Source organism: Streptomyces sp. NPDC001381 (genome assembly GCF_042895685.1).
GTDB lineage: Bacteria > Actinomycetota > Actinomycetes > Streptomycetales > Streptomycetaceae > Streptomyces.
On sequence record NZ_JBIAWO010000012.1, the window covers coordinates 57288 to 172630 of the forward strand.

Annotated in this window: 94 protein-coding genes, 1 pseudogene and 1 riboswitch (2 of these 96 cut by a window edge); of the genes and pseudogenes, 64 read left to right on the forward strand and 31 right to left on the reverse strand. The window is 71.6% G+C overall.

The window, feature by feature from the left end:
- From ACFY2L_RS34200 to hflX, 5 genes are all read left to right on the forward strand, one after another.
- A protein-coding gene (locus ACFY2L_RS34200; RefSeq protein ID WP_390661969.1) for a hypothetical protein crosses the window boundary here: on the forward strand, window positions 1-234 show its 3' portion. It extends 273 nt beyond the left edge of the window; 234 of the gene's 507 nt are visible here — the last part of the coding sequence; its start codon lies off the left edge, out of view; its stop codon occupies window positions 232-234.
- Between the two features lie 115 nt (window positions 235-349).
- Window positions 350-1219, forward strand: coding sequence for a diaminopimelate epimerase (gene dapF / locus ACFY2L_RS34205; protein ID WP_390661916.1), 870 nt, complete (start codon window positions 350-352; stop codon window positions 1217-1219).
- A gap of 299 nt (window positions 1220-1518) precedes the next feature.
- On the forward strand, window positions 1519-3765 hold the full coding sequence (locus ACFY2L_RS34210) for a RelA/SpoT family protein (RefSeq protein ID WP_390661915.1): 2247 nt from the start codon (window positions 1519-1521) through the stop codon (window positions 3763-3765).
- Between the two features lie 155 nt (window positions 3766-3920).
- The gene (locus tag ACFY2L_RS34215; RefSeq protein WP_390661914.1) at window positions 3921-5450 is read left to right on the forward strand and encodes a M1 family metallopeptidase; all 1530 of its coding nucleotides are present in this window, start codon (window positions 3921-3923) and stop codon (window positions 5448-5450) included.
- A 139-nt stretch (window positions 5451-5589) separates the two neighbouring features.
- Window positions 5590-7083, forward strand: a complete 1494-nt coding sequence (hflX, locus tag ACFY2L_RS34220) for a GTPase HflX (protein ID WP_390661913.1) — start codon at window positions 5590-5592, stop codon at window positions 7081-7083.
- A gap of 133 nt (window positions 7084-7216) precedes the next feature.
- Here hflX and ACFY2L_RS34225 read toward each other — a convergent pair whose 3' ends face one another.
- The gene (locus ACFY2L_RS34225; protein ID WP_390824283.1) at window positions 7217-8440 is read right to left on the reverse strand and encodes a trypsin-like serine peptidase; all 1224 of its coding nucleotides are present in this window, start codon (window positions 8438-8440) and stop codon (window positions 7217-7219) included.
- Between the two features lie 281 nt (window positions 8441-8721).
- Here ACFY2L_RS34225 and ACFY2L_RS34230 point away from each other — a divergent pair, with 281 nt between their 5' ends.
- The 4 genes from ACFY2L_RS34230 (at window position 8722) to ACFY2L_RS34245 (ending at window position 15551) form a co-directional block, all read left to right on the forward strand.
- Window positions 8722-10443 carry a diaminobutyrate--2-oxoglutarate transaminase family protein gene (locus ACFY2L_RS34230; protein WP_390824284.1) on the forward strand — a complete coding sequence of 574 codons (1722 nt, stop codon included), beginning with the start codon at window positions 8722-8724 and terminating at the stop codon, window positions 10441-10443.
- Window positions 10444-10589: 146 nt separating this feature from the next.
- Entirely contained in the window at window positions 10590-12563 is a 1974-nt protein-coding gene (locus ACFY2L_RS34235; RefSeq protein WP_390824285.1) for an IucA/IucC family protein, read from the forward strand.
- An 85-nt stretch (window positions 12564-12648) separates the two neighbouring features.
- The gene (locus tag ACFY2L_RS34240) at window positions 12649-13284 is read left to right on the forward strand and encodes a GNAT family N-acetyltransferase (protein ID WP_390824333.1); all 636 of its coding nucleotides are present in this window, start codon (window positions 12649-12651) and stop codon (window positions 13282-13284) included.
- Between the two features lie 290 nt (window positions 13285-13574).
- Window positions 13575-15551, forward strand: a complete 1977-nt coding sequence (locus ACFY2L_RS34245; protein WP_390661910.1) for an ATP-dependent DNA helicase — start codon at window positions 13575-13577, stop codon at window positions 15549-15551.
- A gap of 282 nt (window positions 15552-15833) precedes the next feature.
- On the opposite strand, the gene lexA is transcribed toward ACFY2L_RS34245, so the two are convergent.
- Complete coding sequence (gene lexA / locus ACFY2L_RS34250) at window positions 15834-16613, reverse strand: transcriptional repressor LexA (protein ID WP_055635752.1); 780 nt, start codon at window positions 16611-16613, stop codon at window positions 15834-15836.
- Window positions 16614-17195: 582 nt separating this feature from the next.
- On the opposite strand from lexA, the gene nrdR reads away from it, so the two are divergent.
- Window positions 17196-17765 (forward strand): transcriptional regulator NrdR, encoded by a 570-nt coding sequence (gene nrdR, locus ACFY2L_RS34255; protein ID WP_390824286.1) that lies wholly within the window; start codon window positions 17196-17198, stop codon window positions 17763-17765.
- Window positions 17766-17929: 164 nt separating this feature from the next.
- Entirely contained in the window at window positions 17930-20824 is a 2895-nt protein-coding gene (locus tag ACFY2L_RS34260) for a vitamin B12-dependent ribonucleotide reductase (protein WP_390824287.1), read from the forward strand.
- Between the two features lie 93 nt (window positions 20825-20917).
- On the opposite strand, the gene ACFY2L_RS34265 is transcribed toward ACFY2L_RS34260, so the two are convergent.
- Entirely contained in the window at window positions 20918-21451 is a 534-nt protein-coding gene (locus tag ACFY2L_RS34265; RefSeq protein ID WP_390661907.1) for a TerD family protein, read from the reverse strand.
- A gap of 153 nt (window positions 21452-21604) precedes the next feature.
- Here ACFY2L_RS34265 and ACFY2L_RS34270 point away from each other — a divergent pair, with 153 nt between their 5' ends.
- From ACFY2L_RS34270 to ACFY2L_RS34280, 3 genes are all read left to right on the forward strand, one after another.
- A complete protein-coding gene (locus ACFY2L_RS34270) occupies window positions 21605-22210 on the forward strand; it encodes a YdbC family protein (RefSeq protein WP_390661906.1) in 606 nt (201 codons plus the stop codon).
- Window positions 22211-22352: 142 nt separating this feature from the next.
- Window positions 22353-23012 (forward strand): histidine phosphatase family protein, encoded by a 660-nt coding sequence (locus tag ACFY2L_RS34275; RefSeq protein WP_390824288.1) that lies wholly within the window; start codon window positions 22353-22355, stop codon window positions 23010-23012.
- 12 nt (window positions 23013-23024) lie between these two features.
- Entirely contained in the window at window positions 23025-23930 is a 906-nt protein-coding gene (locus tag ACFY2L_RS34280; RefSeq protein WP_390824289.1) for an ADP-ribosylglycohydrolase family protein, read from the forward strand.
- Window positions 23931-24339: 409 nt separating this feature from the next.
- Here ACFY2L_RS34280 and ACFY2L_RS34285 read toward each other — a convergent pair whose 3' ends face one another.
- Window positions 24340-25887, reverse strand: coding sequence for an MFS transporter (locus ACFY2L_RS34285; protein ID WP_390824290.1), 1548 nt, complete (start codon window positions 25885-25887; stop codon window positions 24340-24342).
- Between the two features lie 187 nt (window positions 25888-26074).
- On the opposite strand from ACFY2L_RS34285, the gene ACFY2L_RS34290 reads away from it, so the two are divergent.
- From ACFY2L_RS34290 to ACFY2L_RS34300, 3 genes are all read left to right on the forward strand, one after another.
- Window positions 26075-26698 (forward strand): TetR/AcrR family transcriptional regulator, encoded by a 624-nt coding sequence (locus ACFY2L_RS34290; protein ID WP_390661903.1) that lies wholly within the window; start codon window positions 26075-26077, stop codon window positions 26696-26698.
- Between the two features lie 93 nt (window positions 26699-26791).
- Window positions 26792-27493, forward strand: a complete 702-nt coding sequence (locus ACFY2L_RS34295; RefSeq protein ID WP_390661902.1) for a ribonuclease HII — start codon at window positions 26792-26794, stop codon at window positions 27491-27493.
- Between the two features lie 68 nt (window positions 27494-27561).
- Window positions 27562-28188, forward strand: coding sequence for a hypothetical protein (locus tag ACFY2L_RS34300; RefSeq protein ID WP_390824291.1), 627 nt, complete (start codon window positions 27562-27564; stop codon window positions 28186-28188).
- A gap of 497 nt (window positions 28189-28685) precedes the next feature.
- Here ACFY2L_RS34300 and ACFY2L_RS34305 read toward each other — a convergent pair whose 3' ends face one another.
- Together ACFY2L_RS34305 and ACFY2L_RS34310 are read right to left on the reverse strand one after the other, a co-directional pair.
- Complete coding sequence (locus tag ACFY2L_RS34305) at window positions 28686-29300, reverse strand: hypothetical protein (protein WP_390661900.1); 615 nt, start codon at window positions 29298-29300, stop codon at window positions 28686-28688.
- A 257-nt stretch (window positions 29301-29557) separates the two neighbouring features.
- Window positions 29558-31723: a RecQ family ATP-dependent DNA helicase gene (locus ACFY2L_RS34310; protein WP_390824292.1), complete on the reverse strand. Its 2166-nt coding sequence runs from the start codon at window positions 31721-31723 to the stop codon at window positions 29558-29560.
- 363 nt (window positions 31724-32086) lie between these two features.
- On the opposite strand from ACFY2L_RS34310, the gene ACFY2L_RS34315 reads away from it, so the two are divergent.
- The 7 genes from ACFY2L_RS34315 (at window position 32087) to ACFY2L_RS34345 (ending at window position 43657) form a co-directional block, all read left to right on the forward strand.
- Complete coding sequence (locus tag ACFY2L_RS34315) at window positions 32087-33706, forward strand: DUF4192 family protein (protein ID WP_390824293.1); 1620 nt, start codon at window positions 32087-32089, stop codon at window positions 33704-33706.
- A 626-nt stretch (window positions 33707-34332) separates the two neighbouring features.
- Window positions 34333-36258 carry a glycogen debranching N-terminal domain-containing protein gene (locus ACFY2L_RS34320; protein WP_390824334.1) on the forward strand — a complete coding sequence of 642 codons (1926 nt, stop codon included), beginning with the start codon at window positions 34333-34335 and terminating at the stop codon, window positions 36256-36258.
- Window positions 36259-36389: 131 nt separating this feature from the next.
- Window positions 36390-37148 (forward strand): NUDIX domain-containing protein, encoded by a 759-nt coding sequence (locus ACFY2L_RS34325; protein WP_390661896.1) that lies wholly within the window; start codon window positions 36390-36392, stop codon window positions 37146-37148.
- Window positions 37149-37290: 142 nt separating this feature from the next.
- Window positions 37291-39582 (forward strand): ATP-binding cassette domain-containing protein, encoded by a 2292-nt coding sequence (locus ACFY2L_RS34330; protein ID WP_390824295.1) that lies wholly within the window; start codon window positions 37291-37293, stop codon window positions 39580-39582.
- 163 nt (window positions 39583-39745) lie between these two features.
- Complete coding sequence (locus ACFY2L_RS34335; protein WP_390661894.1) at window positions 39746-40633, forward strand: FadR/GntR family transcriptional regulator; 888 nt, start codon at window positions 39746-39748, stop codon at window positions 40631-40633.
- 425 nt (window positions 40634-41058) lie between these two features.
- The gene (locus ACFY2L_RS34340) at window positions 41059-42609 is read left to right on the forward strand and encodes an RNA polymerase sigma factor (protein ID WP_390661893.1); all 1551 of its coding nucleotides are present in this window, start codon (window positions 41059-41061) and stop codon (window positions 42607-42609) included.
- A gap of 157 nt (window positions 42610-42766) precedes the next feature.
- Window positions 42767-43657, forward strand: coding sequence for a serine protease (locus ACFY2L_RS34345; RefSeq protein WP_390661892.1), 891 nt, complete (start codon window positions 42767-42769; stop codon window positions 43655-43657).
- 153 nt (window positions 43658-43810) lie between these two features.
- Here the strand turns inward: ACFY2L_RS34345 and ACFY2L_RS34350 are convergent, their stop codons facing one another.
- A complete protein-coding gene (locus tag ACFY2L_RS34350) occupies window positions 43811-44041 on the reverse strand; it encodes a hypothetical protein (RefSeq protein WP_242764899.1) in 231 nt (76 codons plus the stop codon).
- 443 nt (window positions 44042-44484) lie between these two features.
- Between ACFY2L_RS34350 and ACFY2L_RS34355 the strand changes: the two genes are divergently transcribed.
- From ACFY2L_RS34355 to ACFY2L_RS34375, 5 genes and pseudogenes are all read left to right on the forward strand, one after another.
- Window positions 44485-46608 carry a type IIA DNA topoisomerase subunit B gene (locus ACFY2L_RS34355; RefSeq protein WP_390661891.1) on the forward strand — a complete coding sequence of 708 codons (2124 nt, stop codon included), beginning with the start codon at window positions 44485-44487 and terminating at the stop codon, window positions 46606-46608.
- 79 nt (window positions 46609-46687) lie between these two features.
- Window positions 46688-47395: pseudogene (locus ACFY2L_RS34360) on the forward strand (sensor histidine kinase); the annotation flags it as partial.
- Window positions 47392-48075, forward strand: coding sequence for a response regulator (locus tag ACFY2L_RS34365; protein WP_390661890.1), 684 nt, complete (start codon window positions 47392-47394; stop codon window positions 48073-48075). The pseudogene ACFY2L_RS34360 and the gene ACFY2L_RS34365, both read left to right, overlap by 4 nt.
- Window positions 48076-48154: 79 nt before the next feature.
- Window positions 48155-48727 (forward strand): DUF485 domain-containing protein, encoded by a 573-nt coding sequence (locus ACFY2L_RS34370; protein ID WP_390661889.1) that lies wholly within the window; start codon window positions 48155-48157, stop codon window positions 48725-48727.
- Window positions 48724-50316: a cation acetate symporter gene (locus tag ACFY2L_RS34375; RefSeq protein WP_390824296.1), complete on the forward strand. Its 1593-nt coding sequence runs from the start codon at window positions 48724-48726 to the stop codon at window positions 50314-50316. The genes ACFY2L_RS34370 and ACFY2L_RS34375 overlap by 4 nt, the downstream gene beginning before the upstream one ends.
- 27 nt (window positions 50317-50343) lie before the next feature.
- Here the strand turns inward: ACFY2L_RS34375 and ACFY2L_RS34380 are convergent, their stop codons facing one another.
- Complete coding sequence (locus tag ACFY2L_RS34380; protein WP_390661887.1) at window positions 50344-51036, reverse strand: response regulator; 693 nt, start codon at window positions 51034-51036, stop codon at window positions 50344-50346.
- 161 nt (window positions 51037-51197) lie between these two features.
- On the opposite strand from ACFY2L_RS34380, the gene ACFY2L_RS34385 reads away from it, so the two are divergent.
- Genes ACFY2L_RS34385 through ACFY2L_RS34395 form a run of 3 tightly spaced genes read left to right on the forward strand, consistent with a single transcriptional unit; the run spans window position 51198 to window position 53982 of the window.
- Complete coding sequence (locus tag ACFY2L_RS34385; RefSeq protein WP_390661886.1) at window positions 51198-52013, forward strand: ABC transporter ATP-binding protein; 816 nt, start codon at window positions 51198-51200, stop codon at window positions 52011-52013.
- Entirely contained in the window at window positions 52003-52866 is an 864-nt protein-coding gene (locus ACFY2L_RS34390) for an ABC transporter permease (protein ID WP_390824297.1), read from the forward strand. The genes ACFY2L_RS34385 and ACFY2L_RS34390 overlap by 11 nt, the downstream gene beginning before the upstream one ends.
- Before the next feature lie 60 nt (window positions 52867-52926).
- Window positions 52927-53982, forward strand: coding sequence for an ABC transporter substrate-binding protein (locus ACFY2L_RS34395; protein ID WP_390661884.1), 1056 nt, complete (start codon window positions 52927-52929; stop codon window positions 53980-53982).
- Between the two features lie 21 nt (window positions 53983-54003).
- Here the strand turns inward: ACFY2L_RS34395 and ACFY2L_RS34400 are convergent, their stop codons facing one another.
- The 4 genes from ACFY2L_RS34400 to ACFY2L_RS34415 all read right to left on the reverse strand — a co-directional run bounded on the left by ACFY2L_RS34400 (window position 54004) and on the right by ACFY2L_RS34415 (window position 58822).
- On the reverse strand, window positions 54004-54684 hold the full coding sequence (locus tag ACFY2L_RS34400) for a response regulator (protein WP_390661883.1): 681 nt from the start codon (window positions 54682-54684) through the stop codon (window positions 54004-54006).
- The gene (locus ACFY2L_RS34405) at window positions 54681-56351 is read right to left on the reverse strand and encodes an ATP-binding protein (protein WP_390661882.1); all 1671 of its coding nucleotides are present in this window, start codon (window positions 56349-56351) and stop codon (window positions 54681-54683) included. Before ACFY2L_RS34405 ends, ACFY2L_RS34400 begins: the two co-directional genes overlap by 4 nt.
- Before the next feature lie 129 nt (window positions 56352-56480).
- Window positions 56481-57422: a sucrase ferredoxin gene (locus ACFY2L_RS34410; protein ID WP_390661881.1), complete on the reverse strand. Its 942-nt coding sequence runs from the start codon at window positions 57420-57422 to the stop codon at window positions 56481-56483.
- A gap of 143 nt (window positions 57423-57565) precedes the next feature.
- The gene (locus ACFY2L_RS34415) at window positions 57566-58822 is read right to left on the reverse strand and encodes a citrate/2-methylcitrate synthase (protein ID WP_390824298.1); all 1257 of its coding nucleotides are present in this window, start codon (window positions 58820-58822) and stop codon (window positions 57566-57568) included.
- Window positions 58823-58932: 110 nt separating this feature from the next.
- On the opposite strand from ACFY2L_RS34415, the gene ACFY2L_RS34420 reads away from it, so the two are divergent.
- Complete coding sequence (locus ACFY2L_RS34420; RefSeq protein ID WP_390661878.1) at window positions 58933-60123, forward strand: citrate synthase; 1191 nt, start codon at window positions 58933-58935, stop codon at window positions 60121-60123.
- Between the two features lie 54 nt (window positions 60124-60177).
- Here the strand turns inward: ACFY2L_RS34420 and ACFY2L_RS34425 are convergent, their stop codons facing one another.
- The 3 genes from ACFY2L_RS34425 to ACFY2L_RS34435 all read right to left on the reverse strand — a co-directional run bounded on the left by ACFY2L_RS34425 (window position 60178) and on the right by ACFY2L_RS34435 (window position 61386).
- Window positions 60178-60315 carry a hypothetical protein gene (locus ACFY2L_RS34425; protein WP_390661877.1) on the reverse strand — a complete coding sequence of 46 codons (138 nt, stop codon included), beginning with the start codon at window positions 60313-60315 and terminating at the stop codon, window positions 60178-60180.
- A 7-nt stretch (window positions 60316-60322) separates the two neighbouring features.
- Window positions 60323-60562, reverse strand: a complete 240-nt coding sequence (locus ACFY2L_RS34430) for a hypothetical protein (RefSeq protein WP_390661876.1) — start codon at window positions 60560-60562, stop codon at window positions 60323-60325.
- A gap of 266 nt (window positions 60563-60828) precedes the next feature.
- Window positions 60829-61386, reverse strand: a complete 558-nt coding sequence (locus ACFY2L_RS34435; protein WP_390824299.1) for a DUF6082 family protein — start codon at window positions 61384-61386, stop codon at window positions 60829-60831.
- Between the two features lie 324 nt (window positions 61387-61710).
- On the opposite strand from ACFY2L_RS34435, the gene ACFY2L_RS34440 reads away from it, so the two are divergent.
- On the forward strand, window positions 61711-62775 hold the full coding sequence (locus ACFY2L_RS34440) for a CobW family GTP-binding protein (RefSeq protein ID WP_390661874.1): 1065 nt from the start codon (window positions 61711-61713) through the stop codon (window positions 62773-62775).
- 161 nt (window positions 62776-62936) lie between these two features.
- Here ACFY2L_RS34440 and ACFY2L_RS34445 read toward each other — a convergent pair whose 3' ends face one another.
- Window positions 62937-65390 (reverse strand): DNA topoisomerase (ATP-hydrolyzing) subunit A, encoded by a 2454-nt coding sequence (locus tag ACFY2L_RS34445; RefSeq protein ID WP_390824335.1) that lies wholly within the window; start codon window positions 65388-65390, stop codon window positions 62937-62939.
- 329 nt (window positions 65391-65719) lie between these two features.
- Between ACFY2L_RS34445 and ACFY2L_RS34450 the strand changes: the two genes are divergently transcribed.
- The 4 genes from ACFY2L_RS34450 to ACFY2L_RS34465 all read left to right on the forward strand — a co-directional run bounded on the left by ACFY2L_RS34450 (window position 65720) and on the right by ACFY2L_RS34465 (window position 70482).
- Window positions 65720-67069, forward strand: a complete 1350-nt coding sequence (locus ACFY2L_RS34450; protein ID WP_390661873.1) for a M16 family metallopeptidase — start codon at window positions 65720-65722, stop codon at window positions 67067-67069.
- Complete coding sequence (locus tag ACFY2L_RS34455) at window positions 67066-68454, forward strand: M16 family metallopeptidase (protein WP_390661872.1); 1389 nt, start codon at window positions 67066-67068, stop codon at window positions 68452-68454. Before ACFY2L_RS34450 ends, ACFY2L_RS34455 begins: the two co-directional genes overlap by 4 nt.
- Before the next feature lie 224 nt (window positions 68455-68678).
- Window positions 68679-68840, forward strand: a riboswitch (cyclic di-AMP (ydaO/yuaA leader).
- 14 nt (window positions 68841-68854) lie between these two features.
- Window positions 68855-69598 carry a M23 family metallopeptidase gene (locus ACFY2L_RS34460; RefSeq protein WP_390824300.1) on the forward strand — a complete coding sequence of 248 codons (744 nt, stop codon included), beginning with the start codon at window positions 68855-68857 and terminating at the stop codon, window positions 69596-69598.
- Between the two features lie 188 nt (window positions 69599-69786).
- Window positions 69787-70482, forward strand: coding sequence for a GntR family transcriptional regulator (locus ACFY2L_RS34465; protein WP_390824301.1), 696 nt, complete (start codon window positions 69787-69789; stop codon window positions 70480-70482).
- Window positions 70483-70698: 216 nt separating this feature from the next.
- On the opposite strand, the gene ACFY2L_RS34470 is transcribed toward ACFY2L_RS34465, so the two are convergent.
- Window positions 70699-70980, reverse strand: coding sequence for an HPr family phosphocarrier protein (locus ACFY2L_RS34470; RefSeq protein WP_030021209.1), 282 nt, complete (start codon window positions 70978-70980; stop codon window positions 70699-70701).
- 178 nt (window positions 70981-71158) lie between these two features.
- Here ACFY2L_RS34470 and ACFY2L_RS34475 point away from each other — a divergent pair, with 178 nt between their 5' ends.
- The 4 genes from ACFY2L_RS34475 (at window position 71159) to ACFY2L_RS34490 (ending at window position 76835) form a co-directional block, all read left to right on the forward strand.
- Window positions 71159-73999: a GNAT family N-acetyltransferase gene (locus ACFY2L_RS34475; protein ID WP_390661869.1), complete on the forward strand. Its 2841-nt coding sequence runs from the start codon at window positions 71159-71161 to the stop codon at window positions 73997-73999.
- 289 nt (window positions 74000-74288) lie between these two features.
- Window positions 74289-74885 carry a DUF5998 family protein gene (locus tag ACFY2L_RS34480; protein WP_390661964.1) on the forward strand — a complete coding sequence of 199 codons (597 nt, stop codon included), beginning with the start codon at window positions 74289-74291 and terminating at the stop codon, window positions 74883-74885.
- The gene (locus tag ACFY2L_RS34485) at window positions 74885-76129 is read left to right on the forward strand and encodes an alkaline phosphatase family protein (protein ID WP_390824302.1); all 1245 of its coding nucleotides are present in this window, start codon (window positions 74885-74887) and stop codon (window positions 76127-76129) included. The genes ACFY2L_RS34480 and ACFY2L_RS34485 overlap by 1 nt, the downstream gene beginning before the upstream one ends.
- A gap of 58 nt (window positions 76130-76187) precedes the next feature.
- Entirely contained in the window at window positions 76188-76835 is a 648-nt protein-coding gene (locus ACFY2L_RS34490; protein ID WP_390661866.1) for a thymidine kinase, read from the forward strand.
- Between the two features lie 186 nt (window positions 76836-77021).
- Here the strand turns inward: ACFY2L_RS34490 and ACFY2L_RS34495 are convergent, their stop codons facing one another.
- Window positions 77022-79082, reverse strand: a complete 2061-nt coding sequence (locus ACFY2L_RS34495) for a BTAD domain-containing putative transcriptional regulator (protein WP_390824303.1) — start codon at window positions 79080-79082, stop codon at window positions 77022-77024.
- 316 nt (window positions 79083-79398) lie between these two features.
- Between ACFY2L_RS34495 and ACFY2L_RS34500 the strand changes: the two genes are divergently transcribed.
- Window positions 79399-79881 (forward strand): hypothetical protein, encoded by a 483-nt coding sequence (locus ACFY2L_RS34500; RefSeq protein WP_390661864.1) that lies wholly within the window; start codon window positions 79399-79401, stop codon window positions 79879-79881.
- 102 nt (window positions 79882-79983) lie between these two features.
- Window positions 79984-80898 (forward strand): hypothetical protein, encoded by a 915-nt coding sequence (locus tag ACFY2L_RS34505; RefSeq protein WP_390824304.1) that lies wholly within the window; start codon window positions 79984-79986, stop codon window positions 80896-80898.
- Window positions 80899-80905: 7 nt separating this feature from the next.
- Here ACFY2L_RS34505 and ACFY2L_RS34510 read toward each other — a convergent pair whose 3' ends face one another.
- Both ACFY2L_RS34510 and ACFY2L_RS34515 read right to left on the reverse strand, forming a co-directional pair.
- Complete coding sequence (locus ACFY2L_RS34510) at window positions 80906-81709, reverse strand: VOC family protein (RefSeq protein WP_390661862.1); 804 nt, start codon at window positions 81707-81709, stop codon at window positions 80906-80908.
- An 81-nt stretch (window positions 81710-81790) separates the two neighbouring features.
- Window positions 81791-81931, reverse strand: a complete 141-nt coding sequence (locus ACFY2L_RS34515; protein WP_390661861.1) for a hypothetical protein — start codon at window positions 81929-81931, stop codon at window positions 81791-81793.
- Between ACFY2L_RS34515 and ACFY2L_RS34520 the strand changes: the two genes are divergently transcribed.
- Window positions 81930-82781 carry a sulfurtransferase gene (locus ACFY2L_RS34520; protein WP_390661860.1) on the forward strand — a complete coding sequence of 284 codons (852 nt, stop codon included), beginning with the start codon at window positions 81930-81932 and terminating at the stop codon, window positions 82779-82781. The genes ACFY2L_RS34515 and ACFY2L_RS34520 overlap by 2 nt on opposite strands.
- A 128-nt stretch (window positions 82782-82909) precedes the next feature.
- Here ACFY2L_RS34520 and sepH read toward each other — a convergent pair whose 3' ends face one another.
- The 3 genes from sepH to ACFY2L_RS34535 form a co-directional block, all read right to left on the reverse strand.
- Window positions 82910-83947: a septation protein SepH gene (gene sepH, locus ACFY2L_RS34525; RefSeq protein WP_390661859.1), complete on the reverse strand. Its 1038-nt coding sequence runs from the start codon at window positions 83945-83947 to the stop codon at window positions 82910-82912.
- Between the two features lie 479 nt (window positions 83948-84426).
- Complete coding sequence (locus ACFY2L_RS34530; RefSeq protein ID WP_390661858.1) at window positions 84427-85746, reverse strand: D-arabinono-1,4-lactone oxidase; 1320 nt, start codon at window positions 85744-85746, stop codon at window positions 84427-84429.
- Entirely contained in the window at window positions 85706-86944 is a 1239-nt protein-coding gene (locus tag ACFY2L_RS34535) for an MFS transporter (RefSeq protein ID WP_390661857.1), read from the reverse strand. The genes ACFY2L_RS34530 and ACFY2L_RS34535 overlap by 41 nt, the downstream gene beginning before the upstream one ends.
- A gap of 238 nt (window positions 86945-87182) precedes the next feature.
- Here ACFY2L_RS34535 and ACFY2L_RS34540 point away from each other — a divergent pair, with 238 nt between their 5' ends.
- Both ACFY2L_RS34540 and ACFY2L_RS34545 read left to right on the forward strand, forming a co-directional pair.
- Window positions 87183-88310, forward strand: a complete 1128-nt coding sequence (locus ACFY2L_RS34540) for a ferrochelatase (protein ID WP_390661855.1) — start codon at window positions 87183-87185, stop codon at window positions 88308-88310.
- 8 nt (window positions 88311-88318) lie between these two features.
- Window positions 88319-89134 carry an inositol monophosphatase family protein gene (locus tag ACFY2L_RS34545; protein ID WP_390661854.1) on the forward strand — a complete coding sequence of 272 codons (816 nt, stop codon included), beginning with the start codon at window positions 88319-88321 and terminating at the stop codon, window positions 89132-89134.
- A gap of 98 nt (window positions 89135-89232) precedes the next feature.
- On the opposite strand, the gene ACFY2L_RS34550 is transcribed toward ACFY2L_RS34545, so the two are convergent.
- Window positions 89233-89406: a hypothetical protein gene (locus ACFY2L_RS34550; RefSeq protein WP_390661853.1), complete on the reverse strand. Its 174-nt coding sequence runs from the start codon at window positions 89404-89406 to the stop codon at window positions 89233-89235.
- Window positions 89407-89822: 416 nt separating this feature from the next.
- On the opposite strand from ACFY2L_RS34550, the gene ACFY2L_RS34555 reads away from it, so the two are divergent.
- The 4 genes from ACFY2L_RS34555 to ACFY2L_RS34570 all read left to right on the forward strand — a co-directional run bounded on the left by ACFY2L_RS34555 (window position 89823) and on the right by ACFY2L_RS34570 (window position 93389).
- Window positions 89823-90476 (forward strand): response regulator transcription factor, encoded by a 654-nt coding sequence (locus ACFY2L_RS34555; protein ID WP_003993508.1) that lies wholly within the window; start codon window positions 89823-89825, stop codon window positions 90474-90476.
- Window positions 90477-90481: 5 nt separating this feature from the next.
- On the forward strand, window positions 90482-91735 hold the full coding sequence (locus ACFY2L_RS34560; RefSeq protein ID WP_390661852.1) for a sensor histidine kinase: 1254 nt from the start codon (window positions 90482-90484) through the stop codon (window positions 91733-91735).
- A gap of 396 nt (window positions 91736-92131) precedes the next feature.
- On the forward strand, window positions 92132-92428 hold the full coding sequence (locus ACFY2L_RS34565; RefSeq protein WP_003993510.1) for a DUF4193 domain-containing protein: 297 nt from the start codon (window positions 92132-92134) through the stop codon (window positions 92426-92428).
- Between the two features lie 13 nt (window positions 92429-92441).
- Complete coding sequence (locus ACFY2L_RS34570; RefSeq protein ID WP_390661851.1) at window positions 92442-93389, forward strand: hypothetical protein; 948 nt, start codon at window positions 92442-92444, stop codon at window positions 93387-93389.
- Window positions 93390-93447: 58 nt separating this feature from the next.
- Here ACFY2L_RS34570 and ACFY2L_RS34575 read toward each other — a convergent pair whose 3' ends face one another.
- Entirely contained in the window at window positions 93448-93912 is a 465-nt protein-coding gene (locus tag ACFY2L_RS34575; protein WP_390661850.1) for a DUF3093 domain-containing protein, read from the reverse strand.
- A 58-nt stretch (window positions 93913-93970) separates the two neighbouring features.
- On the opposite strand from ACFY2L_RS34575, the gene ACFY2L_RS34580 reads away from it, so the two are divergent.
- From ACFY2L_RS34580 to ACFY2L_RS34610, 7 genes are all read left to right on the forward strand, one after another.
- On the forward strand, window positions 93971-94555 hold the full coding sequence (locus tag ACFY2L_RS34580) for a PaaI family thioesterase (RefSeq protein ID WP_390661849.1): 585 nt from the start codon (window positions 93971-93973) through the stop codon (window positions 94553-94555).
- Window positions 94552-95094, forward strand: coding sequence for a dUTP diphosphatase (dut, locus tag ACFY2L_RS34585; protein ID WP_390661848.1), 543 nt, complete (start codon window positions 94552-94554; stop codon window positions 95092-95094). The genes ACFY2L_RS34580 and dut overlap by 4 nt, the downstream gene beginning before the upstream one ends.
- Window position 95095: 1 nt before the next feature.
- Complete coding sequence (locus ACFY2L_RS34590) at window positions 95096-95860, forward strand: DUF3710 domain-containing protein (protein WP_390661847.1); 765 nt, start codon at window positions 95096-95098, stop codon at window positions 95858-95860.
- Between the two features lie 427 nt (window positions 95861-96287).
- A complete protein-coding gene (locus ACFY2L_RS34595) occupies window positions 96288-98936 on the forward strand; it encodes an ATP-binding protein (RefSeq protein WP_390824305.1) in 2649 nt (882 codons plus the stop codon).
- On the forward strand, window positions 98930-99646 hold the full coding sequence (locus ACFY2L_RS34600; protein WP_390824306.1) for a response regulator: 717 nt from the start codon (window positions 98930-98932) through the stop codon (window positions 99644-99646). The genes ACFY2L_RS34595 and ACFY2L_RS34600 overlap by 7 nt, the downstream gene beginning before the upstream one ends.
- Before the next feature lie 75 nt (window positions 99647-99721).
- Entirely contained in the window at window positions 99722-100120 is a 399-nt protein-coding gene (locus tag ACFY2L_RS34605) for an OB-fold nucleic acid binding domain-containing protein (RefSeq protein ID WP_390661844.1), read from the forward strand.
- Between the two features lie 3 nt (window positions 100121-100123).
- Complete coding sequence (locus ACFY2L_RS34610) at window positions 100124-100882, forward strand: DUF3159 domain-containing protein (RefSeq protein WP_390661843.1); 759 nt, start codon at window positions 100124-100126, stop codon at window positions 100880-100882.
- Window positions 100883-101082: 200 nt separating this feature from the next.
- Here ACFY2L_RS34610 and ACFY2L_RS34615 read toward each other — a convergent pair whose 3' ends face one another.
- Both ACFY2L_RS34615 and ACFY2L_RS34620 read right to left on the reverse strand, forming a co-directional pair.
- Complete coding sequence (locus ACFY2L_RS34615) at window positions 101083-101760, reverse strand: potassium channel family protein (RefSeq protein WP_390661842.1); 678 nt, start codon at window positions 101758-101760, stop codon at window positions 101083-101085.
- Entirely contained in the window at window positions 101760-102428 is a 669-nt protein-coding gene (locus tag ACFY2L_RS34620) for a potassium channel family protein (protein WP_390661841.1), read from the reverse strand. Before ACFY2L_RS34620 ends, ACFY2L_RS34615 begins: the two co-directional genes overlap by 1 nt.
- Window positions 102429-102842: 414 nt before the next feature.
- Between ACFY2L_RS34620 and ACFY2L_RS34625 the strand changes: the two genes are divergently transcribed.
- The gene (locus ACFY2L_RS34625) at window positions 102843-104969 is read left to right on the forward strand and encodes an APC family permease (protein ID WP_390824307.1); all 2127 of its coding nucleotides are present in this window, start codon (window positions 102843-102845) and stop codon (window positions 104967-104969) included.
- A 98-nt stretch (window positions 104970-105067) separates the two neighbouring features.
- Window positions 105068-106399 carry a class I SAM-dependent RNA methyltransferase gene (locus ACFY2L_RS34630; RefSeq protein ID WP_390824308.1) on the forward strand — a complete coding sequence of 444 codons (1332 nt, stop codon included), beginning with the start codon at window positions 105068-105070 and terminating at the stop codon, window positions 106397-106399.
- Window positions 106400-106545: 146 nt separating this feature from the next.
- Here the strand turns inward: ACFY2L_RS34630 and ACFY2L_RS34635 are convergent, their stop codons facing one another.
- A complete protein-coding gene (locus ACFY2L_RS34635) occupies window positions 106546-108963 on the reverse strand; it encodes an FtsX-like permease family protein (protein WP_390824309.1) in 2418 nt (805 codons plus the stop codon).
- Window positions 108960-109652, reverse strand: coding sequence for an ABC transporter ATP-binding protein (locus tag ACFY2L_RS34640; RefSeq protein WP_390661837.1), 693 nt, complete (start codon window positions 109650-109652; stop codon window positions 108960-108962). Before ACFY2L_RS34640 ends, ACFY2L_RS34635 begins: the two co-directional genes overlap by 4 nt.
- Window positions 109653-109872: 220 nt before the next feature.
- Here ACFY2L_RS34640 and ACFY2L_RS34645 point away from each other — a divergent pair, with 220 nt between their 5' ends.
- Window positions 109873-111168, forward strand: a complete 1296-nt coding sequence (locus ACFY2L_RS34645; protein ID WP_390824310.1) for a sensor histidine kinase — start codon at window positions 109873-109875, stop codon at window positions 111166-111168.
- Window positions 111165-111842: a response regulator gene (locus tag ACFY2L_RS34650; protein WP_390824311.1), complete on the forward strand. Its 678-nt coding sequence runs from the start codon at window positions 111165-111167 to the stop codon at window positions 111840-111842. Before ACFY2L_RS34645 ends, ACFY2L_RS34650 begins: the two co-directional genes overlap by 4 nt.
- A gap of 117 nt (window positions 111843-111959) precedes the next feature.
- Here ACFY2L_RS34650 and ACFY2L_RS34655 read toward each other — a convergent pair whose 3' ends face one another.
- Window positions 111960-112964: an NADP-dependent oxidoreductase gene (locus ACFY2L_RS34655; RefSeq protein ID WP_390824312.1), complete on the reverse strand. Its 1005-nt coding sequence runs from the start codon at window positions 112962-112964 to the stop codon at window positions 111960-111962.
- Between the two features lie 234 nt (window positions 112965-113198).
- Window positions 113199-113891 (reverse strand): SDR family oxidoreductase, encoded by a 693-nt coding sequence (locus tag ACFY2L_RS34660; protein WP_390661833.1) that lies wholly within the window; start codon window positions 113889-113891, stop codon window positions 113199-113201.
- A gap of 114 nt (window positions 113892-114005) precedes the next feature.
- On the opposite strand from ACFY2L_RS34660, the gene ACFY2L_RS34665 reads away from it, so the two are divergent.
- Together ACFY2L_RS34665 and ACFY2L_RS34670 are read left to right on the forward strand one after the other, a co-directional pair.
- Window positions 114006-114566, forward strand: coding sequence for a TetR/AcrR family transcriptional regulator (locus ACFY2L_RS34665; protein WP_390824313.1), 561 nt, complete (start codon window positions 114006-114008; stop codon window positions 114564-114566).
- 264 nt (window positions 114567-114830) lie between these two features.
- On the forward strand, window positions 114831-115343 hold the 5' portion of the coding sequence (locus ACFY2L_RS34670) for an SCO3242 family prenyltransferase (protein WP_390824314.1). Its footprint extends 432 nt past the window's final position; the window shows 513 of its 945 coding nt (coding positions 1-513); its start codon is at window positions 114831-114833; its stop codon lies off the right edge, out of view.

A 115343-nucleotide genomic window follows, 5' to 3' on the forward strand; every position in this document is an offset into this window, starting at 1 on the left:
CTCGCCTTCGACTTCGGCGACAGCGGGGCCGTGATCGCCATGCTGGGTCTGCTGATCTGCTCCTGTGCGGCCGGCTGGGGCATGATGGCCGCGCGTCGCGTCGGTTACACGTGGCCTGGACTTCCCGCGCGCGGCTCCGGCCGCCGCCCCGACTGGCGGGTCGTCCTGGCGTACGTCGTGGTGGTCGCCGTGGTGGCCGTCCTCGCCGTCTGGCGCGTGGCCCGGCTGCGCTGACCGCCGGTACGCGCGTGCGGGACGTGCGGAGCCGGCGTACGCGCGCGTGCGAGGTGTCCTGAGTCGCACGCACACGCGTGCGGGGTGGGCCGGGGCCACCCCGTACGATCGAGGAATGAGCACGCGGATCGCCTTCCTCAAGGGTCACGGCACCGAGAACGACTTCGTGATCGTCCCGGACCCGGAGAACGCCATCGACCTCCCCCCGTCCGCCGTGGCCGCCCTGTGCGACCGGCGCGCGGGCATCGGAGGCGACGGCCTGCTGCACGTCGTGCGGTCCGCCGCGCACCCCGAGGCGCGGGACATGGCGGCCGAGGCCGAGTGGTTCATGGACTACCGCAACGGCGACGGCTCCGTCGCCGAGATGTGCGGCAACGGGGTGCGGGTGTTCGCGCGCTACCTCCAGCACGCGGGGCTGGTCACCGAGGGCGACCTCGCCATCGCCACGCGCGGGGGCGTCAAGACGGCGCACATCGCCAAGGACGGGGACGTCACCGTCGGCATGGGCCGGGCCCGCCTCCCTGAAGGGGAGGTGACGGTGAGCGTGGGCGACCGCAGCTGGCCCGCGCGGAACGTGAACATGGGCAACCCGCACGCCGTCGCCTTCGTCGACGACCTCGCGCACGCGGGCGACCTGCTCACCCCGCCGCCCTTCACCCCCGCCTCCGCGTACCCGGACGGGGTCAACGTCGAGTTCGTCGTGGACCGCGGCCCCGGCCACGTCGCCCTGCGCGTGCACGAGCGAGGCGCCGGCGAGACCCGCTCGTGCGGCACGGGCGCGTGCGCCGTCGCGGTGGCCGCAGCCCGCAGGGACGGCGCCGACCCGGCCGTGACGGGCACCCCGGCCACGTACACCGTGGACGTCCCCGGCGGACGCCTGGTGATCACCGAGCGGCCCGACGGCGAGATCGAGATGACCGGACCCGCAGTGATCGTCGCCACAGGCGAGATCGATGCCGAGTGGCTGGAAAACGCCGTCCGTTGATGTCACGTCGGCTTGGTATCGGAGGCTGGAAGGCTCCTGGGGTGTGCGGTGGCGTACTCAGGACCTGGTCACGGGTGCGAAAGGGCGGATCCGCTCCAACTCAGGTGGCGTAAAACCGTAAACATCTGAACCGTCGCTCGAATGGGTGATCCGTTTCACGCTCGGCGAGAGGCGGTCAGTCGCACGTGGTGGGCTCGGTAGCATCAAGCACCGGCCCGGACGGGGGACCGTTGCCTGTCCCCTGAGCCGTGTCCGCCCTGGGACACCCCGTCCGCCGGTCCACGCAGCCGGAGGTGCCCATGAGTGCGGAGGCCACGAACCCTGCGACCCCAGGCCCGGCGTCGGCCACGCCCCGCAGGCGCAGCCTTCCCCGGATCGACCTGCGCCGCCTGGGCCGCGCCGCGCTGCTCGGCTCGCCCTCCCGCGGCCGGCTGCCCGACGCGATCGGCCATGTGGTCGAGGCCCACCGCGCCCACCACCCCGACGCCGACCTCGAACCCCTGCGCCGCGCCTATGTGCTCGCCGAGTCCTCGCACCGCGGCCAGATGCGCAAGAGCGGCGAGCCGTACATCACGCACCCCCTCGCCGTGACCCTGATCCTCGCCGAACTCGGCGCCGAGACCACGACCTTGACGGCCTCTCTGCTCCACGACACCGTCGAGGACACCGATGTGACCCTCGACCAGGTGCGCGAGCAGTTCGGCGAGGAGGTCCGCTATCTCGTCGACGGCGTCACCAAGCTGGAGAAGGTCGACTACGGCGCCGCCGCCGAGCCGGAGACGTTCCGCAAGATGCTCGTCGCCACCGGGAGCGACGTCCGGGTGATGTCGATCAAACTCGCCGACCGTCTGCACAACATGCGCACCCTCGGCGTGATGCGTCCCGAGAAACAGGAGCGGATCGCCAAGGTCACCCGCGACGTCCTCATCCCGCTCGCCGAACGCCTCGGCGTCCAGGCCCTCAAGACCGAGCTGGAAGACCTCGTCTTCGCGATCCTGCATCCCGAGGAGTACGAGCGCACGCGCGAACTCATCGTCGACAACGCCTCCCGCGCGGACGACCCCCTCGCGGAGTTCGCCGACGCGATGCGCGTGGTCCTGCGCGACGCCGGCATCCAGGCCGAAGTCCTCATCCGGCCACGGCACTTCGTCTCCGTCCACCGCGTCTCCCGCAAACGCGGCCGCCTGCGCGGCTGCGACTTCGGCCGGCTGCTGGTCCTGGTCAACGAAGACGCGGACTGTTACGCGGTCCTCGGTGAACTGCACACCTGTATGACCCCGGTCGTCTCGGAGTTCAAGGACTTCATCGCCGTACCCAAGTTCAACCTGTACCAGTCGCTGCACACCGCGGTCGCCCGCGAGGACGGCCAGGTCGCCGAGGTCCTCATCCGCACCCACCAGATGCACAAGGTCGCCGAGGCCGGCGTCGTCGCGCTCGGCAACCCCTACGCCGCACCCGCCGAGGAGCAGAGCGGTGACGGCACCTCAGCCGGCACCGGCGGTGCCGCCGGTCCGGGCGCCGCGGCCGACGGGGAGCGGGTCGACCCCACACGGCCCGGCTGGCTCTCCCGCCTCCTCGACTGGCAGGAGGCCGCGCCGGACCCGGACACCTTCTGGTCCACCCTGCGCGAGGACCTCGCCCAGGACCGCGAGATCACCGTGTTCCGCCCCGACGGCGGCACCCTCGGCCTCCCGGAGGGGGCCAGCTGCGTGGACGCCGCCTACGCGCAGTACGGCGAGGACGCGCACGCCTGCATCGGGGCCCGGGTGAACGGCCGTCTGGCGACCCTGAGCACCGTCCTGCGCGACGGCGACACCGTCCAGCTCCTCATGGGCCAGGACCCGGCCTCCGAGCCCTCCAGGGAGTGGCTGGAGCACGCCCACACCCCCGCCGCCCGGATCGCCATCCAGCGGTGGCTGGCGGCGCACCCGGCCCCGGCGGAGCCCGAGGAGGCGGTCGGACCCGCCCCCAGGCCGGGGACCGACACCCCCGCTCCGGCCGGAGCCGACCGGGGGGCCGAGCCCGCCGCCCGGCCCGCGGCCGACGCCCCCGCTCCGGACTTCTCCGCCGACGGTCCGGCATCCCGGTCCGGCGACGCGATCACCGTCGTCGGCCGGCCCGACGCGGGCGTCCGGCTCGCCGGGTGCTGCACCCCGGTCCCCGCCGACGAGGTCACCGGCTTCGCCGTGCGCGGGGGAATGGTGACCGTGCACCGTGTGGAGTGCGCCGCGGTGGCGCGCATGGCGGACGCGGGGCGCCCGGCCGTCGACGTGCGCTGGGGCGACACCACCGAGTGCCGGGTCACCCTGGTCGCCGAGTCGTTCGGGCGCCCGCACCTGCTCGCCGACCTCACCGAGGCCATGGCACTGGAGGGCGCCGAGATCGTCGCCGCGACCGTGGAACCCCCGACCCAGCAGCGCGTGCGCCACACCTACACCCTCCAGCTCCCCGACGCGGCCCAGCTGCCCCACCTGATGCGCGCCATGCGCAACGTCCCCGGCGTGTACGACGTGAGCCGGGCCCAGCACCACGCCTCGGCCTCCTGAGGCATCACGCCGCCGGCTGCCGTCACGCACACGCGCGTACGTACGCCGTGGCCGGGCCCGCGCGGTCGACCCGCACACACGCGTGCGCAACCCGTTCGAGTGGGCCGGGCGCGCGTCGCCGCCGTACGCCGGGCGGGCGCTGGTAGCGGTGGTGCATGCTGCTCACCCCCCGCTCCCGGGCCCGCCGCCCCCGTACCGCCACCTCCCGCCGTCTGACGTCCGCGCTGCTCGCCTCGGCCGTCTCCGTCTGCCTCGTCGCCGCGAGCGCCCCTGCGGCACCGCTCGGCGTCGGAGACCGCCTCTTCCCGTACCTGGGCAACCCCGGCTACGACGTGGCGGCGTACGACCTCTCGTTCACGTACTCCGGCTCCAACAGCAAGCCGCTCCAGGCGGTCACCGCCATCGACGCCTGGACCACCACCACGCTGGAGCGGATCAACCTCGACTTCGCGCACGGCAAGGTCGACTCGGTCGAGGTCGACGGCCTGCCCGCCACCTTCGAGAGCGCCGGCGACGACCTGGTGGTCACCCCGCGGAACCCGCTGATGCCGGGCACTCGCACGCGCATCACCGTGCGGCACACCAGCGACCCGGTGAGCGGCGGCGACCGGGAGGGCGGCTGGGTCCGCACCACCGACGGCCTCGCGATGGCGAACCAGGCCGATGTCGCGCACCTGGTGTTCCCCTGCAACGACCACCCCTCCGACAAGGCGATGTTCACCATCCGGATCACCGCCCCCGAGGAGTACACGGCCGTCGCCAACGGGCTGCCCACCGGTGCCGAGCGGGCCGGCCGGACGACCACGTGGACCTACCGCACCCAGCACCCCATGGCCACCGAGCTCACCCAGGTCTCCATCGGCCGCTCCACGGTCCTGCACCGCGACGGACCGCACGGCCTGCCCGTCCGCGACGTCGTGCCCACCAAGGACCGCAAGGTCCTCGAACCGTGGCTGAAGAAGACCCCCGACCAGATCGCCTGGATGGAGCGCAAGGTCGGCCCCTACCCCTTCGAGACCTACGGCGTGCTCATGGCCGCCGCCTCCACCGGCTTCGAACTCGAGACGCAGACCCTCTCCCTCTTCGAGAAGGACCTCTTCACCGAGCCCGGCTACCCCCAGTGGTACGTCGAGTCGGTCATGGTCCACGAGCTGTCCCACCAGTGGTTCGGCGACAGCGTCAGCCCGCGCACCTGGTCCGACCTGTGGCTCAACGAGGGGCACGCCACCTGGTACGAGGCCCTGTACGCCGAGGAGAAGGCGGGCCGCACCCTGGAGGCACGCATGAAGGCGGCGTACGGCTCCTCCGACGGCTGGCGCGCCGCCGGCGGCCCCCCGGCGCTCCCCAAGCCGCCCGAGCCCGGCCAGAAGATCGGCATCTTCCGGCCGAACGTGTACGACGGCGCCGCCCTCGTCCTGTACGCCCTGCGCCAGGAGATCGGCGAGCAGGCGTTCGACCAGGTGGAGCGCGCCTGGGTGCGCGAGCACCGGGACTCCACCGCCACCACGGCCGACTTCCGGCACCTCGCCGAGCGGGTCTCCGGCCGCGACCTCGGCACGTTCTTCCAGGACTGGCTGTACGGCGAGAAGACCCCGCCGATGCCGGGCCACCCGGACTGGAAGCCCGAGGCCTCCGCCGCGAAGGGCGCCAAGGCCGCCGCCAAGGAGCCGAAGGCCCCTGAATAAGCCGGTGACGAGACGGGCCGTACCGTGCGACCATCGTGGGGTCGGCGGGGCACGGGACACACGGGAATCTCCCGGGGTACTCGTGCGTTGTTCCCCATGTAGACCGCCGAACCGGCATCCCCAACGACGTAAGGACCCAATGACCTCCTCTTCTTCCCCTTCCCAGGACACCAAGCGCTTCGCGCACGCCTACCCCGAAGGTCTTCGGGCCGATGCCCTGATGGAAGAGGACGTCGCCTGGAGCCACGAGATCGACGGAGAGCGGGACGGCGACCAGTTCGACCGCTCCGACCGCGCGGCCCTGCGCCGTGTGGTGGGCCTCTCCACCGAGCTCGAGGACGTCACCGAGGTCGAGTACCGCCAGCTCCGCCTGGAGCGGGTCGTGCTCGTCGGCGTCTGGACCTCGGGGACCGTGCAGGACGCGGAGAACTCCCTCGCGGAGCTCGCCGCCCTCGCGGAGACCGCGGGCGCGCTCGTGCTCGACGGCGTGATCCAGCGTCGCGACAAGCCCGACGCGGCCACCTACATCGGCTCCGGCAAGGCCGACGAGCTGCGCGACATCGTCCTCGAGACGGGCGCGGACACCGTCATCTGCGACGGTGAGCTCAGCCCGGGCCAGCTGATCCACCTCGAGGACGTCGTCAAGGTCAAGGTCATCGACCGCACGGCCCTGATCCTCGACATCTTCGCCCAGCACGCCAAGTCCCGGGAGGGCAAGGCGCAGGTCGCGCTCGCGCAGATGCAGTACATGCTGCCGAGGCTGCGCGGCTGGGGTCAGTCGCTGTCCCGTCAGATGGGCGGCGGCAAGGGCGGCGGCCTCGCCACCCGAGGCCCCGGTGAGACGAAGATCGAGACGGACCGGCGACGGATCCGCGAGAAGATGGCGAAGATGCGCCGGGAGATCGCGGAGATGAAGACCGGCCGCGAGATCAAGCGCCAGGAGCGCAAGCGCCACAAGGTGCCGTCCGTCGCCATCGCGGGCTACACCAACGCCGGCAAGTCCTCCCTGCTCAACCGTCTCACCGGCGCGGGCGTCCTGGTCGAGAACGCCCTGTTCGCGACCCTCGACCCGACCGTGCGCCGGGCCGAGACCCCGAGCGGCCGCCTGTACACCCTGGTGGACACCGTCGGCTTCGTCCGGCATCTGCCCCACCACCTGGTCGAGGCCTTCCGCTCCACCATGGAGGAGGTCGGCGAGTCCGACCTGATCCTGCACGTGGTGGACGGCTCGCACCCGAACCCGGAGGAGCAGCTGGCCGCCGTACGCGAGGTCGTCCGGGACGTCGGCGCCACCGAGGTGCCGGAGATCGTCGTGATCAACAAGGCGGACGCTGCCGACCCGCTGACCCTCCAGCGGATCATGCGGATCGAGAAGCGTTCCATCGCCGTCTCGGCCCGCACCGGCCAGGGCATCGAGGAACTGCTCGCGCTCATCGACAACGAGCTGCCGCGGCCCTCGGTCGAGATCGAGGCGCTCGTGCCGTACACCCACGGCAAGCTGGTCGCCCGCGCCCACACCGAGGGCGAGGTGATCTCCGCGGAGCACACGGCGGAGGGCACCCTGCTCAAGGCCCGGGTGCACGAGGAACTGGCGGCGGACCTCGCGCCGTACGTTCCGGCACCGGTCTCCTGATCGGGCGCCGGCGGTCCGAGCGTCCGCCGGCGGCCCGAGCGGCCGTACCTCTCCGAGAAGTCCGAAGGCCCGCCCCCCGCTTGCAAGCGGGGGGCGGGCCTTCGGCGCGTGGGACACCCCACCGCCACTTCCGCTACTGACCGGCGAACTTGTCACTCACCGAGTCGTACACGCCCTGGGCCACCTCGCCCAGCCGCGGTCCCGCGAGCCAGCCCGCACTCGCCGGGCCGATCGAGGTGTTGGAGACCAGCGCCGGCTTGCCGTCCGACCCCGTCGCCACCCAGCCGCCGCCGGACGAACCACCGGTCATCGTGCAGCCGATGCGGTACATCGTCGGGTCCGACTCGCTGAACGACAGCCGCCCCGGCTTGTCCTGGCACTGGTAGAGCTTCTGCCCGTCGAACGGCGCCGCGGCCGGGTACCCCGTCGCGGTGATGCCGCTGACCTTCGGCACCGCGGGGGCGTTGAAGTCCACCGGCAGCGCCGAACCGACCGTCTCCTCCAGCGACTTGCCGGAACCGCCCGCCTCAGGCGTCACATGGATGACGGCGAAGTCGTACGGCGCGCCGTCGCCGCCGGTCTGCCCGCCCTGCGCGATCCACTGGTCGGAGGTCTTCACCCAGTCGCCCCACCAGACGCCGTACGGAGCGGCCTCCTCCTTGGTGGCCGTCTCCAGCTGCTCGGCCGCCAGGCCCTCGTCGTTGTACGACGGCACGAACGCGATGTTGCGGTACCAGCCGCCCTTCTTGCCCGCGTGCACACAGTGCCCCGCCGTCCACACCAGGTTGGACTTGCCCGGGTGGGCCGGGTCCTCGACGACCGTCGCCGAACAGACCATCGTGCCCTCGGGGGAGTCGAAGAACACCTTGCCCGCCTCGGGGGCGTTGGCGTGGTACGTCGTCGGGACGGCCTCCGCGTCCACGGGCGCCGGCGTCGGGTCGGTCACGCCCTGGTCACCGGAGAGGTCGTTGTCGTCGACGGCGCGGTCCGGATCCTCGGCCTCCCGCATCCGGTCCGGGTCCCACAGACCCTTGATGATCGGGTTGACGTAGTCCTGCGCCTCGCGCAGCCAGTCGTCCCTGTCCCAGTTCTTCCAGGCGCCGTTCTTCCACTTGTCGAGATCGATCCCGTGCTCCTTGAGCCGGTCCTTGATGTCGTCCGGGATCGTGATCTTGCCGTCGTCGCCGGCCGTGGCCGACGCGCTCGCCTGGCTGCCGGCGCTGGTGTCACCCGAGTCGCAGGCGGTCGCGGTGAGCGCGAGCGCCGAGGCGAGGGCGAGGGCACCGAGCACGGGGGAGGTTCTGCGGCGCGCGTTCCTCCCCCGACGAGCGGTGAACGACGGCCGTATGGATCGCATGGTCTGACTCCCCCTGCTGTCAACGAACTTGAAGCCACGGCCGTTGCGTCGGGGCCGAACTCGTCGTGACCTCACGCCGAGTTCAGGCGCCTCTCACGGCCCTGTGCAATGCCTCCACACGATATGCGTTCGCTGTGGGGGACTCCCGACGGGAGGGCAACGGTTCCGTCACGGCAAGGATCTTGAGGCAACCCGTAACCAGGAGAGCCGTCCGGGGTTGGTGGTGGTGGGGGGTCCGCTGCCCGTGCTCGGCCCCCTGAACCGCGGGAGGACAGGGAGCCGTGGCCGTGACCGAGCCAGTGCCCGAGGAGGCCCCCTCGGGGCGTTCCACCGGAACGTCCGCCCCGGGGACTTCCTCCGCCGGGGCCGATGGTGCTGACGCTGTCGGGACCGCCGCCGTCGGCGCTGCCGCCGAAGGGAGACCGGCGGGCGCCCGGTTCGCGTACGAGGGGATCCTGCGGCGCCAGTCGGCACGGGAGTCGGCGGCGCGCACCTATGCGCGTGCCCTCCCCATCGTGCCGGTACGGGCCCGGGGACTGACCATCGAGGGCGCGGACGGCCGCCGCTACCTCGACTGCCTGTCCGGCGCCGGCGCCCTCGCGCTCGGCCACAACCACCCCGTCGTCCTGGAGGCCATTCGCAAGGTCCTCGACTCGGGTGCGCCCCTGCACGTCCTGGACCTCGCCACTCCGGTCAAGGACGCCTTCGTCACCGAACTGTTCCACACCCTCCCGCCCGGGCTCGCCGACCGCGCACGCGTGCAGTTCTGCGGACCCGCCGGCACGGACGCCGTGGAGGCCGCGCTCAAGCTGGTCCGCGCCGCCACCGGCCGCACCGGCGTCCTGGCCTTCACCGGCGCCTACCACGGCATGACCACCGGTTCCCTCGAAGCCTCCGGTGGTGCCCTCGACGTCCGGGTGGCACGCCTGCCCTATCCGCAGGACTACCGCTGTCCGTTCGGCGTCGGCGGCGAGCGCGGTGCCGAACTCGCCGCCCGCTGGACCGAGTCCGTCCTCGACGATCCCAAGTCCGGCGTCCGGCATCCGGCCGGCATGATCCTCGAACCCGTCCAGGGCGAGGGCGGCGTGATCCCCGCGCCGGACACCTGGATGCGCCGTATGCGGCAGATCACCGCCGACCGCTCCGTCCCGCTCATCGCCGACGAGGTCCAGACGGGCGTCGGCCGCACCGGCGCCTTCTGGGCGGTGGAGCACAGCGGGATCACCCCCGATGTGATGGTCCTGTCCAAGGCCATCGGCGGCAGCCTGCCCCTGGCCGTCATCGTCTACCGCGACGACCTCGACGTGTGGGAACCCGGCGCCCACGCGGGCACGTTCCGCGGCAACCAGCTCGCCATGGCCGCCGGCACGGCCACCCTCGCCCACGTCCGCGAGAACCGCCTCGCCGAACGCGCGGCCACCCTGGGCGCCCACATGCTGGACCAGCTCCGGCACCTCGCCGAGACCCTGCCGTGCATGGGTGACGTGCGGGGGCGCGGACTGATGATCGGGGTCGAGCTGGTCGACCCGGAGGGGGAGCGCGCGCACGGGCGGCGTGCGGACGGCGACGGCAGCGGCACGCCGGGCCACGGCCAGGACGCGACGGGCGACCGGCGGGCTGCGCCGCGCCACGGCCCCTCGGTCCCCGCCGCTGCCCCAGGCACCCCCGGCCCTGCTGAGATCAGCACCGTCACGGGGATTCCCGCCCCGGGGCGCGGCCCGCACCCCGCCGCCCCCGAACTGGCCCTCGCCGTACGGCGGGAGTGCCTGCGCCGGGGCCTGATCGTCGAACTCGGAGGCCGCCACGCAAGCGTCGTACGACTGCTCCCGCCCCTCACGATCACCGACGAACAGGCGGCCGCCGTACTCGACCGGCTGGCCGACGCGATCGAGGCGGCCTTCCGGCGCGGCGCCCACCGCACGGGCCCACGCGACGAGGACCAGCCGAGCCCGCCGACCGGACAGGCGTGGAAGCGACGTGGCCGTGCCGAACGGCCGGGGTGACGCGGGCACCCGGCCGAGCCGCTCGCCCACCATCCCCTTGCCCGTGCCACCGGCACCGACCACCCCCTCCCCGCCGTCGCGCCCCCGGCGCCCCACCGGCATCTCCCGCCGCCGACCGTGCCGGCCCCACCCCATGAGGAGCGACCTTGCACAACTCCCCACCGCCCACCGGCTCCCCGGATCCCGCCTCCGCCGTCGCCACCACACGAGCGTCCACCTCCTCCGTTCCGTCGACCACCCGCACACCGACCGCCTTCATCCCTCCTCAGCAGCGCGACGCCGCGCACGCCGGACCGTCGCACGGCCTCCCGGCCGACCTCCTGGACCACGCCGACCCGCACACCGCGGCCCAGGCCGCGGCCGTGGAGAACCTGCTGCGCTGCTGGGTGCGTGAGGCGGGCATGCCCGCTCCCACCGACGGCACGCTCCGTGTGCCGTTGCCCGCCAGCGGCACCGCCCTGCTCACCCCCGTCCGTCACTGGTCCCCGACCGGCTGGCACCGCTTCGGCCTCCCGCGCCTGGCCGGCGCCCCCGAACAGTCGCCGCCCGTGGACGCCGTCACGATCGCCGCGCTGCTGGCCCGCGAGACACCCGCCGGGACCGGCCCGGCCGCCGGAGGCGTGGACCTCGTGGCGCGCGTCGCCGACTCCCTGCGCCGTACCGCCCACTTCATCGGCGAGCGCCGGGACCAACCGTCCGACGGACCCGACCTGTTCCTGTCCGCCGAACAGGCGCTGATCCTCGGACACCCCCTGCACCCGGCCCCGAAGAGCCGGGAGGGCCTCTCCGACGCGGAAGCACGCCTGTACTCACCCGAGCTGCGCGGCTCCTTCCCCCTGCACTGGCTGGCTGTCGCTCCTTCCCTGCTCGTCACCGACTCCGCCTGGACGGAAGGCGGCCGCACGGTTCCCGCGGACCGGCTGACGGCCCGGCTCGCCGCCCCCGGACCGCCGTCTCCCGACGACTTCGCCCTTCTGCCCCTGCATCCCTGGCAGGCGCACGAGGTCAGGCACCGCCCCGATGTCGCCGCCCTGTTCGACGCCGGGCTGCTCCGGGACCTCGGCGCGCACGGCTCCCCGTGGCACCCCACCTCCTCGGTGCGCACGGTCCACCGCTCCGGCGCCCCGGCGATGCTCAAACTGTCGCTCGGCCTGCGTATCACCAACTCCCGTCGAGAGAACCTGCGTAAGGAACTCCATCGCGGTGTCGAAGTGCACCGTCTGCTGCGGACCGGCCTGTCGAGGCAGTGGCAGGCAGCCCACCCGGGCTTCGACATCGTCCGCGACCCTGCCTGGCTCGCCGTCGACGGGACGGACGGCCGCCCCGTGACCGGCCTCGACGTGGTGATCCGGCACAACCCGTTCGCCCCCACGGACGACGTGTCGTGCGTCGCGGGCCTCGTCTCACCGCGCCCGTACGCCCGAGACGCCCTCGTGTCCTGCACCCCCGACGCCCTGGCGACCGTGGCGCGCCCGCCCGCCCCGGGCACTGCCGTCGTCCAGAGCTCCCGGCTGGCCGTGCTGCTCACCCGGCTCGCCGGACGGACAGGGCGTCCGCTCGGCGCGGTCGCCGCCGAGTGGTTCCTGCGCTACCTGGAGCAGGTCGTGCGCCCGGTGCTGTGGCTCGACGGGGAAGCGGGCATCGCGCTGGAAGCCCACCAGCAGAACACGCTCCTCCTGCTGGACTCCGACGGCTGGCCCACCGGCGGCCGCTACCGTGACAACCAGGGCTACTACTTCCGCGCCTCCCGCCGCGCGGAACTCGAAGCCCGGCTGCCCGGTATCGGCGAGCACAGCGACACCTTCGTCCCGGACGAGGTCACCGACGAGCGCTTCGCCTACTACCTGGCCATCAACAATGTGCTCGGCCTCATCGGCGCCTTCGGCTCTCAGCGCCTCGCCGACGAACGCCTGCTCCTTGCCGCCTTCCGAGGCTTTCTCACCTCCGCGGCCTGCGGCCCCGACCGGTTGCGCAGCTCGCTGCCCGCCCGTCTCCTCGACTCGCCCGTACTGCGCTGCAAGGCCAATCTGCTGACCCGGCTGCACGGCCTCGACGAACTCGTCGGCCCCGTCGACACCCAGTCCGTGTACGTCACCGTCGCCAACCCCCTGCGCTCCTGAACCGTCCGCATCCCCGACTCCCACTCCTTCACTCCTGAGGAACCTGCCCTAGCCGCCTGCTGAGAGGAGCCTTGCCGTGCCCCCCATCCCCACCAGCGCCGCCGGTGCCGCCCCCGTCCTCACCCTCGGCAGGGACGAGGCCCCACCCAGCGGCCCGCTGCCCGGCCGTGCCGGCGACTGGGGATCCACCGCCACACCTGTGGGCGCGTTCCGCCTCGTCCCCGTCCAGGTCGAGAGGGATCTGCCCCGCATCGGGCGGTGGATGAACGAGCCGGCGGTCGCCGCGTTCTGGGAACTGGCGGGTCCTCTGGCCCTGACCGAACGGCACCTGCGTCAACTCGCCGACGCCGGTCACAGCCATCCGTGTCTCGGTGTGCTGGAGGGCACGCCGATGAGCTACTGGGAGATCTACCGGGCGGATCTCGACCCCCTGGCCCGCCACTACCCCGCCCGAGCTCACGACACCGGCATCCATCTCCTCATCGGGGATGCCGCCACCCGTGGGCGAGGGCTCGGCGGTCTGCTGCTGAGAGCCGTCACCGACCTCGTACTCGACAGGAGACCCGCGTGTTCGCGGGTCGTCGCTGAACCCGATCTTCGCAACACCCCCTCCGTCGCCGCCTTCCTCAGCGCCGGTTTCCGCTTCTCCGCCGAGCTCGACCTGCCCGCCAAGCGGGCCGGCCTCATGATCAGAGACAGGAACCTGCGTGAGGTGATGTGACGCTCCGTGCTCGCGCCGTTACAAATGGAACGCTCCGGAATCCGGACCGGTTCCCGCCCGTCCCGCGAATCTCGGAGAATTTCTCCCGGCCGTCCCCTCGCACGCTCCGACCCCGCCCGCTCGCTCCCGGCGGCCTCCGTCACTCCCACCGCCCCCGCCGTTGTCCCCACCGGGCCCTCCAGCAGCCCCGAATCCGAGAAGCCCCGCACCTTGATTCCGTCACCGTTGTCCCCGCCGACCTCCCGGTCGCTCACCCGTTTGTCAGTCCCGAGCCGTAGGGTGGTCGCGCTATGACGAAGCCCTCTCTCCCCGAACTCCTCCACGCCGCCGTCGCCGCTGTCGGCGGTACGGAGCGCCCCGGCCAGGTGACCATGGCCGAAGCCGTCGCGGAGGCGATCGACGACGGCTCCCATCTCCTGGTGCAGGCAGGCACCGGCACCGGTAAGTCGCTGGGCTACCTGGTGCCCGCGCTGGCGCACGGGGAGCGCGTCGTGGTCGCGACCGCCACCCTGGCGCTGCAACGCCAGCTCGTGGAGCGGGACCTGCCGCGCACGGTCGAGGCGCTGCATCCGCTGCTGCGCCGGCGCCCGGAGTTCGCGATGCTCAAGGGCCGGTCGAACTATCTGTGCCTGCACCGCCTGCACGAAGGCGTCCCGCAGGACGAGGAGGAGGGCCTCTTCGACCAGTTCGAGGCGGCCGCGCCCACCAGCAAGCTGGGCCAGGACCTGTTGCGGCTGCGCGACTGGGCGGACGAGACCGAGTCCGGCGACCGGGACGACCTCACGCCCGGCGTGTCCGACCGGGCCTGGGCCCAGGTGTCGGTGTCCTCGCGGGAGTGCCTGGGCGCGTCGAAGTGCGCGTACGGCGCGGAGTGCTTCGCGGAGATGGCCCGCGAACGCGCCAAGCTGTCCGAGGTCGTCGTCACCAACCACGCCCTGCTGGCCATCGACGCCATCGAGGGCGCCCCCGTGCTTCCGCAGCACGAGGTGCTGATCGTCGACGAGGCGCACGAGCTGGTGTCGAGGGTGACCGGCGTCGCCACCGGCGAGCTCACCCCGGGCCAGGTCAACCGAGCGGTGCGGCGCGCCGCCAAGCTGGTCAACGAGAAGGCCGCCGACCAGCTCCAGACCGCCGCCGAGGGCTTCGAGCGGCTGATGGAGCTGGCGCTGCCGGGCCGTCTGGAGGAGATCCCGGAAGACCTCACCTACGCCCTCATGGCCCTGCGCGATGCCGCGCGCACCGTCATCTCCGCGATCGGCGCCACCCGTGACAAGTCTGTGCAGGACGAGGACGCGGTCCGCAAGCAGGCGCTCGCCTCCGTGGAGAGCGTGCACGACGTGGCGGAGCGCATCGTCAACGGCTCCGAGTACGACGTCGTCTGGTACGAACGGCACGACCGCTTCGGCGCGTCCCTGCGCGTCGCCCCCATGTCCGTGTCGGGACTGCTGCGGGAGAAGCTCTTCGCGGACCGCTCCGTGACCCTGGCCTCGGCGACGCTGAAGCTCGGCGGGGACTTCAACGGTGTGGGCGCCTCCCTGGGCCTCGCCCCGGAGGGCACCGAGGGCGACGACCTCCCCAAGTGGAAGGGGATCGACGTCGGCTCCCCCTTCGACTACCGCAAGCAGGGCATCCTGTACGTCGCCAGGCACCTGTCGCGTCCCGCACGCGACGGCGACCGCGCGGACATGCTGGACGAGCTGACCGAACTGATCCAGGCGGCCGGCGGCCGTACCCTCGGCCTCTTCTCCTCCATGCGCGGCGCACAGCTCGCCGCCGAGGAACTGCGCGGCCGCATCCCGGAGTTCCCGATCCTCCTGCAGGGCGAGGAGACCCTGGGCGAGCTGATCAAGAACTTCGCTGCGGATCCGAAGACGTGTCTCTTCGGCACGCTGTCGCTGTGGCAGGGCGTGGACGTCCCCGGCCCCAGCTGCCAACTGGTGGTCATGGACAAGATCCCGTTCCCGCGTCCGGACGACCCGCTGATGAGCGCCCGCCAGAAGGCGGTCGAGGACGGCGGGGGCAACGGCTTCATGGCGGTCGCCGCCACCCACGCGGCGCTGCTCATGGCGCAGGGCGCGGGCCGGCTCGTCCGTGCGTCGGGGGACCGGGGCGTGGTCGCGGTCCTGGACCAGCGCTTGGCGACGGCTCGCTACGGGAGCTATCTGAAGGCGTCCATGCCGGACTTCTGGTACACGACGGACCGCAATCAGGTCCGCAAGTCGCTCGCGGCGATCGACGCGGCGGCCCGGCAGGCCGAGACGGAGTGAGGGGCGGGCGCTTCCCCGGGCGGGTTGTCCTCTGCCCGGGGACGCGCCCTCACCGGTACTGGTCGTCCCCGGAAGGACTCGTCGTCTCGACGGCGCAGGCCGCCGGTGGGGCGGGCCACGCCACGGGTGCAGCGAACGAGGGCCGCCTCGACGCCTCAAGGGTGAGGAGCCGCCCTGCCTCAAGGGTGAGGAGCGCCCTGCGCAGCACAGGGCCCCGGAACCGGCGCAGGGATCCCGGGGCCCAGTCAGAGGGGCGGAGGAGGTGAGGCCCGCCCGGCGTGCTCAGACGCGTCGGAGTACCGCCACCACCTTGCCGAGGATGGTCGCGTCGTCGCCGGGAATCGGCTCGTACGCCGCGTTGTGCGGGAGGAGCCACACATGGCCGTCCTCACGCTTGAACCGCTTCACGGTGGCTTCGCCGTCGAGCATGGCGGCCACGATGTCGCCGTTCTCGGCGACGGGCTGGCGCCTGACGGTGACCCAGTCGCCGTCGCAGATCGCGGCCTCGATCATCGAGTCGCCGACGACCTTCAGCACGAACAGCTCACCGTCGCCCACGAGCTGCCGGGGGAGCGGGAAGACGTCCTCGACGGACTCCTCGGCGAGGATCGGGCCACCGGCGGCGATACGGCCCACCAGCGGGACGTACGACGCGGCGGGCTTGCCGGCGGTGTCCGTGGGCTGCACGGAGACGGCCTGGTCGGAGCCGCGGACCTCGTAGGCACGCGGGCGGTGCGGGTCACGGCGCAGGAAGCCCTTCCGCTCCAGTGCCATCAGCTGGTGCGCCACCGAGGACGTGCTGGACAGGCCGACGGCCTGGCCGATCTCCCGCATGGACGGCGGGTAGCCGCGCCGCTGCACGGAGTCCCGGATGACCTCGATCACCCGGCGCTGACGGTCGGTGAGTCCCGAGCTGTCCGCCCGGATGCCTGGAGGTCGGCCCGGCAGGGAGCGCTTGTGTCCCTCGGGATTCACGGCTTCGTTCATCGCATGCACCGGCTCGAGTCGGCCCTGGGAGCGGTCCTGGGCGGTGATGGTGGCACTGTCTGCGGTGGTGGTCACGTCGGCCCCTCTCGATTGTCTCCCTGCTGGACAACGGTAGTTGCTTTCGAAAGGTTGCGCCAAACACACGTTCGAGTGAAAAAGCGTGAATAGCCTGACTTGATCATGTGTCTGGGTGTATGGCCAATGCGATACCTGGCAGGTGAGCGAGCTCCTTGTTGTACTCTTCACCGCCGGGGTCGGCGCCCTCGTGAGGTGCGGCCCCAGTCTGCCATCCGGCCTCCGGTCGTCCGGCCGCCGGGCCCGCTCCGCGCGAGAGTCCCACCGGTCCTCCCTGCGGCGCCCACGATATCGCCGTATGTGCCGCGCGGACACGGTTGCGCACGCGCGCGTACGGGCGGGTTTCGAGTGCTCACCGTGACGGCTGAACCGCAGGGGGTGAGGCTCTCCACTGCGACACGCGATACAGCCTGGGTGTATGAGCCAATCCCCATATCTAGTGCTTGGATGTCATCAGCAGCCCAGAAGTTGTGGTCCCCGGTGTCTTCGGACCCTCATGGATCGCCTATGCTTGGGGCTGCTTCGAGGGGCCCGTGAGGCCCGCGATGCCATTGAGTCTGCTGTGAGGAGGGTTGGGAGTTCATGCACTGCCCCTTCTGCAGGCACCCCGACAGCCGTGTCGTCGACAGCCGTACGACGGACGACGGCACGTCGATCCGCAGGCGCCGCCAGTGTCCTGACTGCTCCCGTCGTTTCACGACCGTGGAGACGTGCTCGCTCATGGTGGTGAAGCGGTCCGGAGTCACCGAACCGTTCAGCCGCACCAAGGTCATCAACGGCGTGCGCAAGGCGTGCCAGGGACGGCCTGTCACCGAGGACGCTCTCGCCCAGCTCGGCCAGCGGGTCGAGGAGGCGGTGCGCGCCACCGGGAGCGCCGAGCTGACCACCCACGACGTGGGGCTGGCCATACTCGGCCCGTTGCAGGAACTCGACCTCGTCGCCTACCTGCGGTTCGCCTCCGTCTACCGGGCGTTCGACTCGCTCGAGGACTTCGAGGCCGCGATCGCGGAACTCAGGGACCAGACGGGACACCCCGCCGCGGACGACGGCGACCGCGAAGACGACCCGGGCGCGGTCGCGGGGGGCCGGAAGGACGACGGCGGGCGCGGAGGGACCGGGCAGGTCCCCGTGCCCGCCCACGCCGCCGACTGACCCGGCGGGCCGGACCCGGGCCCTCGGGCCCCGGATCCGGCCGGGCGGCGGCGGACGAAGACTTGCTGCGGGCCAGGGATGGGTGCCCGCAGCACCAGACACACCACCATGTCACGGGAACATCGTGGCATTTCAGGGCGTTTTTGCCTGTACAGGGAGGCGGCATGACAGAGACGGCGAGCGGTCCGGCACGAGGTTCCCGAGCGAAGGGCACCAAGACCAGCAAGGGCCTGCGTATCGAGCGCATTCACACCACCCCCGGCGTGCACCCGTACGACGAGGTGGTCTGGGAGCGCCGTGACGTCGTCATGACCAACTGGCGCGACGGCTCGGTCAACTTCGAGCAGCGTGGCGTCGAGTTCCCCGACTTCTGGTCGGTGAACGCGGTCAACATCGTCACCAGCAAGTACTTCCGCGGGGCTGTCGGCACTCCCCAGCGCGAGGTCAGCCTCAAGCAGCTGATCGACCGCATCGTGAAGACGTACCGGAAGGCCGGGGAGGACTACAAGTACTTCGCCTCGCCCGCCGACGCCGAGATCTTCGAGCACGAGCTTGCCTACGCCCTGCTGCACCAGATCTTCAGCTTCAACAGCCCTGTCTGGTTCAACGTCGGCACCCCGCAGCCCCAGCAGGTCTCCGCCTGCTTCATCCTGGCCGTCGACGACTCCATGGAGTCGATCCTCGACTGGTACAAGGAAGAGGGCATGATCTTCAAGGGCGGTTCCGGCGCCGGCCTGAACCTCTCCCGCATCCGCTCCTCCAAGGAGCTGCTGTCCTCCGGCGGCAACGCCTCCGGCCCGGTCTCCTTCATGCGCGGCGCCGACGCCTCCGCCGGCACCATCAAGTCCGGTGGCGCCACCCGCCGTGCCGCCAAGATGGTCGTCCTCGACGTGGACCACCCGGACATCGAGAACTTCATCGAGACCAAGGTCAAGGAAGAGGAGAAGATCCGCGTCCTGCGCGACGCGGGCTTCGACATGGACCTGGGCGGCGACGACATCACGTCCGTCCAGTACCAGAACGCCAACAACTCGGTCCGCGTGAACGACGAGTTCATGGAGGCCGTCGAGCGGGGCGGCAAGTTCGGCCTGCGCGCCCGGATGACCGGCGAGGTGATCGAGGAGGTCGACGCCAAGGCGCTCTTCCGCAAGATCGCCGAGGCCGCCTGGGCCTGCGCCGACCCCGGCATCCAGTACGACGGCGTCATCAACAACTGGCACACCTGCCCCGAGTCCGGCCGGATCACCGCGTCGAACCCGTGCAGCGAGTACATGCACCTGGACAACACGTCCTGCAACCTGGCCTCGCTGAACCTGATGAAGTTCCTCAAGGACGACGGCAAGGGCAACCAGTCCTTCCAGACCGAGCGCTTCCAGAAGGTCGTCGAGCTCGTCATCACCGCGATGGACATCTCCATCTGCTTCGCGGACTTCCCGACGCAGAAGATCGGCGAGAACACGCGCGCGTTCCGCCAGCTCGGCATCGGCTACGCCAACCTCGGCGCCCTGCTGATGGCCACCGGCCACGCGTACGACTCCGAGGGCGGCCGCGCCCTGGCCGGCTCCATCACCTCCCTGATGACCGGCACCGCCTACCGCCGCTCCGCCGAGCTGGCCGCGGTCGTCGGCCCGTACGACGGCTACGCCCGCAACGCCGACGCCCACAAGCGCGTCATGAAGCAGCACGCCGACGCCAACGGCACGGCCGTCCGCATGGACGACCTGGACAACCCGGTCTGGGCCGCCGCCACGGAGGCCTGGCAGGACGTCCTGCGCCTCGGCGAACAGAACGGTTTCCGTAACTCCCAGGCGTCCGTCCTCGCCCCGACCGGCACCATCGGTCTGGCGATGTCCTGCGACACCACCGGTGTCGAGCCCGACCTCGCCCTGGTCAAGTTCAAGAAGCTGGTCGGCGGCGGCTCGATGCAGATCGTCAACGGCACCGTCCCGCAGGCGCTGCGCCGCCTGGGCTACCAGGAGGAGCAGATCGAGGCGATCGTCGCCCACATCGCCGAGCACGGCAATGTGATCGACGCCCCCGGCCTCAAGTCCGAGCACTACGAGGTGTTCGACTGCGCCATGGGCGAGCGCGCCATCTCCCCGATGGGCCACGTCCGCATGATGGCCGCGATCCAGCCCTGGATCTCCGGCGCCATCTCCAAGACGGTCAACATGCCGGAGACGGCGACCGTCGAGGAGGTCGAGGAGATCTACTTCGAGGCCTGGAAGCTCGGCGTCAAGGCGCTCGCGATCTACCGGGACAACTGCAAGGTCGGCCAGCCCCTCTCCGCGAAGACCAAGGAGAAGGAGAAGACCGAGATCACCGAGAAGGCCGAGGACACGATCCGTGCCGCGGTCGAGAAGGTGGTCGAGTACCGCCCGGTCCGCAAGCGTCTCCCCAAGGGCCGTCCCGGCATCACCACCTCCTTCACGGTCGGCGGCGCCGAGGGCTACATGACCGCCAACTCCTACCCGGACGACGGTCTCGGCGAGGTCTTCCTGAAGATGTCGAAGCAGGGTTCGACCCTCGCGGGCATGATGGACGCCTTCTCCATCGCGGTCTCCGTCGGCCTCCAGTACGGCGTCCCGCTGGAGACGTACGTCTCGAAGTTCACCAACATGCGCTTCGAGCCGGCCGGTATGACGGACGACCCGGACGTGCGGATGGCGCAGTCGATCGTCGACTACATCTTCCGCCGCCTGGCGCTCGACTTCCTGCCCTTCGAGACGCGCTCCGCCCTCGGCATCCACTCCGCCGAGGAGCGTCAGCGCCACCTGGAGACCGGCTCGTACGAGCCCGCCGAGGAGGAGGTCGACGTCGAGGGTCTGGCCCAGTCCGCCCCGCGGCAGACCGACCTGAAGGCCGTCGCCACTCCGAAGACCGGCGCCGAGGTGACCCAGCCCGCCCCGAAGCAGGCCCACACCAGCGCCGAACTGGTGGAGATGCAGCTGGGCATCCAGGCCGACGCTCCGCTGTGCTTCTCCTGCGGCACGAAGATGCAGCGGGCCGGCTCCTGCTACATCTGCGAGGGCTGCGGCTCGACCAGCGGCTGCAGCTGATCACAGCGGCATCGGCCAGGTCCGTGTGATCTGGCGAGGGCGGTGAAGCCGGTTTCCGGCTTCACCGCCCTCGGTGTTCGTGCCCGGCCGGGTTCAGGACTGGCGCACCTGGCCCATGACCCTGGTGAACGTCGCCGGGTCGTCCTCGAAGCCTTGCACGCCCGGGTGGAACGTCCAGCCGTCGGACGGCTCGCGCACGAACTCCGCGACCGTCGCCGCCGTCGCTCCGAGTACACCGCCGAAGTCGTCCTCGTCCAGGACGGTGTAGCCCTCCCGTATCCGGAAGGCGGGGTTGAGGACACTGACGAAGGTCCGGTTCGCCGGATGCTGCTGGATGACGACGCCCACCACCACGCGCGTGTACCGCGCGTCCAGCCGGTCGAGCTCCAGCGTCATGACCTCGTCCCAGCCGAAGCCCTTGCCGTCCTTGCTGTCCCGGTTGAGATAGATGGTGCCGTCGGGCGAGCGGCTGTCGAAGTGCACCACATAGGCGGGCGCCCCGCCCGGATCGCTCGCCAGGTACGTCGCGGCGACGATGTCCAGATCGGTGGGCGGCTGCCCCGCCGGACTCGGGTCCCACTTCAGCGCCATCTCGACCTTGCGGATCCCCTTGTTGATGCCGCTCACCAATGTCCCTCCCCGTTCACCAACTGACCTCACCCCGAACTGCCGGATCATCAGGGCCGGTTGTCCATCCTGCCACGCACCCCTGACACTCGGCATGGCTGCTCTGCGCCAGAGAGTGACCGACGCCACGCCCCGTGGCCTTACCATGGCGCGGTGCTGGTCAAGTGGATTCGCTGCACCGTGGTGGACCGCCGCGGTTTCGAGCGGGGGCAGCGAAAGTGGGCGGGGCTTCTGGGGGAGCCGGGATTTCGGGGACAGGGCGGGGGCTGGAGCAGGGGGCGGCCCTCCGTCGCGCATGTCTTCGCCTTCTGGGAGAGCCGTGCCTTCTACGACTCCTTCATGGCGCGCTCCCACGACCGGCTGGCGGCAGCCCAGGCGGGCACGTTCAAGGACGCCCAGGTACGGCTCTTCGACTACCGCTTCGACGTGAAGACGGGCTTCGAGCCCCGCTTCACGGACGCCGACCTGCTGCGGGTGGCCCTGTGCCGGGTCCACGAGGAGCGTGCCGAGCACTTCACCCTCATGCAGGAGAAGGTGTGGAACCCCGCCATGGCCGGCTCGCCCGGCATGATCCGGGGACTGTTCGCCGAGGCGCCCGGCCACGAGTTCCTGGTGCTGTCGATGTGGCGTTCCGAGGCCGAGCACGGAAAGTACCGCACCGAACGCGTGGAGCGGCTCGCGCTGCGCGCCCAGACGGAGGCGGACATCGCCGCCCTCACCGGTGACATCGTCGAACTGGAGACGACCTGGACGGTGTGAGAACCGCACGGGCCTGCCGATGGTGTGTGGGTCGTGTCCGCTCGTGGTGTGCGTCCTCTTGTGGTGCGGATTCGGTGTGACCTACGCCGTATGCGGGGCCCACGAGTATTGGATCTGCCGTCACTCGATCTAGGGTTTTGGCATGGCAAGACCACGGCGCATCGTCCTTGTCCGGCACGGGGAGTCAACGGGCAATGTTGATGACACCGTCTACGAGCGTGAGCCCGATCATGCCCTGGCCCTCACCGACCGAGGCCGGCGGCAGGCAGAGGAGACCGGCAAGAGGCTACGGGAGGTGTTCGGCGGCGAGCGGGTCAGCGTGTACGTCTCCCCCTACCGGCGCACCCACGAGACCCTCCGGGCCTTCCACCTGGATCCTGACCTCATCCGCGTGCGCGAGGAGCCCCGGCTGCGCGAGCAGGACTGGGGGAACTGGCAGGACCGCGACGACGTACGGCTGCAGAAGGCCTACCGGGACGCCTACGGACACTTCTTCTACCGTTTCGCGCAGGGCGAGAGCGGAGCCGACGTGTACGACAGGGTCGGCGGCTTCCTGGAGAGCCTGTTCCGCAGCTTCGAGGCCCCCGACCATCCGCCGAACGTGCTCATCGTGACCCACGGCCTCGCCATGCGTCTGTTCTGCATGCGCTGGTTCCACTGGACGGTCGCCGAGTTCGAGTCGCTGTCGAATCCGGGGAACGCCGAGATGCGCATGCTCGTTCTCGGGGACGACGGCAAGTACACGCTTGACCGGCCCTTCGACCGCTGGCGAGATCCGGAGCCCTACGGGATCAGCGGATAGAGTGGCAGAGCGATGACCGCTGACTCCTCTCCCGACGGGCGCCTGGGGCGCGCCCTCGCCAGCCTGCGCGGACTCGCGGTGGGTGACGCGCTCGGCTCCCAGTTCTTCGTGCCGGTGAACTACCCGCTGCTGAAGCGCCGCGAACTGCCACCCGGCCCCTGGCAGTGGACCGACGACACGGAAATGGCCTGCTCCGTCGTGGCCGTCCTGGCCGCCCACCGTCGTATCGACCAGGACGCCCTGGCCCGCTCCTTCGCTGAGCACCACGACTTCGACCGCGGCTACGGCCCCGCGGTCAACCGGCTGCTGAGGCTGGTTCGGGAGGGCGCCGACTGGCGCGAACTCTCGTCAGCCCTGTTCAAGGGGCAGGGCTCCTGGGGCAACGGCGCCGCGATGCGGATCGCCCCCCTGGGTGCCTGGTACGCGGACGATCCCGAGCAGGCCACCCATCAGGCGGAGATCTCCGCGTATCCCACGCATCAGCACCGGGAGGCCGTGGTCGGGGCCATGGCCGTCGCCGCGGCAGCCGCGCTGGTCGGCGCACCGGGGGGTCCGCCCCGTGCGGAGGCGCTTCTCGACGGTGTCATCGCTCTCGTGCCGAAGAGCGCCGTCGGCGCGGGGCTGCGGCGCGCACGGGACATGCTCGACTACGGCGACGCGGCCACGGTCGCGGCGGTTCTGGGCTGCGGACGCCGTACCTCGGCCCATGACACCGTGCCCTTCGCGCTGTGGTCGGCCGCTCGCGCCCTCGGCGACTACGAGACGGCGTTCTGGACGACCGCACAGGTCGGCGGCGACGTCGACACCACCTGCGCCATCGTGGGCGGAGTACTGGCCGCTGGGAAGGCCGGGGCGCCTCCGGCCGCCTGGGCGGAACAGGTGGAGGAACTGCCTGCCTGGGTGGCCCCGTCGGTCTGACCGGAGCGGCGGCGTATCCGGGCTTTGTTCCACCGGACTCTCCGGCTGTCGGGAGGACTCGGTCCGACCTTCGGCGGCGACTCTTCGTGTTCATCGGGAACTCTGCGCGACGGCTCGCGCGTTGTCCGGGCATCCGCTGTGCGACGTGTGTGTCGGGACGGGCGGGTGGCGGGGAGCGGCGTAGGGGGTGGTGGGCATGTGGTTCGTCGTGGCCGCGCTGTTGGCGAAAGGGCTGGCGGTGCTGTCGGTGCCGACATTGCTGTCCGTGCGGGCGGGCGGGTCGGCGGGGCTGCCCCGCGGGGTGCGGATGGCCGTGTCGTGGTCCCCGTCGTTCGCTGTCGGGGTGAGTCCCGGCCATCCGCACGCTTCAGCAGGTGGTGAGGCCCGCCGCCCCGGCCGTCCGCGTGCTTCAGCCGGCCATGGGTCCCGCCGTCCCGGACAGGGCGTCCAGATCGCTCTTGCGGACGCGGATGACGAACCATGCCGTGAGCAGGGCCAGTGCGGCCATGGCGGCGGCCGGGACGAAGGCGGTGGAGATGCCCTGGGCCAGGACGTCGTGGCCCCACGGGGCGGGCAGCTGGTGCGTCCTGGCGAACTCGGCCTTCTGTTCGGCCGATCCGTCGGCGAGGAACTTCGGCAGTTGCTTCTCCGCCTCGTTCTTGCTGGCCGAGCCGAAGACCGTGGTCAGGATGGCCAGCCCGAGCGAACCCCCCACCTGCTGTGTGACGTTGAGCAGACCGGATGCGGCGCCCGCCTCGTGCGGGGCGACACCGGAGACCGCGGTGACGGTCGCCGTCACGAAGTTCAGGCCCATGCCGAAGCCGAACACCAGCATCGGGCCGAGCACGCCGCCGGCGTAGGAACTGTCGGGGCTGATGAACGTCTGCCAGATGAGGCCGGTCACCACCAGGGCGGACCCCGCGAGCATGAACGGCTTCGGTCCCAGGACGGGCAGGAAGCGTTGCGACAGGCCCGCGCCGACCGCGATCGCGGCCGTGACGGGCAGGAAGGCGAGCCCGGCCTTGATCGGGCTGTAGCCCAGCACGTTCTGGACGAAGAGGACGATGTAGAAGAACATTCCGAACATCGCGGCGGCCAGACTGAGCATGATCACGTATGTGCCGGAGCGGTTGCGGTCGGCGAACATCCGCAGCGGAGTGATCGGCTCCTTGGCCCGCATCTCCGTGAACGCGAAGGCGACGAGCAGGATCAGGGCGGCGGCGAACGCCCCGATGGTCAGACGGTCCCGCCAGCCTTCCCCGGCGGCCCGGATGAACGCGTAGACCAGGGAGGCCATGCCCGCCGTCGAGGTCACCGCGCCCGCGATGTCGAAGCGCCCCGGGTGCCGCTCGGACTCGTTGATGTAGAGCGGTGTGAGAGAGGCGATGAGCACACCGATGGGCACGTTGACGAACAGCACCCACCGCCAGTCGAGCCATTCGGTGAGCATGCCGCCGGCGAGCAGACCGATGGCGCCGCCGCCGGCGGAGACGGCGGCGAAGACACCGAAGGCCCGGTTGCGTTCCGGGCCTTCGGGAAACGTGGTGGTGATGAGTGCCAGCGAGGTGGGCGACGCTATCGCGCCCCCCATGCCCTGCAGTGCCCGGGCCGCCAGCAACTGCCAGGGCTCCTGGGCCAGTCCGCCCAGCAGCGAGGCGAAGGTGAAGAGCAGGATTCCGGTCATGAACACCCGGCGCCGGCCGAGGATGTCACCGGCCCGCGCGCCGAGCAGCAGCAGCCCGCCGAAGGTGAGTGTGTAGGCGCTGACCACCCAGGTGAGGTCGGTGGTGCTGAACTTCAGCGCGTCTTGAATGTGCGGGAGCGCGATGTTCACAATCGTCGCGTCGAGTACCACCATGAGTTGGCAGGCCGCGATGACGGTGAGCGCGATACCGGGGTGTCCCTCCCGGCGGGCCGCACACCGTTTCTGGTTCTGAATCAACTGAGAGGTTGTCACTATGGGTCCCCCACAACTGCGTTAGTGAACGCTTGCGTTCACTCTCGCGTCAACGGTAGTGAGTCCCCAGTAGTGAACGCAAGCGTTCACTTTCCGGGTCGTCCCTCGGCGCGTTCCCCCGCTGGTGCCGCGGTGGCCCCGCTCCGCTTCGAACTCCCCGCCCCCTCTGCTCGTTGGAGACACTCAGATGGTTACTTCGCGCTGGACGGCTGCCCCCGCCCGGACGGCCTCCCCTCGCCGTCGCGGCGCCGTGCTCGAACGCGCGATCCTCGACGCCGCGCTGGAACAGTTGGGCACCGTCGGCTGGAACGGCCTCACGATGGAGGGTGTCGCCGCCGGAGCCCAGACGGGGAAGGCGGCGGTCTATCGCCGCTGGCCGTCCAAGGAGGATCTCGTCGCGGACGCCTTGAGTGCCGGGCTCCCCCGGATGGATGCCGCACCCGACCTCGGGAGCGTGCGAGAGGACCTGGTGGCGCTGTGCCGCATGGCGCGTGACGCGATGTTCTCGCGCCCGGGCTTCGCTTTGAGGGCGATCATTCACGAATGCGATCCGTCTCAGTCGGAGCGCTTCCAAGGGTTGATCGTGCAAGGGGTCGTGGAGCCGGCCGTCAGGATGCTGCACGAGGTCATCAGTCGTGGAATTGAGCGGGGGGAGGTGCGACCGGGAGCGGCGAACGGTTATGTCTTCGATGCCATTCCGGCCATGATGATGTACCGGACAAAGGTGTGCGCCAGCGAATGGAGCGACCGGGACCTCGAGGAGATGATCGACCAGTTCATGCTTCCGCTGCTGCGTCCGGACGCCGGCTGACGGCGGCCCCGGAGGAGTGCCCGGACGTGGGTAGGGGGTCGTGGCAGACCGGGGTGTCGCACCGGGATCGAGGCGGCGTACGCTAAGGGCGCCATGCCGTACGAAGCACCCACCCACACCGTCGAGCGCTCACTCCGCGCCACGACCGGGGCCAAGATCATTGCCGGTGTCGACGAGGTGGGCCGCGGCGCGTGGGCCGGTCCCGTCACCGTCTGCGCGGCGGTCACCGGACTGCGCCGCCCGCCCCTGGGGCTCACCGACTCGAAACTGCTCACCCTCAAGCGGCGCACCGAACTGGCCGAGGTGCTACAGACCTGGGTGACGTCGTACGCCCTGGGTCATGCCTCCCCGGAAGAGATCGACGACCTGGGGATGACGGCCGCGCTGCGGCTTGCCGCCGGGCGGGCGCTGGGTGCCCTGCCGGTCCGCCCCGATGCGGTGATCCTGGACGGGAAGCATGACTATCTCGGTGCCCCGTGGCGGGTTCGCACGGTGATCAAGGGTGACCGGTCGTGCGTGGCGGTCGCGGCGGCCTCGGTGATCGCCAAGGTTCAGCGCGACAAAATGATGGCCGAACTGGGTGTCGACCATGCAGACTTCGGTTTTGCGGACAATGCCGGGTATCCGTCGCCCGTGCACAAGGCCGCACTGGCGGAGCGGGGCCCCACCCCGTACCACCGGTTGTCGTGGGCGTATCTTGATGCGCTGCCCCAGTGGCGGCACCTCAAGAAGGCCCGCAGTTGGGCGGACGGAAGCGTTCCGGAGATCGAGGGTCAGCTCGGCTTCGACTTCTGACGATTCCGCTCGCACTGATGTGCCACCCGCTGGCGCGAGCCGCACCAACGTTTGATAAATAACAGCCCATGCCTCTCCTTCCCGAGGAGCCTCAGATTCACGAGAGTGCCCAGGGTCCCCGCGCCACTCCGGCCAGCGGCCGCACAGCGCCGACCCCTCGACCCGTACCCGGCCCCCGTCCCGCGGCTCCGTCGCGTCCCGGTCGTCCCGGACCCCTCCGGCCGACGCCTCCCGGGCAGCGCACCCCGCGTGACGTCGCCGCCAAGCCCGGGCCCTCGGCCCCGGCCGCTGCCGCGCCCGCTCCGGCGACTCCCCAGGTCCAGCTGATCCCGGCCTCGGCCCAGGGTGCGCTGGACGCCGCCGAAGAGGCCGTGGACCTGCTCCTGGACTCCGGGCGTGCCCCGGGTGACGTGCTGGTGATCACCACCGGCGAGCAGCACCCCTGGGCCGCCCATGAGCTGTCCTTCGGCGAGGCGTCGTACTGGGCGCAGCACGACGCCGGGGACGACGTCTTCTACGCCGACGCGGCCTCCGCGGGCCGGGCGGGCGTGCGCCCCGTCGTCGTCGTGGCCGTCAACGGTGGTCCCGACACGGCCGCCACCGCCCTGCCGCTTGCTCGTGCGCGGGCCGGCGCCCTGCTGATCGTCTGCGGAGACCCGCAGCAGATCAACACGGTGCTGGGCGCGGGCGTCTGAGCCGACCCCGGCAGGGCGGCCGCGCCGGGCCGCGGAGGCGTCGCCACCGCGGCACCTCCACGGGGTGTGCTTGTACGCGGGCGGACGACGGGCGTCTCGGCACGCGCACCTCTGCGTGCCCGGAGCCAGGCCCTTCGGAGGAGGTCAGCCGCCCACGGGGCGCGTGGACGGGCGGCCCCTCGTGCGGAGCCGGTGAAGCCGAGGCCCGGCCGGTCCCGTGAAGGCGGCGGCGCGAGGTGCCGTGCTCGGCCATGAGCGCAGCCACCGGCGGCCCACCCCGCCGACATCGCCGTACGCCGTCATGTCCGCATCGTCGCGGGCTGTTCCGCACGCCACGCGACGATGCGCACGAGCCCGAAGGACTTCCCGCGTCCTGCTGCTCAGCGGTCCTGCTGTTCGGCGTCCGAGCTACGGCTGCCCATGCCCCGCCGCGCGACGCTCCCGGCCGCCGAACCGGCTCCGGCGGCCGCCGGGCTCGTGGTACCCGCCGATGTGCCTCAGCGGGCGGCCGCGCGACGCAGAACCTCCGAGACGGCGCCGCCGGTCCGCGGCAGCGGGGGCGGTGCCTCGGACAGTCCGAACGGCTCCGGAGCGGAGTCCGTGTTGGGACGGCGGCCTCCGCGCCCCTCGCCGAGCACCTGCCATCCGTCCCGGGTCAGCGTGATGTACGCCCCGCAGCGCAGTCCGTGCAGAGTGCAGGCGTCACGCAGACCCCACATCCATGCCCCGTCCTCCTCCGTCCACCGCGCGTCGCCGTCACGGCAGTACAGCAGTACGGCGGTCCGCACCGGCGTCCGGCGCCGCAGGTCGTGCGGGATGACCCGGCGCAGCTGGGCGAGCAGCGCGTTGCGGAACATCCAGCCGTCGGCCGACGCCTGTCGCCGGGTGAACGACGCGCTGGCCCGCACCCGTTCGTCCGGGTCGAGCACGGCCACGATCGCGGTGGCCGGCTGGGGCCGGTGCCGTGAGTGCAGCCCGCTGACCACTTCACGCGGGTTGCGCAGCAGAGGGATGCCGGCCGCGGACCACTCCGCGGGTTCGAGCAAGCGATTGGCGGAAGCGGCGGACGTGGACAACGATGCTGCCGAAGACGGAGCGAATCCGAGGGTCACGATCCTCCCTTCGGCTACGGCCCACACAGCGGGCGGGTCGGATTCGGGGGAGCGCACGCCGCAGCAAAGCCCAACCGGACTACGGACGAGCCGTGCGGGGAGCGGACTTCAATTCTTCCTGTCGAACTTGGATGCGGCAACGAGCAATTGGGGCCACCGACCGTTATACGGCGGTGTGTGTCATATATCCCTACCCAGTGATGCGCGGGCGGACGCGTGGGGCAGCGGTCCACGCCCCCTTCGCACTCTGTGCGTGATCAACCTTGCACAGCCAGCACCAACGGCAACACGCCCTCGGCGCCCGAGCGTCGAAGCATCCTCGCCGCGACCGCGAGGGTCCATCCGGTTTCGGTGTAGTCGTCCACCAGCAGGACAGGCCCCCGGGCCTCGGCCAGCGCGGAAGCGAGCGAGGGCGGCACCTCCAGCAGGCCGTCGAGGGCCTTGAGCCGCTGTGCGCTGTTGCTCCGGGAGACCGGTGACACATCGTCGGCGTACTCCACCGTCCCCAGCAGCGGCAGCCGGCCGACGTCGGCGATGCGCGCGCCCAGCGAGTGGATCAGCCGCGGCCGCGTCCGGGAGGCGACGGTGACCACGCCGACCGGGCGCGGGCCGGCGTCGGCCGCTCCGGAAGCCCAACCGCCCGGCCCCTTCGCCCAGTCGGCCAGTACGCCCACGACCGCCCTGGCGACGTCGTCCGGCACGGGACCGTCCGGGGCCTGGGCGGTGAGCATCGGGCGGAGCCGATTCCCCCAGCCGATGTCCGAGAGCCGCCCCAAAGCCCTTCCGGTGTCCGCCTGTTCTCCCGCCGGGATGCGTCCCTTGAGCGGTACGCCGATCGAAGGAAGGCCGGTCGGCCACATCCGGCGTGGCTCGACCTCGACGCCCGCGCGGCCCAGATCCACCCGCGCGGCGTCCAGCGCGGCCGTGGACGTCTCCGCGGTGTAGCGGGCCCCCGCGCAGTTGTCGCACCGCCCGCACGGCTTGGCGCCGTCGTCGTCGAGCTGCCGCTGCAGGAACTCCATCCGGCAGCCGGTCGTCGACGCGTACTGGCGCATCGCCTCCTGCTCGGCCTTGCGTTGCCGCGCGACCCAGTCGTAGCGCTCGGTCTCGTACGTCCACGGCCGGCCGGTCGCGGTCCAGCCGCCCTTGACCCGCTTCACTGCGCCGTCCACGTCCAGGACCTTCAGCATGGTCTCCAGGCGGGAGCGGCGCAGTTCGACCAGTGGCTCCAGCGCGGGCAGCGACAGAGGCCGCTCCGCGCCCGCGAGGACGTCCAGAGTGCGGCGCACCAGGTCCTCGGACGGGAAGGCCAGGGACGCGAAGTACTCCCAGATCGCCTCGTCCTCCTTTCCCGGCAGCAGGAGCACCTCCGCGTGCTCGACACCGCGGCCTGCACGGCCCACCTGCTGGTAGTACGCGATGGGGGAGGAGGGCGAGCCGAGGTGCACGACGAAACCCAGGTCGGGCTTGTCGAAGCCCATTCCGAGCGCGGAGGTGGCGACCAGGGCCTTGACCTTGTTGGCCAGCAGGTCTTCCTCGGCCTGCTGGCGATCGGCGTTCTCCGTGCGGCCCGTGTACGAGGCGACGACGTGTCCGCGCTGCCGCAGGAAGGCGGTGACCTCCTCGGCGGCGGCCACGGTGAGCGTGTACACGATCCCCGAGCCGGGCAGCTCGTCGAGGTGGTCGGCGAGCCATGCCATCCGGTGCGCGGCGTCGGGCAGCCGCAGCACGTTCAGACTGAGGCTCTCCCGGTCCAGCGGGCCGCGCAGCACCAGGGCGTCCGACGTGCCGCCCGTGCCGAGCTGTTCGGCGACGTCCGCGGTCACGCGCGCGTTGGCCGTCGCCGTTGTCGCGAGCACCGGAACTCCCGGCGGAAGGTCCGTGAGCATCGTCCGCAGCCGGCGGTAGTCCGGCCTGAAGTCGTGGCCCCAGTCGGAGATGCAGTGCGCCTCGTCCACCACGAGCAGTCCGGTCGCGGCGGCCAGTGCGGGCAGCACCTGGTCGCGGAAGTCCGGGTTGTTGAGCCGCTCCGGACTGACCAGCAGGACATCCACCTCGCCCGCGGCGATCTCCGCCTGGACGGTCTCCCACTCCTCCGTGTTCGAGGAGTTGATGGTCCGTGCGTGGATACCGGCCCGGGCCGCGGCCTCGACCTGGTTGCGCATCAGGGCGAGCAGCGGGGAGACGATCACGGTGGGACCCGAGCCACGGGCCCGGAGCAGAGAGGTCGCCACGAAGTACACCGCGGACTTGCCCCACCCCGTCCGCTGCACGACCAGGGCCCGGCGCCGCTCGGCGACCAGCGCCTCGATGGCCCGCCACTGGTCCTCGCGCAGCCGGGCCTCGCCCGTGGCGTCGCCGACGAGGCGGGCGAGGACGGCGTCGGCGTCCGACCGGAGATCCGTGTTGCTCGTGTGCTCCATGCCTCCCATACAACAGGACGGCGCTGACAAACCGGGTCCGGGCTGTGTCCGAATCCGGCTGGTTGACGTGTCCCTGGTCGGACTTATCCACAGGGCAAAGCGGAATTTCGGGATCCGCGAGATCGTCGGCGCATGACGAATCACAGCGAAACGACCGGCTCCTCCGAAAACGGCGACATCATCGGACGTGGTGGACGTGGTGGACGTGATGGGCGAGACGGATGTGACCGACGTGACGGGCTCGCTGGGCCCGCGTCCTGCGACGGCCCGACCGCCCACGGCGACGCTACGGACCGTGGCGAAGTCACTGAGCACGGGGGCGCGACGGCGCGAGCCGACGCGGCCGCCCACAGCGACGCGCCCATGCACGGCGATGGGCCGAACCTCAGCGACGCGTCCATGCACGGCGATGCGTCCATCTTCAGCGACGCCTCCGTCGGCGGCGACGAGTACCCGTACGACGGGCCCACCGCGTACATCAGCCACTCGCCCTACGCCGCGGACCCGCCCCAAGACGCAGCCGCCGCCGTCCACCACGTCACCCTGCGCACACCGGGAGAACTCGCCGACGCCCTGCCCTACCTTCTCGGATACCGGCCGGAGGACAGCATCGTGCTGGTCGCCCTGAGCGACCGGGGCCGGCAAGGCCGGTTCGGGGGCCGGGCCAGGCTCGGCATTCCCGCGCACCCCGGCGACTGGGCCGCCGTCGCCCGGCAACTGGCGGAGGGGCTCGTGAAGGGAGGCGAACGTCGGGGCGCCCGTCCCGCGCAGATGGTCGCCTATCTCTGCCAGGATCCGGCGAAGGGCGAGACGGGCCGCGAGGTCATGGAGCGGCTGCAGCCCTTGGCCCAGGCCCTGCGGCTCGCGTGCGGGCATCTCGACGCCCCGGTCATCGAGGCGCTGTGCATCTCCGACGGCCGCTTCTGGTCGTACTGCTGCCCGCGCAAGGGCTGCTGCCCGGCCGAAGGGACGCCGATGGGTCTGCCCGGCACCTCGGTGCTGGCCGCGGCCGCGACCTACGCCGGAATCCAGGTCCGGGGCACCCTGCGCGAACTGCGAGCCCGGCTGCTGCCCCTGGAGACGGGGATCGTGCTGGAGCAGGAAGTCGCCCTGGACACGGCGAACATGGCGATGGTCCCGCGCATCCTCGACGAGGTGAGTCGCGCGGCGGTCGCCGAGGAGACGGTCGAACTGGCCGGACGGGTCATGCGACGCCTTGCCGCGGCCCCCTTCGTGTCCGGCAGCGCCAGGGCGGACGGCCGGGACGACCAACTGCTCGGATGCGATGAAGCCGCCGCTCTGATCCTCGGTCTTCAGGACCGGGGGACGCGCGACCGGGCGGCCGAGTGGATGGAGGGCGACGAGGCGGCGCCCGCCCTGCGCCTCTGGCGGGCGCTGGCACGCCGCTGCGTCGGCCCCTACCGCGAACACGCGGCGGCCCCGCTCACCCTCGCCGGCTGGGTCGCCTGGTCCAGCGGTGACGAACTCGAGGCCAGGGAAGCCCTCGCCATGGCCCTGGGCGCGGACCCCGGCTATCTCTTCGCACGCCTGCTGCACCAGGCCTGCAACGAAGGGCTCGATCCGGAATCGGTACGCCGCTGTCTGCGCACCGAGCGTGAGGCGCGTGAGGCGCGCGAGCCGCACCGGCGTGCGGGGGACCGCCCCGCGGGCTCCGACGCCGTGGACGGCGTCTCCGAGACCGCGTCGACGCCCGCTCCCGTGTCCGGCGGCGGACCGGTGCGCTCATGTGCAGAGGCGATCACCGCGCGCCCATCGCGCGCCGAGGCGGCGGAAGAAGGCGAGCCGACGGAGCTCGCGCCGGGCGCGCACCCCGGCCGTCCCCGTACGCCCACGACACGTCCTGCCGCCGCGAGCAGGGGCGGATCACGCCCGCGCACCGCCGGGAAGCCTTCCGCGCGGCGCCGAGGCAACCGCCCGCAGGGCGTCCGCGCCGAAGGCGACGACGTCAGGGGGAGGGGATGAGCCTCCTGGGCGAGTCGACCGGCCGTGCCTCCGTGCGGCCGACCGCCGACGGCCGTCGGTCGGGGAGGGGCGCCCTGCCGGGTGACCCTGCGCGGGCGGTCGCGCGGGACACCCCGATGCCGGACCGCCATTCGGTGGGGACCGTCCGCGGAGGGCGTGACCCGGGGGAGTCCGGCCCCGTTCACCTGAGTGGCGGATGTCCGCACGGGGCGTACCGCCGCAGCGCCCCCGCTTCGCGGGAGCCCGTCATCGGCCCTCGACCCCGTCCGAGGCGCACAGCGAGCAGAAGAAGTCACCGCATGCATCAGCCGACTCCACCCTCAGCCTCCGACGACCGCGGCCTCGGCCCCCCGGTGCCGCTCCCTGGAGCGTCACCGGGCGGACCGCTCCCGGACGGACCGCTGCCTCCGGGAACGGAGCTCCTGGTGGACGTCCTGAGCGCCTCGCCTCCCGCCGGTTCGCAGGGCGCCGCGGGCACGTCCGCGCACCAGGGCACTCGCGGCGGGCCGTCCTTCCCGCCCCTCGGCGCACCGCGCCGCCCGTCTCCGCGCCCGTCCGGCGGCACGGCACCCGCCATGCCGCCGGCACCCCGGTCCTCCGGCGATCTGCCGCCTGCCCACACCGCGATGATCTGTGTCGCCCTCCCGTGCCTCGCCATCTCCACCGAACAGGGACAGCTGACCGGACAAGGACTGGAGGGCTTCTACCGGGCGGGCCGCCGCATCCTCTCGCGCTGCCAGGTGAGGGTGGCCGGACGGGAACCGCTCGCGGTGCAGGCGCGGATGACCGCGTCCGACCAGGCTCGCTTCACCGCCGCCCTGCGCGTCACGCCGCACGGCGGTCCGGACCCGGACGTCGTCGTCGAGCGGACCCGCTGCGCGGACGGCGCGGAGCGGATCGTGCTGCGCAGCTTTGCCGCGCGGCCCCTGCGCCTCCCGGTCGAGGTGGCCCTCGGCGCTGACCTGTCCGACATCGCGGCGATCGCGTCCGGCGCCGTGGGTCCCGAACTGCCCGCCAGTGTCGGCGATTCCGGGCTGCGCTGGACCTGTGCCACAGGAACCTCATCTGTCACCGCCGACCCACCGCCCGCCGACGCCATCGCCTCCGCCGGACTGCTGCGCTGGGACTTCGACCTGCCTCCCGGTGGCAGCGTCTGTGTGGAACTGAAGGTCCGTCTGGAAGGCGCCGGCCCGGCCCGGCCCGTCGGCCGTGCGGCCACAAGCCCGTTGGCCGCCGCCCGCGCGACGGGTGACGACCCACGGGTGCCCGCGCTCATGGCCACGAGTGTCGGGGATCTCCAGGCCCTGCTGGTGCGCGACCCCTCCCACCCCGCGGACACCTATCTGGCGGCCGGGGCGCCATGGCGCTGCGGCCTGGCCCCGGCCGAGGCGCTCGCCGCCGCCCGTATGACCCTGCCCCTCGGCACCCGGCTCGCTGCAGGCACGCTGCGCACGCTCGCCCGCACCCAGATCTCGCACGAGGGCCCGCGACACGGCATGATCCCCGGCCCCCGGCGGGACGCGGGCGCCCACCTGCCGCCCGGGTGCACCGGCACGGAGGCCACCCTGCTCTTCCCGGTGCTCCTCGCGGAGGCCCGCCGCTGGGGGCTGCCCGAGCAGGACACGGAGGAACTGCTGCCGACCGCCGAACGCTGCCTGAGCTGGCTGCGGGCCGCCGTGGGGGAGGGGACGTATCTGCGCGACCCCCAGCCCGGCGGGCCCGTCCGCTGCGAGACCCAGGCCCACGCCCATCGGGCGGCACTGCTCGGTGCCGACCTGCTCGACGCCTGCGGCAGAGCGAGCCCCGATGCCGCCTGGCTGCGGGAGTGGGCCCGGCGACTTCGGGCCGTCTTCCGGCGGGACTTCTGGCTCGACGACCGAGGCGGCGGCCGGCCGCCGGCCGCCCTCACGCCGGAAGGGCGGCCCGTGCCCCACTTCGGCGCCTCGGCCGTCCACCTCCTGGACACCGGTCTGCTCGGAGGGGGTGCGGCGGCACCCGGGCTGCTCGACAAGGTGCAGACCGAGAGCCTGGCCCGGCTGCTCGGCAGTCCCGCCATGGACTCCGGCTGGGGACTGCGGGCCATGAGCACGAAGGAGCCGGGCTACAACCCGTTCGGCCATCGCAGCGGCGCCGTACGGGTCCACGAGACGGCGATCGCCGTGGCGGGCCTGGCCACCGCGGGCTACGAGAAGGAGGCCGGAGCATTGCTGCGCGGGGCACTGGCCGCCGCCGAGGCCTTCGGACACCGCCTTCCCGAGATGTACGCAGGAGGGCAGCGCACCGAAGGGGGCGCCCCTCTGCCCCACCCGGCCGCCTGCCGCCCGGCCGCCACGTCGGCAGCCGCCGGAGTCCTGCTGCTGACCACTCCGGCCGGCATCCGGCCCGACGCACCGGCCGGGACGATCACCCTGCGCCCCCTGCGCGGCGCACCTCTGGGCGAGATCGGCGTGACCGGGCTGAGGGTCGCCGGCGACCCCTTCTCGGTCCGGGTCAGCCGGCTCGGCCTCGCCATGGTCGAGGAAGCGGCTGACGGACTGCAATTGGGAGTGTGACCTGGTATGACGTGGAACCGGCGGGGAGCCGGCGCCGGCCGGTGACCCTCGTGCCCGACCGAAGTGGATCAGTTCTCGATGCGTCCGGCGAAGGGTGTGTTTATCGTCAGGAAGACGACTATGATCGCCGCATGCCCTACGACCCGTCAGCCTTTCCGCCCTTCGCCGTGACAGTGGACCTGGTCGTGCTGACCGTGCGCCGCCATGCCCTGTGCGCGTTGGCGGTACGTCGGGGCGAGTCGCCGTTCCAGGGGCGGTGGGCGCTCCCGGGCGGCTTCGTGCGGGCCGACGAGGACCTCAACCAGGCGGCGGCGCGGGAACTGGCCGAGGAGACCGGGCTGCGCGCCCACGACCCCTCCGCCCCGGCCCAGGACAACGGCGCCCACCTGGAACAGCTCGCCACCTACGGCGACCCCGACCGGGACCCGAGGATGCGCGTCGTCAGCGTCGCCCACCTCGCGCTCGCCCCGGACCTGCCCGCCCCGCGCGCCGGCGGCGACGCCAGCAACGCGCGCTGGGCGCCGGTCGAGGAACTGCTGCAGCAGGGGGGCTACGGCCGGGACGGCGAACCCCTCGCCCCTCTCGCCTTCGACCACGCCCAGATCCTCGCGGACGGGGTGGAACGCGCCCGGTCCAAGATCGAGTACTCGTCTCTGGCGACCGCGTTCTGCCCCACCGAGTTCACGGTCGGCGAGTTGCGCCGGGTCTACGAGGCGGTGTGGGGTGTGGCCCTCGACCCGCGCAACTTCCATCGCAAGGTGACGGGCACCCCGGGCTTCCTCGTCCCCACCGGCGGCACCACCACACGTCAGGGCGGCCGCCCGGCCCAGCTCTTCCGGGCCGGCGGCGCGACGCTGCTCAACCCGCCGATGCTGCGCCCCGAAGTGTGAGGCGACACCGTGGCAACGGCCTGTTCCGCGCCACGAGTTGTTTCCGAGGAGAGATGACGGCGAGCCGGATGTGGCGATCGGGTACGCCGCTTCGGCCGTGCTGTGCCCGAAAAACCGGACATAGCACGCTATCTTGCTACGGGTGATCCAGGCCTTCGGACTGACCAGCGACTCCCGCAAGGAACTTCCGCCCGCCGTCGACGACGTGTCCTTCGAGGCGTGCGCGGGCCGTGTCACCGCGCTGCTCGGAGCCCCCGGCGCGGGCAAGAGCACGGCGCTGAGACTCATGCTCGAACTCCAACAGGGCCGTGGTCTCACCTACTTCAGAGGCCGCCCCCTGCACCGCATCGCCCATCCCTCCCGGGAGGTCGGCGTTCTCCTCGGCGATGTGCCGGGACACCCGGCCCGCACCGTCCGCGGCCATCTGCGGATGCTGTGCGCGGCCGCCGGTGTACCTGTCCGGCGTGCCGACGAAGTCCTGGAGGTGGTCGGCCTGATCAGCCTGCGGGACGAACGCCTCGGCACCCTCTCCCGCGGCATGGACCGGCGGCTCGGACTGGCCTGTGCCCTCCTGGCCGACCCGCACACCCTCGTGCTCGACGAACCGGCCGCGGGCCTCTCCGGCCGTGAAGACCGTTGGCTGCACGGCATGCTGCGCGCGCACGCGGCCCACGGCGGAACCGTTCTGATGACCACGGCCGACCCCAAGGAGGCCGCCCGCACGGCCGACCGGGTCGTCACCCTGGAAAAGGGCAGAGTCGTCGCCGACCAGGACGTCAGCGACTTCGCCCGCACCCGGCTGCGCCCCCGCGTGGCCGTCCGCACCCCGCACGCCGCCCGCCTGGCCGCCCTGCTCACGAAGGAGGCGCGTACCGGTCGACGCTCCGTCGAGGTCGTCCAGGAGGACGGCAACCGGCTCTGCGTGTACGGCAGTACTTGCGCCGAGGTGGGCGAAGCGGCGTTCCGGCACGGCATCCTCGTCCACCAACTCGCCGACGAGACCGGTGACATGGGTCCGGGTGCGGGAACGGAGACGCCGGGGCGGGTACGGCCCGGGGGAGGGCCGGACGCGGTCCCCTCGGCGAAGGGCGGGGAGCGGAACCCGGTCGCCGTTCCCACGCCGCGCCCCTCGTACCCGGAAGACTCCGACGTCAGCGGCAGCTCGGACGCCGAGGAAGGACCGCCCCTTCTCGGAGCGCCGACTGCCAAGGACGGGCTGCCCCTTTACGGAGCGCCGACTGCTGAGGAAGAACCGACCCGCTACGGAGCGCCGACTGCCGAGGAAGAACCGACCCCCCACGGAACACCGACCGCCGAGGGAACCCCCGCTTCCGACGGAACACCGACTCCCGACACAGTGCCGGCTTCCGACACACCGCCGGGTTCCGAAGAAGCACCGGCATTCGAAGAAGCACCGGCTCCCGATGGCAGATCGCTCACCGGAGACCCCGAGGGCCCCCTGCTCCTGACCAAGCCCGCGCGCGTGCCTCTTCCGCTGGTGGTGGCCGAGCAGCTGACGCTTCCCGACCCGGTCGCCGAACCCGACCGTCTCGCCGCGAACAAAGCTCGATCGCGCAAGGGGGCCGGCAGTGCCTTCCCGGGGGCAGGAGGAGCCGTCCGCAACCTCGACTCGGCCCTGCCGCCCCCCATCTCCGTCCGCTCCGCCCCCAGTCCGCTCCGCCCCCTCCGCTACGAAATCCGCCGCGCCGCAGGTATCAGCACCAGCTTCGTCACCGGCGCCGCCGTGCTCCTCTCCTCCGCCCTCATCGCCGTACTCCTGGCGCGCATGGGCCACACCTCGCAGGCGCGGCTGCTGGCCGCGTGGCCCGTGGAACTGCCGCTGCCGCCCGCGGCGCTCGGTGCGGGACTGCTCGGTGCGCTGGCCTTCGGTGACGAGTTCCGCCATCCCGCCCTGGCCGCCGACCGTGGCACGGTGCCCCGCCGGCTCGGGCTGCTCACCGCCAAGCTGCTCGTCGCCGGGCTCACGGCGCTGATGCTGGCCTTCCTCGCCGTGGGCTGCGACGCCGAGGTGCTCTATCTCCTCTACGGACGGGAGCTCGCGCAGGTTCCCGCGGAGTGGGCCTCGCTGAGCGCCGGTTGGCTCGCGCTCGTGGTCGGCTGCGCATGGGCCGGCGTCCTGGCCGCGGGCGTCTTCCGGTCGACCACGGCCGGACTCGCGGCGGTGCTCGCCGTACCCGTCGTCGTCGTGCCGCTCGCACAAAAGGCCGCGGAGAACGCGTCCGTGCGGACCGCGGCCGGGTTCTCGCTGCGGCTGCGCGAGGTGCTGCTCGTCCAGTGGCCCTTCGGGGGAGAGCGCTACGTGGTGGCCGTGATGCGGGTGATCGCCCAACCCGTGGGCGGGGCGCTGGCGTTGTCGCTGACCGCCCTGCTGTGCGCGTATCTGCTGATGACCGTGCGGAGCCGGGTTCGATGACGACTGTTCCGCACCGTTCCTGTCCTGGCGTGTGCACAACTCCCCGGATAAAGCCCATTTCTTTCCGATAAGGCGTCAATTGCGACGGGGTGAGCGATCACCCTTTCGTGTGCTTTTCACCAAAGACCTCAAGGGAGTTGGAGACGGCGCCGACAAAGGATCCGTGAGTACCCTTGCGCACACCATGATGACCGCCGCCCGCTCCACCGACTCCGGTCTGGCCGGCCCGGGCGAACTCGACCGCTACCCCTACGCCGAGGCCTCCGCCGCCGACCGCGTGGGAGCCCACGTCTGGGAGGGCGCGGACCCCGAGCTGGGCCGCGTGAGCCGACGTGCCGCGGGCAGCCGCGGCCGCGGGCTGCACGGCCAACTCGTCCAGCAGCTGGGCCAGATGATCGTTTCGGGTGACCTGGGAGCCGACCGTCCGCTGGTGCCCGAGGAGATCGGCCAGCGCTTCGAGGTCTCCCGTACCGTCGTCCGTGAGTCGCTTCGCGTCCTGGAGGCCAAGGGCCTGGTCAGCGCCCGGCCGAACGTCGGCACGCGGGTGCGTCCCGTCAGCGACTGGAACCTCCTCGACCCGGACATCATCGAGTGGCGGGCCTTCGGCCCGCAGCGCGACGACCAGCGGCGCGAGCTGAGCGAGCTGCGCTGGACGATCGAGCCGCTCGCCGCCCGCCTGGCCGCGGGGCACGGGCGGGACGACATCCAGCAGCGGCTGGGCGACATGGTCGAGATCATGGGGCATGCCATGGGGCAGGGCGACGCGCTCACCTACTCCCGGGCCGACACGGAGTTCCACACGCTGCTCATCCAGATCGCCGGCAACCGCATGCTGGAGCACCTCTCCGGGATCGTCTCGGCCGCCCTCCATGTGTCCGGCGGCCCGGTCACGGGCTGTGACCGGCCGAACGAGGCCTCGCTCGCGCACCACGGCAGGATCGTCGACGCCCTGGCCGCGGGCGACGGCGGTGCGGCCGAGGCGGCCATGCGCCAGTTGCTCACCGTGCACCCCGAGGTGGAGCGCGTCGTGCCGGCGCCGCGCGAGCACTGACCGCACACTGCGGGTGCCCGGCCCGGGGACGTCCTTCCTCCTGCGTCGTCGGCCGGCCGCCCGCCCCCACGTCGGACCCCGCAGAACCCCGCACAGGGTCTGCGGGGTCCGACGGCGCGACACGGATCGGGGTGGATCGGGGCAACCTGGGTACGTACTACGAGTGACCACCTCTGCCCGCGTCTGACCGTTTTTAGGCGCTTACGGGGTGTGACTCGGGCCACGAAGATTGGGCGTAACGCTTGTGGAAACAACGCGATGACCTAAGAGGTGACAGCCGCGGAGGGAATACGGACGCCGTTCAAGGCGCTGTGCATCTCCCCGGCCCCCCGCCCGCGCCGTCGGCCCACCCCAGGCCGGTGGTCGGCTCTCGTCCGCCGTGGACGGGGCCGGAAGCCGTTTTCCAACGTTCCGAGAGGTTGTTCGTGTCGGCCAGCACATCCCGTACGCTCCCGCCGGAGATCGCCGAGTCCGTCTCTGTCATGGCGCTCATTGAGCGGGGAAAGGCTGAGGGGCAGATCGCCGGCGACGATGTGCGTCGGGCCTTCGAAGCTGACCAGATTCCGGCCACTCAGTGGAAGAACGTACTGCGCAGCCTCAACCAGATCCTCGAGGAAGAGGGTGTGACGCTGATGGTCAGTGCCGCGGAGCCCAAGCGCACCCGAAAGAGCGTCGCAGCGAAGAGTCCGGCCAAGCGCACCGCCACCAAGACGGTCGCGGCGAAGACGGTGACCACGAGGAAGGCCACCGCCACCACGCCGGCCGCCCCGGCCGCACCCGCTGTGGACGACCCCGCAGAGGAAGCCGCCCCCGCCAAGAAGGCGGCTGCCAAGAAGACCACGACCGCCAAGAAGGCGGCCGCGAAGAAGACCGTCGCCACCAAGAAGACCGCGGCGGCGGCGAAGAAGACCACCGCGAAGAAGGACGACGCCGAGCTGCTCGAGGACGAGGTCCTCGAGGACGCCCCCAAGGCCGGCGACGAGCCCGAGGGCACCGAGAGTGCCGGCTTCGTGCTGTCCGACGAGGACGAGGACGACGCGCCCGCCCAGCAGGTCGCGGCCGCCGGTGCCACCGCCGACCCGGTCAAGGACTACCTCAAGCAGATCGGCAAGGTCCCCCTGCTCAACGCCGAGCAGGAGGTCGAGCTCGCCAAGCGCATCGAGGCCGGTCTGTTCGCCGAGGACAAGCTGGCCAACGCCGACAAGCTCGCCCCCAAGCTCAAGCGCGAGCTGGAGATCATCGCCGAGGACGGCCGCCGCGCCAAGAACCACCTCCTGGAGGCCAACCTCCGTCTGGTGGTCTCCCTGGCCAAGCGCTACACCGGCCGCGGCATGCTCTTCCTGGACCTCATCCAGGAGGGCAACCTCGGTCTGATCCGCGCGGTCGAGAAGTTCGACTACACCAAGGGCTACAAGTTCTCCACGTACGCCACCTGGTGGATCCGTCAGGCGATCACCCGCGCCATGGCCGACCAGGCCCGCACCATCCGTATCCCGGTGCACATGGTCGAGGTCATCAACAAGCTCGCGCGCGTGCAGCGCCAGATGCTCCAGGACCTGGGCCGCGAGCCCACCCCGGAGGAGCTGGCCAAGGAACTCGACATGACCCCGGAGAAGGTCATCGAGGTCCAGAAGTATGGCCGCGAGCCCATCTCGCTGCACACCCCGCTGGGCGAGGACGGTGACAGCGAGTTCGGTGACCTCATCGAGGACTCCGAGGCCGTCGTGCCCGCCGACGCGGTCAGCTTCACGCTCCTGCAGGAGCAGCTGCACTCCGTCCTCGACACCCTGTCCGAGCGCGAGGCGGGCGTCGTCTCCATGCGCTTCGGTCTCACCGACGGTCAGCCGAAGACCCTCGACGAGATCGGCAAGGTGTACGGCGTCACGCGCGAGCGCATCCGCCAGATCGAGTCCAAGACCATGTCGAAGCTGCGCCACCCGTCGCGTTCGCAGGTCCTGCGCGACTACCTCGACTAGACCGGGGTCGCACGACCAGGTTCTGGCCGTATCCCGACGCCGAAGGCCCGGATTCCCTCTCGGGGAGCCGGGCCTTCGGCGTGAGCGCGCGGGTGCGGCGCGTCGCACAGTGAATCACTCTGGGTGTTCATCGATCACATCGGAGTGAGGAGTGTGTATGCGTCGTCGCTTTGTCCGGGCATTGGCCCGGCCGTTGGCTCTGGCGGCCACAGCGGTGGCCATACCGCTGCTGTCCGCCGCTCCCGCGGCCTCCGACGTCGTTCTGGGCGGCTTCCCCGTCGAAGCCGCCCAGAGCCCGTGGACGGTCGCGCTGTCCAGCCGTGACCGGTTCGGGCGTACGCGGTCGGGACAGTTCTGCGGAGGTGTGGTGGTCGGTCCCACCACGGTGCTCACGGCGGCCCACTGCATGGCCGAGGACGTCCTGGGGCCGCCGGACCAGGTGCGCGATCTGAAGGTCGTCGCGGGACGCACGGACCTGTACTCGGACCAGGGCCGCGAGATCGCCGTCCGGGAGACCTGGGTGAACCCGGCCTACGACAGCGTCAGCAACGCCGGCGACTACGCCGTGCTCACCCTCGCCGAACCCCTTCCCGCGACGTCGGCCATCGCCCTGGCCGCGGCGGGCGACGCGGCGTACCGGCCCGGGACGGAGGCCGTCATCACCGGCTGGGGCGACACCACGGGATTCGGCGCCTATCCGCACCGGCTGCGGGCCGCCCGGGTCCATGTGCTGGCCGACGCGCTCTGTGAGCGGGCGTATCCGGGCTCGGCGGACGGCACCTACCTCTCCGGGAGCATGGTGTGCGCCGGAGAGGCGAGGGGCGGGCGGGACGCCTGTCAGGGGGACAGCGGCGGGCCGCTGGTCGCACAGGGCCGGCTGATCGGACTCGTGTCGTGGGGCAGCGGCTGCGGGCGGGCGGGAAGCCCGGGGGTCTACACACGGGTCTCCGAGATCGTCCGGGCCCTGAGCCAGGGCCAGGCCGCTCCGGGAGCCGTCACGCTTCAGGGGGCCGCCGCGGCTCCTCAGGGGACCGCCACGGCGCCCTGACGGCGTCCTGGGCTCGATCCCCTTCGCAGCCCGGCCGCGGGCTCCGCGGAGCAGGGCCGTGAGACCACGAGAACGGGCGGCGGCCCCTGTTTCCAGGGGCCGCCGCCCTCACACCAGCCTGTGCCGGTTCTGGCTCGTCGTGAACGCGCGGGATCAGCGCTCTTCTTCGGAGGCGGTTGCGGGAACGGTCGTCAGCCGCTCCGTCTCGTCCTGTATCTCAGCGGCGATCTTCTTGAGTTCCGGCTCGAACTTGCGGCCGTGGTGGGCGCAGAAGAGCAGTTCTCCGCCGCTGAGCAGGACCACGCGCACGTACGCCTGGGCGCCGCAGCGGTCGCAGCGGTCAGCGGCCGTCAGCGGGCTCGCGGGGGTCAGAACAGTAGTCACGTCGCCTCTTCTCTAGCTCGACGAGCTGTCGTACCAGGGTCAACATCCAACCAGCCCCAAAACGTTCCCGCTCGTGGCTTTTCCTCGAAAAAAATCTTCGAGGTGGCCGTCTGCTGCCGGTTTGGCGGCGAATGTGCCGTATTGCGTGTCTGTGGTGCTTACGGTTTCGCGCTGTCGGTCATGGCTCGGTCCTCCCGGCTGGATTGCCGGTTTGTTCATGAGGACGTGCCCGGAGCCTAAATGGTTCATGCCTCGAAGGGAACGTGATATGTACTTCACTCCAACGAGGGATCGAACACCCATACGACTCTGGACTAGGCTGAGTTCCGTACGAGGGTGGCGTTACAACGGCTCTACCAGGCCTCGGTACCCTCTTGGCGGCGAATGAAGCCGCGCCCTTACCCAGAAGGGCCCCACCTGAAATTCAGCGAGGAGCGAACCGCGTGACCGCCGAGACGTCCGTGCCGTCCACAGCGCTGCTGGCAGGAGCAGACCGGGACGGTTCCAACTACACCGCGCGGCACCTGCTCGTCCTCGAGGGCCTCGAGGCCGTGCGGAAGCGCCCGGGTATGTACATCGGCTCGACCGACAGTCGGGGTCTGATGCACTGCCTGTGGGAGATCATCGACAACTCCGTCGACGAAGCCCTAGGAGGCTACTGCGACCACATCGAGGTGATCCTCCACGACGACGCCTCGGTCGAGGTGCGCGACAACGGCCGGGGCATCCCCGTCGACGTCGAGCCCAAGACCGGCCTCTCCGGCGTCGAGGTCGTCATGACCAAGCTGCACGCCGGCGGCAAGTTCGGCGGCGGCTCCTATGCCGCCTCCGGCGGTCTGCACGGCGTCGGTGCCTCCGTCGTCAACGCCCTCTCGGCCCGCCTCGACGTCGAGGTGGACCGCGGCGGCCACACGCACGCGATCAGCTTCCGGCGCGGTGTGCCGGGCGCCTTCGCCGCGGACGGGCCCGACGCCAAGTTCGAGGCCAAGGGCGGCCTGCGCAAGGCCAAGAAGATCGCCAGGACCCGCACCGGCACACGCGTGCGGTACTGGGCCGACCGCCAGATCTTCCTCAAGGACGCCAAGCTCTCCCTCGAGAACCTCCATCAGCGCGCCCGCCAGACCGCGTTCCTGGTGCCGGGCCTGACCATCGTCGTCCGCGACGAGTACGGCCTGGGCGAGGGCGGCAGCAAGGGTGAGGAGTCCTTCCGCTTCGACGGCGGTATCAGCGAGTTCTGCGAGTACCTGGCCACCGACAAGGCCGTGTGCGACGTCCTCCGCTTCACCGGGCAGGGCACGTTCAGGGAGACCGTCCCGGTCCTGGACGAGCACGGGCAGATGACGCCCACCCAGGTCACCCGCGAGCTGGACGTCGACGTCGCGATGCGCTGGGGCACCGGATACGACACCGCCGTGAAGTCCTTCGTGAACATCATCGCCACCCCCAAGGGCGGCACTCACGTGGCGGGCTTCGAACAGGCCGTGGCCAGCACGATGAACGAGGTGCTGCGGGCCAAGAAGCTGCTGCGCGTCGCCGAGGACGACATCGTCAAGGACGACGCCCTGGAGGGCCTGACCGCCGTCGTCACCGTCCGCCTCGCCGAGCCCCAGTTCGAGGGCCAGACCAAGGAGGTCCTCGGCACCTCGGCCGCCCGGCGCATCGTCAACACCGTGATCTCCAAGGAGCTCAAGGCGTTCCTGACCTCCACCAAGCGCGACGCCGCGGCCCAGGCCCGCGTGGTCATGGAGAAGGCGGTGGCCGCCGCCCGTACGCGCATCGCGGCCCGTCAGCACAAGGACGCCCAGCGCCGGAAGACGGCTCTGGAGTCCTCCTCGCTGCCCGCGAAGCTCGCCGACTGCCGCAGTGACGACGTCGACCGCAGCGAGCTGTTCATCGTCGAGGGCGACTCCGCGCTCGGCACGGCGAAGCTGGCCCGTAACTCCGAGTTCCAGGCGCTCCTGCCGATCCGGGGCAAGATCCTCAACGTCCAGAAGTCGTCCGTGACCGACATGCTCAAGAACGCCGAGTGCGGCGCGATCATCCAGGTCATAGGAGCGGGCTCGGGGCGGACCTTCGACATCGACGCGGCCCGCTACGGCAAGATCATCATGATGACCGACGCCGATGTGGACGGCTCCCACATCCGCACGTTGCTGCTGACGCTTTTCCACCGCTACATGCGGCCCATGGTCGAGGCCGGCCGGGTGTTCGCCGCGGTGCCGCCGCTGCACCGCATCGAACTCGTCCAGCCCAAGCGGGGCCAGGACAAGTACGTGTACACCTACTCGGACCGTGAGCTGCGCGACAAGCTCATGGAGTTCCAGAGCAAGGGCGTCCGGTACAAGGACTCCATCCAGCGCTACAAGGGTCTCGGCGAGATGGACGCCGACCAGCTGGCCGAGACGACCATGGACCCGCGCCACCGGACCCTGCGCCGTATCAACCTCTCCGACCTGGAGGCGGCGGAGCAGGTGTTCGATCTGCTCATGGGCAACGACGTGGCGCCGCGCAAGGAGTTCATCTCCAGCTCGGCGGCGACCCTGGACCGGTCCCGCATCGACGCGTAGCGGCCGGGCCCGGCCCGGCCCCGTGCCCGGTGGCTCCACCTACGGGTGGAACCACCGGGCACACGGGCTCCACCCATGCGTTCCGGCGGACGTGGCCTGGTGCGGCTGTGCCGTCGCGGCGCTGGAGAGACTGCCGGTGGCGGCCGCACTGCCGGTGGCCTCCCTCGGACTCGCCGCCGCTGCCGGGGTCAACGGCGACGGGTGGGTGAGCACGGCCGCCACCGTCGGAGGAATGACCCTCGCCGGATTCGCGCCGCGCCCGGACGCCTGGGCGCGGGGCAACGCCCGGCGGCTGCTCGCGCGGGAGCGTGCGGCGCGGGCCGCGAGCAGGTCCTCGAGCGGGTGGTGGCGGCCCGGGGGATGGCCCGCGACGGCCTCGACGAGACCCGGCAGACACTGCCCGCGCGCCGCGGCGACCTGACGCCGCTCGAGGACTTCCTGACCGGCCTCGCGCGGGCGGCCCACGGTGCCGAGGTCACCGTGGGAGGCGAACGCGGAGCCCTGCCGGCCGAAGCGTCGCAGGCCGTGCGCAAAGTCGCCCAGGAGGCTTCTGACGAACGCACGGAAGCACGCGCCGGATGCGAAGGTTCGCGTACGGCTGGACTACGGCCCGCATGAAGTGAGCCTGGACATAAGCGACTCGGGCGGCTCGCCGGGTGAACCGGCCGCGGCCGGCGGCGGGTACGGTCTGCTCGGAATGCGGGAGCGCGCCGAACTGCTGGGCGGATCGCTGGACGCCGGGCCGGACGAGGAAGGGTTCGCGGTGACGCCGAGGGTGCCGGTATGACCGAGGAGGCGGAGCAGAAGCCGGCCAGGGTGGTCGTCGCGGACGACCAGACCGTGGTCCGGGAGGGCATCGTGATGCTGCTCGGGCTGCTGCCGGGGGTGGAGGTCGTCGGGGCCGCACGCGACGGCGACGAGGCGGTGCGGCTCGTCGCCGAACTCGCTCCGGACGTGGTGCTGATGGACCTGCGCATGCCCCGCTGCGACGGCGTGGAGGCGACGCGGCGCATCCGTGCCGGGCACCCCGGAACACAGGTCGTGGTGCTCACGACGTACGCGGACGACGAGTCCCTGTTCCCGGCGCTGCGGGCGGGGGCGCGGGGATACCTCACCAAGGACGCCGACGGCGACGAGATCGTGCGGGCCGTGCGCAGCGTCCTGTCCGGGGACGCGGGACTGTCGCCGAGCGTCCAGCGGCGGCTGCTGGAGCGCCTGTCGGCGCCCGAGCCGGAACCGGCCGTGCCCGCGGCTCCACCCGACGGGCTCACCACCCGGGAGACGGAGGTGCTGACGCTGATCGCCGAAGGCCTCAGCAACCAGGAGATCGCCCGCAGGCTCCAGGTCTCCACGGCGACGGTGAAAACCCACATCAACAACATGTTCACCAAGACAGGGCTGAAGGACCGTGCGCAGGCGGTGCGTTACGCGTACGGAAAGGGGCTGGTACGGCCGCCGACGGGATGAATGGCCATTTCGTCACCTGATGGGGTGAAGTAGGCGGGAAGAAGAGTCGGGGATCTTCCCGTTCTGTCCATCCTTGGGCATGCAGTCAAGCAACGGTTGTGTCCGCGGCCGCGGAGACGGCCTTGAGAGATCGGGCGAACACCACCCGGGCCAGGGCCCGGAGTTCGCCGAAGCGCCGGGTGAGGCGCGTTACGAGGACCCCTGGTACGACACGCTCGCGTCGGGCTGGGGGGAGCCGGGCACGAGGGGCCCGGTGGGCGCGTCGCCGTTCGCCGGGGTGCCCGCGGCCCGCCACGGAGAGGACGACCGGGCCGTGGCGGCGGCGCAGGTCTACCTCGAGGTGCAGCGCAGCGCGGCCTTCCAGGAAGTGCGCAGCCGGTACCGGCGGTTCGTGGGGCCGGCGACGGCGGGGTTCTTCCTCTGGTACGTGGGCTACGTCGTGACCGCGACGGCCGCTCCCGGATTCATGGCGCGGCCGGTGGCGGGCGCGGTGAACGTGGCGTTGCTCGCGGGGCTCGGCCAGTTCCTCAGCACGTTCCTGCTCACCTGGGCCTACGCCCGGCACGCGCGGCTGCGCCGGGACCGTGCGGCGCTCGAACTGCGCTGGGACACCCAGGAGCTGACGCGCGGGACACGGGGTGGTGCCTTGTGATCGGCCACCACCAGGCTCTGGCGCTGCTGCTGTTCAGTGCGTTCGTCGCGGTCACCTTGGGGATCACCACCTGGGTGAGCCGCAACCGGCAGGGGTCGGAGGACGAGTTCTACGTCGGCGGGCGGCTGTTCTCCCCGATGGAGAACGGTTTCGCGATCGCGGGCGACTACATGTCGGCCGCGTCCTTCCTCGGTGTCGCGGGACTCATCGCGCTCTTCGGCTACGACGGCCTGCTGTACGTGGTCGGCTTTCTCGTGGCCTGGCTGGTGGTGCTGTTCCTCGTCGCCGAACTGGTGCGCAACTGCGGACGGTTCACGCTCGCGGACGTCGTCGCGGCGCGGATGAGCGAGCGGCCGGTGCGGATCGCGGCGGGAACCTCCTCGGTCACCGTGTCCGTTCTCTATCTGGTGGCGCAGATGGTGGGTGCGGGCAGCCTGGTAGCGCTGCTGCTCGGGAACACCGGCGAGGCGGCCCGGGCGTGGGCCGTCATCGGGGTCGGCGCGCTGATGGTGATCTATGTGTCGCTGGGAGGGATGCGGGCCACCACATGGATCCAGATCGTCAAGGCGGTCCTGCTCCTCTGCGGCACGATCGCGCTCACGGTGCTCGTCCTGGTGCGCTTCCACGGTGACGTCGACCGACTGCTGCTGACGGCGGCCGAGCGCAGCGGACACGGGGCCGCGTTCCTGGCGCCCGGGCTGAAGTACGGCGGCGACTGGACCGCCCGCTTCGACTTCATGAGCCTCGGGCTGGCGCTGGTGCTGGGCACGGCCGGGCTGCCGCACATCCTGTCGCGCTTCTACACCGTCCCCACCGCGCGGGCCGCTCGGCGGTCCGTCGTCTGGTCGATCGGGCTCATCGGCGGCTTCTACCTGATGACGATCGTGCTCGGCTTCGGGGCGGCCGCGATCGTCGGCCCGGAGACCATGCGCGGATCGAACGCGGCCGGGAACACCGCCGTTCCGCTCCTGGCGCTCGATCTGGGCGGCGGGGCCGAATCCACCGGCGGCACGGTCCTGTTCGCGTTGGTGGCGGCGATCGCGTTCGCGACGATTCTCGCGGTCGTCGCCGGGATCACGCTCGCCTCCTCGGCGTCGGTGGCGCACGACCTGTACGCCTCGTTGCGCCGGCGGCAGGCGAAACCCCGCAGCGAGGTGGCGGTGGCGCGGATCGCCGCCGTCGGCATCGGTGTGGTCGCGATCGGCCTCGGGCTGCTCGCCCGCGATCTCAACGTCGCCTTTCTGGTGGGGCTCGCGTTCGCGGTCGCGGCGTCCGCGAACCTGCCGGTGCTGCTGTACTCGCTGTTCTGGCGTGGCTTCACCACCCGGGGCGCGGTGTGGGCGGTGTACGGCGGCCTGGTGCCGGCCCTGGTCCTCGTGGTGCTGTCACCGGTGGTGTCGGGCAGTCCCGAGTCGCTCTTCCCCGGCGTGGACTTCCAGTACTTCCCGCTGCAGAACCCCGGTCTGGTCTCGATCCCGCTGGGATTCCTGGCGGGCTGGCTCGGCACGGTCACCTCGGCCGAGATCGCGGACGAGGCCAGACACGCGGAGGCCGAGGTACGGTCGCTGACCGGTGCGGGGGCCGTCTGACGCCGTACGCACCGGCCGTCCGTGGAGCTACGGCGCCACCCAGGCGTAGCGGTGTTCCGGGCGGCCGGTGTCGCCGTACTTGAGGGAGAGACGCAGCCGGCCGGCCTGTTCCAGGTGGCGGAGGTAGCGCTGGGCGGTGGAACGGCTCAGACCGGTCTCGGCGGCCACCTCGTGGGCGGAGAGCGGGTGGTCCGCGCGGTGCAGGACGGCGCAGATCAGATCCGTGGTCGGCTCCGAGTGGCCGGTCGGCAGACCGGGGGAGGACGGCACCGGGGCGGTCCGCAGGGCGCCGAAGATCCGGTCGACCTGCTCCTGGCCGGCGATGCCCCGTCCCCCGACCCGGTCCACCGTGCGGCGCAGGGCGGCATAGGAGTCGAGGCGGGTGCGCAGCGCGGCGAAAGTGAACGGTTTCACCAGGTAGTGCAGCGCGCCTAGGCGCATGGCGGTCTGCACGGTGCTGACGTCACCGGCCGCCGTGATCATGATGACGTCGGTGCCGTGGCCCTGCTCCCGCATGCGGTGGACGAGGTCCAGACCCGTTCCGTCGGGGAGGTAGTGGTCGAGCAGGACCAGGTCGATGGTTCCGCGCTGCACGGTGGCCAGCGCCTGGGCGGCGCTGTGCGCGCGGGCGGCCACCCGGAATCCGGGAACCTTCCCCACGTACTTGGCGTTTATCTCAGCGACGCGGAAGTCGTCGTCCACGACCAGGACGTCAATCATCGGGCCTCTTTCCCTCAAGGCCTGGTGGGCGTTAAGCCCATGTTTCGGCTCCGCTGTTGTAGCGCGCGCAAAATGAGCACAACAGCCTCTTGCAAGCAAAAGAAGCGCATGCGCTCACAAGGCTGATGCCGTGTCCCGGCTCACATCTACCGTCCCCGGCCATGAGCGCACACACCAGCCCCGCCATCGAGCTGCGGGGCGCGAGCAAGGTCTTCAGGACCCCATCGGGGGGTCTGCACACGGCCGTCCGGGACCTCGACCTCACCGTCGGACGCGGCGAGTTCGTGGCCGTCGTCGGTCCGACCGGCTGCGGCAAGTCGACCACCCTGACCCTGGTCAGCGGCCTCGAGGAGCCGACGCAGGGCGACGTGCTGGTCGCCGGGGAGCCGGTGCGCGGCGTCGGCGACAAGGTCGGCTTCGTCTTCCAGCAGGACGCGACGTTCCCGTGGCGTACGGTGCTGTCCAACGTGATGGCGGGCCCCCGCTTCCGCGGCGTACCCAAGGCGGAGGCGAAGCGGAAGGCGCGCGAGTGGCTGGCCCGGGTCGGGCTCGCCGCCTTCGAGGACCGCTATCCCCACCAGCTCTCCGGCGGCCAGCGCAAGCGCGTCGCCCTCGCCTCCACCTTCGTCAACGATCCCGAGATCCTGCTCATGGACGAGCCGTTCTCCGCGCTCGACGTCCAGACGCGGGCCCTGATGTCGGACGAGCTCCTGGAGCTGTGGGAGGGCACGGGAGCCTCGGTCGTCTTCGTCACCCACGACCTGGAGGAGTCCATCGCGCTGGCCGACAAGGTCGTCGTCATGACCGCCGGACCGGCCACCGTGAAGCACGTCTTCGACATCGACCTGCCGCGGCCTCGCAAGGTCGAGTCGGTGCGCCTGGAGCCGCGGTTCATCGAGATCTACCGCGAGATCTGGGAGTCCCTCGGCGAAGAGGTCCGCATCACCCGCGAAAGAGGTGCCGCCCATGTCGCCTGACGTCCTCAGCACACCCGTCGTCGACACGGTCAAGGCGCCGGACCGCGCGCACTCACGCGCGCGTGCCGCCCGCAGACGCAAGATCGTCGTAGGGACGTCCCGGGTCGTGCTCCTGGTGGCCGTGCTCTCCCTGTGGGAGTCGCTTTCCCGCGCCAAGATCATCGACCCGTTCAACTTCTCGATGCCCTCGAAGGTCTGGGACCAGATCTACACCTGGGTGACCCACGGGACCGCCATCGGGTCCCTGGGCGAGCAGATCTGGTACACGCTCTACGAGGCGCTGCTCGGCTGGGTCTTCGGCGTGGTCGCGGGTGTCGTGTTCGGCATCCTGCTCGGGCGGATCACCTTCCTCGCCGATGTCCTTGGTCCTTACATCAAGGTCCTCAACTCGATACCCAGGATCGTCCTCGCGCCGATCTTCGTGATCTGGTTCGGGCTCGGCCCCGCCTCCAAGGTCGCGTCGGCGGTCGTGCTGGTGTTCTTCCCGGTGTTCTTCAACGCCTTCCAGGGTGCCCGCGAGGTCGACCGCAATCTCGTCGCCAACGCCCGCATCCTCGGCGCGAGCGACCGCAGGGTGACGCTTCAGGTCGTCATCCCGTCCGCCACCTCGTGGATCTTCACCAGCCTCCACGTCAGCTTCGGCTTCGCCCTCATCGGCGCCATCGTCGGCGAGTACATCGGCGCGACCAAGGGTGTCGGCCTGCTCATCGCCCAGTCGCAGGGCACGTTCAACACGGCCGGCGTGTACGCCGCGATGGTCATCCTCGCCGTCGTCGCGCTCGTGGCCGAGGGGCTGCTCACCTTCGCCGAGCGCCGCATCTTCCGCTGGAAGCCCTCGGGCTCCGACAGCTGACCCTCGTCGCACGATTCCCCTCCCTCCGCACCACCCCTCTCACAAGGACGTGAACCCGCCATGCGTTTCTCCGCCAGACACACCGCCCTGGCCGCCGCCGGCCTGCTCGCCCTCTCCTCGCTCACCGCCTGCGCCAACGACGCGGCGAGCACCGCGTCCACCGGCTCCGGCGGGGACGGAAAGGGGACGAAGGTCAAGATCATGGTCGGCGGCCTGGACAAGGTCATCTACCTGCCCGCGATGCTCACCCAGCGGCTCGGCTACTTCGACGCCGAGGGCCTCGACGTCGAGCTGCTGAGCGAGCCGGCCGGCGTGCAGGCCGAGACCGCGCTCGTCTCCGGCCAGGTCCAGGGCGCCGTCGGCTTCTACGACCACACGCTCGACCTTCAGGTGAAGGGCAAGGCCGTCGAGTCCGTCGTGCAGTTCTCGCACGCGCCCGGCGAAGTGGAGATCGTCTCCACCAAGGCCGAGGGCGACATCACCTCGCCCGAGGACTTCAAGGGCAGGAAGCTCGGCGTCACCGGCCTCGGCTCCTCGACCGACTTCCTCACGAAGTACCTCGCCGTCAAGAACGGCGTGAAGGTCAGCGACTTCACCCCGGTCGCGGTGGGTGCCGGGCCGACGTTCATCTCGGCGCTCCAGAAGGGCGCCATCGACGCCGGTATGACGACCGACCCGACCGTCGCGACGATCCTGGACAAGAAGGCCGGGAAGGTCCTGCTCGACATGCGCACCCCGCAGGGCTCGATGGAGGCGCTCGGCGGGCCGTACCCGTCGTCCAGCCTGTACATGCAGACGGACTGGGTCAACAGCCACAAGGACACCGTCCAGAAGCTGGCCAATGCATTCGTCAAGACGCTCAAGTGGATGTCCACCCACAGCGCCGCCGAGATCGCCGACAAGATGCCCGCCGACTACTCGCAGGGCAACAAGACGCTGTACGCGGTGGCCATCAAGAGCACCCTGCCGATGTTCACCAAGGACGGCGTGATGCCCGAGGACGGCCCCGAGACCGTGGAGAAGGTCCTCAAGGCGTTCAACCCCAACATCCAGAAGGCCGACGTCGACCTGAGCAAGACCTACACGACGGAGTTCGTCGAGAAGGCGGCCGGCTGACGGCCGCACCGGGCCGTGCCCTCAGGCGCGGGTCGCCCACACGTAACGGTGTTCCGGGCGGCCCGCGTCGCCGTACTTCAGGGTCAGCCGGGCCCGTCCCGTCCGTTCCAGGAGCTTCAGATAACGCTGGGCGGTCTGGCGGCTCACCCCGGTCCGGTCGGCGATCTCCTGGGCCGACAGGGGGCCCTCCGCGCTCATCAGGGCCTGGCGGACCAGTTCCGCGGTGGTGGGGGAGTGCCCCTTGGGCAGCCCGGGCTCCGACGGGGCGGACAGCGCGCCGAAGATCCGGTCGACGTCGGCCTGTTCGGCCTCGCCGCCGCCGTCGAGGGTGCGGCGCAGTTCGGCGTACGCCTCCAGCTTGGCGCGCAGACCCGCGAAGTTGAACGGTTTCACCAGGTACTGCAGGGCGCCCTGGCGCATCGCGGCCTGCACCGTCGAGACGTCCCGCGCCGCCGTCACCATGATCACGTCGGTCTGGTGACCGCGCCGGCGCATCTCCTGGACGACCTCCAGACCGGTCTCGTCGGGCAGGTAGTGGTCCAGCAGGACCAGGTCCAGACGCGGCTGCCGCTCCAGTTGGCTCAGCGCCTCGGCCGCGCTGTGCGCCTCGCCGGCGACGTGGAAGCCGGGCACCTTCTCGACGTAGGCGGCGTTGACCTGGGCGACCCTGGTGTCGTCGTCCACGACCAGGACCTCGATCATCGCGACTCCTCCTCGGCCGTGCCCTTCGCCGGTGCGGCCAGGGCGGGTTCCAGGTCGGGCCCGGCCAGCGCCTCGGGCAGGACGACGGTGAACTCGGCGCCCCCGCCGGCCGCCTCACCGACCGTCGCGCCGCCGCCCTGCCGCTCGGCGAGCCTGCGGACCAGGGACAGCCCGATGCCGCGCTTGCCGTGCGCGGGCGGCTTCTTCGTGGACCAGCCCTCCGTGAAGATCAACTCACGCTGCTCCGCCGGGATCCCCGGCCCGGTGTCCCGGACCCGCAGGACGGCGGTGCGCCCCTCGGCGCGCAGTTCGACCTCCACGCGCGCGTGCGGGGTGCCGGCGACGGCGTCGAGCGCGTTGTCCACGAGGTTGCCGACCACCGTGACCAGCCCGCGCGGGTCGACCAGCCGGTCCGGGAGCCGGGTGCCGTCCGAGACCCACAGGGCGACACCGCGCTCGGCCGCGACGGTCGCCTTGCCGACCAGGAGAGCGGCGAGCAGCGGGTCCTCGATCTTCTCGGTCACCTGTTCCGAGGTGGCCCGGTGATCGCCGACCACCTCGCCGACGAAGTCCACGGCGTCGTCGTACATCTCCAGTTCGAGCAGGCCGAGCAGCGTGTGCATACGGTTGGCGTGCTCGTGGTCCTGGGCGCGCAGCGCGTCGATCAGACCGTGGGTGGAGTCCAGCTCACGGCCCAGCTGCTCCAGCTCGGTGCGGTCGCGCAGGGTGGCCACCGCGCCGCCGTCGTCGGTGGGCATGCGGTTGACGACCAGGACGCGCTGTCCGCGTACGGCGATCAGGTCGGTGCCGGTCACCCGGCCGGCCAGCACGTCGGCCGTGCGCCCCTCGCCGAGCGCGTCGTCGGGCGAGCGGCCCACCGCCTCCTCGCCGATGCCGAGCAGCCGCTGGGCCTCGTCGTTGAGCAGCCGGACCCGGCCGGACCGGTCGAGCGCGACGACGCCCTCGCGGATGCCGTGCAGCATGGCCTCGCGCTCCGCGAGCAGCGCCGAGATGTCGGAGAAGGCCAGGTCACGCGTCTGCCGCTGGACCCGCCGGGAGATCAGCCAGGCGGCGAGCGCGCCCACGGCGAGCGCCCCGCCCGCGTAGGCGAAAAGCCCCGGGATGGCGTGGATCAGACGGGCCCGCACGCTGTCGTACTCGATGCCGACCGAGACCGCCCCGATGATCTTGCCGGCGCCGTCCCGCAGGGGCACCTTGCCGCGGGCGGAGCGGCCCAGGGTGCCGCTGTCGATCTCCATGACGTTCCTCCCGGCCAGAGCCTGGCTGGGGTCCGTGGAGACATGGCCGCCGACCTCGTCGGGATCGGTGTGCGACCAGCGGGTGCCGTGGAGGTCCATGACGACGACGTACTCGGCACCGCTGGCCTTGCGGATCCGTTCCGCCTCGCGCTGGACCGGCCCGCCGACGGTGGGGGGCGTGCTCTGCAGGTCCTCGGCGATCTGGGGCACCGCCGCCGTGGTCTGCGCGATGGCGAGGGCGCGGCGCATCGCCTGGTCGTCCAGCTGGTCGCTGAGCGGGGCGAGGAACAGGCCGGTGGCGAGCACCACGACTCCCGCGGCGATCGCCAGCTGCATCAGCAGCACCTGCGAGAACATGCGCCGCGGCATGCCGAGACGCAGGCGGCGGGCGGGGGGAGAGGGGCTCATACCCAAGACGGTACGTGGGCGAGCCGGTGCAGCCGTAGGGGTCTGTGGTGTGGATCTCTTGACCGACTCAAGAGGAAACGGTTCAGCCGGGTCCGCGCGGGTCGGTGTCCGGCCGGGGAAGCGGCCGGTTCAGCCGGCCGCCGCCACCGCCAGTTCGTGCACCGCCACCACGTCCATCCGCGCGGGCGACCCGAGGACCGACGCCCCGCAGCTCTCGGGCCGGGGCGGCTGGGAGGCGCCCTGCGCCACGACGACCCGCCAGTGGCGTCCGTCGGTGTGCGCGACGGTCACCTCCCAGCGCGGTGCCCCGCCGGTGGTGAGGACGACATCGAGGGCGTCCGCCCCGTCCTCGCCGGTCGCCCGCCGCACGGCCAGCTCCGCCGCCTGTGCGGGCCGCTCCCAGGCCGAACGCCCCCGGCACCGGTCCACGACGACCCGCCCCTCCTGGACGCCGTGCAGGACCTCCTTGACGGAGTGGGCCTCGGCGCGGCCGTACACGTAGCCGTGCGGCAGGACGAGGACCGTGGGGGAGAAGCGATGACCGCCCAGATGAGTGACCTCCCAGACGCCCCGCACGCCCGAGGCGGCCAGTTCGGCCGCGAGCGGGCGGCCCAGCAGGGCGCAGCAGCGGTCGCGCTTGCCGTTGGTGCAGACGAGGGCGAGGGGATCACCGGTGTGCGGGCCGCCGCGCAGCGCGGTGTCGAACGTGCGGTGGTCGCCCCGGCCGAGCGCGGCGAAGTCGAGGTCCAGCAGTCGCCCGGGGTCGGTGGTCGTGGCGGTGCGCACCCAGGCGTTCCCCGGCGTGGTGTGGGCCGCGTACACATGCCGCACGGGCGGCGGCAGGCCGGGGTCGGCGTGCCGGCCCGGGCGGCGGATGAGCGCGATGCGCACGCCCGTGCCGTGGGCGGCCGCCTCCAGCGCCCGGCCCAGGGCGGGGTCCAGGTGACTCGAGGTGAGCGCCTTGGCACCCCACGGACCGGCCTGTTCCAGCAGGAGCCAGGTCGAGGCGGTGGCCGCGGTTCCGGGCATGGGCTCGCCGAGGTTCCGCGAGTCGGTCGCACACGTACTCACAGAGGTGAGCCTAACCTGACTTGACGCGCCGCACCTCCCTCGGCCCCTGTGGGTGGCTGTGGACTCCTCGGGCCGGGGCTGTGACTCCTGTTCACCGTCCGGGCCACGCGCGCGTGCCCGGCGCCGTCCACGGTCCGCGCCTCCTAGCCGGGAAGGGGCTGGGGCGGCTTCGGACCCACGTAGTGCCCGCTGGGCCGCATCCGCAGCGGCCGCTCCCCGTACTCCTCCAGGGCATGGGCGATCCACCCGGCGGTCCGGGCCACGGCGAAGATCGTCTCGCCCGCCGAGGACTCCATGCCGCAGGAGGCGGTGAGGACGCCGAGCGCGAGGTCCACGTTGGCGTGCAGCGGAGTGTGCCGGGCGGTCGTGGCGACGATGTCCCGGGCCGCGGCGAGGGCGGGAGCGGCCTCGGGGATCTCCTCCAGGAGGGCGAACAGGGCACGCGCGCGTGGGTCCTCGCCGGGGTAGAGCCGGTGGCCGAGGCCCGGGATGCGGCGGCCGGCCCGCAGCTCCTGGGCGATGACGGGGGCCGCGTCGCCCAGGTCGAGGACCTCCTGCAGCAGTCGGTGCGCGAGCCCGCTCGCGGCACCGTGCAGCGGCCCCTCCAGGACACCGAGCCCGGCGGAGACGGCCGCGTAGGTGTGCGCGCGGGCCGAGGCCGCGACGCGCACGGCGAGCGTGGAGGCGGCCAGGTCGTGGTCGACGAGCAGGGCGAGGGCCGTGTCGAGGACCCGCAGGCGCGCCTCGGTCGGGGGGTGCACGCTGAGTCTGCCCCACAGGTGCTGGGCCAGGGACCCCTCGTCGCGGTGGTCGCGCCGCCTGGGCGGCAGGGCGGCCACGAGGGTGGGGATCAGGATGCGCGCGGTGCCGAGCACGGCCTCCTCGGTCAGGTCGAAGCGCAGCGGGTCGGCGACCGCGGCGGCGACGGCGGCGACCCGCAACCGGTCGGTGGGGCCGCTGTGTTCGGGCAGCGCGTCGGCCGCGCGGCGGGCGGCCGTGACGGAGGAGGCCGGCGCGGTGAAGGTGGTGCCCGGGCTCGTCCGGCCGGTCCACAGCCATTCGGCGACCTCTTCGTACGAGTGCCGGGCGGCCAGTTCGGTCGCGTCGACACCCCGGAAGTAGTACCGGTCCTTGTCGATGAACGTCAGCCGCGTACGCACGGACAGCTCCCCGCCCGAGCCCGGACTCCCGCCGGTCTCGCGCCGGTTGCGCCGTGCGAGCGCCTCGACCTCCCCGGCGTCGAAGGTGCTGCCCCGGCCGCCGGGCGTGCGCCTGCTGCTCAGCTGACCGCGGCTCACATACGCGTAGACGGTCTCGGGTTTCACGCCGAGCAGTTCGGCGGCCTCCTTGGTGCTCAGCCGTGGGTCTTCGTGGCCGGAGGCGGGGTCGTGATCGCGCATGGGGCTCACCGTATCCGCAGAGCGTTGGTATTGATCGAACATTGAGTCAATCAATATTGACAGAGATTTGGTCAAGCATGGACAGTCGAATCAATATCAGGGAGGAAGTCATGACAGTCACCTCGTCCGGCGCCACGTCCGTCAACCCGTCCACTCCCGCGCTCCTCGACGCCCCGCGCGGCCTCGCCGGCGTCGTCGTCGCCGACACGGAGGTCGGTGACGTCCGGGGGCGCGAGGGGTTCTACCACTACCGGCAGTACTCGGCCGTCGACCTGGCACACACCCGCCCCTTCGAGGACGTCTGGCATCTCATGGTCCACGGCGACCTGCCGGACGCACGGCGCAGCGCCGCCTTCGCCGCGGAGACCGCCGCCCTGCGGCGGCTTCCCCGGGCGGTGACGGCGGCCCTGCCCGCCATCGCGGCCGCCGGTGCCGGGGCGAATCCGCTCGCCGGGATGCGGACCGCCCTGTCACTGCTGGGCGCGGAGCACGGCTTCCGGCCCGTGTACGACATCGACGCGGACCGGCGCCGAGCGGACACCGTCGTCGCGGCCGCCGCCGTGCCCACCCTGCTCACCGCGCTGTACCGGCTGGGGAAGGGCCTCGATCCCGTCGAGCCGCGCGAGGACCTGTCGTACGCGGCGAACTACCTCTACATGCTGACCGGCGCCGAGCCCGACGCGGAGCGGGGCCGGGCGGTCGAGCAGTACCTGATCTCCACCATTGACCATGGATTCAATGCATCAACCTTCACGGCCAGGGTGATCGCCTCGACCGGGGCCGACGTGGCCGCGTGCCTGGTGGGGGCGGTGGGCGCGTTGTCGGGGCCACTGCACGGCGGTGCGCCCAGCCGGGCGCTGGACACCCTGGACGCGATCGGCTCCCCCGATCGCATCGACTCCTGGATCCGGGAACGTGTGCTCGCCGGTGAGCGCATCATGGGCTTCGGTCACGCCGTCTACCGCACGGAGGACCCCCGTTCGCGGATGCTCCGCGAGACCGCGCGGCGGTTCGGAGGCGCGCGCGTCGCGTTCGCGGTAGAGGTGGAGCGGCGCGTGGAGTCGATCCTCGCCGAACTGAAGCCGGGCCGTGAGCTGCACACCAACGTGGAGTTCTACGCCGGCGTCGTCATGGAGCTGTGCGGACTGCCCCGCGCGATGTTCACCCCGACCTTCGCGGCGGCCCGGGTGGTGGGCTGGAGCGCCAACATCCTGGAACAGGCGCAGGATTCGAAGATCATCCGCCCTGTGGCGCGGTATGTGGGGCCGGGGGCGCCGGTGGAGGTGCCGAAAGCGGCCTGAAGGGGGCGCGGAAGGTCCGGCACCTCGAGAGGTGCCGGACCGGAGAGGCGCTCGTCACGTGGACTGGTCGGCCTGGCGGCGCGCTTCGGCCTTCGAATGCCGGCGGAGCATCCTGATGCCCACGTAAGCGCCAGTGGCACTGCCGGCCGCGCTGATGACCGCGGCTATGACGAGGATGATGTCTATGCCCATGGGATTCTCACGCGTCCGGGATGTCGGCCTTTGCTCGGATCAACGTTTCGCGGGTGATGACGACGATGCGTTCGTAGTCGGCGCGCGAGGCGTCGGACGGAAGGTCGGGGTCCAGTGAATCCGTGGCGTCCGTGCCGATGACGGCGAAATTCCCGTCGGCAAGCTCGAAAATATCGGGGCAATTCGCTCCGCTTACGCTTCCCCGAGCGCGCGGAGATGCACCGATCCGACGGATGATCTGACTCACTGTCGTTTCCCTTGGTCCAATGGCTTGCGCACGACGACTGCGCGGTGCAAGGCAGGCCCTGTGGGGTGCGCTCGTCATCCGGCGGCGTAGGCGACGGTCTTGGTGGGGTCCTCTACGCGATCAAGCGCGAGTCAACTCCCTGGCAACCCACTCAACTCCCGACTTGACCTGTTCGTTATGGGCCGAGGGTGTGATTCGGCGGAAGGGGGTGCGCGGCCGGGAACGTGAGCCCGTGGTCGTGGGGACGCGTCCGGTGCGCCGGACGTCTACGCGCTCGGAGGCTCTCCGACGACCCACCATTCCTCCGTGTCCGACTCCTCGAGTTGCGTCAGAAGGTCATCCACCATGCGCCCGAGTTCGGCCTCGTCCGAGCCGTCGGCGATCGTGGCGCGCTGATGACTGGTGGCATGCCAGTACTCCCGTACGACGGGATTCTGCAGGATGCCCCGGATGTAACCGAAGAACTCCTCGCGGGAGATATTGCCGATCCGGTAATAGAAGAGCGCGTTCGTGTACAGCGCGTTGGCGTAGATGTACTGACGTCGCTGCTTGGCGGACACCGGCGCTTCGAAGAGGTCCAGCACTTCCGCCAGTTCGGGATCGTCGAGGGCTTTGCTCAGCAGTTCCCAGTGCAACCGCTGCTGGTTGGCCAGGTCGGTGTGCTTCTGGGAGTGGGCGGTCCGCTCCAGGCGCTCCAGTCGTGTGCGAAGCACCTCCAGCGCCTGGCGCTGTGCCGCCATGGCGGCGGCGGCCCCCGCGGTCACGCCGAGGGCCGCCGCGGCGGCCGCGCACAGTCCGCGAACCCCAAACTTCCGTGTGGCCATGTCACATACCCCCGGTCAGGCGGCCGTGCGCCGGTCGTCGGGGTGCGGGTGGAGTGACGGGGACCGGCGAGCGGTGGGCGGCGCTTGCCGCCTCCCAGGGTGCCGAGCGGCTCTGATCGGCGGGGGAGGCGGAGGGGAGGCGCACGGAGGGAAGCGAGGGTCGCACGCCAGGGCGCCTTGCCAGACGTCTGCCCCGCAAGTGCAGCTAACAATCGTTCACTTCGGCGAGGATTCCTCCGGCTCGTATCCTGGGGCGCGTTCCATCCCCGTACGCGCTCCTGGGCCGTGAGCCGGAGTACGCGCAGGTGCCAGAGAGGTCGCACGGTGACGCAGAGCCGCACTCCGCAGCAGATCCCGGTCGTCGTCCTCGCCGGATTCCTCGGCTCCGGCAAGACGACCCTCCTCAACCACCTCCTCCACCGCAGCGGAGGCAGCCGGATCGGCGCCATCGTCAACGACTTCGGGGCGATCGAGATCGACGCCATGGCCGTGGCCGGCGCGCTCGGCGACTCCACCGTCTCCCTCGGCAACGGCTGCCTGTGCTGCGCCGTCGACGCCAGTGAGCTGGACGTCTACCTCGAGCGGCTCGCGCGTCCGTCCGCCGGCATCGACGTCGTCGTCATCGAGGCCAGCGGCCTCGCCGAGCCCCAGGAACTGGTGCGCATGGTGCTCGCCAGCGAGCACCCGGGGATCGTGTACGGCGGGCTCGTCGAGGTCGTCGACGCCGCCGAGTTCGACGAGACCCGTACGAAGCACCCCGAGATCGACCGGCATCTCGCCCTCGCCGATCTGGTCGTGGTGAACAAGCTGGACCGGGCCGCCGACGGCGAGCGGGTCCTCGGGCTCGTCCGGTCGCTCGTCGACCGCGCCGCGGTCGTGCCCGCCGCCTACGGCCGCATCGACCCGGAGTTCCTCTTCGACTGCCGGCCGAGCGAGGAGCGCATCGGGCAGCTGTCCTTCGACGACCTGCACGAGCACGACGAGGGCGAGGAGCACGCCGAGCACCTGCACACCGCCTACGACAGCCTCTCGTTCACCTCGGGGACGCCCATGGACCCACGTCGCTTGATGGCGTTCCTCGACAGCAGGCCCCAGGGGCTGTACCGGATCAAGGGATACGTCGACTTCGGAGCCCACGACACGCGCAACCGCTACGCCGTGCACGCCGTGGGGCGCTTCCTGCGGTTCCGTCCGGAGCCCTGGCCCCTCGCCGGCCCGCGCCTGACGCAGCTCGTCCTCATCGGCTCCGGCATCGACGCACCCGCCCTGGACAAGGAGCTGGAGGGGTGCAGGAGCGACGCCCCACACGCCGACGAACACGCCATGTGGGGCGTCCTGCGCTACGTACGGGATCCGGATGACGCGATGGATCCCGGGGAAGTGGCCTAGGGGGTGTTTCGAGAGTCCCGCACAGCACCCGCGGCGCCCGGCACGCACCCTCGCCGCACCGGCCGAAGACCCAAGTAGCTCCGCTACGAGGGCCTTCGTCCGGCACGCCGAGGGCACGCACCGGACACCGCGGGCACCGCACAGGACTTTCGAAACACCCCCTAGACCGGTCCGGCCACCACGCCCACCGTCTTCGCCAGCGAGACGCCCGAGCCGTCGCGCCGCGGGTCCATCTCCGGCAGCTCCGCGGGCATGCCGTTCTTCTGCGCCGCCTTCGCCGGGGCAGGGCCCGCCCAGGCGAAGGACAGGCAGTCCTCGCCCTTCAGGAACCGCTGGCAGCGCACGCCGCCGGTCGCGCGGCCCTTGCGCGGGTACTGGTCGAAGGGCGTCAGCTTGGCGGTCGTCTGCACGGAGTCGTCCAGCGTGCCGCGCGAGCCCGCGACCGTGAAGACCACCGCGTCCGCCGCCGGGTCCACCGCCGTGAACGAGATCACCTTCGCGCCGTCGGCGAGCTTGATGCCGGTCATGCCACCCGCCGGACGGCCCTGCGGGCGCACCTGCGCGGCCTGGTAGCGCAGCAGCTGGGCGTCGTCGGTGATGAAGACCAGGTCCTCCTCGCCGGTGCGCAGCTCGACCGCGCCGACGATCCGGTCGCCCTCCTTGAGGGTGATGACCTCCAGCTCGCCCTTGTTCGACGGGTAGTCGGGCACCACCCGCTTGACCACACCCTGTTCCGTGCCGAGCGCCAGCCCCGGCGACGACTCGTCGAGCGTGATCAGGCAGACCACCGTCTCGTCACCCTCCAGGGAGACGAACTCCGTCAGCGGGGCACCGCCCGACAGGTTCGGTGCCGAGGCCGTGTCCGGGAGCTGAGGCAGGTCGACGACGTTGATCCGCAGCAGCCGGCCCGTCGAGGTGACCGCGCCGATCTCCCCGCGCGCGGTGGCCGGCACCGCCGAGACGATCACGTCGTGCTTGGTGCGCTTGCCGTCCGCGTCCTCGGCGAAGGGATCCCCGTTCGCCGTGCGGGCCAGCAGGCCCGTGGACGACAGCAGGACCCGGCACGGGTCGTCCGCGACCTGGAGCGGAACGGCGGCGGGGGTGCCCGACGACTCCAGCAGGACCGTACGCCGCTCGGTGGCGAACTTCTTGGCCACCGCGGCCAGTTCGGACGAGACCAGCTTGCGCAGCTCCGCGTCCGAGTCCAGGATCCGGGTCAGCTCCGCGATCTCCGCGTTGAGCCTCTCCTTCTCCGCCTCCAGCTCGATCCGGTCGTACTTGGTGAGGCGGCGCAGCGGAGTGTCGAGGATGTACTGGGTCTGGATCTCCGACAGGGAGAAGCGCTCCATCAGGCGCTCCTTGGCCTGCGCGCTGTTCTCGCTGGAGCGGATCAGCCGGATGACCTCGTCGATGTCGACGAGCGCCGTCAGCAGGCCCTCGACCAGGTGCAGCCGGTCGCGGCGCTTGCCGCGGCGGAACTCGCTGCGCCGGCGGACCACGTCGAAGCGGTGGTCGAGGTAGACCTCCAGGAGCTCCTTGAGGCCCAGCGTGAGCGGCTGGCCGTCCACCAGCGCCACGTTGTTGATGCCGAAGGACTCCTCCATCGGCGTCAGCTTGTACAGCTGCTCCAGGACCGCCTCCGGTACGAAGCCGTTCTTGATCTCGATGACCAGGCGCAGGCCGTGCTCACGGTCGGTGAGGTCCTTGACGTCGGCGATGCCCTGGATCTTCTTCGAGCCCACCAGATCCTTGATCTTGGCGATGACCTTCTCGGGACCGACCGTGAACGGCAGTTCGGTGACGACCAGGCCCTTGCGGCGGGCCGTCACCGTCTCCACCGAGACCGTGGCACGGATCTTGAACGTGCCGCGGCCCGACTCGTACGCGTCCCGGATGCCGGAGAGGCCGACGATCCGGCCGCCGGTGGGCAGGTCGGGGCCCGGGACGTACTTCATCAGGGCTTCCAGATCCGCGTTCGGGTGGCGGATCAGGTGGCGGGCGGCCGCGATGACCTCGCCGAGGTTGTGCGGCGGCATGTTCGTGGCCATACCGACGGCGATCCCGGACGCGCCGTTGACCAGCAGGTTCGGGAAGGCGGCGGGCAGCGCCACCGGCTCCCGCTCCTGGCCGTCGTAGTTCGGCGCGAAGTCGACGGTGTCCTCGTCGATCGACTCCGTCATCAGGCTCGTCGCCGCGGCCTGCCGGCACTCGGTGTACCGCATGGCGGCCGGCGGGTCGTCGTTGCCCAGCGAACCGAAGTTGCCGTGGCCGTCGACCAGCGGCACGCGCATGGAGAAGGGCTGCGCCATGCGCACCAGGGCGTCGTAGATCGACGCGTCGCCGTGCGGGTGCAGCTTGCCCATGACCTCGCCGACCACGCGCGCGCACTTCACATAGCCGCGGTCGGGGCGCAGCCCCATCTCGTTCATCTGGTAGACGATGCGGCGGTGCACCGGCTTGAGACCGTCGCGGGCGTCGGGCAGGGCTCGGGAGTAGATGACCGAGTACGCGTACTCGAGGAAGGAGCCCTGCATCTCGTCGACGACGTCGATGTCGAGGATCCGCTCCTCGTACGAGTCGTCGGGCGGCGGGGTCTTCGTGCTGCGGCGGGCCATCGCTGCCGGCTCCTTGCTCAAGCGTGGGACGGTATCTGACGCGGACCATTGTGGACCGTGGCACTGACAGGCCGGGCTCAGGACCCGGTTTCGACCGCCGGGCCCGGAGGGCAGGCGGTCCGTGAGGGCTGCCGGCCCGGTGCGGGGGGCCGCCTCCCATGATTGCCCGCAGGGTACGCCATCACCGCCCGCGTCCCCGCTCCCGGTTTCTCGCTCTCGGCGTACGGCCTCCGGGAACTTCGCCGACCGACCGCACGCTTGCATACAGTGACAGGACCGGCAGGAAACGCGCGGTTTCCACGACCGCGTCCGCGATCGGAAGGACGTACATGCCCATGGGTCACACGGCCACAGCCCAGGCAGGCTCCGGGGGCCTGACAGCGACCGAGCACCGCCTGGCCAACGGCCTGCGCGTGGTGCTCTCCGAGGACCACCTGACCCCCGTCGCGGCGGTGTGCCTCTGGTACGACGTCGGCTCGCGCCACGAAGTCAAGGGCCGTACCGGCCTGGCTCACCTTTTCGAGCACCTCATGTTCCAGGGCTCCGCCCAGGTCAAGGGCAACGGCCACTTCGAGCTGGTCCAGGGCGCCGGAGGCTCCCTCAACGGCACCACCAGCTTCGAGCGCACCAACTACTTCGAGACCATGCCGGCCCACCAGCTGGAGCTCGCCCTCTGGCTGGAGGCCGACCGCATGGGCTCCCTGCTGGCCGCCCTGGACGACGAGTCCATGGAGAACCAGCGCGACGTGGTGAAGAACGAGCGCCGCCAGCGCTACGACAACGTTCCGTACGGCACCGCCTTCGAGAAGCTCACCGCCCTCGCCTACCCGGAGGGCCACCCCTACCACCACACGCCGATCGGTTCGATGGCCGACCTGGACGCGGCGACCCTGGAGGACGCGCGCGCGTTCTTCCGCACGTACTACGCGCCCAACAACGCCGTCCTGTCGGTCGTCGGCGACATCGACCCCGAGCAGACGCTCGCCTGGATCGAGAAGTACTTCGGTTCCATCCCCGGCCACGACGGCAAGCCCGAGCCGCGCGACGGCTCCCTGCCCGAGGTCATCGGCGAGCAGCTGCGCGAGGTCGTCGAGGAGGAGGTCCCGGCCCGCGCCCTGATGGCCGCCTACCGCCTGCCGAACGACGGCACGCGCGCGTGCGACGCGGTCGACCTGGCGCTCACCGTCCTCGGCGGCGGCGAGTCCTCCCGCCTCTACAACCGGCTGGTGCGCCGCGACCGTACGGCCGTCGCGGCCGGCTTCGGGCTGCTGCGGCTCGCCGGGGCGCCCTCCCTGGGCTGGCTGGACGTGAAGACGTCCGGGGACGTCGAGGTGCCCGTCATCGAGGCGGCCATCGACGAGGAGCTCGCCCGGTTCGCCGAGGAGGGCCCGACCGCCGAGGAAATGGAGCGCGCTCAGGCGCAGTTGGAGCGGGAGTGGCTCGACCGGCTCGGCACCGTCGCCGGCCGTGCCGACGAACTGTGCCGGTTCGCCGTCCTGTTCGGCGACCCGCAGCTCGCGCTCACCGCCGTCCAGCGCGTGCTGGACGTGACGCCCGAGGAGGTGCGGGAGGTCGCCAAGGCCCGCCTGCGCCCCGACAACCGCGCGGTGCTCGTCTACGAGCCGACCGCCCCCGAAGCCCCCGCCGACCAGGACGAGAACGAGGAGGCGGCCCAGTGACCGAGCTCGCCACGATGGACTTCCACCCCCAGCCCAGGGCGGGCGAGGCCAAGCCGTGGGCGTTCCCCGCACCCGAGCGCGCGACGCTGGACAACGGCCTGACCGTTCTGCACTGCCACCGCCCCGGCCAGCAGGTCGTCGCCGTCGAGGTCCTCCTCGACGCGCCCCTGGACGCCGAACCGGCCGGCCTGGACGGCGTCGCCACGATCATGGCGCGCGCCTTCTCCGAGGGCACCGACAAGCACTCGGCGGAGGAGTTCGCCGCCGAGCTGGAGCGCTGCGGAGCCACCCTCGACGCGCACGCCGACCACCCCGGTGTCCGCCTCAGCCTGGAGGTGCCCGCCTCCCGCCTGCCCAAGGCGCTCGGCCTGATCGCCGACGCCCTGCGCGCGCCCGCGTTCGCCGACAGCGAGGTCGAGCGCCTCGTCCGCAACCGTCTGGACGAGATCCCGCACGAGCTGGCCAATCCCTCCCGCCGTGCCGCCAAGGAGCTCTCCAAGGAGCTCTTCCCGGCGAGCGCGCGCATGTCGCGCCCCCGCCAGGGCACCGCGGACACCGTCGAGAAGATCGACTCCGCTGCCGTACGGGCCTTCTACGAGAGGCACGTCCGGCCGGCCACGGCCACCGCGGTGGTCGTCGGCGACCTGACGGGCGTCGACCTGGCCGCGCTCCTCGGCGACACCCTGGGCGCCTGGACGGGCTCCTCGGCCCAGCCGCGGCCCGTCCCGCCGGTGACCGCCGACGACACCGGCCGTGTGGTCATCGTGGACCGCCCCGGCGCCGTCCAGACGCAGCTGCTCATCGGCCGTATCGGCGCCGACCGGCACGCGCGCGTGTGGCCCGCGCAGGTGCTCGGCACGTACTGCCTCGGCGGCACCCTCACCTCCCGCCTGGACCGCGTCCTGCGCGAGGAGAAGGGCTACACGTACGGGGTGCGCGCCTTCGGGCAGGTGCTCCGGTCCGCGCCGGACGGTTCGGGCGCCGCGATGCTGGCCATCAGCGGCTCCGTCGACACGCCGAACACCGGTCCCGCCCTGGACGATCTGTGGAAGGTGCTGCGCACCCTCGCCGCCGAGGGTCTGACGGACGCCGAGCGCGATGTCGCCGTGCAGAACCTGGTGGGCGTGGCGCCGCTGAAGTACGAGACCGCCGCGGCCGTCGCGAGCACCCTGGCCGACCAGGTGGAGCAGCATCTGCCGGACGACTACCAGGCCACGCTGTACCAGCAGCTCGCCGCGACCGGCACGGTCGAGGCCACCGCCGCGGCCGTGAGCGCCTTCCCGGTGGACCGTCTGGTGACCGTCCTCGTCGGTGACGCCGCCCAGATCAAGGAGGCCGTCGAGGCGCTCGGCATCGGCGAGGTGAAGGTCGTCCCGGCGGAGTAGGGACGACCGGGCCCGCGGCCGCCGAGGCCAACGGCACACGCGCGTACGGGCCCTGGCGGACGGCGACGGCCGCCAGGGCCGCAAGATGTCCGAATTGAGGCAGAGGTTGCCTGTCTGCACTGTGGGATGCGCTACAAAAACCCTGATCCGTTTGAGGATTGAAAGCGGCGCCGCATAGCTTCATGCGGGCTGTTCGTCAGGCAGTGCGCCGCACCCGCGGCACCGGACAGTCATCGCCGAGTCCCCGTACGGCGCGAGCCAGGGGAGCCGGGGACCCATGAAGTCCCTGGGGTGAATCGGACGCCCGCGCGAACGCGAGGGGGCCCGTAGGAGACCTTCCTGCTCCGAACCCGTCAGCTAACCCGGTAGGCGAGAAGGAAGGAAAGGACCGCTCGACTTCATGGCGTTCACCTGCGCCACCGGCAAGCACCGTCGCCCCAGCCGGATGCAGCGCACCACCGCGCGCGCGGCGAGCGTCGCGGCGCTCACCACCACCGGTGTCATGGCCACCGTCGCCTCCGCCCCGGCCTTCGCCGCCGAGCCCACGCCCGAGGAGACGGGACTGATCCCCGTCGTCACCGCCGGCGAGTCCGTCGCCGAACAGATCGACGACCAGGTCGCCGTCCAGAAGAAGGCCGCCTTCGAGGAGGCCGCACGCGTGGCCGCCGCCAAGAAGGCCGCGGAGGAGCGCGAGGCACGTGTGCGCGCCGCCCGCGAGGCCGAGCGCAAGCGCCTGAACGCCTTCGTGCTGCCGATCACCGGTTCCTACGTCTCCACCGGCTACCAGGCCGGCAGTTCGCTGTGGTCCTCCGGCAGCCACACCGGCATCGACTTCCACGCCGCCAGCGGCACGCCCGTGCACGCGGTCGGCCTGGGCACCGTCGTCGAGGCGGGCTGGGGCGGGGCGTACGGCAACCAGGTCGTCATCAAGATGAACGACGGCACCTACACCCAGTACGGTCACCTGTCCTCCATCGGGGTCTCCGTGGGGCAGCAGGTCACCCCCGGGCAGCAGATCGGCCTGTCCGGCGCGACCGGCAACGTCACCGGCCCGCATCTGCACTTCGAGGCCCGCACCACGGCGGAGTACGGCTCGGACATCGACCCGGTCGCCTACCTCCGCAAGCACGGCGTGAACGTCTGACGACACACGGCGACAGACCGTCCAGCCCCGGCCCGCGCGGCCGGGGCTTTCGCCGTTTACGACCCCCCGCTGTCCAAAAAATATCCCTGGATTCCGGTCCGCCATCGGAAATTCCGGCTCATTGCAATAGAGTCACGGAACACACGTCAATCGTCGACGTTTCACGGGGATTAAGGCGGAGGTCGGTCATGCGTATTCCGGCGCACTCGGTGTGCACGGCCATCCGGGACGACATCGTCGCGGGTGTCTACGAGCGTGGCAGCCGCCTCACCGAGGAACTCCTCGCCCGCCGCTACGGAGTTTCCCGCGTCCCCGTCCGGGAGGCACTGCGCACCCTGGAGGCCGAGGGGTTCGTCGTCACCCGGCGGCACGCGGGCGCGTGCGTCGCGGAGCCGACCGAGCAGGAGGCGGCCGACCTGCTGGAGATGCGCATGCTCCTGGAGCCGCTCGGCGCCGCGCGGGCCGCCCAGCGCCGCACCGAGGCCCATCTGAAGGTGCTGCGCGGTCTGGTCCGGCTGGGCCAGGAGCGGGCCAGGAGGGGCAACAGCGAGGATCTGCGCTCCCTGGGCGGCTGGTTCCACGAGACGCTCGCCCAGGCCTCCGGAAGCCAGGCCCTGACGTCGATGCTCACCCAGCTGCGCCACAAGATCGCCTGGATGTACGCCGTGGAGGCGCCGGCCAACCCCGCGGAGTCCTGGGCCGAACACGGCGCCATCGTGGACGCGGTGGCGCGCGGCGACCAGGAGCGCGCGCGGACGGTCACGGCCCTGCACACCGAGCGGGCGACGGCGGCGCACCGGCTGCGTTTCTCCGGCGGAGCGGACCGCGCGGACCGTGTGAGGACTTCGCAACCTCCCGTAAACATGACGGGGCTGCGGCATTAACACGGGGGCCGTATACAAAGAAGGGATATTCGGCGGAGAGGTATTTCCGCTGCCCTTTTCCGTGCGCGCCCGGAATTCTCGGTGGCGCGCTCTTCGTGTGCCCGGGGGCGGGTTTCCGGTTATGCCGCCGGTAATTCCACAGGGGTGCCGCGAAAATCCGTGCGAGAAACGGCGAAGCCGCGCCACCCGAGAGGGTGACGCGGCTTCGCGCGTGACTCAGACGGTCTCGGGGAGTTCCTCGAGACCCTCGGCGACCAGCTTCGCCAGCCGGTCGAGGGCGGCGTCCGCACCCTCGGCGTCGGAGGCGAGGACGATCTCCTCGCCCCCCTGGGCGCCGAGGCCGAGGACGGCCAGCATGGAGGCCGCGTTGACGGGGTTGCCGTCAGCCTTGGCGATCGTCACCGGGACGCCTGCGGCCGTGGCGGCTCGGACGAAGATGGAGGCGGGGCGGGCGTGGAGGCCCTCGGCCCAGCCGACGTTGACGCGGCGCTCAGCCATGTGTTGCTGCCCTTCGGTGTTCAGGTTGTCTAGACCAGTGTTCCACACGTGAAGCGTGGGAGGAACGGGTCGAACGGCCGTCCCTCGGGCGGTCGCCGGATCGCGGCCTCGATCCGGCGACCGTCCTCCCACAGACTGCCTCGCGCCGTTGTCGGACGCGAGCCGTACTCTGGGCCCCATGCAGAGCGCCTCGGACCGGCACGAGTACCCCGCCCACTGGGAGGCCGACGTGGTGCTGCGCGACGGCGGCACCGCGCGCATCCGCCCCATCACCGTCGATGACGCCGAGCGCCTGGTCAGCTTCTACGAGCAGGTGTCGGACGAGTCGAAGTACTACCGCTTCTTCGCGCCCTACCCGCGACTGTCCGCCAAGGACGTCCACCGCTTCACGCACCACGACTTTGTGGACAGGGTGGGACTCGCGGCCACGGTCGGCGGCGAGTTCATCGCAACCGTACGCTACGACCGCATTGGCGCCGACGGCATGGCCGCCTCCGCGCCCGCCGACGAGGCCGAGGTCGCCTTCCTCGTCCAGGACGCCCACCAGGGGCGCGGCGTCGCCTCCGCCCTCCTCGAACACATCGCGGCCGTCGCGCGCGAGCGCGGCATCCGCCGGTTCGCCGCCGAGGTGCTCCCCGCCAACAACAAGATGATCAAGGTGTTCACGGACGCCGGCTACACCCAGCAGCGCAGCTTCGAGGACGGCGTCGTCCGCCTGGAGTTCGACCTCGAACCCACCGAACGCTCCCTGGCCGTGCAGCGCGCGCGGGAACAGCGCGCCGAGTCCCACTCCGTACGGCGCCTGCTGGCGCCCGGCTCCGTCGCCGTGATCGGCACCGGACGCGCCCCCGGCGGCGTCGGCCGCAGCGTCCTCGGCAACCTCCGGCAGGCCGGCTTCACCGGACCCCTGTTCGCCGTGAACCGGGCGTTCCCCGAAGACCTCAAGGAGCTCGACGGGGTCCCCGCCCACCGCTCCGTGCGCGACATACCCGGCCCCGTCGACCTCGCGATCGTCGCCGTACCCGCCGAGCACGTGCCCGAGGTCGTCACCGAGTGCGGCGAACACGGCGTCCAGGGACTCCTGGTCCTGTCCGCCGGGTACGCCGAGAGCGGCCCCGACGGGCGCGAGCGCCAGCGCGCACTCGTACGGCACGCACGCGCGTACGGCATGCGGATCGTCGGCCCCAACGCCTTCGGCCTCATCAACACCTCCCCACAGGTGCGGCTCAACGCCTCGCTCGCCCCGGAGATGCCGCGCCCCGGCCGCATCGGCCTGTTCGCCCAGTCCGGCGCCATCGGCATCGCCCTGCTGTCCCGCCTGCACCGCCGCGGCGGAGGCGTCACCGGTGTCACCGGCGTGTCCACCTTCGTCTCCTCCGGCAACCGCGCGGACGTCTCCGGCAACGACGTCCTGCAGTACTGGTACGACGACCCGGACACCGATGTCGCCCTGATGTACCTGGAGTCCATCGGCAACCCGCGCAAGTTCACCCGCCTCGCGCGGCGTACCGCCGCGGCCAAGCCCCTGGTGGTCGTCCAGGGCTCCGGCTCCGCCCCGCAGGGCCACGCCGTCCGCGCGACCCGGCTCCCGCACGCCACGGTCTCGGCGCTGCTGCGCCAGGCCGGCGTGATCCGCGTCGACACCATCACCGAACTGGTCGACGCGGGGCTGCTGCTCGCCCGCCAGCCCCTGCCGACCGGGCCCCGGGTGGCGATCCTGGGCAACTCCGAGTCGCTGGGACTGCTGACCTACGACGCCTGTCTGTCCGAGGGCCTGCGCCCGCTGCCGCCGCTGGACCTCACCACGGAGGCGTCGGCCGAGGACTTCCACGCGGCGCTCGCCCGGGCGCTGGCCGACGAGACCTGCGACGCGGTCGTGGTGACGGCGATACCGGCGATCGGCGAGGCCTCGCCGAGCGACGCGGCGCTCGCCGAGGCACTGCGCTCGGCCGCGGCCGCGGCCCCCGCCAAGCCGGTGCTCGTCGTCCACGTGGAACTGGGCGGTCTCGCGGCCGCCCTGTCCGCCGCCACGAGCACCGCACCGCGCTCCGGCGCGGCCGCACGCGCGCGCGGCGCGACGCCGGACGGAGGGACGCAGCCGCCGGCCGCCGGCGACACCCCCGAGGGACCCGCCGCCGTCGCGGCCCCCGAGGGTGCCCACCTCATCCCGGCCTACCCCGCCGCCGAGCGGGCCGTGCGCGCCCTCGCCGAAGCGGTGAAGTACGCGCAATGGCGCCGCGAGGCCGCCGACCCCGGCAAGGTGCCCGAGTACGAGGACATCGACGAGAAGGGCGCCGCCCGGCTGATCGAGGGGCTCCTCTCGCGCGGCCAGGGCCTCACCCTCGGCACCGAGGAGACCTGCGAGCTGCTCGGCCACTACGGCGTCCACACCCGCCGGGCCCTCCCCGCGCCCACCCCCGACGACGCGGTGCGGGCCGCCGGCACCCTCGGCTACCCCGTAGCCCTCAAGGCCACCGCCCCGCACCTGCGGCACCGCGCCGACCTGGGCGGCGTACGCCTCGACCTCGCCGACGAAGAGCAACTGCGGCGGGCGTACGCCGAGTTGACCGAGCTGTTCGGGAAGCCGGAGGAACTCCGTCCGGTCGTCCAGGCGATGGCCCCGCGCGGGGTCGACACGGTCGTCCGCGCGGTCATCGACCCGGCGGCCGGTGCCGTCCTGTCCTTCGGGGTCGCCGGGGCGGCCTCCCAGCTGCTCGGCGACATGGCCCACCGGCTGGTCCCGGTCACCGACCGCGACGCGACGTCCCTGATCCGCTCGATCCGCACCGCTCCCCTCCTCTTCGGCTGGCGCGGCTCCACCCCCGTCGACACCCCCGCCCTGGAGGAACTCCTCCTGCGTGTCTCCCGCCTGGTCGACGACCACCCGGAGGTCGTCGCGGTCACCCTGGAGCCGGTCGTCGTCGCCCCGCACGGTCTGAGCGTGCTCGGCGCCTCGGTCCGCCTCGCCCCGCCCCCGGCCCGCGACGATCTCGGCCCGCGGACCCTGCCGGCGTACTGAACGACGCTGCCGGTGATCGCCCCCGGCCCGGACGGGGGCGGTACCGGGCAGGTGCCCCGCCTCGTGGCCGCGGAACGTCCGGAGACCCCCCCCAGGAGCCCGTCCCGGGGCACCGGCGCGAGGACGCGGCGCCCGGTCGGAGGTCCGCCCCGTGGCTGCGGCCGCCCGGCCTTCCGGATCCGCCTCGTGGGCGCGGATCCGCAGGGGCGACGGGACCGGCCCCGGGCATGCCGACGGAGGCGGGGAAGCACCCGCGAGCGGTGCCTCGCAGTCAGTGGGTCCCCGTAGGATGGACGGCATGGCCAAGACCAGTACGACGACCCAGGGGCTGCGCGCGGCGATCGAGCGGAGCGGCTACTACCCGGCCCTCGTGGCCGAGGCGGTGGAGGCCGCTGTGGGCGGCGAGCCCATCCGGTCGTACCTGGTTCACCAGGAGACCACGTTCGACCAGAACGAGGTGCGCCGGCATGTGACGGTGCTGGTCCTCACCGGCAACCGCTTCATCGTCAGCCACACCGACGAGCAGGCCGCCGACACCACCTCCCCGACGCCGTACGCCACGACCTCCACGGAGTCCGTGAAGCTCGGCCGGATCTCCTCGGTCGTCGTCAGCCGCGTGGTCGCCAACCCCGAGTCGTACACGCCGGGCACCCTGCCGCGCGAGGTGGTGCTCACCATCGGCTGGGGCGCCGTCTCCCGCATCGACCTGGAGCCGGCCGCCTGCGGCGACCCCAACTGCGACGCCGACCACGGCTACACGGGCAACTCGACGGCGGACGACCTCAGCCTGCGCGTCAGCGAGGCGGGCGACGGCCCGGAGACGGTGCGCCAGGCGCTCGCCTTCGCCCAGGCGCTCTCCGAGGCGACCGCGGACCTGTCCCGCTGATGTCCCACCCGTCGCCCCCCGCCGCCCATGACCGAGGGCGCCCCGCCGATCCCGCCCCCGCCGAGTCCGCCTGGGACGACGTGGAGTTCCTCGACGTGTCCTCCGCCCCCGTCCCCGCATACGGCTCCGGCTCCCTCGCCGACCTGCTGCCCACGCTGGCCGCGGGCCTCGGCGTACCCGGTATGACCGCGGCGATCCCGGAGCTCACCCCGGCCGACCGCAACTGCGTCTTCCTGATCGACGGCCTCGGCTGGGAGCAGATCAAGGCCCACCCGGACGAGGCGCCGTACCTGCACGCCCTCCTCGGCGGCTCGCGCGGCGGCACCGGACGCCCGCTCACCGCCGGCTACCCGGCGACCACCGCTACCTCCCTCGCCTCCGTCGGCACCGGTCTCCCGCCGGGCGCCCACGGACTGCCCGGCTACACCGTCCGCAACCCGGCCACCGGCGAGCTGATGAACCAGCTCCGGTGGCAGCCGTGGACCGCGCCGGGCCCCTGGCAGCCGTACCCGACGGTCTTCCAGCTCGCCGACGCCGCCGGTGTGCACGCCGCGCAGGTCTCGTCGCCCGCGTTCCAGAACACCCCGCTGACGAAGGTCGCGCTCAGCGGCGGAACGTTTCACGGGCGGCTGACCGGCGAGGAACGCATGGACCTCGCCGCCGAGCAGCTCGCCGCCGGCGACCGCTCCCTGGTCTACACGTACTACGCCGAACTGGACGGCGCGGGCCACCGCTACGGCCTCGCCTCCGACACCTGGCGCGGCCAGCTCATGTACGTGGACCGGCTCGTCCAGCGCCTGGCCGAGCAGCTGCCCCCGCGCAGCGCGCTCTACGTCACCGCCGACCACGGCATGGTCGACGTGCCCTTCGACGAGCAGCACCGCATCGACTTCGACGAGGACTGGGAGCTGCGCGCCGGAGTCGCCCTGCTGGGCGGCGAGGGCCGCGCCCGCCACGTCTACGCGGTACCGGGCGCCGAGAACGACGTGCTGACCTGCTGGCGCGAGGTGCTGGGCGAGCAGTTCTGGGTGGCCTCGCGGGACGAGGCGATCGCCGCGGGCTGGTTCGGGCCGCAGATCGACGAACGCGTGTACCACCGCCTCGGCGACGTGATCGCGGCCGCCCGGGACGACGTCCTGATCATCGCCTCCGAGCGGGAGCCCAAGGAGTCGGCCATGGTCGGCAACCACGGCTCCATGACCCCTGCCGAGCAGCTCGTCCCCCTGCTCGAAGTACGCTCCTGAAGCCAGGCCCCCGCTGTCCTCGTCCTCTCCCCACTCACCGAAAGGTGCTCACCTCACCATGCCCGAGCTGGTGTTCTTCTCCGGAACCATGGACTGCGGGAAGTCGACGCTGGCTCTGCAGATCGAGCACAACCGCTCCGCGCGCGGGCTCCAGGGCATGATCTTCACCCGCGACGACCGCGCCGGCCAGGGCAAGCTGTCCTCCCGCCTCGGCCTGGTCACCGACGCGGTCGAGGTCGAGGACGGCCAGGACCTGTACGCGTACCTCGTCGACCACCTCTCCCAGGGCGGCCGCGCGGACTACGTGATCGCGGACGAGGCCCAGTTCCTCGCCGAGGAGCAGATCGACCAGCTCGCGCGTGTGGTCGACGACCTCGGCATCGACGTGTACGCCTTCGGCATCACCACCGACTTCCGCTCCAAGCTGTTCCCCGGCTCCCAGCGGCTCGTCGAACTCGCCGACCGGGTCGAGGTCCTCCAGGTCGAGGCCCTGTGCTGGTGCGGCGCCCGCGCCACGCACAACGCCCGCACGGTGGGCGGCGTCATGGTCGTCGAGGGCGCGCAGGTCGTCGTCGGCGACGTCAACCAGGCGGACACCATCGGCTACGAGGTCCTGTGCCGCCGGCACCACCGCCGGCGCATGACGAGCGCCTCCGCACGCGCCGGGGCCCTCTCGCCGGACGTCCTGCCGGTCCCGCCCTTCTGAGTGCGCTCCGCGCGCCCGCGCGGACACGCAACCGACCGGCGGGGCCGCGTGCCGGCCGATGCCACGGGCGGGCCGCGTACGTGCCGGCTCGCTGGAGAGCCGTGTGTGTCGGCCTCGCTGGAGGCACGCACGCGTGCGGATCCACCGACGACCGCGTGCGGACCGACCCCACCGCATGGCCGCCCCTCACCGCAGGGCCGCGCCGCTCGGCAGGAAGCCGTCGGAGTGCCGGGGCGGCGGGGGACCGGGACGGTCGAGCAGGCGGCGTTGCCGGTCCGCCGGTCTGCCCCACTCGCGCTCGTCGCCGTCCGGTGCCCAGGAGGCGCGCCCCGGTGGTGGCTCCTGGTGCGCGGCGTGGCGGACGAGGGTGAGCCACAGTCGCACGGCACGTTCGATCGCGGCCCAGCGGTCGGCCGCGGAGTCCTCGGCGCACGCCCGTTCCTCGGCGTACAGGCGTACCAGTTCGTGGAACCGGTAGCGGATGCGGCCGGTGTCGTCGGGAACCGGCATCTCCAGCAGATGGGCCTCCACCAGCGCCTCGACCAGTCGTTCGGCCTCGGCGAGGGAGATCCCGAGCAGGGGTGAGCCGAGCCAGGGCGCGAGGTCGACCGGTCCCAGCAGGGCCAGGCGCCGGAAGGCCAGACGTTCCGGCGCGGACAGTCCCCGGTAGCTGCGCGCGATCGAGGTGCGCACGTCCAGGTCGCCGGTGCGCAGCTCGTCCAGCCTGCGGTGCTCGTCCCGCAGCCGTGCGGCCAGGCCGGCGAGGGGCCACCGGCCGCGGGCGCCGAGCCGGGAACCCGCCACGCGGATCGCGAGCGGCAGTCCACCGCACAGCCGCGCGATGTCGAGCGCGGCGGACGGTTCCGCGGCCACCCGGTCGGCTCCCACCAGGCTCCCCAGCAGCTCGACCGTGGACCTCGGGCCGAGGGCTCCCAGCCCGACCCGTGCCGAGGCGTCCAGACCGGTCAGGTGCCGGCGGCCGGTGACCAGCGCGGCACTGCCGCCGGACCCGGGCAGGAGCGGCTGGACCTGGCGGTCCCCGGCGGCGTCGTCCAGGACCACCAGGACCCGACGGCGGGCGAGCACGGTGCGGTAGAGCGCGGTGCGTTCGGAGAGTCCGCCCGGTACCTGCTCCGCCCGTACGCCCAGGGCCCGCAGAAACTCCGCGACGACCTCACCCGGGTGGGCCGACCGGGCGGGGTCGGCGCCGCGCAGGTCGGCGTACAGCTGCCCGTCGGGAAAGGACGCCGCCACCCGGTGGGCGACGTGCAGGGCGAGGGCCGTCTTCCCGACACCGCCCATCCCGTGTACGACACAGACCTGGCCGGGGACCTCCTCGGTGCCGCCGCCGGTCCGCGTGAGCGCCGTGACCAGACGCTCCGTCTCCGCCCGGCGGCCCGTCAGACACCCCACCGCGGCGGGCAGCTGCCGGGGCGTCCGCAGCCCGCCGGTGACGGTGACCACGGCCGGTTCCGGGGTGAGCCGGGGGAGGCGGCTGCCGGGGCCGAGCGCGTCGGCGGCCAGCAACTGCGCGTGCAGCTCGGTCAGTTCGCGGCCGGGCTCCACCCCCAGTTCCTGGCGCAGCAGCCGGCTGCTGTCCCGGTACACGGCGAGGGCGTCCGCCCGGCGCCCCGCACGGTAGAGGGCCACCATCAGCAGCCCGCGTAATCGCTCCCGCAGCGGATGGCCGGACACCAGCCGGGTCAGCTCACCGACCAGTTCCGCGCCGCCGCCGGCCTGGAGCCTGGCGTCCATCAGCTGCTCGGCGGCGGCGGTCCGCATCTCCTCCAGCCGGGTGGCCTCCACCCGCAGCGCCGGGCTCCTCGCGCCGCCCAGGGCAGGGCCGCGCCACAGGCCGAGCGCCCGCTCCAGCGTGTCCGCGGCCGCCGTGTGCCGGCTCCGCTCCCGCTCCAGCCGGCTCCGCTCGACCAGGTTCTGGAAGAGCCACAGATCCAGCTTCTCCGCCTCCGGCTGGAACAGATAGCCGCTGGGCCGGGTCACGATCACCGGCGCGCGGCCCGGCCGGTGCAGCACCCGGCGCAGGGCCGCCACATAGCTCTGGACGAGTTTCGCGGCGGTGGCCGGCGGATCCTCCCCCCACACGGCGTCCACCAGCCGGTCCACCGGTACCACGCGGCCGGCGTCGACCAGCCCCGCGGCCAGCAGCGCGGTCGGTTTCCGCGCGAAGGACGGGAGCCGCCGTCCCGCTCCCCACACCTCCACCGGTCCCAGCACACGGAATTCCATGCGTCCCCCCATGAATCCCCCCGACGCGCCCGAGCGTGCGCGCGCCGCCGTTCGGTCTGCGGCCAACGATGCCGCGCGCTACACGCGTGGCGCCAGAGCCCCGTCGCGTCCAGCCGGTCCCACCCGAGCCACCGGGCCCACGAACCACGGTCCGCCGGGCCCACTGCACCGGGACTGCACCGGAACGGCATTCGCCCTGTGCCACCGCTGCACCGCACGGGTTCACGGTGGGTCGGCGAGGGGCGGCGCGATGCCCGTGTGCCGCCCTCCTTCCCCCCGGGTCCGCCCGGGGCCGGACGACGGAGAGAGAAACGACATGACGGTACGAACCACGGTGTCAGGTCTGCGCAGGAAGGCGGCGGTCGTCGCGGGGCTGGCCGCGATGCTGGCCGCCGGAGGTGTGGTCGCGGCGTCGCCGGCGTCGGCGGGTCCCAACTGCGCCTCGGGCTACCACTGCGTCTTCTTCACGGACATCAACTCGGCCAAGCATTCGTACTTCGACACCGACACGGACTTCGGCAACGACACGTTCAGCAACGGCGTGACGGTGAGCAACCAGGTGTGGTCCGCCAGCAACTCCAGCAACAGCGGTTACGAGAGCCACTACTACAACTACACCGGCAGTGACTGGAGCGCGAACGGCTTCCTCTTCTGCGTCAACCCGGGCGACTACGCCAACTCCCACTACGACGACGGCGACACGAACAGCAGGGCGAACGGCGCCCCGCTGCCCACCTCCCTGCGCAACAAGGCCAGCTCGCTGCGGCTGCGCGGCACGACGTCGATCGACTGCTACTGATCCCCACCGCCGCCACCCGCGAACGCGCCGGGTCCCGACGGGCGACCGCCGGGACCCGCGCGCTCCGCACCGCGTCCCCGCCGCATCCCCGCCGAGGAATTCATGTTGCTGATCACACAAGGCAGCCGTGGCCGCCGTGTCGCCGCGCTCCTGCTCGTCCTGGTCGTGGGCGCGACGGCATGGGCCTTCAGCGCCCGGGCCGGGGACCCGAGGACGGACGCCGGGCAGGCGGCGGCCCTCTCGCCGGCGGAGCTGAACGAGCTCGGCACGAGACCGCCGATCTACGCACTGGTCTACAGCTGGGGCCCGGAGAAGGAACGCATCGCCACCGCCAAGCAGCGGCTCATCACCACGTGCATGGCGCGCAAGGGGTTCACCTATCGTGCTGCGCCCGTGGCCGAGGCCGGCGAGACCGACATCCCCCGTCCGAAGCCGTTCGGGGTCGAAACCCTGGAGTCCCAGGGGGACGTGGGGGACGAGGCGGCCGAGTCGATGCCGCCCGAGCGGCCCGAGAGCAAGGCGTTCACCCGGGCGCTCTTCGGAGACCCGGACGACAAGGTGTCGGTGAAGGGCAGGTTCGTGGACGTGGCGCAGCCGTCGACGGGCTGTCAGGCCGAGGCGGAGAAGCGGCTGCTGGGCGACGGGCGCGGGCGATGGCTGACGTTGCGGCTGCGGCTCGGCGAGGGGGAGCGGGAGTCGCTGCAGAGCCTGGAGCGGGACACGGCGTTCCGGACGGTCGGCGCGCGCTGGCAGCGGTGCATGGCGCACGCGGGGTTCGGCGCCCGGACACCCGTGGATCTGCTCAGGGCACTGCCGGCCGGGACCGATGCCCGCACCCACCCGGCCGTCCGGGCCGACCTTCGCTGCAAGGCCGGCACCGGCTACCTGCAGACCGCCTACGCCAGGCTGGCCGCGGCCCAGCAGCGGTGGCTGGACGCGCACCCCGACGTCCTCGCGGACCGCACCGCGCTGTTCCTCAGGCAGCGGTCGGCCGCGGACGGCGTCCTCGGCACATGAGCGTGAGTCAGCGGGGCTGCTCGATCAGGGCGAAGCGGGCCCCCTCGGGATCGGCCACGTCGGCCACGCGCCCGTGCGCGCTGTCGTGGACCGGTCCGAGGACGTGCCCGCCCAGGTCGACGACGAGGGCGAGCGCGGCGTCCGCGTCCGCCACCTCGAAGTACGTCACCCAGTGCGGCCCCCGGTCCCGGGGCAGCGCGGTGCCCATACCGTGGATGCCGGCGACCGGCCGCCCGCCGATGTTCAGGGTCACGTAGTCGAGGTCGGCGGACACCTTCGCCTCCCGCGTGTAGCCGAACACCGTCTCGTAGAACTTGACGACGCCCGCGGTCTCGAAGGTCAGCAGTTCGTTCCAGGCGGGCGTACCGGGCACCCCGGTGAGGTCCGTGCCCCGCTGGGCCGCCATCTGCCAGATGCCGAAGACGGCGCCGGAGGGGTCGGAGCCGATCGCGAGGCGACCGGCGTCGGCGGCGTCCAGGGGGCCGACCCCGATCGTGCCGCCGCACAGCCGCACCGTTTCCGCGCTCGCGTCCACGTCGTCGGAGGCGAGGTAGGGCGTCCAGGCGACGGGGAGGTGGCGGTCCGGGGGCAGTTGGCCGATGCCGGCCACCTCGCGGCCGTCGAGCAGGGCGCGTACGTAGGGGCCGAGCTGGTGCGGACCGGGTTGGAATTCCCAACCGAACAGCTCACTGTAGAACTCCTGGGTGGCCGTCAATCCGTGCACCATCAGACTCACCCAACAGGGTGTACCGGGCGCGTACCGGGCGTGCGCTGTGCCGTTCAGACCGGCCGACCCACGTGCCTCGGTCATCGTCCCTCTCTCCTCGGCCCCTCTCGGTGACCGTGTCGCTTCCGCCCTCGGAGGATGCCTGATGGGGGGTTTCTCGTCGGTTTACGCGCGGTTGTCGACGTATGTCGATCGCCTGTACGGCATGTGCTCGATCCCGTACGCCTCGTGATCGAGCGTGTCCGGCCGAGCAGAGTAGCCGGACCTGAGCGTGGGGGCCACCCCGTGCGGGAGGATGGTGGCCATGAACGCCATCATCACCGCAACCGAACTCGCCGGCGACCTGGCGGGGGAGAACCCGCCCGTCGTTCTCGACGTCCGCTGGCAGCTCACCGTGGCGAAGGCGGCGGGGGAGCCGCCCTTCGACGGCCGGGCCGCCTACGAGGCCGGACATGTACCCGGGGCGGTCTACGTCGACCTGGACAGCGAACTCGCGGGAGCGGCGGGCGCCGCCGGCCGGCACCCGCTGCCCGGCCTCGCGGAGTTCGGCGCGGCGATGCGCCGGGCCGGGGTGTCGGCCGGGCGGCCCGTGGTCGTGTACGACGGGGGACAGGGCTGGGCGGCGGCCCGCGCGTGGTGGCTGCTGCGCTGGACGGGTCACCCGGACGTGCGGGTCCTGGACGGCGGGTTGCCGCAGTGGCGGGGTGAGCTGTCGGTCGACGTCCCCGCGCGCGTGGAGGGCGACTTCGAGCCGGTGCCGGGCGCCACGGGCCTCCTGGACGCGGACGGGGCCGCCGAACTGGCCCGGTCCGGTGTGCTGTTCGACGCGCGGGCGGGAGAGCGGTACCGGGGCGAGGTCGAGCCGATCGACCGGGTCGGCGGACACATCCCCGGCGCGGTGTCCGCGCCCACCACCGACAACGTGGGCCCGGACGGCCGTTTCCTTCCCGCGGAGGAACTGCACGACCGTTTCAAGGCGCTGGGAGTGTCCGACGGCACCGAGGTGGGCGTGTACTGCGGCTCGGGCGTCTCCGGCGCCCACGAGGTGCTGGCGCTGGCGGTGGCGGGCATTCCGGCCGCTCTGTACGTGGGTTCCTGGTCGGAGTGGTCGTCGGACCCGTCCCGGCCGGTCGCCGTGGGACCCGAGCCGCAGTGACCTTGCTCGCACAGGGGCATACGAACGGGCCGCGCCGAGTAGGCGCGGCCCCTTCGTACGTATGAACCTTCGTGCGAACCGATGGCGGTGAACGGGAGTGTGCCCCGGCAGAGTTGCCGGAGGGCTGCTTACTCCTGCTTCTTGCGGCGTGTCCCGAACACGATCTCGTCCCAGCTCGGCACCGCGGCCCGGCGGCCCGGACGGACGCCGTCCGCCTCGGCCTGGCGGTCGGTGGCACCGATCAGCCGGTCGCGGTGGCTGCCGACGGACCGGGGCATGAGGACGTCCGCGTAGGCGGAACCGGCGGAGGCGGCGGGCGCCGGCGGCTCCTCGGCCGCGGGCTCCTGCTCCTCGGGCTCCTCCGACGGCTCCGAAGGCCGCTCCGGGACGACCATGTCGCCCCGGAAGCTCGGCACCGCCTCCAGCAGGCTGGTCAGCGAGTCCCGCTCCCGCTCGCCGGTGTTCTCCTCGGCCGGTTCGGGCGACGGCGCGGGCGGGCTCGGCCGCTCCAGCGCACGGTCCATCGTGCGGTCGCGCGGCAGTCGCGCGATGCGCGGGACGAACGGAAAGCTGGGCTCGGGCGCGGCGAGGTCGTCGGACTCGCCGATCAGCGAACGGGCCTCGTCGTCGACGGCCTGGACGAGCCGCCGGGGCGGGTCGTACGTCCAGCTCGCCGAGTGCGGTTCGCCCGCGACCCGGTAGACGAGCATGACCTCCCAGGTGCCGTCGTCGCGGCGCCAGGAGTCCCACTGCACGGTGTCCTTCTCGGCGCCGCGCAGCAGCAGCCGCTCCTGGACGGCCTCGCCGAGCTGGGGCCCGGCGGCGTTCTCACCGGGCCGGCGGACGGGTGTCTTGCGGGCCCGCTCGGCCATGAAGGCGCGCTCGGCCAGCACGGGGCCCTCGAACCGGCGAACGCGGTCGACGGGGATGCCTGCCATCTGCGCGACCTCTTCCGCGGTCGCGCCGGCTCGTATACGCGCCTGGATGTCGCGGGGGCGGAGATGGCTCTCCACCTCGATCTCGATCTGGCCGAGGCGGGGACGGTCGCCGCGTACGGCGGCGCGCAGACGCTCGTCAATCGGAAGCGTGTACTCCGTGCTGTCCGCAGCCTTCAGCACCAGCCGTGTGCCGTCATTCGAGACGGCCACGACACGCAGTTCGGGCATGGGGACCTCCCGGGTGGTGCCTGCCGACGTCACGTGCGTCGCTGCTTCCGCTAGTCGAGTGTGGCCTGCCCGGGTGCAGCCTGCCACAACCTTGCCGAGTTGCCCGGCGTGTCGGGCGCGGGCCCTGGATCGCCGTTATGGCACGGTTACCTATTCGCCACGCTAAGTGACCAACGCCGTCACCCTGTGCAACTAGTCCCCTCCTGGCGGTCCAGCAAGGCCCCGGACACCCTGTAGGGAGGCCGGGCCCAGGGCTCGCAACAGTACTCCATTTGGGCCACGTGCGTGGATTGGCGCGCCGCCCAACTTCTGGCAAGAGGTGGGACTTGGCCGTCCGTTAAGCGGTTTCTGTGATCTTGAAAGTGGCGCATTTCACGCTATTTTCCGCGAACTCCACCATCGGGTCCGGTTCGTGCGTTTCCGCTCCGGGGCCGAAAGCCGCTCCCGCTCCGGAGCGCCTCGCGGGGGCCGGAGCGCCGCTACGCCCCGAGAACCCTCCGCAGGTAGTCGTTCTGGAAGCGGCGGTCGGGGTCCAGCCGGTCCCGCAGCGCGGTGAACTCGCCGAAACGCGGATAGACCTGGGCGAAGTACTCCGCGTCGCGCGTGTGGATCTTCCCCCAGTGCGGTCGGCCCTCGTGCGCGGTGAAGATGCGCTCGGCGGCGGTGAAGTACGCCTGATAGGGGGACCCCTTGACCATGTGGACGGCGATGTACGCGCTGTCGCGGCCGGACGCGGTGGACAGCGTGATGTCGTCGGCCGGCGCGGTGCGCACCTCGACGGGGAAGCTGATCCTCAGGCCGGAGCGGTCGACCATCGCCTTCAGTTCGCGCAGCGTCTCGGTGACGGCCGCGCGCGGGACGGCGTACTCCATCTCCATGAAGCGCACCCGGCGCGGGGACGTGAAGACCTTGTAGGGAAGGTCGGTGTAGGTGCGCGAGGACAGGGCCTTGCTGGAGATCCGGGCGATCGCCGGGATCGTGGCGGGCACCGCGCGGCCGACCCACTGCGCCACCTGGAAGACGCCGTTGGAGAGGAACTCGTCCTCGATCCAGCCCGACATCTGGCCCACCGGCCTGCGGGGACCCGCGCTGCGGTTGTTGCGCTTGGTGTTGGTGTTGCCGGTGTGCGGGAACCAGTAGAACTCGAAGTGCTCGTTCTCGGCCCAGAGCTCGTCGAAGTCGGCGAGGACCTTGTCGAACGGCATCGGCTCCTCGCGCGCGGTGAGCAGGAAGACCGGCTCCACGGCGAAGGTGATCGCCGTGACGACGCCGAGGGCGCCGAGGCCGATCCGGGCGGCCGCGAAGACCTCCGGGTTCTCCTTCTCGGAGCAGGTGAGCACCGAGCCGTCGGCGGTGACCAGCTCCAGGCCCTTGATCTGGGCGGCTATCGAGCCGGACTCGCGGCCCGTGCCGTGGGTGCCGGTGCTGGTCGCCCCGGAAACCGTCTGCACCATGATGTCGCCCATGTTGGTGAGCGACAGACCCTCGCGCGCCAGGGCGATGTTGAGTCTCTTGAGGGGAGTGCCGGCCTCGACCGTGACGGTCATGGCGTCCCGGTCGATCTTGCGGATGCCGGTCAACAGCTGAGGGCGGATCAACACTCCGTCCGTGGCGGCGATCGCCGTGAAGGAGTGGCCGCTGCCGACCGCCTTCACCTTCAGCCCGTCCTCGGCGGCCCGGCGCACGGCGGCGGCCAGCTCGTCGACGGAGGCCGGCATGACCTCCCGCGCGGCACGGACCGACACATTGCCGCCCCAGTTACGCCACGTGCCGTTCTTCCCGCTCGCTGTGCTGCTCAACGGTGCCTCCCCGACCCGGAGCCGGCCTGCTGAGCCGGCGGTACCCGAGGAAACCGACCGCGACCGCGACGGCCCCGGACACCGCCGGGACCCCGTACCCGGCCCGTGCGCCGGCCGCGTCGATGACCCAGCCGGCGATCGAGGAGCCGAGCGCCACCCCGACCGCGAGCCCGGTGCTGATCCAGGTCATGCCCTCGGTCAATTGTGCGCGTGGTACGTGCTCTTCGATGAGGGACATGGTGGTGATCATCGTGGGAGCGATGGCCAGACCCGCAGCGAACAGCGCCACGGCCAGAAACGGCAAGTTTCCGACCAGTAGGAGGGGGATCATACTCACGGCCATCATGAACACGCCCAGCAGCCAGCGCCTTTCCGGGGCCCCTCGCGGCCGCAGCAGACCGAAGACGAGTCCGGCGACGCAGGAACCGGCCGCGTAGAGCGCGAGGACGACGCTCGCGGCGCCCTTGTGGCCCTGTTCGTCGGCGAAGGCGACGGTGACCACGTCGACGGCCCCGAAGATCGTGCCCGTAGCCACGAAGGTGACCGCCAGGACCTGCAGACCGGGCGAGCGCAGCGCGGTCCCTCCGCCCCGCTGCGCGCGCGGGTGCGGCTCGGGCTCGGTGGCCCGCTGCGCCGTCAGCCAGAAGACGCCGACGGCGAGGAAGCAGGCCGCCAGCAGGGGGCCCGCCTCCGGGAACCAGGCGGTGGACAGGCCGATGGAGATGATCGGCCCGAAGATGAAGCACACCTCGTCGACCACGGACTCGAACGAGTACGCGGTGTGCAGCTGCGGCGTGCCCCGGTACAGGGACGCCCAGCGGGCCCTGATCATCGCGCCGAGACTCGGCACCGAGCCGATGCCCGCGGCGCACACGAACAGCACCCAGTCGGGCCACCTGAAGTGCGCCGCCAGCAGCAGTCCGGCCGCCGCGGCCAGCGCCACCAGCGTCGCGGGGCGCAGCACCCGGCGCTGACCGTACTGGTCCACCAGGCGCGATATCTGGGGCCCGACGAGCGCCGCCGCCAGCGCGATGGTCGCCGACAGGGCGCCCGCGAGTCCGTAGCGCCCGGTGAGCTGGGAGACCATCGTGACCACGCCGATGCCCATCATCGACAACGGCATCCGGCCGAGGAACCCCGCGGCGGAGAAGCCCTTGGAGCCGGGAGCGGCGAACAGGGCGCGGTAGGGGCTCGGCACGGGTGTCTCCGAAGGGTCCGGTCACGCGCGCGTGGCGGCTCGGCGCGGCGCGAGGAAAAGGCGGCTCGTGGGTGTGCGGTAACACTCGGTAAGGCGTGAAGACAGCCCATACAGCTTACGAGTTAGGTCACCCTAACGCACCCTTCGCGCACCTCCCCGCCCAGCTGCCCCCGGTCCGCCGACTCACCCGGTCACCCGCCGTTTCCCGGCTGTCGGAGGCGGGTGGCAGGATCGACTCATGCCAGACGCGCTCGATGCCACCCCCTACGACGCCCTGCTCCTGCTCTCCTTCGGCGGCCCGGAAGGCCCGGACGACGTGGTCCCGTTCCTGGAGAACGTGACCCGCGGGCGCGGCATCCCCAAGGAACGCCTCAAGGAAGTCGGGCAGCACTACTTCCTGTTCGGCGGGGTCAGCCCCATCAACGACCAGAACCGCGCCCTCCTGGACGCCCTGCGCAAGGACTTCGCCGAACACGGCCTGGACCTGCCGATCTACTGGGGCAACCGCAACTGGGCCCCGTACCTCACGGACACCCTGCGCGAGATGGTCGCCGACGGCCGCCGCCGTGTCCTCGTCCTCGCCACCAGCGCCTACGCCTCCTACTCGGGCTGCCGCCAGTACCGCGAGAACCTCGCCGACTCGCTGGCCGCCCTGGAGGCCGAGGGCCTGCCGCTGCCGAAGATCGACAAGCTGCGGCACTACTTCAACCACCCCGGCTTCCTGGAGCCCATGACCGACGGCGTGGTCGCCTCCCTCGCCGACCTCCCGGAAGACGTCCGCGACGGCGCCCACATCGCCTTCACCACCCACTCGATCCCGACGGCCTCGGCCGACACCTCCGGCCCGCCCGAGGGCCACGGCGACGGCGGGGCGTACGTGAAGCAGCACCTGGACGTGGCGCGCCTGATCGCCGACGCCGTCCGCGAGCGCACCGGAGTCGACCACCCGTGGCAGCTCGTCTACCAGTCCCGCTCCGGAGCCCCCCACATCCCGTGGCTGGAGCCCGACATCTGCGACCACCTGGAGGAGCGCCACGCGGCCGGCGTCCCCGCCGTGGTGATGGCTCCCATCGGCTTCGTATCCGACCACATGGAGGTCCTCTACGACCTCGACACCGAGGCCACGGCCAGGGCCGGCGAGCTGGGGCTGCCGGTGCGCCGCTCGGCCACCGTCGGCGACGACCCGCGTTTCGCCGCCGCCGTCCGCGACCTCGTCCTGGAGCGCGCCGCCGCCGAGAGCGGCCGGCAGGTCACGCCGTGCGCCCTGGGCGCCCTCGGCCCCAGCCACGACCTCTGCCCCGTCGGGTGCTGCCCGGCCCGCGCTCCCCGGCCGGCCGCCGCGGGCGCCGACAGCCCCTACGCGTGAGGAGCCCCGTGACCGACCCCCTGCACTCGGACCTGCTCGAGCTGGCCAAGGAGGCCGCCCGCCGGGCCGGCGAGCTGCTGCGGGACGGCCGGCCGGCCGACCTCGCGGTGGCCGCCACCAAGTCGAGCCCGATCGACGTCGTCACCGAGATGGACATCGCCGCCGAGAAGCTGATCACCGGCCTGATCTCCGAGCACCGCCCCGACGACGGCTTCCTCGGCGAGGAGGGCGCCGCCAGCCCCGGCAGCACCGGCGTCCGCTGGGTGATCGACCCCCTCGACGGCACGGTCAACTATCTGTACGGGCTGCCCACGTGGGCCGTATCCATCGCCGCCGAGCAGGACGGCGAGACCGTCGTCGGGGTCGTCGAGATCCCGATGCGCGGGGAGTCGTACCACGCGGTGCGCGGCGCCGGGGCGCGGGCGACCGGAGCCTGGGAGGGAGAGCGCGTGCTGACCTGCCGTGCCCCGGCCCCCCTCGACCAGGCCCTGGTCTCCACCGGCTTCAACTACGTCACCGAGGTCCGCACGCACCAGGCCGACGTCGCGCAGCGGCTCATCCCGCTCCTGCGGGACATCCGGCGCAGCGGCTCGGCCGCCGTCGACCTGGCCGACGTGGCCGCCGGCCGCCTCGACGGCTACTACGAGCGCGGCCTGCACCCGTGGGACCTCGCCGCGGGTGACCTGATCGCCCGGGAGGCGGGCGCGCTGACCGGTGGACGCCCCGGAGAGCTCCCCTCACGCGATCTGGCGATCGCGGCCACCCCGGCGGTCTTCGAGCCCCTCCAGCGCCTCTTGGAGGACTTCGGCGCCTGGCACGACTGAGCGCCGCGGGGCGGAGCCGGCCGGCAGGCCGCTCCCGCCCGGCACGCGAAGGGGCCCCGGCGCTGGATTCGCCGGGGCCCCTCCGTCAACGCGTACGCTCAGACGATCGACGCGCCGACCTCCACACCGTGTTCGGCGGCGAGGCGGCGCAGGTCGTCGAGCTCTGCCTGCTCCACTTCGACGAGGAAGTCGTCGCCCTCGTCACGAGCCCGCGTCAGATCGGACTCGGTCGCCCTTATGCGCTGCAGAAGTCCTGCGGTGAATGCGTCCATGCTGCGCCCCCTCGTCCTTGGGTCGTGGGTCGATGGCACAGGGGTGTGCCGGTTCGGGAAGGGGCGATCACGTCTCCAGTAGGTGCCCAGCGCTGCCCTGCCGGGCGGCGACGGTGCCGGACACCCACGCCCGCTCTGCGGCAAGCGGAACGCGGAGCACCACTGGTGTTGTGGCACATGCAGAGCGTGATCGCGGGGTGTAAAGCCGTCCTCCCCCCGCTCTCTTCCACGGAAACCTCAACCGGACGAGAAAATCTCGCATTCCCGGGGTTCATACCTGCCCTTCATCGCCCGCTCACCGTCTTACCGCCGACTTATGGCCGAAAAGGGCAGGATGGAAGCACACACTCACCACCACCCCTGCCCACGTGCGCTCGCCGAGCGCTACGCGGGTGGACACAGGAAGGACAAGCGACGTGCGCGTACTCGTCGTCGAGGACGAGCAGCTGCTCGCCGATGCGGTGGCCACCGGACTGCGCCGGGAGGCCATGGCCGTCGACGTCGTGTACGACGGTGCGGCCGCCCTGGAACGCATCGGAGTCAACGACTACGACGTGGTCGTCCTCGACCGCGACCTCCCCCTCGTGCACGGCGACGACGTCTGCCGCAAGATCGTCGAGCTCGGCATGCCCACACGCGTGCTGATGCTCACGGCCTCGGGCGACGTCAGCGACCGCGTCGAGGGCCTGGAGATCGGCGCCGACGACTACCTCCCCAAGCCCTTCGCCTTCAGCGAGCTCATCGCCCGGGTGCGGGCCCTCGGCCGGCGCACCAGCGTGCCGCTGCCGCCCGTCCTGGAGCGCGCCGGCATCAAGCTCGACCCGAACCGCCGCGAGGTCTTCCGTGACGGCAAGGAGGTCCAGCTCGCACCCAAGGAGTTCGCCGTCCTGGAGGTGCTGATGCGCAGCGAGGGCGCCGTCGTCTCCGCGGAGCAGCTGCTGGAGAAGGCGTGGGACGAGAACACCGACCCGTTCACCAACGTCGTACGCGTGACGGTCATGACGCTCCGCCGCAAGCTGGGCGAACCCCCGGTGATCGTCACCGTCCCCGGCTCCGGCTACCGGATCTGATCCCCGTGGCCGCCGCACCCGCGCCTCCCCAGGCGCCGCCGAAACCCACCTGGGACCCCAGAAGGCCGCAGACCCCCTTCCCGTGGCTGCGCCCCACCATCCGCATACGCCTGACGCTGCTGTACGGCGGGATGTTCCTGATCGCCGGCATCCTGCTGCTGTCGATCATCTACCTGCTGGCCGCCCAGGCGATCAGCACGGGCAACCAGCCGCCGTTCAAGATCGTGAGCGCCAGCAACGAGATCAAGGTCGCCAGCGCGGACTGCCCCGCGGTCAACAACGCCACCGGCCTGACCCTCACCCAGTTCAACTCGGCGATCAGCGAATGCATCGACCACTCGCGTCAGGTCGCCCTCGACAACCTGCTCAGCCGCTCCCTGCTGGCCCTGCTCGGCCTCGCGGTGATCGCCTTCGCCTTCGGCTACGCCATGGCCGGACGCGTCCTGTCCCCGCTCGGCCGGATCACCCGCACGGCCCGCGCGGTGGCCGGCTCGGACCTGTCCCGCCGGATCGAGCTGGACGGCCCGGACGACGAGTTCAAGGAGCTGGCCGACACCTTCGACGACATGCTGGAGCGGCTCCAGCGAGCCTTCACCGCCCAGCAGCGCTTCGTCGGCAACGCCTCGCACGAGCTGCGGACGCCGCTGGCGATCAACCGCACGCTGCTCGAGGTGCATCTGTCCGATCCGAACGCGCCCGTGGAGCTGCAACAGCTCGGCAAGACCCTGCTGGCCACCAACGAGCGCAGCGAGCAGCTGGTGGAGGGCCTGCTGCTGCTCGCCCGCAGCGACAACCAGATCGTCGAGCGCAAGCCGGTCGACCTCGCGGAGGTCGCCGAGCAGGCCATCGACCAGGTGCACGCGGAGGCGGAGGCCAAGGGTGTGACGATCCGCGGCGAGCAGAAGCCCGCGGTGGTCCAGGGCAACGGCGTCCTGCTGGAGCGCATCGCACTGAACCTGGTGCAGAACGCGGTGCGCTACAACGTCCCGGAGGACGGCTGGGTCGAGGTGACCACCGAGGTCCAGCACGGGCAGGCGGTCCTGGTCGTGTCGAACACGGGGCCGGTCGTGCCGGCGTACGAGATCGACAACCTCTTCGAGCCGTTCCGGCGGCTGCGCACGGAGCGCACGGGAAGCGACAAGGGGGTCGGGCTCGGGCTGTCCATCGTGCGGTCCGTGGCCCGGGCGCACGGCGGGCACATCACGGCCCAGCCGCGCGAGGGAGGAGGGCTCATGATGCGTGTCACGCTGCCCGTCTGAGATCATGTCGCCGACACACGCGGGGATGTTCGCTTTGCGCGGAATTCTCAGGAGTCCGCACCCGCTACCCCGTGTGTGATCGATCACAAGGGCGATTTTCCGGCCATCTACCCTCCGTGATCACGGTGGCTGCCGTAAAGCCCGGAAAATCCGGGTTTTCGGGGGTCGCGATCACGGGAAGTACACGGTGAGACGCCTTTGAAGTGCGACATCAGGACCGTGTACGGTCCCGATCGCCATCCAAGCCGATCACTCATGAGGAGTCCGGTTGGGTGTCGATTGAGTAACAGACCTTGATGTGAGGCAAAATCTCCGCCTCGAGGCGGGCACAAGTCCGGCCTCTCACGCGTTACGTGCGCTGGAGACACCGCATTCACCCAGAGGGGGAGAGGCGAAATGGCAACCGATTACGACACCCCACGCAAGACCGACGACGATGTCGACTCCGACAGTCTTGAAGAGCTGAAGGCCCGGCGGAACGACAAGTCCGCTTCGGCCGTCGACGTCGACGAGTTCGAGGCCGCGGAGGGGCTGGAGCTCCCTGGAGCCGACCTCTCCAATGAGGAGCTGGCCGTCCGGGTGCTGCCGAAGCAGCAGGACGAGTTCACCTGCATGAGCTGCTTCCTGGTGCACCACCGCAGCCAGCTGGCCCGGGAGAAGAACGGTCAGCCGATCTGCCGCGACTGCGACTGAGGCGGGGTCGGCCGTGACTGGCTCGACCCCTTCTCGGAAGCGCCGCTTCCGCCTGCCGGGAGCGGACAACGGGCCGTCCGACGGCCCGCACGGCGTGCGTGACGACGAGCGAGGCTCATCCGGTCAGGGAATGCTCCCTGCGGGATCGGCCTCGCTCGCGGCGACAGGCGACGGGGGTGACCTCCCGGCGCCTGGGCGAGGCCCCGCTCCCGTCGCCAGGCGGCGGGCGGCCTCGGTCGCGGACAAGGCCAAGGGCCTGGCCCGGGAAGGCGTCCGCAAGGGCGGTGACCGCGCCAGGGCTGGCCTCGCCTACCTGGCGGACCGGATCATCGAGATGGCCCCGAGGATCCCCGTCAGGGACCTCAGGACCCTCCGCAGACAGTTCCCCGGCCTCGGGCCGGAGCAGATCGCCGACAAGCTCGTCACGGGCGCGGCGAACGCCACGTCCACCGTGGGCGCGGGCGTCGGCGCCGCCGCGATGCTGCCCGTGCCGCCCGCGATGCCGACCGAACTGGCCGCGGAGATCACCGGGGTCGCGGCGATCGAGCTGAAGCTGATCGCCGAACTTCACGAGGTGTACGGCCTCCGGCCGCCCGGCAACCTCAAGGACCGCAGCACGGCGTATCTGCGCGCCTGGTCGGGCGAACGCCGCGTCGACCCGCTCAAGCCGTCCTCCATCAACAACGCCCTCGGCGGGCAGATGAAGCGTGAGCTGCGGCAGCAGATCATGAAGCGGATCGTCCGTGACCTGCCGATGCTGGTGCCGTTCCTGATCGGCGCCGTGGTGGGCGCGGCCATGAACCGGCGGGACACCAAGAAACTGGCCGCGAAGATCCGCGCCGACCTGCGCAGGGCCCAGGTGCCCTGGGACGCGCTGGAGGACCTGCCGCCGCTGGAGAGGCCCGCCGACCCGCTGGACATGCGAGAGCTCCCCGGCAGACCCAGGGGGCTCGGGGACTGAGCGGTCCCGGCGCGGCCGGAGAGACCCCCGCCCACGCCGCGGCCGGAGAGATCCCCGCCTACGCCGCGGCCTCCCGCGCCGCCCGCAGCGCCTGCGCCAGCCGCTCCGGCTCCCGCGTCGACAGATACAGATACGGCGTGGGATCGGCCGGGTCGGTGACCTGCACCTTCAGCGCGGTGGGGATGTAGGCGCGCAGCAGCAGGAACGCGCGGGTGTCGGCCTTGTACGTGCGCCAGGCGCGTGCCTCCTCCGGGTCCAGGATCTCCGCCTCGCCCAGGGCCGCGACCGGGATCTTCGCCTCGCCGGCGATCAGCGAGTCGCCCACGACGCGGATCCGCACGGAGCCGTACGAGCTGGCGACGACCGCCGCGGCCGCGGTGCCGCCGACCAGGCCGCCGAGCAGCGGCAGGGTGCCGAAGGGCAGCAGGATCAGGGCGAAGGAGACGCCTACGAGGAACGAGATCAGCCACCAGGTGCGGGGGGCGGTGAGGCGTTCTTCGTAGGGGGTGGCGGAGAGCTGCATGCAGCCAAGCTTGGCATGGTGTCCGGTATTGGCCGACGCGCGGGTAAGGTCTGCGCCTGTGAGTGGTACTTCCGCAGCTCTTCAGCCTCCGGCCGACGCCGTGAAACCCGTCCGGCACCCCGACGCCCCCGTTCCCGGCGAGCTTCTCGGTGCCCACTACGAACACTGTTTCGGGTGCGGTGACGGTCAGGCGCACGGGCTGCACCTGGAGGCGCGGGCCGGCGAAGGGGTGAGCGTCACCGCCGAGTTCACCGTGCAGCCCGCCCACCAGGGGGCTCCGGGGCTCGCGCACGGCGGTGTCCTGGCCACCGCGCTCGACGAGACGCTGGGCTCGCTGAACTGGCTGCTGCGGACCATCGCGGTGACCGGACGGCTGGAGACCGACTTCGTACGGCCGGTGCCCGTCGGCACCACGCTCCACCTGGAGGCCGAGGTGACGGCGGTGGCCGGGCGGAAGATCTACTCGACCGCCACCGGACGCATCGGCGGCCCCGGCGGGCCCGTCGCCGTCCGCGCCGACGCGCTGTTCATCGAGGTCGAGGTGGCGCACTTCGTCAACCACGGCCGTACGGAGGAGATCCAGGCGGCCATGAGCGACCCCGACCAGATCCGGCGGGCCCGCGCCTTCGAGGTGAACCCGTGAGCCGCGCTCCCCTCGACGTCCTGATCCGGCGCGTCCACCCCGACGTACCGCTCCCTGCGTACGAGCACCCGGGGGACGCGGGGGCGGATCTGCGGACCACCGAGAGCTGTGAACTGGGGCCGGGGGAGCGGGCCGTACTGCCCACCGGGGTGGCCGTCGCGCTGCCCGAGGGGTACGCCGCCTTCGTGCACCCCCGGTCGGGGCTGGCCGCCCGGTGCGGCGTCGCCCTCGTGAATGCCCCAGGGACGGTTGATGCCGGGTACCGTGGGGAGATCAAGGTGATCGTGGTGAATCTCGACCCGCGCGAGTCCGTGCGGTTCGAGCGCTTCGACCGGATTGCCCAACTGGTCGTCCAGCAGGTCGAGAGGGTCCGCTTCCAGGAGGTCGCGGAGCTTCCCGAATCGGCACGGGCCGCGGGGGGCTTCGGGTCCACCGGCGGGCATGCCGCGGTGGGCGACGCAAGCGGTCAGGCCGCCATGGGCGGCAGTGTGGGTGGGTATCGATACGCTTCGGTCGTATCCGACCGGGAAGGACAGTGACGTGTTCGGACGTCGCAAGAAGAAGGGTGCCGCCGAGGACGCGGCCGGCGAGGCCGAGCAGGTCGTCGACAGTGTCGACACTGAGGCGGACGAAGAGGTAACGGGCGAGCGTGAGCGCGTCCGGCTCGAGCCCGAGCCGCGGCCCGACGGACCCTGGGACAGCTCCGAGGTCCGCGACCCGGCCGAGGGCCGGGTGGACCTGGGCGGTCTGTTCGTGCCGGGCGTCGACGGCATGGAGCTGCGCGTCGAGGTCGCGGGCGACGCGATCGTCGCGGCGACCGTCGTGCTGCGCGACAGCGCCATCCAGCTGCAGGCCTTCGCCGCGCCCAAGCGTGAGGGCATCTGGGCCGAGGTGCGCGAGGAGATCGGCTCCGGCATCACCCAGCAGGGCGGCATCATCGACGAGGTCGAGGGCCCGCTCGGCTGGGAGCTGCGGGCCCAGGTGCCGGTACAGCTGCCGGACGGCACGGGCGGCTTCCACGTCGTGCGGTTCGTCGGTGTGGACGGTCCCCGCTGGTTCCTGCGCGGGGTGATCTCCGGCCAGGGCGCGGTGCAGCCGCAGGCCGCCGGGCTGCTCGAGCAGATCTTCCGGGACACGGTCGTGGTCCGCGGCGAGGGCCCGATGGCGCCCCGCGACCCGATCGTCCTCAAGCTGCCGAACGACGCGCAGATGGTTCCCGAGGGCGTCCAGCAGGAGGAGGGCTCCCGCTTCTCCGGCGGCATGGGCCAGCTCCAGCGCGGACCGGAGATCACCGAGGTCCGCTGACCGTACGACCTGAGACGAGGGCCGGGTCCCGGCGGGGACGCGGCCCTTCGTCGTGCGCGGAAGACGACGGCGAGCAGGTACGCCGACCTGGACCTTCGCCGAGACCAGCCGGATCCAGGGCCACGACCTGCACGGCACCGATGTCGGCTACGACGCGCTGCACCACCGGCTGGGCGTGGCCATGACGAACACGCCCGCTGACCGAGCGCAACCGCCAAGCGTGAACCGATCCGGGGGGCTCGTCCGATGAAGCGGGTGAGGGGGGATGCCGATGTCCGGAGTGTGGTACGGAGGGCCGCGGGGCGGTCCCGTCGCGTCAGGGTTGCGTCAAAGGCGTCCCCCACCCCGCAGCTCGTCCGTTTTGCCGGAAACACTGGTCGTAGGGTCGACGCTGCGTACGCAGGAGTCACAGGAAGACAATGAGGCCATGGCGCGCGGCAAGCTTCGGATCCATCTCGGTGCGGCACCGGGCGTGGGCAAGACGTACGCCATGCTGTCCGAGGCCCACCGCCGGGTGGAACGCGGCACGGACTGCGTGGTGGCCTTCGTCGAGCACCACGATCGGCGGCGCACCGAGGTGCTGCTGCACGGCCTGGAGCTGGTCCCGCGCCGCGAGCTGGAACACCGGGGCGGTGTCTTCACCGAGATGGACGTGGACGCCGTGCTCGCCCGTCACCCACAGGTCGCCCTGGTGGACGAACTCGCGCACACCAACGTCCCCGGCTCGCGCAACGCCAAGCGCTGGCAGGACGTGGAGGAACTCCTCGCGGCCGGGATCGACGTGGTCTCGACCGTCAACATCCAGCACCTGGAGTCCCTCGGGGACGTGGTGGAGTCCATCACGGGGGTGCGGCAGCAGGAGACCGTGCCCGACGAGTTCGTGCGGCGGGCCGACCAGGTCGAGCTGGTGGACATGTCACCGGAGGCACTGCGGCGGCGGATGGCGCACGGGAACATCTACCGGCCGGACAAGGTCGACGCCGCCCTGTCGAACTACTTCCGGCCGGGCAACCTCACCGCGCTGCGGGAGCTGGCGCTGCTGTGGGTGGCCGACCGGGTCGACGAGTACCTGAAGCAGTACCGCAGCGAGCACCGGGTCTCGGCGATCTGGGGCTCGCGCGAGCGGATCGTCGTCGGACTGACCGGCGGTCCGGAGGGGCGCACCCTCATCCGGCGGGCGGCGCGGCTGGCGGAGAAGGGCGCCGGCGGCGAGGTGCTCGCCGTGTACATAGCGCGCAGCGACGGGCTCACCTCGGCCTCGCCCAGGGAGCTGGCCGTCCAGCGCACCCTCGTCGAGGATCTGGGCGGCACCTTCCACCATGTGGTCGGCGACGACATACCGGCCGCGCTGCTCGACTTCGCCCGGGGGGTGAACGCCACGCAGATCGTCCTCGGCTCCTCGCGCCGCAAGGCCTGGCAGTACGTCTTCGGGCCGGGCGTCGGCGCGACGGTCGCCCGGGATTCGGGGCCGGACCTCGACGTGCACATCGTCACCCACGAGGAGGCGGCCAGGGGACGGGGGCTCCCGGTGGCCCGGGGCGCCCGGCTCGGGCGCAGGCGGATCGTCCTGGGCTGGCTGGTCGGCGTGGCCGGACCGGCGCTCCTGGCGGTCCTGCTGAGCAGCGTCCACCTCGGCCTCGCCAACGACATGCTGCTGTTCCTGGCGGTGACCGTGGCGGCCGCGCTGGTGGGCGGACTGCTGCCGGCGCTGGCCTCGGCGGCTCTGGGCTCGCTGCTGCTGAACTACTTCTACACCCCGCCCCTGCACCGGTGGACGATCGCGGACCCGAAGAACATCGTCGCCATCGTGATCTTCGTCGGGGTGGGCGTGGCGGTGGCGTCGGTCGTGGACCTGGCGGCCCGGCGCACGCACCAGGCGGCCCGGCTGAGAGCAGAGTCGGAGATCCTGTCCTATCTCGCGGGCAGCGTGCTGCGCGGTGAGACCAGCCTGGAGGCGCTGCTGGAGCGGGTGCGGGAGACCTTCGGCATGGAGTCGGCGGCCCTGCTGGAGCGGGCGGACGACAGAGCGCCGTGGAGCTGCGCGGGCCATGTGGGCCTCGGGCGGCCGGTGCGGCGGCCGGACGAGGCGGACGTGGACGTGCCGGTCGGCGACCGCATGGCGCTGGCGCTCACCGGCCGGGTGCTGCCCGCCGAGGACCGGCGGGTGCTGGCGGCCTTCGCCGCGCAGGCCGTCGTCGTACTGGACCGGCGGCGCCTGCAGGAGGAGGCCGAGCAGGCCCGCGCGCTGGCCGAGGGCAACCGGATCCGCACGGCGCTGCTGGCCGCCGTCAGCCACGATCTGCGGACACCGCTGGCCGGGATCAAGGCGGCGGTCTCCAGCCTCAGGTCCGACGACGTGGCCTGGTCCGAGGAGGACCGGGCGGAGCTGCTCGCGGGCATCGAGGAGGGGGCCGACCGGCTCGACCACCTGGTGGGCAACCTGCTCGACATGTCCCGCCTCCAGACCGGCACGGTCACGCCGATCATCCGGGAGATCGACCTCGACGAGGTGGTGCCGAAGGCGCTCGGCGGGGTCCCCGACCCGGAGGAGAGCGTCGAGCTGGACATCCCGGAGACGCTGCCCATGGTCGCCGTCGATGCCGGGCTGCTGGAGCGGTCGGTGGCCAACCTGGTCGAGAACGCGGTCAAGTACAGCCCGGAGGGCGCGCCGGTGCTGGTCGCGGCGAGCGCGATGCCCGGCCGGGTCGAGGTGCGGGTCGTGGACCGGGGTCCGGGCGTGCCCGACGAGGCCAAGGAGCGGATCTTCGCGCCCTTCCAGCGGTACGGTGACGCGCCGCGCGGGGCGGGGGTGGGGCTCGGCCTCGCGGTCGCGCGGGGCTTCGCCGAGGCCATGGGCGGCACCCTCGACGCCGAGGACACGCCCGGCGGAGGCCTCACCATGGTCCTCACGCTCCGCGCGGCAGGACCCCTGCCGCAGCCGGCCGGCCAGCACGCCGCGGCGGCGACCGCGCCCCACGGAGTTCCGCCGGACGGACCGTCGGCGGACGGACCGTCGGCGGACGAACCGCCGGCGGACGGACATTCGCCAGACCCGGAAAGGCAGGCCGCATGGTGAGCCCCGCTGGGGGGACGCCCCAGACCGCCACGAGGGTGCTCGTGATCGACGACGAGCCGCAGATCGTGCGCGCCCTCGTGATCAACCTCAAGGCGCGCAGGTACGAGGTCGACGCCGCCCACGACGGTGCCACCGCCCTCGAGCTCGCCGCCACCCGGCACCCGGACGTGGTGGTCCTCGACCTGGGCCTGCCCGACATGGACGGCGTCGAGGTGATCAAGGGGCTGCGCGGCTGGACCCGGGTGCCGATCCTGGTGCTGTCCGCCCGGCACTCCTCGGACGAGAAGGTCGAGGCGCTCGACGCGGGCGCCGACGACTACGTCACCAAGCCCTTCGGCATGGACGAGCTGCTGGCCCGGCTGCGGGCCGCCGTGCGGCGGGCCGAGCCCGCCGGGGGCGGCGAGGACGACGTCCTGGTGGAGACCGACGCGTTCACGGTCGACCTCGCCGCGAAGAAGGTCCACCGGGCCGGGAAGGACGTCCGGCTGACCCCCACGGAGTGGCATCTGCTGGAGGTGCTGGTGCGCAACACGGGGCGCCTGGTCGGCCAGAGGCAGCTGCTGCAGGAGGTGTGGGGGCCGTCGTACGGGACGGAGACGAACTACCTGCGGGTGTACATGGCCCAGCTGAGACGGAAGCTGGAGGCGGACCCCTCGCACCCGAAGCACTTCATCACGGAGCCGGGAATGGGATACCGCTTCGAGAAGTGAGCCGGGACAGGGGGGCCGCACCGGCGCCCGGACCGTGGTTACGGGTGTGTCGGTGAGCCCCGGTACGCTTCAGATATGAGTGGTGTTCCGCGTTCCGAAAAGCCGGTGGGCCGGTTCCGGCGCATGCTCGACCGGCTCTCCTCGTCCCAGGAGGACCTGGAGTCGGAGGAGCTGCGGGAGGACGCCGAGACGGCCGGCTGTGTCCGCATCGGAGACTGCCAGGACCGCCAGATCGTCACGGTTACTGGTACCTTGCGCACGGTCACCCTGCGTCCGCGCGCCGGAGTCCCCGCCCTGGAGGCGGAGCTGTTCGACGGCAGCGCCGCGCTGGACGTGGTGTGGCTGGGCCGGCGCTCGATCGTGGGGATAGAACCGGGACGCAGGCTCATCGCATCGGGCCGGGTCTCCATGAGCCGGGGCCGCCGGGTGCTGTTCAACCCGAAGTACGAACTGAGACCCCTCGGTAGGGAGTAGCCGGTGACGTCGCTCGACAAGCCGACCGAAGACACTCAGCAGGACGACGCCCGGGCGTTGACCGAGGCCGCGCTCTTCGAGGCGTTCGGCGGGGTGCGGGGCATGGTCGAGACGGTGGTGCCCGGCCTGCTCTTCGTCACCATCTTCACGATCAACAAGGACCTGCACATGTCCGCGATCGCCGCGCTCGCGGTGTCGCTGGTCCTGGTCGTGGTCCGGCTGGCGATGAAGGACACGGTCAAGCACGCGTTCAGCGGGGTCTTCGGCGTCGCCTTCGGTGTCGTCTTCGCGATGATGACCGGCAACGCCAAGGACTTCTACCTTCCCGGCATGCTCTACACGCTGGGCCTGGCGCTGGCGTACATCATCACGACCCTGTGCGGGGTTCCGCTGATCGGCCTGATCCTGGGCCCGGTCTTCAAGGAGAACCTCTCCTGGCGCACCCGCAACCCGGGCCGCAAGACGGCGTACGCCAAGGCCAGCTGGGCATGGGGCCTGATCCTGCTCGCCAAGTGCGCGATCCTCTTCCCGCTGTACTGGTGGGCCGACACCACCCAGCTGGGCTGGGTCCTGGTCGCCCTGAAGATCCCGCCCTTCCTGCTCGCGGTGTGGCTGACCTGGGTCTTCCTCGCGAAGGCACCGGCGCCGATCGACGTGTTCGCCGAGATGGAGGCCGAGGAGAAGGCCGAGGAGGAGCGCAAGGCCGCACTGGCGGCGGAAGACGGCGAGTCCACGGGCGGACGGCACCGGCGAGGAGCGTAGCGGCGAGGGCGGCACCCCCGCCCGGCCGGCCGAAGCGCGGGGCCCGGAACCTCACGGGGTTCCGGGCCTTCGGCGTCCCGGGCAACGCGTCGTGATCGCCGAACGCGCTCCCGACCGCGTGGTCGGACGGCGGAGGGCGCCCCGGGCTTCCAGGGCGCCCTCCGCCGTGGTGCCGGCGCGGGAAGGTGGTCGCGCAGGGGCTACTTGCCGGTGTCCTCGCGGCGTACCGACAGCAGGTCCTCCAGTTGCTCCTCCCTGGCCTGGGCGGCGACGAAGAGGAGTTCGTCGCCCGGCTCCAGGGAGTCCTCGCGGGTGGGGGTGAGGACGCGGGTGCCGCGGATGATGGTGACCAGGGAGGTGTCCTCCGGCCACTCCACGTCGCCGACCTGGGTGCCGGCCAGGGCCGACTCCTCGGGAAGGGTCAGTTCGACGAGGTTGGCGTCGCCGTGGCTGAAGCGCAGCAGGCGGACCAGGTCGCCGACGCTCACCGCCTCCTCGACCAGGGCGGACATCAGCCGGGGAGTGGAGACGGCGACGTCGACACCCCAGGACTCGTTGAAGAGCCACTCGTTCTTGGGGTTGTTGACGCGGGCTACGACGCGCGGGACGCCGTACTCGGTCTTGGCCAGCAGCGAGACGACCAGGTTGACCTTGTCGTCGCCGGTGGCGGCGATGACGACGTTGCAGCGCTGCAGAGCCGCCTCGTCCAGGGAGGTGATCTCGCAGGCGTCGGCCAGCAGCCATTCCGCCTGCGGGACGCGCTCGACCGAGATGGCGGTCGGCGCCTTGTCGACGAGCAGGACCTCGTGGCCGTTCTCCAGCAGCTCGCCCGCGATCGAGCGGCCGACGGCGCCGGCTCCGGCAATGGCGACCCTCATCAGTGACCGCCTTCCTTCGGGCCCTCGGCGAACGACGCCTCGACCTTCTCCACCTCGTCGGTGCGCATCATCACGTGCACCAGATCGCCCTCCTGCAGCACGGTCTGCGAGGTGGGCAGGATCGCCTCGCCGAGGCGGGTCAGGAACGCCACGCGGACGCCCGTCTCCTCCTGCAGCTTGCTGATCTTGTGGCCGACCCAGGACGGGGCGGCGTGCACCTCGGCGAGCTGGACGCCGCCGGTGGGGTCGCGCCACAGGGGCTCGGCGCCCGAGGGCAGCAGCCGGCGCAGCATCTGGTCGGCCGTCCAGCGGACGGTGGCGACGGTGGGGATGCCCAGCCGCTGGTAGACCTCGGCGCGACGGGGATCGTAGATACGGGCGGCGACGTTCTCGATGCCGAACATCTCGCGGGCCACCCGGGCCGCGATGATGTTGGAGTTGTCACCGCTGGAGACGGCGGCGAAGGCGCCGGCCTCCTCGATGCCCGCCTCGCGCAGGGTGTCCTGGTCGAAGCCGACCCCGGTGACACGACGGCCGCCGAAACCGGAGCCCAGTCGTCGGAAGGCGGTGGGGTCCTGGTCGATCACGGCGACCGTGTGCCCCTGTTGCTCCAGGGTCTGGGCGAGAGCGGAACCCACTCTGCCGCAGCCCATGATGACGATGTGCACGACCGTCCTTCCGGAGTAAAGAAGTCAAGAAGTCAAATAGTTTTCTGGCCTGGCTCTGAACAGGGTCTCAGACCGTCGCCCAAGCTACACATGCGCGGTCCGTGCAGGGCACCCCCCGTGCGGGGATTGCGCGATCCGCGCCGGCTGATGCTCCAAAGACTGAGAAGGGCAAGGATTCCGAGGCCGACGAGGGTGCCGGCGGCGCCGATCAGCTCCGCGGTCGTGTGCATGGGGCCTCCGATGGGCGGCGGCGTACGGGGGTTGTCATATAGGCATGACGATCGGCGCGGCGTGCGGAATCCGCAGCCGACGCGTGGCTGATTTCACCCGTGAGGCAGATGCGGCACGACGGAACCCGGCTCACCCCGGGGGAGGGTGGGCGGCCCCCAGTTCGAAGGCTTACGATCCACTGTTGTGTCCAAACTGACCGACGTGCCCAAACGGATCCTGATCGGGCGCGCACTGCGCAGTGATCGGCTCGGAGAAACGCTCCTGCCGAAGCGCATCGCCCTACCCGTCTTCGCTTCCGACCCGCTGTCCTCCGTGGCCTACGCGCCCGGGGAGGTGCTGCTGGTCCTCTCCATCGCGGGTGTGTCGGCCTACCACTTCAGCCCGTGGATCGCGCTCGCGGTCGTCGTGCTGATGTTCACGGTGGTCGCCTCCTACCGTCAGAACGTCCACGCCTATCCCAGCGGCGGCGGCGACTACGAGGTGGCCACCACCAACCTCGGCCCCAAGGCCGGTCTGACCGTGGCCAGCGCACTGCTCGTCGACTACGTCCTCACCGTCGCCGTCTCCATCGCCTCCGGCATCGAGAACCTCGGCTCCGCCATCCCCTTCGTCGTCGAGCACAAGGTGACCTGCGCGGTCGCCGTCGTCGTCCTGCTGACGCTGATGAACCTGCGCGGCGTCAAGGAGTCCGGCAAGCTCTTCGCCATCCCGACCTACGTGTTCGTCGCGGGCGTCTTCATCATGATCGCGTGGGGCGCGTTCCGGGGACTGATCCTGGGCGACGAGATGCGGGCGCCGACCGCCCAGTACACGATCAAGGCCGAGCACCAGGGCCTGGCCGGCTTCGCACTGGTGTTCCTCATGCTGCGCGCCTTCTCCTCCGGCTGTGCCGCGCTCACCGGTGTCGAGGCGATCTCCAACGGCGTCCCCGCCTTCCGCAAGCCCAAGTCGAAGAACGCGGCGACCACGCTGGCGGCGATGGGCCTGCTGGCCGTCACCATGTTCTGCGGGATCATCGTCCTGGCCCTGGTGACCGACGTCCGCATGGCCGAGAACCCGGCCGTCGACCTGCTGAAGAACGGGGCCGCGGTCGGCGCCGACTACGTCCAGAACCCGGTGATCACCCAGGTCGCCGAGGCCGTGTTCGGCAAGGGCAGCTTCCTGTTCATCGTGCTCGCGGCGGCCACCGCCCTGGTGCTGTTCCTCGCCGCCAACACCGCCTACAACGGCTTCCCGGTGCTCGGCTCGATCCTCGCCCAGGACCGCTACCTGCCCCGCCAGCTGCACACCCGGGGCGACCGGCTCGCGTTCTCGAACGGCATCGTGCTCCTGGCCGGCGCGGCCACCTTCCTGATCGTGATCTACGGCGCCGACTCCACGCGTCTGATCCAGCTGTACATCGTCGGCGTGTTCGTGTCCTTCACGCTCAGCCAGACCGGCATGGTCCGCCACTGGAACCGCCACCTGGCCACCGAGACCGACCCGGCCGCGCGCCGCCACATGGTCCGCTCCCGCGCGATCAACGCGTTCGGCGCCTTCTTCACCGGCCTGGTCCTGGTCGTCGTCCTCGTCACCAAGTTCACCCATGGCGCCTGGGTCGCCCTGCTCGGCATGGTGATCTTCTACGCGACGATGACGGCCATCCGTAAGCACTACGACCGGGTCGCCGAGGAGATCGCCGCCCCGGAGGGCCCGAGCGACGACAGCGTGCGGCCGTCCCGGGTCCACTCGGTCGTCCTGATCTCCAAGATCCACCGGCCGACGCTGCGGGCCCTCGCCTACGCCAAGCTGATGCGCTCCGACACCCTGGAGGCACTCACCGTCAACGTCGACCCGGCGGAGACGAAGGTGCTGCGCGAGGAGTGGGAGCGGCGCGGGATCGACGTACCGCTGAAGGTCCTCGACTCGCCGTACCGCGAGATCACGCGGCCGATCATCGAGTACGTCAAGGGCCTGCGCAAGGAGTCGCCGCGCGACGCCGTCTCGGTGATCATCCCGGAGTACGTGGTCGGTCACTGGTACGAGCACCTGCTGCACAACCAGAGCGCCCTGCGGCTGAAGGGCCGGCTTCTGTTCACGCCCGGTGTCATGGTGACGTCCGTCCCCTACCAGCTGGAGTCCTCCGAGGCGGCCCGGATGCGGGCCCGCAAGCGGCAGGAGTGGAACGCGCCGGGTTCGGTGCGGCGCGGTCCGGCGGAACAGGGGCGGCCGAAGGAGTCCTCGGGCGCCGGTGCCCCTCCCGCTCCGGGATCCCGGGGCTCGGCGGGCCCTTCGGGTTCCTCCGGCCCGTCGGGCTCCTCGGGCTCGTAGCGTCCACCGGCTGGTGGTGAACGGCCGGACGACAGCCACGTAGACTGGTGGGCTGTTGTCCGGCCGTTCCTCGTTCGACGTTGTGGAGTCACCCCGCCATGCAGGCAGAACCGAAGAAGACACTGGTGGGGAACGAGTACGAGGTGGAGATCGGCCCGGTCGCCCACGGCGGCCACTGCATCGCCCGTACCGACTCCGGCCAGGTGCTGTTCGTACGCCACGCGCTGCCCGGTGAGCGGGTCGTGGCGCGGGTGACGGAGGGCGAGGAGGGCGCGCGGTTCCTGCGGGCGGACGCGGTGCAGATCCTCACCGCGTCCAAGGACCGGGTCGAGGCTCCCTGCCCCTTCGCCGGCCCCGGCCGCTGCGGCGGCTGCGACTGGCAGCACGCCAAGCCGGGTGCCCAGCGCCGGCTCAAGGGCGAGGTGATCGCCGAGCAGCTCCAGCGGCTCGCCGGCCTCGCTCCGGAGGAGGCCGGCTGGGACGGCACCGTGATGCCGGCCGAGGGCGACAAGCTGCCCGCCGGGCAGGTGCCGCAGTGGCGGACACGCGTGCAGTACGCGGTGGACGCGGAGACCGGGCGGGCGGGGCTGCGCCGGCACCGCTCGCACGAGGTCGAGCCGGTGGACCACTGCATGATCGCGGCTGCCGGGGTCAGTGAACTGGGCGTCGAGAAGCGCGACTGGACCGGCATGGCGTCGATCGAGGCGATCGCGGCGACGGGCTCGCAGGACCGGCAGGTGATTCTGACGCCGCGTCCGGGCGCCCGGCTGCCCATCGTGGAACTCGACCGTCCGGTGTCCGTGATGAGGGTCGACGAGAAGGACGGGGGCGTGCACCGCGTCCACGGCCGCCCCTTCGTGCGCGAGCGCGCGGACGGACGTACGTACCGGGTCGGCAGCGGCGGCTTCTGGCAGGTCCACCCGAAGGCGGCCGACACGCTGGTGACGGCGGTGATGCAGGGACTGCTGCCGCGCAAGGGCGAGATGGCCCTCGACCTGTACTGCGGCGTCGGCCTGTTCGCGGGCGCGCTGGCCGACCGGCTCGGCGAGCAGGGCGCGGTCCTCGGCATCGAGTCCGGCAAGCGCGCGGTCGAGGACGCCCGGCACAACCTCGCGGGGTTCGACCGGGTGCGGATCGAACAGGGCAAGGTGGAGAGCGTGCTCCCGCGCACCGGGATCACCGAGGTCGACCTGATCGTCCTGGACCCGCCGCGGGCGGGAGCGGGGCGGAAGACGGTCGAACACCTGGCCTCGCTGGGCGCCCGGCGGATCGCCTACGTGGCCTGCGACCCGGCGGCCCTGGCCCGGGACCTGGGGTACTTCCGGGACGGGGGGTACCGGGTGCGGACCCTGCGGGCGTTCGATCTGTTTCCGATGACGCATCATGTGGAGTGCGTGGCGATCCTGGAGCCTGCCGACAAGGGCCGCTGACCCGCTGTTTCCTCTGGCCGAGCCGCAGGTCGATCCCTCTCCCCGGTCCCCCGGCCCCTTCAGGCCGTCGGATGGCCGCCGACCTGTTTCCGGGTGTGGCGTGAACGTCGTGCGAGAGGGGCTCGTCTGCTCGCGCTCCGCCGGACCTACTCGGTGCGCAGCGCCACGGCCGTACGCGCCCCGGCCGCCCAGCCGGCCGGGATCAGCGCGGCCGGCACCGCGATCACGACCCCGCCCAGTCCCAGCAGGAGCAGCTGAACAGGCTCGTACACATCGAGGACCGGCGACGGCAGTCCGGTGCCTACGGCACGCCCCATCATCGGCATGACAAGGCTGTGCAGCGCGTACCCCGTCGGCACGCCGATCAGCCCGCCGAGCACGCCGATCGCGGCCACCGAGGAGAGCACGAGGCTCATGGTCTGCCGCGGCGACATGCCGATCGCCTTGCAGACGCCCAGGTCGTGGATGCGTTCCCGGGTGTCCAGGACCACGGAGTTGAGTACGCCGAGGCCGGCCACGGCGACCAGCATCAGGGTGAGCAGCACCGCCATCGCGGACATGATGAGGAGGACGCCCTCCCGCCCCGAGGGGGCGTCGGTCGTGGCGTCGCCGCCCAGCGGCTGCACGATCGCGGCGACCTTCTGGGCGTACTCGTCGGCGGAGACGCCGGACTTCACCTCGACGAGGAACGTACTGGGCTCGGCCGACGCGAAGTTGGCCATGTCCGCGTGGATCTGCAGCTCGCTGCCCGAGGTGTCGAAGGACTCGCCCACGATCCGCAGGTCCGCGATGTCGTTCTCGTAGGTCACCCGCACCGTGTCACCGATCTTGGTGCTGGTCCTTTCCAGGAAGCGCGTGGGGACCACGACCTGCCCCGTGCCGGTGATCCAGTGCCCGGAAATCATCTCGTAGCCGCCGGAGGGCGAATCGCCCTCGTAGAGGGCGGCCTGAACCGAACCGGAGATCCCGGCCACGGCGACCTCGGCCTGGGTCTTGCCGTAGAACGACCTGGTGCCCGCCTGTGACGTGATGGCAGACCGCACCTTCGCCGGGTCGGCAACCTTGGGTTCGGACGGGCCTGCCACGCTGCCGCCCACGGGGGACGGGCTTGCCACACTGCCCCCCGCGGAAGGAGGCGGAGGGGGAGCGACGTCGTTCGCCTTGGTGGTCGCGACCGTGACCGCGGCACGGCTCTCGGGGTCCTGCGAGGTGCCGACCGCGGCGAGGGAAGAGGTCAGCCCCACTGCGAAGGTTGCCGCGACCGTGCCGAACGCCACCGCGAGCAGCATCGCGAGGGCACGGACCGGATGCGTGAAGGGGGTGGCGAGACCGTAGGTCACCGGTCGCGGCAGCGGCAGCACTCCCATCGCCCGGTGCGCCCACTGGCCGCGCCCACTGCGCGGCGACCGGCCGACCGCGAGGGCTTCGACCGTACGCAGTCTTCCGGCCCGCAGTGCGGGAATCAGCGCCGCGAGCCCCACGACGACCAGGGCGGCGGCCGGCACCGCGATGTCCACCCACCAGGCCACCGAGAGCGAGACGGTGCCGTACACCGCCTCGGTGTTGGTCAGCAGCGGCACTGCCAGGAGGTTTCCCAGGACGACCCCCACGGTGATGCCGGCGCAGGCGGGAATCAGCGCCTGGGCCACGTAGGCGCGTACGACCTCGCCCGGAGTGAAGCCGATGGCCTTGAGAATGCCGATCCTGCGCACGCCGGTGCCGACCGCACCACTGATCACACTGCTGACGATGATCACCGACATCACGATGCCGAGCACGCCGAAAGCCATCACGAACGGGACGGTCGCCGCCGCGCCCTGATCAGCGGCGCGCTTCGTGTCCAGCCAGGACTGGGTACCCAGCAGCGCCCCGGACCCCACGGAGGCGGCGAGCCTCTTCCGGTCGGCGAGGATCTGCTCCGCGGTGCTCGCGGAGTCGAAGCGGTAGAGCATCTGACTCGTGACCGGGCTGCCCTCCGACGCCAGCGCGTCGACCTGTGCGGGAGTCGCCCAGGAGTCGGCCGTCCCACTGGCCGACACAGCGAAGCCGACGATCGAAAGAGTGGGGGCGCGCGTGGCGTCCGAGGCCTTCACAGCGGCGCCGATCCCGATGCCGGGCCCCTCGAACGACGCGGCGAGCACGATCTCGCCCGGCTTCTGCGCCCACCGGCCGGACTTCAGATCCACCCGGTCCACGTCGCCGTCCGGACCGGACCTCCCGACCAGGGTCAGCGTCGGCAGTGGGAAACCCGCCTGAGCCACCGGGCGGAACACCGTGGACGGGTACGGCCCCGAACTCGCGGTGACGCCGGGCAGCTTTCGGGTCTCTGCCAGCAGCGCCGCACTCGCCTCGGCCGGATCGAACTGGGCGATGATGTGCGCGCCCTGCTGCTTCCCGAAGGCGTGGTCGAAGGGCGCGGCCGCGGCGACCATCAGCGACCCGGCGACCACCGCCGACGCCACGGCCATCATCGTGGCAACGGCGATCACCACTGTCTGCACCCGCCGCCGGCCCACCCCGGAGCGTACGACCCGGCCTGTCGCGCCGGTACCGGACAGGCTCATCGGACGGGCTGCGCGCAGGAGTCGAGGGCGACGTGACCGTCGACCAGGTGAAGAGTGCGGCTCGCGCACGCCTCCGCCAGCGTCACGTCGTGCGTCACCAGGACGACGGTCTGTCCGGCGCGGTGCAGATCCATCAGCAGATCGCGGACGTCGTGGCCCGAGGCGGTGTCGAGCGCACCGGTGGGCTCGTCGGCGAGCAGCAGCGCGGGCCGGTTGACCAAGGCCCGGGCGACCGCGACCCGTTGGCGTTCGCCTCCGGACAGTCGGCCCGGGTAGGCGCGGGCATGTTTCCGGATGCCCAGCATCTCCATGAGCTCACCCGCGCGGGCCGCGGCCTTGCGGCGACCGGTCCCGGTCAGCTGGGCCGGGAGCTGAATATTGTCGGTGACGGTGAGGTCGTCGAGAAGATTGAAGAACTGGAAGGCCATGCCGATGTGCTCGCGACGGAACTTCGCGAGGGCATGCTCGCTCAACTGGTCGATCCGTCGCCCGGCCACGATCACAGCGCCATCGGTCGGCTTGTCCAGGCCCGCGACGAGGTTCAGCAGCGTGGACTTGCCGCTGCCGGAAGGGCCCGTGACGGCAAGGGCCTCACCCTTGGCGACGCTGAGCGTGAGCGGTCCGAGCACCGGCGCGCCGGCGCTGTCGTAGCGCTTCGCCACACCCTCCAGTTCGATCACGTGATGCATACGGGTTCTCCGTCCGTGCGGTCGCGAGCGGCACATGCCGTCGCCGGTCCTGCGAACCTAGGGGTGCCGCGTACGGGGCGCGTCGGCCGCGGAACCAACATCAGGTCCTTCCCGCGGAGGATCCGGCCGCGGAGTCATACCTGAGGAGTAGGCGGCTGGGGCGGTTCCCTGGTCGGACAGGCGGACGCAGGCAGGGCGGAGAGCGCAGCACAATGCACGGATGGTGACGGAAGACCGGCGAAGCCGGCATCAGCGGCTCATCGACGCGTTACGCCCGGAGGCGAAGGCCGCCCCACTGTCCCGGCGGGCGGTGCGCGCCGATGTGGTGCTGGCGGTCGTACTGACCGTCGTCGCCCTGTTCGTGGCCGTGCGCTGTCCCGGCGACGGGCCGGTGAACATCAACCCGACGGCCGACGTCGGGACCGGGGTTCCGGATCCGCCCTTGCCTCCCGACCCCGGTCGGGCACCCGCGGAGGACGAGCCTCCCTCCGTACCCTGGGCTCTGGTCGTCCTGTCGACGCTGCCGCTGGCAGCCCGGCGCCGGTATCCGCTGACCCTCTTCGTGGCGGTGCTGGGCGCAGCACTGGCCCTCGGCAGCTCCGCCTCCTGGATCACCGTCCTCGCCTGTGTCATCGGCGCCTACAGCGCCGTCGTACACAGCCGCTACCGGATATCGGCGATCGCCGTCCTGGTGATCGCCGCCGTGCTGTCCGGTTTCGCTTTCCGCAACGCGGACCCTGTGCTCCCGGGATGGTCCAGCCCGGGATTCGTGCTGCTGGTGGCCGGGATGCTGGCCAGCCTCGTCCGCTTCCTGCACCTGCGGCTGGCGTCCAGCCGGGACCGGATCACCGAACTGCAGGCCGCTCAGGAGGAGGCCACGCGCCGAGCAGTCGAGGAAGAGCGCGCCCGCATCGCCGCCGAACTGCACGACGTCGTGACCCACAATGTGAGCGTGATGGTGATCCAGGCGGGCGCGGCCCGCAAGGTGATGGACATGATGCCCGAGCAGTCGAAGGAAGCACTGCTGGCCGTCGAGGCGGGCGGTCGGGCCGCCATGGCCGAACTCCGCCACGTGATGGGCCTGTTGGCCGCACCGGACCACGAAAGGCCCGACAGCCTGGAGCCCCAGCCCGGGCTCGCGCAGCTCGACGCGCTGGTCGCACGGGTACGCGCCGCCGGGACGCCCGTGAGCGTCGGAGTGTCGCTGCCGCCGGATCCGCTGCCACCGGGGGTGGACCTCGCGGCGTATCGCGTCGTACAGGAGGCGCTGACCAACACGATCAAGCATGCGCGCGGCGCGCAGGCGTCCGTCGTCATCGGTTACACCGACGCCTGTCTGGAGATAGAGGTCACGGACACCGGCGGCGCCAAGGATTCCCCGCCGGTGGACAGCAATGGCCGTGGCCACATGGGGTTGCGCGAGCGGTTGGCCGTCTACCGGGGCGAGCTGACGGCCGGGCCGACAGACGCCGGCGGTTACCGGGTCACGGCCCGTATCCCGCGGAGCACCGCATGAATCCGCTGCGCGCCGTCATCGCCGACGACCAAGCTCTCGTACGCACCGGTTTCAAGATGATCCTGGCGGCGGACGGCATCGAAGTGACGGCCGAGGCGGCCGACGGGGCCGAGGCTGTCGCAGCGGTCCGCCGTACGCGGCCCGACGTCGTCCTCATGGACATCCGGATGCCGGAGATGGACGGTATCGAGGCCACCAGACGCATCGTCGGCGACGCCGGTCCGGCCGGAACGCGGGTCGTCATCCTCACCACATACGACCTCGACCACTACGTCTACGCCGCGCTCACGGCCGGCGCCAGTGGCTTCCTGCTCAAGGACGTCACCCCCGAACATCTGGTCTCCGCCCTACGCCTGGTACAGACCGGCGACGCTCTCCTCGCCCCCACGATCACTCGTCGGCTGATCGAGCGCTTCGCCCCTCACGACGAACCGCGGACCGTCGCCCCGCACCGCGATCTGTCCGGCCTGACCCCGCGCGAGCTCGAGGTGCTCCGCCTGCTCGCGACGGGCCTCAGCAATGCCGAACTCGCCTCCCGGCTGTTCCTCAGCCCGACCACGGTCAAGAGCCACGTCGGCCGCATCCTGTCGAAGCTGGACCTGCGCGACCGCGTGCAGGCCGTCGTCTTCGCCTACGAGACGGGGCTGGTCGCCCCGGGCGGGGCGCCCAGATGACTGATCGGGAGGCGAGCAGGGGGTGCCTTCCCGCACGACGCGTACGGTGCGACCGATGAGGGTGCGGAACACCGGCCGTTGTCGGAGGTGACTGGCGCCTGGGACTCGATTCCGCCCTTACGTCATCGTGACGACGACTTTGCCGGCCTTTGCCCGCCCCTTCTCGACGTACTCCATGGCCTGGAGGGTTTCTTCGAACGGGAAGACGCGGTCGACGACGGGGCGGATCTTCCCCGTGTCGATGAGGGTGGTGAGTTCGCGCAGTTGGTCGCCGTCGGCCTTCATGAACAGGAACGAGTACGTCACACCGCGGCGCCTGGCGTTGCGCCGGGTTCTGAAGCTGAGGGCGGCCATGGCCAGGCGGAGGATCGGGTTCGCACCCAGTTCGCGGGCGAAGGCCGGGTCGGGCGGGCCCGCGACGCTGACGACCGTGCCGCCGGGCTTGAGAACGCGCAGGGACTGGGCGAGGTTCTCGCCGCCGAGGCTGTCGAGGACGACGTCGTAGCCGTCGAGGACCTCTGCGAAGTCCTGGGCGCGGTAGTCGACGACGACGTCCGCGCCGAGGTCCTTGGCCAGGTCGACCTTGGCGGTGCTCACGGTGGTGGCCACGTGCGCGCCCAGCGCCTTGGCCAGCTGAACGGCGATGGAGCCGAGGCCGCCGGCACCCGCGTGGACGAGGACCTTCTGGCCCGGCCGCACGCGGGCTCGCTCGACCAGTGCCTGCCATGCGGTGAGGGCGACCAGGGGGAGGGAGGCGGCCTCGGCCATGGTGAGGGTGGCCGGTTTGGGCGCCAGGTCGTCCTGGTGGACGGCGATGAGTTCGGCGAAGGTACCGATGCGGTCCTTGTCGGGCCGGGCGTAGACCTCGTCGCCCACCGCGAAGCGGGTGACGGACGCGCCGACCCGGACGACCGTCCCGGCGAGGTCGTTGCCCAGAACGAGCGGGAGACGGTAGGGCATGAACGCCTTGAAGTCTCCGTTGCGGATCCTGAGGTCCAGCGGGTTCACGCCCGCCGCGTGGATCTCGACCAGGACGTCGTCGGCGCCTACCTGGGGTTCGGGTATGTCGGCGGCGCGCATCCCGGCCTGGTCGCCGTACTTCTCGACCATGAAAGCCTTCATCGTCGTCGTCTCCGTTCCGTTTCCCGTCCGTGAAAGGTCGGGGTCTCCGCTCGCCCCGGGCTTCTCCCCGTACGAGATGGTTCGGGTTTCCTTCCGGCTGCGGCGCGGGCGCACCGCGTCCTCAGCCGCGCTCATCCGTCAGTCCACCGGCACGACCCGGGCGGTGACGCGGTCGGCGGCGGTGGCGACGACGGCGGTCTTCCGGCCGGTGCTCTCGGTGGGGAGGGGTGAGCGTCAGTCCGTGTTCGGCCGGGGTGCCGCGGACAGGCTCTGCTTGACGTACCGGCTGGTCTCGTCGGCGAGGATCTCGGGCAGACCGGTCTCGACGCCGTGCAGGGCCTGGGCCGCGACGTCGGCGGCGGCGACCTTCTGATCGGCGGGCACGCCGGCGGCCATGTCGGTGTCCATGTAGCCGACGTGCAGCGCCGAGACGGTGATCCCGCGCGGTGCCAGCTCCTCACGGGTCGCGTCGCTCAGCGCCCAAGCGGCGGCCTTGGACGCGGCGTAGGAGCCGAGCCCTGCCGGGTGGAACCAGGACAGGGCGGACAGGACGTTGAGCACGGCGCCGCCGCCGTTGCCCTCGATCACGGGGGCGAAGGCGCGGGTCGCGGCGAGCGGGCCGAAGAAGTTGGTCTCCATCTCCCGGCGCACCTCGGTCACGTCGCCTCCGACCAGCGTCGCGCCGGTGGAGATGCCCGCGTTGTTGATCAGCAGTGTCGCGTCGGACGCCACGCGCGCGGCCTCTCGTACCGACGCCTCGTCCGTGACGTCCAGCCGCAGCGGGATGACGCCCGGCACATCGACCGTCTCGGGGCGTCGAGCCGCGCCGTACACCTTCGCGCCGCGCTCGACGAGCTGGGCGGCCAGGTGCCGCCCGAGGCCCCGGTTGGCGCCGGTGACGACCGCGACCGCGTTCTTCAGTTCCATGCTCGCTCCTGGTGGTGGCGGGCGCCGTCGGCCACCCGCAACAGTTAGATTATGAAGACAATCTAAACACGGGTCTATGATAGATGCCAGTCGACATCCAAATGTGAGGTGGTCATGGGCCGCGTATCGCAGGCGCAGGCGGAGGAGAATCGCAGGCGGGTGGTGGACACCGCATCCCGGCTGTTCCGGGAGCAGGGCATGCAGGTCAGCGTCGCCGACCTGATGAAGGCGGCCGGTCTGACCCACGGCGCCTTCTACAAGCAGTTCGCCTCCAAGGACGCGCTCGTCGACGAGGCCACCGCCCACGCCTTCGCCGAGCTCGCCCGACGCCACAGCGCCGGGCTCGAGCGGTACGACGGGCAGCGCGCCGCCGCCCAGCGGGCGCTGATCGACACCTACCTCTCCGTCGAGCACCGCGACGCCCCGGCGGACGGCTGCCCGGTCGCCGCGCTCGCCACCGACATCGCGCGCGAGGGCGGGGGGCGCGAGGCCCGTCGCGTCTACGCCGAGGGGGTGGCCGACTTCGTCGACTTCCTGGCCGATGGCGACCAGGACGGCATCGTCCGCCTCTGCACCCTGTTCGGTGCACTGGTCCTGTCCCGGGCCACCAAGGGTTCCCCGCTCTCCGAGGAGATCCTCGCCGCCGCGCGCGCGGCCTTGACCGAAGCGGGCTGATCACGGGCGCGGTGCGGGTGCACATCGACCGCGCTCGTGGCCGCCGAAGAAGCGACCGGGCAGGGGGCCGGGCTGGGCTCCGGACCGGAGGTGTCTGCGGCGGGTGGCACGGCGGTGGGGAAAGGAATCGTCAGGTCGCCTCAACTAGCGCTCTATACAGGTGAGTTGAGGCTCCCGGCCATGGAAAGTCCGTGTCTTCTTTGTCACTTCACTCACCCGGAAGTGTCTGCTTGAGCGTTCAAGTTTCCTGGGTAGAGTGCGGGCATGAAAGATCGGAAGGCGGTACTCCGATTCGGATCCCGGTCTGCCGTGCGCCTCGCCGACCTCGCGCTGCTCGTGAGAGCGCCGGCCGCGTTGAGCGTGCCCGGTGATGTGATCGCGGGAGGGGCTGCCGTCGGACGCCCGCCCGACGCCCGCACGCTCGGAATCATCGGATCCTCCGTGTGCCTCTACTGGGCCGGAATGGCCCTCAACGACTACGCCGACGCCACCGTCGACGCCGTGGAACGCCCCGAGCGCCCGGTGCCCTCGGGGCGCGTCCCGCGCCGTGCCGCGCTCGCCGTGGCCGGCGGACTCACGGCCGCGGGCCTCGGCCTCGCCGCCGCCGCGGGCGGTCGCCGCAGCCTTCGGGGAGCGCTCCCCTTGGCGGGCCTCGTCTGGGCCTACGACCTGAAGCTCAAGACCACTCCGGCGGGCGCGGTCGCCATGGCGGGAGCCCGCACCCTGGACGTCCTGGCCGGAGCGCTCGTTCCCGGCCCGGGTGCCGTACCGGCCGCC

Bases quoted from the DNA above. Each gene is read 5' to 3' on its own strand.
- ACFY2L_RS34510 (WP_390661862.1), bottom strand. From the start codon at position 81,709: ATGACCGAGGCACGTGGGTCGGCCGGTCTGAACGGCACAGCGCACGCC.
- ACFY2L_RS34370 (WP_390661889.1), top strand. From the start codon at position 48,155: ATGCAGTCAAGCAACGGTTGTGTCCGCGGCCGCGGAGACGGCCTTGAG.
- ACFY2L_RS34260 (WP_390824287.1), top strand. From the start codon at position 17,930: ATGACAGAGACGGCGAGCGGTCCGGCACGAGGTTCCCGAGCGAAGGGC.
- nrdR (WP_390824286.1), top strand. From the start codon at position 17,196: ATGCACTGCCCCTTCTGCAGGCACCCCGACAGCCGTGTCGTCGACAGC.
- ACFY2L_RS34210 (WP_390661915.1), top strand. From the start codon at position 1,519: ATGAGTGCGGAGGCCACGAACCCTGCGACCCCAGGCCCGGCGTCGGCC.
- ACFY2L_RS34445 (WP_390824335.1), bottom strand. From the start codon at position 65,390: ATGGCCCGCCGCAGCACGAAGACCCCGCCGCCCGACGACTCGTACGAG.
- ACFY2L_RS34225 (WP_390824283.1), bottom strand. From the start codon at position 8,440: ATGCGATCCATACGGCCGTCGTTCACCGCTCGTCGGGGGAGGAACGCG.
- ACFY2L_RS34460 (WP_390824300.1), top strand. From the start codon at position 68,855: ATGGCGTTCACCTGCGCCACCGGCAAGCACCGTCGCCCCAGCCGGATG.
- ACFY2L_RS34645 (WP_390824310.1), top strand. From the start codon at position 109,873: ATGGTGACGGAAGACCGGCGAAGCCGGCATCAGCGGCTCATCGACGCG.
- ACFY2L_RS34495 (WP_390824303.1), bottom strand. From the start codon at position 79,082: ATGGAATTCCGTGTGCTGGGACCGGTGGAGGTGTGGGGAGCGGGACGG.
- ACFY2L_RS34385 (WP_390661886.1), top strand. From the start codon at position 51,198: ATGAGCGCACACACCAGCCCCGCCATCGAGCTGCGGGGCGCGAGCAAG.
- ACFY2L_RS34300 (WP_390824291.1), top strand. From the start codon at position 27,562: ATGCCTCTCCTTCCCGAGGAGCCTCAGATTCACGAGAGTGCCCAGGGT.
- ACFY2L_RS34600 (WP_390824306.1), top strand. From the start codon at position 98,930: ATGGTGAGCCCCGCTGGGGGGACGCCCCAGACCGCCACGAGGGTGCTC.
- ACFY2L_RS34470 (WP_030021209.1), bottom strand. From the start codon at position 70,980: ATGGCTGAGCGCCGCGTCAACGTCGGCTGGGCCGAGGGCCTCCACGCC.
- ACFY2L_RS34395 (WP_390661884.1), top strand. From the start codon at position 52,927: ATGCGTTTCTCCGCCAGACACACCGCCCTGGCCGCCGCCGGCCTGCTC.
- ACFY2L_RS34215 (WP_390661914.1), top strand. From the start codon at position 3,921: ATGCTGCTCACCCCCCGCTCCCGGGCCCGCCGCCCCCGTACCGCCACC.
- ACFY2L_RS34660 (WP_390661833.1), bottom strand. From the start codon at position 113,891: ATGGAACTGAAGAACGCGGTCGCGGTCGTCACCGGCGCCAACCGGGGC.
- ACFY2L_RS34310 (WP_390824292.1), bottom strand. From the start codon at position 31,723: ATGGAGCACACGAGCAACACGGATCTCCGGTCGGACGCCGACGCCGTC.
- ACFY2L_RS34575 (WP_390661850.1), bottom strand. From the start codon at position 93,912: ATGCAGCTCTCCGCCACCCCCTACGAAGAACGCCTCACCGCCCCCCGC.
- ACFY2L_RS34630 (WP_390824308.1), top strand. From the start codon at position 105,068: ATGCAGGCAGAACCGAAGAAGACACTGGTGGGGAACGAGTACGAGGTG.
- ACFY2L_RS34435 (WP_390824299.1), bottom strand. From the start codon at position 61,386: ATGGCCACACGGAAGTTTGGGGTTCGCGGACTGTGCGCGGCCGCCGCG.
- ACFY2L_RS34465 (WP_390824301.1), top strand. From the start codon at position 69,787: ATGCGTATTCCGGCGCACTCGGTGTGCACGGCCATCCGGGACGACATC.
- ACFY2L_RS34405 (WP_390661882.1), bottom strand. From the start codon at position 56,351: ATGAGCCCCTCTCCCCCCGCCCGCCGCCTGCGTCTCGGCATGCCGCGG.
- ACFY2L_RS34390 (WP_390824297.1), top strand. From the start codon at position 52,003: ATGTCGCCTGACGTCCTCAGCACACCCGTCGTCGACACGGTCAAGGCG.
- ACFY2L_RS34245 (WP_390661910.1), top strand. From the start codon at position 13,575: ATGACGAAGCCCTCTCTCCCCGAACTCCTCCACGCCGCCGTCGCCGCT.
- ACFY2L_RS34290 (WP_390661903.1), top strand. From the start codon at position 26,075: ATGGTTACTTCGCGCTGGACGGCTGCCCCCGCCCGGACGGCCTCCCCT.
- ACFY2L_RS34515 (WP_390661861.1), bottom strand. From the start codon at position 81,931: ATGGCCACCATCCTCCCGCACGGGGTGGCCCCCACGCTCAGGTCCGGC.
- ACFY2L_RS34615 (WP_390661842.1), bottom strand. From the start codon at position 101,760: ATGAGGGTCGCCATTGCCGGAGCCGGCGCCGTCGGCCGCTCGATCGCG.
- ACFY2L_RS34655 (WP_390824312.1), bottom strand. From the start codon at position 112,964: ATGAAGGCTTTCATGGTCGAGAAGTACGGCGACCAGGCCGGGATGCGC.
- ACFY2L_RS34605 (WP_390661844.1), top strand. From the start codon at position 99,722: ATGAGTGGTGTTCCGCGTTCCGAAAAGCCGGTGGGCCGGTTCCGGCGC.
- ACFY2L_RS34275 (WP_390824288.1), top strand. From the start codon at position 22,353: ATGGCAAGACCACGGCGCATCGTCCTTGTCCGGCACGGGGAGTCAACG.
- ACFY2L_RS34320 (WP_390824334.1), top strand. From the start codon at position 34,333: ATGATCTGTGTCGCCCTCCCGTGCCTCGCCATCTCCACCGAACAGGGA.
- ACFY2L_RS34450 (WP_390661873.1), top strand. From the start codon at position 65,720: ATGCCCATGGGTCACACGGCCACAGCCCAGGCAGGCTCCGGGGGCCTG.
- ACFY2L_RS34595 (WP_390824305.1), top strand. From the start codon at position 96,288: ATGGCGCGCGGCAAGCTTCGGATCCATCTCGGTGCGGCACCGGGCGTG.
- ACFY2L_RS34650 (WP_390824311.1), top strand. From the start codon at position 111,165: ATGAATCCGCTGCGCGCCGTCATCGCCGACGACCAAGCTCTCGTACGC.
- ACFY2L_RS34295 (WP_390661902.1), top strand. From the start codon at position 26,792: ATGCCGTACGAAGCACCCACCCACACCGTCGAGCGCTCACTCCGCGCC.
- ACFY2L_RS34325 (WP_390661896.1), top strand. From the start codon at position 36,390: ATGCCCTACGACCCGTCAGCCTTTCCGCCCTTCGCCGTGACAGTGGAC.
- ACFY2L_RS34550 (WP_390661853.1), bottom strand. From the start codon at position 89,406: ATGGACGCATTCACCGCAGGACTTCTGCAGCGCATAAGGGCGACCGAG.
- ACFY2L_RS34665 (WP_390824313.1), top strand. From the start codon at position 114,006: ATGGGCCGCGTATCGCAGGCGCAGGCGGAGGAGAATCGCAGGCGGGTG.
- ACFY2L_RS34315 (WP_390824293.1), top strand. From the start codon at position 32,087: ATGCACGGCGATGGGCCGAACCTCAGCGACGCGTCCATGCACGGCGAT.
- ACFY2L_RS34485 (WP_390824302.1), top strand. From the start codon at position 74,885: ATGTCCCACCCGTCGCCCCCCGCCGCCCATGACCGAGGGCGCCCCGCC.
- ACFY2L_RS34345 (WP_390661892.1), top strand. From the start codon at position 42,767: ATGCGTCGTCGCTTTGTCCGGGCATTGGCCCGGCCGTTGGCTCTGGCG.
- ACFY2L_RS34505 (WP_390824304.1), top strand. From the start codon at position 79,984: ATGTTGCTGATCACACAAGGCAGCCGTGGCCGCCGTGTCGCCGCGCTC.
- ACFY2L_RS34415 (WP_390824298.1), bottom strand. From the start codon at position 58,822: ATGCGCGATCACGACCCCGCCTCCGGCCACGAAGACCCACGGCTGAGC.
- ACFY2L_RS34520 (WP_390661860.1), top strand. From the start codon at position 81,930: ATGAACGCCATCATCACCGCAACCGAACTCGCCGGCGACCTGGCGGGG.
- dapF (WP_390661916.1), top strand. From the start codon at position 350: ATGAGCACGCGGATCGCCTTCCTCAAGGGTCACGGCACCGAGAACGAC.
- ACFY2L_RS34420 (WP_390661878.1), top strand. From the start codon at position 58,933: ATGACAGTCACCTCGTCCGGCGCCACGTCCGTCAACCCGTCCACTCCC.
- ACFY2L_RS34500 (WP_390661864.1), top strand. From the start codon at position 79,399: ATGACGGTACGAACCACGGTGTCAGGTCTGCGCAGGAAGGCGGCGGTC.
- ACFY2L_RS34635 (WP_390824309.1), bottom strand. From the start codon at position 108,963: ATGAGCCTGTCCGGTACCGGCGCGACAGGCCGGGTCGTACGCTCCGGG.
- ACFY2L_RS34540 (WP_390661855.1), top strand. From the start codon at position 87,183: ATGCCAGACGCGCTCGATGCCACCCCCTACGACGCCCTGCTCCTGCTC.
- ACFY2L_RS34475 (WP_390661869.1), top strand. From the start codon at position 71,159: ATGCAGAGCGCCTCGGACCGGCACGAGTACCCCGCCCACTGGGAGGCC.
- ACFY2L_RS34425 (WP_390661877.1), bottom strand. From the start codon at position 60,315: ATGGGCATAGACATCATCCTCGTCATAGCCGCGGTCATCAGCGCGGCC.
- ACFY2L_RS34480 (WP_390661964.1), top strand. From the start codon at position 74,289: ATGGACGGCATGGCCAAGACCAGTACGACGACCCAGGGGCTGCGCGCG.
- ACFY2L_RS34380 (WP_390661887.1), bottom strand. From the start codon at position 51,036: ATGATTGACGTCCTGGTCGTGGACGACGACTTCCGCGTCGCTGAGATA.
- ACFY2L_RS34400 (WP_390661883.1), bottom strand. From the start codon at position 54,684: ATGATCGAGGTCCTGGTCGTGGACGACGACACCAGGGTCGCCCAGGTC.
- hflX (WP_390661913.1), top strand. From the start codon at position 5,590: ATGACCTCCTCTTCTTCCCCTTCCCAGGACACCAAGCGCTTCGCGCAC.
- ACFY2L_RS34565 (WP_003993510.1), top strand. From the start codon at position 92,132: ATGGCAACCGATTACGACACCCCACGCAAGACCGACGACGATGTCGAC.
- ACFY2L_RS34640 (WP_390661837.1), bottom strand. From the start codon at position 109,652: ATGCATCACGTGATCGAACTGGAGGGTGTGGCGAAGCGCTACGACAGC.
- sepH (WP_390661859.1), bottom strand. From the start codon at position 83,947: ATGCCCGAACTGCGTGTCGTGGCCGTCTCGAATGACGGCACACGGCTG.
- ACFY2L_RS34490 (WP_390661866.1), top strand. From the start codon at position 76,188: ATGCCCGAGCTGGTGTTCTTCTCCGGAACCATGGACTGCGGGAAGTCG.
- ACFY2L_RS34280 (WP_390824289.1), top strand. From the start codon at position 23,025: ATGACCGCTGACTCCTCTCCCGACGGGCGCCTGGGGCGCGCCCTCGCC.
- ACFY2L_RS34365 (WP_390661890.1), top strand. From the start codon at position 47,392: ATGACCGAGGAGGCGGAGCAGAAGCCGGCCAGGGTGGTCGTCGCGGAC.